Genomic DNA, 108,142 nt, shown 5'->3' with positions numbered 1-108,142 from the left:
TGAGGGAGGCCACGTGGGGGCGCGAGCCTGCTCGCGAAGAGGCCCGCCCGGTCACCACAAAAACCACCCGGTACCCCGCCTGCGACACCCCGCCACGCCACGACCTTGGTCGACACTGACTAACCGCCGCGCGCGTGCGAGACTGTCCGCCCGGGCAGGAGTGCCGGGGAGTCATTTGTCGGGAGTGCTGCATGTCGTTGTCCACCGGGCTGATCGCCGTCGTTGCCCTGGCCTACATGGCCATCATGTTCGCAATCGCCTTCTACGGCGACCGTCGCAGCACGCCGTTGCCGCCACGGGTGCGCGCCTGGGTGTACAGCCTGTCACTGGCGGTTTACTGCACCAGTTGGACGTTCTTCGGCGCGGTCGGTCAGGCGGCGGAACAACTGTGGTCATTCCTGCCGATCTACCTCGGGCCGATCCTGCTGCTGGTCGGCGCGCCGTGGGTCCTGCAGAAAATGGTGATGATCAGCAAACAGGAGAACATCACCTCCATCGCCGACTTCATCGCCGCGCGCTACGGCAAATCGCAATCGCTGGCGGTGGTTGTGGCGCTGATCTGTCTGGTCGGCGTGCTGCCCTATATTGCCCTGCAACTCAAAGGCATTGTCCTCGGCGTGAACCTGTTGATCGGCGCCGGCGCCGATGCCATGGGCACCCGCGCTCAAGACACGGCGCTGATCGTGTCGCTGGTGCTGGCGTTGTTCACCATCGTCTTCGGTACGCGCAACCTCGACGCCACCGAACACCACCGTGGCATGGTGCTGGCGATTGCCTTTGAATCGCTGGTCAAGCTGTTCGCCTTTCTCGCCGTCGGCGCCTTCGTCACGTACGGCCTGTATGACGGTTTCGACGACCTGTTCAATCAGGCGATGCTCGCCCCGCGCCTTGAGGCGTATTGGAAGGAAACCATCAACTGGCCATCGATGGTGGTGCAGACCGGCGTGGCGATGATGGCGATCATCTGCCTGCCCCGGCAATTTCACGTCACCGTGGTGGAGAACATCGACCCGCAGGATCTGCGTCTGGCGAAATGGGTCTTCCCCGCCTATCTGGCGTTGGCCGCATTGTTTGTAGTCCCGATCGCCCTTGCCGGTCAGATGATGCTGCCCAGCGATGTACTGCCCGACTCGTTCGTGATCAGCCTGCCGCTGGCCCAGGCCCATCCGGCGCTGGCGATGCTGGCGTTTATCGGCGGCGCATCGGCAGCGACCGGCATGGTGATTGTCGCCAGCGTCGCACTGTCGACCATGGTCTCCAACGACATGCTGCTGCCGTGGCTGTTGCGCCGCAACAACGCCGAGCGCCCGTTCGAGGTGTTCCGCCAGTGGATGCTGTCGGTGCGCCGCGTCAGCATCGTGGTGATTCTGCTGCTGGCCTACGTCAGTTATCGCTTGCTTGGCTCGACCGCGAGCCTGGCGACCATCGGCCAGATCGCCTTCGCCGCGGTGACGCAGCTGGCGCCGGCGATGCTCGGCGCACTGTACTGGAAACAGGCTAACCGTCGCGGCGTGTTCGCCGGTCTCGCCACCGGCACCTTCCTCTGGTTCTACACACTGGTGTTGCCGATTGCCGCGCACAGTCTCAGCTGGTCGCTGGCGAGTTTCCCCGGGTTGGCGTGGCTGCACAGCAATCCACTGAACCTGCCGATTACGCCGCTGACCCAAGGCGTGGTGCTGTCGCTGGCGGGTAATTTCACCCTGTTCGCTTGGGTCTCGGTGCTCTCGCGCACGCGGGTTTCCGAGCACTGGCAGGCCGGGCGTTTCATCGGCCAGGAAATCAGCGCGCGACCTAATGCTCGCTCGATGCTGGCGGTGCAGATCGACGATCTGCTGCAACTGGCGGCGCGTTTTGTCGGCGAAGAACGCGCGCGGCAGAGCTTCATTCGCTTCGCCTACCGTCAGGGCAAGGGCTTCAACCCCAACCAGAACGCCGACAGCGAATGGATTGCCCACACCGAACGCTTGCTGGCTGGTGTCCTCGGCGCTTCTTCGACGCGCGCCGTAGTAAAGGCCGCCATCGAAGGTCGGGAAATGCAGTTGGAGGACGTAGTCCGAATCGCTGACGAAGCCTCGGAAGTGCTGCAATTCAACCGCGCGCTGCTGCAAGGCGCGATCGAGAACATCACCCAGGGCATCAGCGTGGTCGACCAGTCGCTGAAACTGGTGGCGTGGAACCGGCGTTATCTGGAGCTGTTCAACTACCCCGACGGCCTGATCAGCGTCGGCCGCCCGATCGCCGACATCATTCGCTACAACGCCGAACGCGGTTTGTGCGGCCCCGGCGAAGCGGAAGTGCACGTTGCACGACGCTTGCACTGGATGCGTCAGGGCCGCGCGCATACCTCCGAGCGGCTGTTCCCCAATGGCCGGGTGATCGAGCTGATCGGCAACCCGATGCCCGGCGGCGGCTTCGTCATGAGTTTCACCGACATTACCGCGTTCCGCGAAGCCGAACAGGCACTGACCGAGGCCAACGAAGGGCTGGAACAACGGGTCAGCGAGCGCACCCAGGAACTGTCGCAACTCAACGTCGCGCTCACCGAAGCCAAGGGCAATGCCGAGGCGGCCAACCAGTCGAAAACCCGCTTCCTCGCCGCCGTCAGCCACGACTTGATGCAACCGCTGAACGCCGCGCGACTGTTCTCCGCCGCCCTCTCCCACCAGAACGAAGGCTTGAGCGCAGAGGCGCAGCAGCTGGTGCAACACCTCGACACCTCGCTGCGTTCGGCGGAAGACCTGATCAGCGATCTGCTGGACATCTCGCGCCTGGAAAACGGCAAGATCAACCCGGATCGCAAAGCCTTCGCCGTCAACGAACTGTTCGACACCCTAGGCGCAGAATTCAAAGCGTTGGCCCAGGAGCAAAAACTGACGTTCCGGGTGCGTGGCAGCCAGTTGCGCATCGACAGCGACATCAAACTGCTGCGGCGGATTCTGCAGAACTTCCTCACCAACGCGTTCCGCTACGCCAAAGGCCCGGTGCTGCTGGGCGTGCGTCGGCGCGGTGGTGAGTTATGTCTGGAAGTCTGGGATCGCGGCCCGGGCATTCCGGAAGACAAGCAGCAAGTGATTTTCGAAGAGTTCAAACGCCTCGACAGCCACCAGACCCGCGCCGAAAAAGGCCTGGGCCTGGGACTGGCGATCGCCGATGGCTTGTGCCGCGTGCTCGGGCACACCCTGCGCGTTCGCTCCTGGCCGGGGCGCGGCAGTGTGTTCAGCGTGACAGTGCCAATCGCCCGCACGCAAACGCCTCCAGTCAGCGCCACGGTGGAACTGAACGGAAAACTGCTCAGCGGCGCGCAGGTACTGTGCATCGATAACGAAGACAGCATCCTGATCGGCATGAACAGCCTGTTGAGCCGCTGGGGCTGCCAAGTGTGGACGGCGCGCAATCGCGAAGAATGCGCAGCGATATTGAATGAAGGTGTGCGGCCACAACTGGCGCTGGTCGACTATCACCTCGACCACGGCGACACCGGCACAGAGCTGATGGCCTGGTTGCGCACGCGCCTGGGCGAGCCCGTGCCCGGCGTGGTCATCAGCGCGGATGGACGCCCGGAGACCGTGGCGCAAGTGCATGCGGCGGGCCTGGATTACCTGGCCAAACCGGTGAAGCCGGCGGCGTTGCGGGCGCTTTTGAGTCGGTTTTTGCCGTTGTAGAGAGTGATCTTGCAGACGCCTTCGCGAGCAGGCTCGCTCCCACAGAAAAGCAAAGCAGCGAAGCTGCCTGCGGCGCAGCCGCCCCACTCAACAATGAGCGCAAGCTCGAGTGCTTTTGATCTTGATTCACCGGCGACGTCGGAAGGCTGAGCGGAGGGATTGATCCGGGCGTGGGAGCGCAGCGACCGTCTGGCGCAGCCAGACACAGCGGAAGGAGGTGCAGCGAAGCAAACCGGAGCCGCTGCGCCCGGATCAGTCCCGCAGCGAAGGGACCCGAGCCTGCGAGGGCCGAACGCAGGAGCTAGCGTTTTTTGCTTACTTTTTTTTGGCGCTTGTAAAAAAGTAAGTCGCCGTCAGGCGAAACCGCCAGCCGCCACGACCGCAGCAACGGATATGCCCCCAATCAGCCAGAAAAAAACGAGCCTTTGAATTTACTCAGGCAACTCAACCAACCCATCAACATCCGTCATCGCCCGCTCCAGCAAATCCGCCGGCAAGCTCTTGCTCGCCCGCGCACCGAGCAACTTCAACTGCTCACTGCGGCTGACCAGATTACCGCGCCCCTCTGTCAGCTTGTTGCGCGCTGAGCTGTAAGCCTTGTCCAGTTGCTGCAGACGATTGCCCACTTCGTCCAGATCCTGAATAAACAACACGAACTTGTCGTATAGCCAGCCCGCGCGCTCGGCGATTTCCCGGGCGTTCTGGCTCTGCCGCTCCTGCTTCCACAGACTGTCGATCACCCGCAACGTGGCCAGCAGCGTAGTCGGGCTGACGATCACGATATTGCGGTCGAAGGCGTCCTGAAACAGCGACGGCTCAGCCTGCAATGCAGCAGAAAATGCCGCTTCGATCGGCACAAACAGCAAGACGAAATCGAGGCTGTGCAGGCCTTCCAGACGCTTGTAATCCTTGCCGGCCAGACCTTTCACATGATTGCGCAGCGACAACACGTGCTGCTTGATCGCGATCTGCCCCAACGTGTCGTCATCAGCCGCAACATATTGTTGATAGGCCGTGAGACTGACTTTCGAGTCGACCACCACCTGCTTGTCGCCGGGCAGATAAATGATCACATCGGGCTGGAAGCGCTCACCGTCCGGGCCTTTGAGATTGACCTGAGTCTGATACTCGCGGCCCTTCTCCAGACCCGCGTGCTCAAGAACGCGCTCGAGGATCAGTTCGCCCCAATTGCCCTGGGTTTTCTGGCCCTTGAGCGCGCGAGTCAGATTGGTCGCTTCGTCGCTCAGACGCAGGTTCAACGCCTGCAAACGCTCCAGCTCCTTGGCCAGCGAGAAGCGCTCGCGGGCTTCGGCCTGATAGCTTTCTTCAACGCGTTTTTCAAAGGACTGGATGCGCTCTTTCAACGGATCAAGCAACTGCCCGAGCCGCTGCTGGCTGGTTTCGGCAAAGCGCTGCTCACGCTCATCGAAGATCTTGCCGGCCAGCTCGGCGAATTGCGCGCGCAGTTCATCGCGTGAGCCGTGCAGGTCGTTGAGACGTTGTTGATGGCTCTCCTGTTGCTCTCGCAGTTCGGCACTCAGAGAGGCAGCGTGGGCGTCGAGGCGGCGTAACTCAGCGTCCTTGTTGGCGCGTTCGAGGTTCCAGGCGTGGGAGGCGTCGCGGGCGTCGTCGCGCTCGATCTGGAGCAATTCAACTTCGCGGCGCAGCGCGGCGAGGTCTGCCTGTTTGGCGGCGTTGGCCTGGCCGAGGTCGGCGATCTCATCGCGACTCGCTTCAAGCTGCGCGGTGAGGCCGTCCTGGGCCAGTTGCGCCATGGCCAGGCGCTCTTCGAGCAAGGCCAGATCGGCCTGGGCATTGCTGGCCCGGCGTTGCAGTTGCCAGGCCAGCGCCAACAGCGGCAACCCTGCCGCCGCAAGACCGAGCAATACGCTGGTCAAGTCCATAGCCATAGCGACTCCTGCCAATCGGATAAAGCCTGAAGGTTAACCAAGGTGTCAGGGCTTGGACAGCTCAGTCTTCGATCAGACCGAGTTCCTGCTGCGCGCGACGGTCACCGGCACGGGCGGCCTGACGCAGCAACTCCTGACCGATACGCCGGTCACGGGCATTGCCGCACTCCCGGCAAATCAATTGGCCGAGGCGGCTTTGTGCGGCGACCACGCCTTCTCGGGCCGGTTGCTTGAGCAGACGGCCGGCCAGGTGCTTGGCGCTGGGACTGTCGCTCAGGCGCGGCGCATCGAGCAGCCATTCGGCCACACGCACGGAAAAACGCTTGGGAGCGGTAACAGAGGTCGGATTGGAGGTAACAGAGTCTGATACTGAGCGAAACTTCATAAAGCACTGCGGGACAGATCGGAAGGCGCGCCACTTTACTCTCTTTTTCTTACAGGTAAAGTCGAAAAAAACCCGGCACGCCCGTGCTAGAGCAAGCGCTAGGGACAATCCACAGAAGCTGTGGATAAGTCAGTGGACAACCGCTCTGTGATCCCCGCAAAGCCTTATGGAATGGGGCTCGCAGTCAAACTGACGATTTTTTCACCAACAAAAAAAGACGATATTTTTCATTGACTTAAACTTTTGATACAGGCAGCGACTGGAGTCAGGATCGATGTGACAGTTGCGTTACGCTCTGCGCAACTAATGTGCACAAGTACCTGTGAGCCGGTTATATGCGTGCGCTTTTTCGGGTCATTTTGCGCAGCTGCGAGCGACCGAAAGGCTCTGCGAAAAGGATGCACGCCGACGGACGGTGCGACACGACCTTACCCTGTGATCCTTTTTTGGGTCATGGGGTTTGCTTCGCCCGAACGGATCCGTTACTATCCGCGGCGTTAGTACCAAGCTGAAAGTCAATTCCGGTCGAACATCTCCCCACGGTCAACTTCCAACAGGAAGACACTGCCGAAAAAAGCGGGAACGACCCCTCGATGGTTTCCAGGTAAATCTTGCGACGACGCTGCCTTTGAACGAAAACAAAGGGCGTTGCGAAGAACACTTACTCTGACCGAACCAACCTGCAAATTGATCAGGATCTTCACCCCGGGCCCAGAACCTTTGCCCTCGCTGTGATGCCTGTCCTCCTAAGTACCTACCTGCCAGCCCAAGCGCGCACATTTATCAGCGCTTCAAACTGGCTGCTTTGTTCCAGTCGGGTTCTTCGTTCGATCAATGGTGATCAACGTTACTGGAACGTTTTAACGTTGCACGGTTCTTAACCGTGTCATTTGTAGGAACACCTAATAACTATGTCTACTCAAATCCAGACTCAGGATGCCATTCGCACCCTAACCAACGCTTTTGCTCCAATGAACTGCCTGATCATGGCCGCTCGCAAAGGCTGCTTCAGCTTCACCGTGGTCAATGAACACGGCATCGCTCGTCACAGCGAGCGTTTGTACCCCGATCAATACTCCAGCGCCGAACCGCTGCAGGCCGTGATCGAGCGTACCCGTCAGGCACTGGTTGCCTGAAAGCCGGACAGGCTGCAAAAGCAAAGCCCTGCTGAAAAGCGGGGCTTTTTATTGCCTGATATTTCACTTTTAGCGCAACGCTTCTAAGCATGTTCCGATCTAACGCCCGAGATGCGATGGCGGAAATATTTTAAAAACAGGCCTTTACACGCTGAATATGACACTACACTTCAACTCAAGCGGCTTGACCCGCTTGCGGCGAGCCTGAGTCGATCCACTGCTGCCAAGGCCCCTTCAGGACTCGCCCTCAACGACAAGAACCGAGGGTGTTATGGGTATCGCTGCCAGCGAACTGTGCCGCTATGTGATCCGTCCCACACTGATTTATCTGGGACGCCACTGCGCAACTGCCGAATCCCTGCTGCTGGGTATCGCCGCCAGCCAGTCCGCCCTCGGGTCTGCCCTGCATGACCGCCGTGGCCACGGCCTCTACCGGATTGCCGAACATCGCCATCAGGCCCTCTGGGATGATTATCTGGCGCTCGATCCGGAGCGCGCCAGCCTGGTGCGCGGCCTGGCCAGTCAGCATGCGTTCCTCAGCGGCCCGCATCTGGAACTGACCGTCAACCTGCGTTACGCCACGGCCATCGCCTGGCTGCTGATAGAAGAACAACACCCCACCCTCCCCGCTCCGACCGACCTGCTCGGCATGGCGCGTATCTGGCGCCAGACCTTTCAACCGCAAGGCCGTTTGCGCGACTTCACCTATGCCTGGCAAACCTGTGTTTCACCGCTGAATCAGGTCGCTTGCTGACCGGGCGGTTTCACAAGTTCTTGCATCAGGCCGCCATTTTGGTCGGATTGTCCTACAAAACCGCTCTAACTCAAGGCATACAGGCTATAGCGCTGGGACGAAAATGTTGGTAATTTTCGCCCCGGTGATCACCAGGAGTTCTAATAATGAAAAAAGTCATGCTCAAAACCACCCTTAGCCTCGCCGTTACCCTTGCCTCCACACAAATCTTCGCGGCAGGTTTTGCCCTCAACGAACAAAGCATCAGTGGGATGGGGACTGGTTTTGCCGGGCGATCTTCTTCTGCCGACGACGCAAGCACTGTTTATGGCAACCCGGCCGGCATGGCGCGCATCAAGCGCGAACAAGTCACCGGCGGTGTCGCCGTCGTCGATGCACACACCGATATCAGCAACGCCAGCTCCAGCCCTAACGGCGGTAGCAACAAAGGCGACATGGTGCCCTTCACCGCTGTACCTATGGGCTTCTATGTAAAACCGATCGATGACCACTGGGCATTCGGTCTCGGTGTGTACGTACCGTTCGGTCTGATCACGGATTACGAAAACGGCTTCGCCGGTCGTTACTTCGGCAGCAAGTCCGAAGTACAAGTCATCACTTTCCAGCCAACCGTCAGCTACGCCTTCAACGACAAGGTGTCGATCGGTTTCGGCCCGACCATCAACCGCATCGACGGCTCGCTGGAATCCAACCTGTCGATCACCCAGGCACTGCCGGACGGCAAGGTCAAGATCAAGGGTGACGACACCGCGCTGGGCTACAACGTCGGCTTGCTGGTCCAGGCCACCGACACCACCCGTGTCGGCCTGACCTACCACTCCAAGGTCGACTACAAGCTCGAAGGCGACACCAAGGTCAACTACAACGCTCTGGCGCTGGTGGGCGTTGGCGCCAACCAGAAGTACGACGCTTCGCTGAAGATCACCACGCCGGAATCCGTGGACCTGTCGGTCACCCAGGCAATCAACGATCGCTGGAATGTCTACGCCGGTACCACCTGGACCCGCTGGAGCCAGCTGGACAAGATCACCGTGAAGAACTCCGGCGTACAGCCTCTGCTGGCCGGTCAGTTCGGTTCGATCAACGAAGACCAGAACTGGCATGACTCCTGGGCGTACGCCGTGGGTACCTCGTACCAGTTGAACAAGGAATGGGTCCTGCGTACCGGTCTGACCTTCGACCAGTCGCCAACCAATAACGAAGACCGCTCGCCGCGTATCCCGACTGGCGACCGCACCATCTTCAGTATCGGTGCCGGCTGGAGCCCGACCGACGACCTGACCATCGACGTCGCGTACTCGTACCTGAAAGAAGAGTCGGTCAACATCCGCAACGAAAACGCGCGTGGCCAGACTTACGATGCCAAGTATGAAAACTCGGCAAACGGCTTCGGTGTCGGCGCGACATACCGCTTCTGATGCACCGTGGCGAGGCTAACCCCTCGCCCACCAAAAAGCCCCGCTCTCTTCGCAGAGGCGGGGCTTTTTCATGTCTGCAACTTTTCACTGGAACGACTAAATCACCCTTGTGGGAGCGAGCCTGCTCGCGAAGGCGGTATGTCAGATGTAGATTTGCTGGCTGACACACCGCTTCGCGAGCAGGCTCGCTCCCACAGGGAAAAACATGGGTCAGTGAGTCAGCTGTTTGGAGGCAATGGCCTTCTCGATCGCCGCAATAAACTCGGGATCATCCGGTTTGGTCAAACTGGAAAAACTCGCCACCACCTTGCCCTGCCGGTCGACTACGTACTTGTAGAAATTCCACTTCGGCGCATTGCTCTGCGCGGCCAATACCTGAAACAGGTGCGTGGCGTCATCGCCGCGAACCTTCTGCGGCTCGGTCATGTTGAACGTCACGCCATAGTTGGCGTAACAGACCTTGGCGGTTTCCGCGCTGTCCTTGGACTCCTGCTTGAAGTCATTCGACGGCACGCCGAGCATTTCCAGCCCCTGATCCTTATAGCGCTTGTTGAGCGCCTCAAGACCTTCGAACTGCGGGGCGAAACCGCAGAAGCTGGCGGTATTGACCACCACCAGCGGTTTGTCGGCGTACTGCTTGCACAGATCGATGGATTCCTTGGCGCGCAGCTTGGGCAGCGAGCCTTGCAGCAGCTCAGGACAATCGGCGGCCTGGGCCAGGCCAGTCAACGCCATCAGCAACGCGGGAACAGCACACCAGCGCATCAACATGTCGAATTTCCTTGGGCAGTCATCAGGCTTCGACGTTACTCGCCACGCTGCCATCTAGCAAATACTCATGCCCAACTGCATCAGCGCCAGACCGCCGCGCTGCCAGCCCCACCACACCAGCGCCAACAGCGCCGCAGCCAGTGCGGCAACAACGACCCGCGCGCAGATCCGGCTCATGCTGCACTCGCCGCAGCTTGCAGGCGCGCCACCGGACGCTCGCGCACCGGCCAGTTCAGCGCCGCCGCGAGCAGGCTCAAGAGAACCGCCACTTGCCAGATCAAGTCATAACTCCCGGTACGGTCGTACACCACCCCGCCCAGCCAGCCACCAAGGAACGAGCCGAGCTGATGGAACAGAAAGACAATGCCACCGAGCATGGACAAATTGCGCACGCCGAACAAGGTCGCCACCGTACCGTTGGTCAACGGCACCGTCGACAGCCACAGGAAGCCCATGGCCATGCCGAACAGATATGCCGACGTGGTCGTCACCGGCAACCACAGGAACAGCACGATCACCACTGCGCGCAACAGATACAGCGCAGTCAACAGCCGCGGTTTGGACATACGGCCACCGAGCCAACCAGCGGTGTAAGTGCCGAAGATATTAAACAGCCCGATCAATGCCAGCACCGTGGTGCCGACACTGGCGGGCAGATGCTGATCGACCAGATACGCTGGCAAGTGCACACCGATGAACACCACTTGAAAACCGCAGACAAAAAAGCCGAACGCCAGCAGCCAGAAACCGGAGTGCGAGCAGGCCTCACGCAGCGCTTCGGAAAGAGTCTGTTCATGGCCAAGCACCGGCAGCGGCTTGTCCTTAAGCATGCTCACCAGCGGCACGATCATCGCCACCAACAGGCCTAGCACCAGCAATGCGGCCGACCAGCCGAGCCAGCCGATCAAACCGAGCGTGCCCGGCAACATGGCGAACTGGCCGAACGAACCGGCGGCGCTGGCGATACCCATGCCCATGCTGCGTTTCTCTGGCGGCACAGCGCGACCCACAACACCAAGAATGACCGAAAACGAAGTGCCCGAAAGACCGATACCGATCAGCAGACCGGCACTGAGTGACAGAGTCACCGCCGAATCAGACAGGCCCATGCACACCAGGCCCGCCGCGTAGAGGATCCCACCGACCAGTACCACTTTCGCCGCGCCGAAGCGGTCAGCCAGCGCGCCGGTGAACGGCTGCGCCAGGCCCCAGATCAGGTTTTGCAGGGCTATGGCGAAGGCAAACACTTCGCGACCCCAGCCGAACTGCGCGCTCATTGGCGACAGGAACAAGCCGAACCCGTGACGCACGCCCAATGACAACGCCAGGATCAGCGCACTCCCCAGCAACACCCAACCGCACGTACGCCACATCGATGTCATTGTTATTCTCCAGTCGCGGGTATATACCCGCTTGAGCGCGAAAAAACCGTCGTCAGGCCAGTTCGTCGAGCAGTTTGAGCAAAGTTTCGCGCTTCTCGGCACCGAGACGGTCGATCAGCCGCTGTTGCGCCGCTTCCCACGCCGGCAATGCTGCTGCCAGGCGCTGCACGCCGGTTTCGGTGAGGCGCACGATACGGTTGCGCATGTCCTCGCCTTCGGCCAGCGTCACCAGACCTTCGCCCTCGAGCACGCGCAGGTTGCGCCCCAAGGTGCTGCGATCCAGGCCCATGGCCTCTGCCAGTTCGGAAATGCTCGGTTGCTCCAGCCGCTGCAGATTGCACAGCAGAGAATACTGGGCAACGTTGATCCCGAAGCCATCGAGAGCGCAGTCGTAATGCCTGCTGACGCCACGCGCGGCGCGACGCAGGTTGGTGCACAAACACTGAGAAGGAAGCATGATGCGTGTATATACCCGCGAGTGTGTTAAATCAAGTTACAGATGAGTTTACTCTGCACATCATCGTTGCCGGTGAGGCCGCCTTCGCGAGCAGGCTCGCTCCCACAGGGGATTGCATTTCGAAGGTGGGAGCGAGCCTGCCCGCGAAGGGGCCGGCATCATCTCCGCAAATCCTTCAGACCAAAGCGAGCCCCACCAACACCCCCATCTCCAGCAATTCCAGCAACGCCCCCGCCGTGTCCCCGGTAGTCCCACCCAACCGCCGCATCATCAATCGCCGCAGCCAGACAAACCCAACCAGCGAAATCAGCACCGCGCCGATACCCGCGATCAACACGCAGCCCAGCGCACTCCCCCCCAGCACCCACCACCCCGCTCTGCGCGGCAGATGGTCGGCCAGTGCCTGACCCAAGCCACCCGCACGCACATACGGCGTAGTCAGAAACAACCCCAACAGCGCCGCTCGCCCAAGCAACGGCACGATGATCAGCGCCAGGGTATGCCCTTGTTCGATCAGTGCCAGCAGCGCGGCAAATTTGAGCAACAACACCAGCACCAGCGTGACCACCGCAATCGGCCCGCTGCGCGGATCTTTCATGATCGTCAGCGTGCGCTCGCGATCACCAAAACCGCCGAGCCAGGCATCGGCGCTGTCGGCCAGGCCATCGAGATGCAGCGCGCCGCTGAGCAATACCCACACGGTCAGCAACAGCGCCGCATGCAGCAACATCGGCGCGCTGGCCAACAACAGATTCAACGCGAAGAGGATCAGCCCGAACAGAAATCCCACCAGCGGATAAAACAGCAGCGAACGGCCGAGCTGTTGCGGCTCGGGCATGCCCGGGAGGCGAATCGGCAGGCTGCTGAGAAACTGCAAGGCGATCCACAGCGGCAACATCTCAGTGACCTTCCTTGAGCGCGCCGTCCGCAGCGACCGTTAGCGCAAACAGCGCGCCGTGGCCGACCTCGACATTGAGCAGTTGATCGCGGGGCAAACTTCGGGCCTGCGCCAACAACAAACGCATCACGCCGCCGTGGCTGACCAGCAGAATCCGTTCACCGGCGTAAGCCGCATGCAACCGCGCAACTGCCGCCAAAACCCGTGCGGAAAACGCGCTGACCGGCTCCCCCTGCGGTGGCGTGAAGCCATAGGGATCAGCCCAGAACAGCCCCAGCGCTTCGGCATCCGTTTCCATCAACGCCGCCGCGCTCTGCCCTTCCCACGCGCCGAAATGCAGTTCCTGCAGATCCTTGTCCAGATGCACGGACAGGTTCAGTTGCTCGCCGAGTTCAGCAGCGAAGCGCGCGCAGCGCTGCAATGGCGAACTGACGATACGATCCCACGGCCCGCCGTCGACCACCGCCGCACGCATCTGCGTCCAGCCGTTTGCGGTCAGAGCATCGTCGAGGCTGCCGCGCAAGCCGCCGCCGAGTTCCGTTTCGCCATGGCGCAGCAGATCCAGGCGCAGGCTCATGCCGGGCGATCCGCCACGGCTGCTTCGGCGAACGTCGCCATTTGCCCGTGCAGGTCACAGGCCAGACGCAACAACGGCACTGCCAACGCCGCGCCACTGCCCTCGCCCAGACGCAGGCCGAGCTCGAGCAGCGGCTCGGCGCTCAAGGTTTCCAGCACATGACGATGGCCTGGCTCGGCACCGCGATGGCCGAACAACAGCCACTGGCGACAGGCCGGACTCAAGCGCACCGCGACCAGCGCGGCGACCGTGCAGATGAAGCCGTCGACCAGCACCGCAATGCCTTCCTGCGCGCAGGCCAGATAAGCGCCGACCAACGCGGCAATCTCGAAACCGCCGACATTGAATAGCGTCTGCAAGGCGTCGCCACGCTGCGCGGCATGCAGCGCCAGCGCGCGTTCGATCACTTGCGCCTTGTGGCTGACGCCAGCGGCATTCAGCCCGGTGCCGGGACCGGTGAGGTGCGCCACCGGGCAATCGAGCAAGGCACAGGCCAGCGCACTGGCCGCCGTGGTATTGCCGATGCCCATCTCGCCGCCGATGAACAACTGGGTGCCGGCGGCTTTCGCGCGCAAGACGCTGTCGCGACCGGCCTGCAAGGCCGATTCGCCCTGCGCCTGAGTCATTGCTGCGCCCTGAGCGAAGTTCTCCGTTCCCGCGCCAATGTTCAGATGGCGCACGCCGGGCAGATTCAGCGCCGGATTCACCGTGCCCAGATCGACCACTTCCAGTTGCGCACCGAGCTGACGCGCCAGCACGCTGATCGCCGCGCCGCCGCTGACAAAGTTGAGCAGCATCTGCCCGGTGACTTCCTGCGGATAAGCCGATACGCCTTCGGCTACCACGCCATGGTCGCCAGCGAAAATCGCGATCCAGACTTGATCCAGCGTTGGCTTGAGCTGACCTTGCAGACCGGCCAGTTGCACGGCCACCGATTCAAGGCGCCCCAGCGAACCGGCCGGTTTGGTCAGTTGCTGCTGGCGCTCGGTCGCTTGCGCGATGATGTCCGGGTTCACGGTTTTGCACGGGTTCAGCCACCAGGTCGGGCTCATAACGCAGGTCCTTTCAAAGTCAGGGGCAGGCCGGCGACGGTCAGGACAACTCGCTGACAGCGCTCGGCCAGAGCTTGATGCAGCCAACCGGCTTCATCGACATAGCGGCGGGTCAATTCGCCCAGCGGCACGACACCCATTCCGGTCTCGTTGCTGACAAAAATGATTTCACCCGGCAACGACGCCAGGCAATCGAGCAAGGCTTCACGCTCGGCGGCGAGACGTTCGGTGTCGTCGAGCATGAGCAGATTGGTCAGCCACAGGGTCAGGCAATCGACCAGCAGGCAGCGCTCGGCGCCGGCGGATTCGCGCAGCACGCGGGCCAGTTCCAGCGGCTCTTCGATCAACGCCCATTCGACCGGGCGACGTGCGCGATGATGGGCGACGCGTTGATTCATTTCGCCGTCCAGCGGTTGACTGGTGGCGATGTAGGTGACCGCCAGATGGCTGTCGCTGGCGAGTTTTTCCGCCAGACGACTCTTGCCGGAGCGGGCGCCGCCGAGGATCAGTTGGAGCATGGGTTCATCCAAAAATGTGTGGTAAGGCAGCCGCCCCCTTCGCGAGCAAGCTCGCTCCCACGGTTGATCGCGTCTCCCTGTGGGAGCGAGCCTACTCGCGAAGAGGCCAGTCCAGACAACTCAAATCCCGCAGAGCTGCCGCAACAGCCCGGTATCCAGATGCTTCTCCACCAGATCCGCCAGCCGCTCGATGTCGCGTTCGCGCAAGCCGTGGTAATCGACTTCCTGCACATCACTCAACCCGGCCCAGCGCAGCAACGCCGCGCTCGCCTCGGGGGATTCGAACAAGCCATGCAGATAGGTGCCGAACACCTGACCATCGGCACTTTGCGCACCATCGCAACGACCGTCGTCCAGATGCACCGCCGGGTTTTCCAGTGCCGGTCCGCTGGTTACGCCAGCATGAATTTCGTAACCGCTGACTGCGGCGCTTTCCAACGCCAGCCGCCCGCGCACGTTGCGCAATTGCTTGTCGGCTTCGAGCTGTGTTTCGAACGCCAGCAGACCCAGCCCCGCGCTGGAGCCGGCAGCGCCTTCCAGCCCAAGCGGATCGTGTACTTGCTCACCGAGCATCTGCAGACCGCCGCAAATCCCCAGCACCTTGCCGCCGTAGCGCAGATGCCGATTGATCGCCGCGTCCCAGCCGTTGGCGCGCAGATAAGTCAGATCACTGCGCACGCTTTTCGAGCCCGGCAGGATGATCAGGTCGGCGGCGGGAATCGCCTGGCCCGGGCCGACGAATTGCAGATCCACCTGCGGGTGCAGACGCAGCGGGTCGAAGTCGGTGTGATTGCTGATGCGCGGCAGCACCGGCACCACCACTTTCAACACCTGCTCGGCCTTGTCGATCTGGCGTTGGTCGATGCCGTCCTCGGCTTCAAGGTGCAGGTCCATCACGTACGGCAACACGCCGACCACCGGTTTGCCGGTGCGTTGTTCCAGCCAGTCGAGGCCCGGTTGCAGCAAGGCGATATCGCCGCGAAAGCGGTTGATGATGAAGCCTTTGACCCGCGCCTGTTCGCTCGGTGAAAGCAATTCCAGGGTGCCGACCAAATGCGCAAACACGCCGCCGCGATTGATGTCGGCGATCAGCAGCACCGGGCAATCCACCGCCTCGGCAAAGCCCATGTTGGCAATGTCGCCGGCGCGCAGATTGATCTCCGCCGGCGAACCGGCGCCTTCGACCATTACCAGCGGATACGCAGCGCTGAGTCGCTCGTGCGAGGCGAGCACCGCTTGCATCGCGATGGCCTTGTAATCGTGATAGGCGACGGCGTTCATCGTCGTCACCGCGCGGCCATGAATGATCACTTGCGCGCCGGTGTCGCTGTTGGGCTTGAGCAGCACCGGGTTCATGTCGGTGTGCGGCTCGAGACCGGCCGCTTGCGCCTGCACTGCCTGCGCGCGGCCGATCTCGCCGCCGTCAGCGGTGACTGCGCTGTTGAGCGCCATGTTCTGCGGTTTGAACGGCACCACCGCCACACCCTGGCGGGTGGCCCAGCGGCACAACGCCGTCACCAGAGTGCTTTTGCCAGCATCGGACGTGGTGCCTTGCACCATCAGCGTGGTCATGGATTGTCCTTGGTGAAAGCTTGCAAAGCCTGTTCGAGGCGCAACTCTTGCGCGGCATCGGCCGGCAGGCCGAAACGCACACTGCTGTTGTGGCTGAACAGGCGCAGGAGGATGCCGCGCCGGGCGAGGAATTCGTGCAGCGCTTCGGCGTGCTCGGTGATCAGCCACTGAAACAGCGCGCAGCCGCCCTGCGGTGCAAAACCGCAACGTGTCAGCAACGCCGCCAGCCGTTCGCTCGCTTCATCGCTGCGAATCCGCTGACGGGTATGGCCCTCGGTGTCTTGCAGGCACGCCGTACCGAGCACCCGCGTCGGCCCGCTCACCGCCCACGGCCCGACCTGTTCGGCGAGCAGTTTGAGCAACTTGCGCTCGCCCAGAACGAAACCGAGGCGCACCCCGGCCAGACCGAAAAACTTGCCGAACGAACGCAACACCACCAGCCCGACCTGATGCGCATAGGGCGCCAGGCTCAGTTGCGGCGTGTTGTCCATGAACGCTTCATCGACCACCAGCCAGCCGCCGCGTTGCGCCAGCCGCGCATGCCAGTCGAGCAGGCGCGCCGGGGTCAGGCTGAGGCCGGTCGGGTTGTTCGGATTGACCACCACCAGCACATCAAGACTGTCGAGAAAGAATTCGACTTCCTGCTCGAGCACTTCACGGACAATGTAACCGCTGCGCCGCCACGCTTCGGCATGCTCGGCATAGCACGGCGACAACACGCCGACCTTGCCGGCCCGGCGCAGACGCGGCAGCAACTGGATGGCCATTTGCGAGCCGGCGACCGGCAGCACCTGCGCGGCACCGTAGTAATCGCAGGCGGCCTGTTCCAGACCGTCATCGGTTTCCGGCAAGCGCGCCCAGGCGCGTAGCGGGATTTCCGGGATCGGGAACGGCCATGGCGCGAGGCCGCTGGACAGGTCGAGCCAGTCGGCTTCGGCAATCCCGTAATCGAGTGCAGCCTTGCGCAACCGGCCACCGTGCTCAAGCATAAAATTCCGCCCCCAGGCAAAGCATCAGCAGCCACAACCATACGCCGCGCTGGACCAATTGCCAGCCACGGTCGATGGAATCAGCATCGGCCGGCGCACCTTCGCCCAGTTGCGGGCGCTCATGCAGTTCGCCGTGATAGATCGCCGGGCCACCCAACTCGACGCCCAGCGCACCGGCACCAGCCGCCATCACCGGGCCGGCGTTGGGGCTGTCCCACTGCGGCGCCTGGGTGCGCCAGCATTTGAGCGCGAGGCGGGTTTTGCCCAGTAGCGCGTAGGTCAATGCCACCAGACGCGCAGGAATGTAGTTCAACACGTCGTCGATTTTCGCCGCCGCCCAACCGAAACGCTCGAAGCGTTCGTTGCGATAACCCCACATCGCATCAAGGGTATTGCTCAAGCGATACAGGACCACGCCCGGAGCGCCGGCGACGACAAACCAGAACAGCGCAGCGAACACTGCATCGCTGCCGTTCTCCAGCACCGACTCGGTGGCGGCGCGGGCCACGGCGTTGCTGTCCAGTTCATTGGTCTGGCGGCTGACCAGATAGCCGACGCGCTTGCGTGCCTCGTCCAGATCATCGGCGCGTAACGCAGCCGCGACCGGCGCGACATGCTCGCCGAGGCTGCGCATGCCGAGGGCGCAATACAGCGCGAGAATCTCGATAAGCCAGCCGACATAGGGCGCCCAGGAAAATGCGGTGGCGAGCAAGGTCAGCGGCAGTACCGCGATAACCCACGCGGTCACGCCATGGCTGCGCCAGCCACGACCGCCGGCGTTGAAGCGTTGCTCGATGCGCCCGGCAAAATTGCCGAACGCCACCAGCGGATGCCAGCGTTTCGGTTCACCGAGCAGCGCATCCAGCGCTACCGCGGCGACACTCAGCAACGCCACACTCATTGACTCACTCCCCAATAATTTTCGTACAGCAACTCGTTGAGCGGCCGCGCCTGCGCCCAGCCTTCAAGCACCAGCATCGGCGCCGGATAGAATTCCCTGACCGGGCCCAGACACAACACCGCCAGCGGCTTGGCACCGGCCGGCAACTTGAGCAAATCCGCCAAGGCTTGCGGTTCGAACAGCGAGACCCAGCCCATGCCCAGGCCCTCGGCACGGGAGGCCAGCCACAGGTTCTGGATCGCGCAGGACAACGAGGCCATGTCCATTTCCGGCAACGTGCGCCGACCGAAGATGTGCTTTTCGCGATCATCCATCAGCGCCGCGACCAGCACTTCTGCGCAATCGTTGATGCCTTCGACCTTGAGCTGCATGAACTCATCGCTGCGCTCGCCGAGGGCCTCGGCGGTGCGGATGCGCTCTTCTTCCACCAGATCGCGGATCTGCCCGCGCAGAGCGCGATCGCTGATGCGGATGAAGCGCCACGGCTGCATCAGGCCGACGCTCGGCGCTTGATGAGCGGCCTCGAGCAGACGGCGCAGCAGCTGCGGCTCGACGCTGCCGCCGGTGAAGTGGCGCATGTCGCGGCGTTCGGCGATGGCCTTGTAGACCGCTGCGCGTTCGGCTTCGGAGAATGTGTTGTCGGTCATGGCCCCATCGCTGGCAAGCCAGCTCCCACAGTGGGCGGTGCAATACCTGACGAAACGCAATCCCCTGTGGGAGCTGGCTTGCCAGCGATGGCGGTCTCAAGGCCGGGCGCAAACAGCGCAGCGACAGCCACAGGATTCGACGGGAAATAAAAGTGCACATAGGAAGCCGTCATCCGCCCCTCGCGATAAACCGCCTCAGCGCCGCGCCCGCCATTGGGACTCAGCCCACGGGCAATCGGCGTCAGCTCGGTGGTGGTCAGCGAATGGTGATAGGTATGCCCCCGCAAGGAACCTTCCGGCAGCTCAACCGCCTGCAACGCCAACGCCGCGAGACGCTTCTGCATCACCGCCTCGCCCTTGAGCAAACCGACCAGCTCAGCACGGGTGCCTTCCACGTCGGTCAGCGAATCCAGTAGATAAAGCATTCCGCCACACTCGGCGAGCAACGGCTTGCCCGCCGCATGGTGCGCGCGGATCGCCGCCAGCATTGAGGCGTTTTGCGCCAGCGCGACGTGATGCAGTTCCGGATAACCGCCCGGCAGATACAGGCTGTCCGCCTCGGGCAATCGGGTGTCGCGAATCGGCGAGAAAAACTGCAGTTCGGCGCCCATCGCCCGCAGCAGATCGAGACTGGCGCCATAGGTGAAGGCAAAGGCTTCATCGCGGGCAACGGCGATGCGCACACCTTTTAATAGAGGCTCTGCGGCGATGAGGTCAGGCGCGGCGAATTCAACGGCGGGTGGCAGCGCGACCTCGCAACTGCTGGCCAGCGCATCGGCGGCCGCGTCGAGGCGCAGATCCAGATCATTCAATTCGCTGGCCTGAACCAGGCCGAGGTGGCGGCTCGGCAATTCGATACCGGTTTCGCGGGACAGCGCACCGTACCAGCGCAGACCTTCGGTGAGGCTGCCTTCGAGCAATTGCGCATGGCGCAAGGTGCCGACGCGGTTGGCCAGCACGCCAGCGAACGGCAAGTCCGGCTGATACTTCGCCAGGCCCAGCGCCAAGGCGCCAAAGGTCTGCGCCATGGCGGTGCCGTCGATCACGCCGAGCACCGGCACACCGAAGTGGCGCGCCAGATCAGCGCTGGATGGCGTGCCGTCGAACAGGCCCATCACGCCTTCAATCAGAATCAGATCAGCCTCGGCGGCGGCTTCCCACAACAGGCGGCGACTTTCCTGCTCGCCGACCATCCACATGTCCAGTTGATACACCGGCGCACCGCTGGCGCGCTCGAGGATCATCGGGTCGAGAAAGTCCGGCCCGCATTTGAATACGCGCACCTTGCGCCCCTGGTTGCGATGCAAACGGGCGAGTGCAGCGGTGACGGTGGTCTTGCCCTGACCGGAGGCCGGCGCGGCGATCAACACCGCCGGGCAGTGACGTGGTTGCTTCAAAGTTCGACGCCTTTCTGCGCTTTGATCCCGGCCTGGAAGGCGTGCTTGAGCATGCCCATCTCGGTGACCGTGTCGCCCATCTCGATCATTTCCGGCTTGGCGCCGCGACCGGTGACCACCACGTGTTGCATCGGCGGACGCGCCTGCAAATCGCTGAGCACCTGATCGAGATCGAGGTAGCCGTGCTTGAGGGCGATGTTCAATTCGTCGAGCACCACCAGACCGATCGAAGGGTCGCGCAACAATTCGCGGGAGACTTCCCAAGCGGCGGTCGCCGCGGCGATGTCGCGCTGACGATCCTGGGTTTCCCAGGTGAAGCCTTCGCCCATGACGTGGAAACGCACCTGCTCGGGAAAGCGGCGGAAAAACAATTCTTCGCCAGTGCTGTTGCGGCCCTTGATGAACTGCACCACGCCGCACTGCATGCCGTGGCCCATTGCGCGGGCGAGCATGCCGAATGCCGAGCTGCTCTTGCCTTTGCCGTTGCCGGTCAGCACCAGCACCAGGCCACATTCGTCGGGCGAGTTGGCGATGCGTTCGTCGATCACGGCTTTCTTGCGCTGCATGCGCGCCAGATGGCGTTCGTCACGCTCGGGGGAATCAGTCATGGGGGGAGCTCTCCGTTGAGGCTGGATAACGGCGGGCAGGCACAAGAATAGACGGCAAAAAGCCTGGCATCGCCCACCGTGATGCCGCTGAGATGATCAGGCCGGTCTCCGGGCTCATGAGCGGCGTTTCGCCGGACTGCGCGCCTTCCCGCTTCTTTCGAGGCAGTGGCTCAAGGCGCAGTTTTCACTCATTTACCGTTGCGGGGGCAGCGCCGGGATCGTCGTGGCTTCGCTTGAAGACCACCCTCACCGGCTTCCCTGTTTCACTCTGTCGACGCGGGGCCACAGAGCACCTGAAACAAGCGGCGAAGGTTAGAGGGTTGGGGGTGGAGCGTCAATTGAAGAGGCGCTTTGCGCGCGAATAACTGCCGCTGATCAAATGTGCAGCGGCAATCTTGTGCCAGACTGTGACAAGTGATATCAAAGAGCCATGCTTTTTCCAAAAAAGCCCACTACAACAATAAGGATGACGACGATGCAAGGCATGATCATCAGCAACCCGCGCCTGGAATTCCTGCGCCCGGTGCTGGAACGCTGGTTTGACTGTATCGATCGCTACAACACCGTTCGCGGCGACAACGACACGCCGTACTGGCACGACGAAAAAGCCAATCTCGGCCTGCTCGCGGCAGCGGCGTGGATGGCTGAAATGGTCACGCTGAACGACACCGCCACGCGCAAACAGAACGAAGAAGGCGAACGCAATGCCCGCGCCGATCTGTTGATTGCCGGCGCCGAAGACCGCGCATTCATTCAGGCCACGCAACGCTGGCCACGGGTCAACAACCTCAACCTGACCCAGGCCCTGCTCGACATCACCGTCGATGCCAAGCGCATCAGCTACGCCAGCGATCTCAAGCTCGGCTGCCTCTTTGTTGCTCCGCAAAAACCTCAGCACAGCGCCAGCCCCGAAGAATTGCAGGACATGGTTGACGACCTGCAAAAGGAACACACCTGCGCCGTGGCCTGGTATTTCCCCTACGCCTATCGCAAATTGCACAGCGACGCGGGCAACTATCATCCGGGCATCGCCGTGCTGTTCAAGGAAGCCCGCGGCTGAGCAGTTGAACCATCGGGCCTGCGCCCTCCTCTATGTTTAGGAATGCATTCATAGGGAAGATCAGCAATGCGCAAGGCCCCACTCGCTCTTATCATCGCCGTCGCTGGCGGGCTCGCTGCCTGCGGTGAAACCTCCAGCCTGCAAGTCTCCGACGGCACCGGTCCGTCACCGAAACTGCCCGAACCGAACAAGACGCTGATCCCGACAGTGAACATCGCCCCGGCGGTGGGCTGGCCGGACGGCGCGAAACCGACCGCAGCGGCCGGCACCCAGGTCGCGGCGTTTGCCGAAGGCCTCGATCACCCGCGCTGGCTCTATGTACTGCCCAACGGCGATGTGTTGGTGGCGGAAACCAACGCGCCGCCCAAGCCCGATGACAGCAAAGGCATTCGTGGCTGGGTGATGAAGAAAGTCATGGGCAAGGCCGGCGCCGGCGTGCCCAGCCCGAACCGCATCACCCTGTTGCGTGATGCCGACCACGATGGCGTCGCAGAAACCCGTACGGTGTTCCTGCAGAACCTCAACTCGCCGTTTGGCATGACGCTCGTCGGCAACGATTTGTACGTAGCCGACACCGACCGCCTGCTGCGCTTCAACTACGAGCCGGGCGCCACCGAGATCAAGACCCAACCGATCAAAGTCGTCGACTTGCCCGGCGGCACGCTGAATCACCACTGGACCAAGAACGTCATCGCCAGCAAAGACGGCAACAAGCTCTACGTCACCGTCGGCTCGAACAGTAACGTTGGCGAAAACGGTCTGGATCAGGAAGAAGGCCGCGCGGCGATCTGGGAAGTCGATCGTGCGACCGGCAATCATCGGATCTTTGCTTCGGGCATTCGCAACCCCAACGGCCTCGCCTGGGAACCTACCAGCGGCGCATTGTGGACAGCGGTCAACGAGCGTGACGAAATCGGCAGCGATCTGGTGCCGGACTACATAACCTCGGTCAAGGACGGCGGCTTCTATGGCTGGCCGTTCAGCTACTACGGCCAGCACGTCGATGTGCGGGTCAAACCGCAGAATCCTGATCTGGTGGCCAAGGCCATCGCGCCGGATTACGCTGTCGGCCCACACACCGCATCCTTGGGTCTGACTTTCGCCGAGGGCAACAGCCTGCCGGCGCAATTCAAGGAAGGCGCATTCATTGGCCAGCACGGCTCGTGGAACCGCAAACCGCACAGTGGCTACAAGGTGATTTTCGTGCCGTTCACTGGCGGCAAGCCGACCGGGCAACCGGTAGATGTGCTGACCGGTTTCCTCGACAAGGACGAGAACGCGCTGGGCCGCCCAGTGGGCGTGGTCATCGATCAGCAAGGTGGCTTGCTGGTGGCGGATGATGTCGGGAACAAAGTGTGGCGTGTGTCGGCCACGAAGTGATGTTGAATGTGACTTGAAACAACTGTGGGAGCGAGCCTGCTCGCGAATGCGTAGTGTCAACCTCCATTGAATTGGCTGATACACCGCTTTCGCGAGCAGGCTCGCTCCCACATTAGAATGTATGCGATTTTTACTACGGGTTATGCGCCAGCTGCCCCGGCTGCAACACTCGCTTGGCGCTCAGATACGCCTTCTGCCAATAAGCCTTCGACAGGCTATCGAGCTTGACCGTGCCGCCCGTGGCCGGTGCATGCACGAAGCGACCCTCGCCGACGTAAATCCCCGCATGACTGACCTGCGAGCCGCCATTGGTGGCGAAGAAAATCAGGTCGCCGGTCTGCAAGCCTTCCTTGCCGACATTCGGCGCCTGCATGACGATCATTTCGCGGGTCGAGCGTGGCAGCGAAATTCCCGCCGCGTCGCGGTAGACGAAACCGATCAGACCACTGCAATCGAAACCGGAATCTGGCGTGTTGCCGCCCCAGCGATACGGCGTGCCGACCAGGCCGAGGGCGCGGAACAGCACGTCTTCAGCAACGGGGGAAAAAGCCTGGGAGGGAGCGAACACGATCGGCGCGCGAACCACGGGGGCTGGCGGCGGTGTGCGGCTGGCGCAGGCGCTGAGCAGCGCGGCGCAAAGGATCAAGGTGAGGCGGGCCGACATCGTCATAAGCAGAACATCCTGATCTGGCTGCGGCTTTCTCTGCCGAATGGACAGAAACAAAACCGCCTGCGTCATCACGCAGGCGGTTTGCCATCAATATAGATTCAGGATTCTAGCGGCTACGCGGCAAACTTCAAGTAAGACTTTAACTTCACCTTGTAAAGTTTAGGTCTACTCCATTGCCGTGCCGTTTTGTCGCCGCGAACGCAGCGACATGCAGTTTACTTGCGAGCGGTGACCACGGTCGGCGCCATGGCGAGTGCGCGCTTGGCTTCGATGAAAGTCTTGCTCCAGTAGCTGTCACCCAGGCTGTCGATGCGAACACCGCCGCTGCGACGACTGCTGGAGTGAATGAACTGGTTGTCACCCAGGTAGATACCGGCGTGACTGACACGACCGCGACGACCATTGGTGGCGAAGAACAGCAGATCACCCGGCTCAAGGTTGCTGCGCGAAACCAGCGGCGCATCAACGTTGATCATTTCGCGAGTCGAGCGCGGCAGGTTCATGCCCGCCTCTTCGCGGAACAGGTAACCGATGAAACCGCTGCAATCGAAGCCGGCTTCAGAGGTACCGCCGAAACGGTAACGGGTACCGATCAGGGACATGCCGCGTTCGAGGATGCTGTCAGCCAGTACAGGAAGCTGATAAGGCTTGCTGCCGTTGAACTGGTTGAGTTCTTTTTCAGTGTCCAGCTCTTCCTGGTAAATAACGGAAGACTGGGCGGTAGCAGAATTCTTGACCTGTTGCGGCGGCTCTTGAACCGGAGAATGAGCAGCACAACCGAATAACAGGGTAACGAGTGCGAGAGGCACGAGGGGTGCGAAGCGCTTTAGCATGGGCACGACCGTGGCTGATAGTTGTAAAGAAGCCGAGACTATGCCCGCTATCGTCCTCATTTGCAAATTCAATCGAACTTTATGTGACTTCCCGGTTTCGCGCTTACATCTAAGCGCGTAACTCGTCTGGCCGGTGAATCGGCGCAAGGACGCGGGTTTTCTGGCGCCTGAAAGCTGGCAAAAGCCCACTACTACCAGCCCAGAGTTTCCTTGAGGAAGGGAATGGTCAGCTTGCGTTGCGCTTGCAAGGAAGCCTGATCAAGCTGCTCGAGGAGATCGAACAGCGCGCTCATGCTCCGCGTGCCGCGAGTGAGAATGAAGTGCCCGACTTCATCGGTCAGGTGCAGACCGCGACGGGATGCGCGCAATTGCAGCGCACGCAATTTGTCTTCATCAGAAAGTGGACGCATCTGGAAGATCAGCGCCAGGGTCAGGCGGGATTTCAGATCGGCCAGCTTCACTGGCAATTCGCGCGGCGAAGTGGACGCGGCGATCAGCAGGCGCCGGCCGCTGTCACGCAGACGATTGAACAGATGAAACATCGCCTCTTCCCAGTCCGCCTTACCAGCAATCACCTGCAAGTCATCCAGGCAGACCAGTTCGTACTGTTCAAGGTTGTCGAGGATTTCCACGCCGCGGTCCATCAACTCGGCCAGCGGCAGATACACCGCCGGTTCGCCCATCTGCTCGAAGCGCAGGCACGCGGCCTGCAACAGATGCGTGCGCCCGACGCCGTGCTTGCCCCACAGGTAGATCAAGCTCTCCGTCCACCCGGCGTCGGCTTCGCAGAGACGCTCGACATAGCCGAGTGCAGCGGCATTGGCGCCTGGGTAGTAGTTGATGAAGGTGGCGTCGTCACGCAGACGCACACCTAGGGGCAGCTGAATCGGTTTCATGCTGACTGAACAGTTCTCAAAGGAACCGTTAGTGGCCTCTGTGTAAAGTTGGCGAAGTTTATACCCGTGAGGCTGAGCGCACAATGCGACAGACCCCAAGCAAAATCAAAGGTTTGCGTTGACGCAGCGGTTTGATGACAGATTCTCTGGCGCCCTCGCTCGAACGAAACGGGGCAGCCCGGCCAAGCGCCGGGCTGGCCCTCGCATCACAGCTCGGGTTCGTCGACGCCGCTGTAGATCCCGGAATCCTTATACAAGTCGTGGACATGACGCACCAGCACCATGATCACCGCCGCCACCGGCAACGCCAGCAGAACGCCGGTGAAACCGAACAGCTCGCCGCCAGCAAGGATCGCGAAGATCACCGCCACCGGGTGCAGGCCGATGCGATCCCCGACCAGCAGCGGCGTCAATACCATGCCTTCCAGTGCCTGACCGACCATGAACACCGCGACAATCCCGACCATCGGGTACAGATCGCCACCGAACTGGAACAATCCTGCGATCAGCGCCGCGCCAATGCCGATGACAAAACCCATGTACGGCACGATCGCCGCAAGCCCGGCAATCAGGCCGATCAACAGCCCCAGCTCGAGACCGACGATCATCAGGCCAGCCGCGTAGATCACCCCCAACGCAACCATCACCAGCAACTGCCCGCGCACGAACGCGCCGAGCACTTCGTGGCACTCGCCCGCCAGCGCAACCACGCGCTCTTCGCGATCACGTGGGAGCAGGCTGCGGATCTTGCCCATCATCACGTCCCAGTCGCGCAGCAGGTAGAAGCTCACCACCGGAATCAGCACCAGGTTTGCCAGCCAGCCGATCAGCGCCAGGCTCGAGGCCGTCGCCTGACTCAGCACCACGCCGACGATGTCGGTGGTCTGGCCCATGTGCTCGCTGATCGCAGCTTTGACCTTATCGAATTTCCAGAAGCCGTCCGACAGCCCCAGTTTCGCTTGCGCCCACGGCACAGCGGTGTGCTGCAACCAGTCGAGCATCTGCGGCGCCAGCTCGTACAGACGCAGCAACTGCTTGGCGAGCATCGGTACCAGCACCAGCATCAACGCCGTGACGATCAAGGTGAACAAGGCAAACACGGCGATCACGCCCCAAGTTCGCGACAGCCCGAGCCGCTCCAGACGATCCACCAGCGGGTCGAACAGATAAGCCAGCAACAACGCGACCAGAAACGGCGTGAGGATCGGGTGCAGCAACCATACAAACGCGCAAAGCAGGACTACCCCACCGAGCCAGAACCAACGCCGCGTATCGGCCATTTACCACTCCTGATGCTTCTATATAAGGAAAGACTTACCAGCGAAACCGCAACGACGGCGCCGCTGCCGGGGTTGGCGCTGCGACCGCAGGCGTACCATCCGCCGCTGGCTGGGCGGGCGCCACCGGGGCCGGCGCTTCGGCCGGCAGTTCCTGCAACTTCGCCAGCGACAATTGCGCGCGCAATTGATCGATGCTGCCATTGACCCGGTAGACGATGCGATCACCCTGCACGCTTTGCAGACGCACGCCGAACGGTTCGAGTAACCGCAGCAGCGCCGCATAATGCTCCAGATTCATGCCCTGCACTTCCAGGGTCTGCTGACCCGATGCGCCGGGCTTGGCGACAAATCGCGGCGCCAGACGCTCGGCCACCGCCAGCATCACCGCATCGGCGACAGCTGCCTGATCGGCGCCCTGTACGCTGCCGGCCTCTTTCTGATCACCGAGCCACAAGCGCCATTTTGCCTGCCACTGCCCGCCCTCTTCGCGCGCGTGCACCGCCAGCAAGGCGTCAGCGTTGTAGCGTTCCGAAGCACTGCGTAGAGGCGCGGGATCAGCGCTTTCCAGCGCCGGTGCGGTGGCGACCAGTTGCTCACTGAGATCAGCCAGTGGCAAACGCAGTGGCAAACCGCGATGTTGTGCGGCCGTGCGCAACGTTGCGGCTGCGGCCTGACCGTCACCGACCAGGCTCGCACCTTCAGTTGAATCGTTCAGCCACCAGCCGAGGATCGACGGTCGACTGGCGCCCCACACCGGCAACCCGGCCCGGCGCAAGGCCTGCTCGGTGGTTGCCGGATCGAAGTCGACTTTCAGCACTTCCGGTGGCCCCGCGTCGAAACCGAACTGGCTGATGATTTGCTGCGGATCCTTGCGAATCGGTGCCAGCCCCGGGTTCTGCGCGGCTTTCGGGTCGCCGGTCAGGCGCAGCACCAGGGTATCGAGCGCCGCCTGCGTGGCGCGATCGCGCTCTTGCGGCGCCTGGCCGTTGACCGGCTGACGCACCTGATACAGGCCTTTGAGGTTTTCGGCATGGCTCGCCAGGCTGACCAGCGTCAGGCAGCCTACAAATAACAATTTACAAAAACGCATGGAAAATTCCCGTCGACAGGAGCGGCTGGAACACGCCGCGTGAACCGTTTGAGCAAGGCTGTGACCCCCACCTCTGGCAAAACATTCACACGGTGGCGGTAAGTTTTTGCACAGTCCTAACGATAGACGGTTAATCGCCACACCTTATACAGGCAGTCATACCCTGCGATTGCAAAAAATTTCCGCCGATATGGCCCTGCCCGTCGGTGCGAGGATGGCCGCTGCCCCTCAAGCCTGATAAAATCGCGCGCCTTCGCAGACCGGCAACAGCCGGGCCCCTCGAAACTCGCGTGAGGCGATCGCCCATCGAGTTCGATGTTCCCGCTGAACTCGGTCGTTACCCCCTGAATCCCCTCCCCTAAAGGCCTGGATCATGAGCAAGCAACCCTCCCTGAGCTACAAGGACGCCGGTGTAGACATCGACGCCGGTGAAGCATTGGTCGAACGCATCAAGAGCGTCGCCAAGCGCACTGCGCGCCCGGAAGTCATGGGCGGCCTGGGCGGTTTCGGCGCCCTCTGCGAAATCCCGGCCGGCTACAAGCAGCCAGTGCTGGTCTCCGGCACCGACGGCGTCGGCACCAAGCTGCGTCTGGCGCTGAACCTGAACAAGCACGACAGCATCGGCATCGACCTGGTCGCCATGTGCGTCAACGATCTGGTGGTGTGCGGCGCCGAGCCGCTGTTCTTCCTCGACTACTACGCCACCGGCAAACTGAATGTCGACACCGCTGCCCAGGTTGTCACTGGCATCGGCGCTGGCTGCGAACTGTCGGGTTGCTCGCTGGTCGGCGGCGAAACCGCTGAAATGCCAGGCATGTATGAAGGCGAAGACTACGACCTGGCCGGCTTCTGCGTCGGCGTCGTGGAAAAGGCGGAAATCATCGATGGCTCGAAAGTCGCCACCGGTGACGCGCTGATCGCCCTGCCATCGTCCGGTCCGCACTCCAACGGCTACTCGCTGATCCGCAAGATCATCGAAGTCTCCGGCGCCGACATCGAAAACATTCAGCTCGACGGCAAACCGCTGACCGACCTGCTGATGGCCCCGACCCGCATCTACGTCAAGCCACTGCTCAAGCTGATCAAGGACACTGGCGCTGTGAAGGCCATGGCCCACATCACCGGTGGCGGCCTGCTCGACAACATCCCACGCGTGTTGCCAAAAGGCGCGCAAGCAGTGGTTGACGTGGCCAGCTGGACTCGCCCGGCCGTGTTCGACTGGCTGCAAGAGAAAGGCAACGTTGATGAAACCGAGATGCACCGCGTATTGAACTGCGGCGTCGGCATGGTCATCTGTGTAGCTCAGGAGCACGTTGAAGTGGCCCTGAACACCCTGCGTGACGCTGGCGAACAGCCTTGGGTCATCGGTCAGATCGCCGTGGCCGCCGAGGGCGCTGCGCAGGTCGAGCTGAAGAACCTCAAGGCTCACTGATGCCAAAGTCCTGTGATGTCGTGGTGCTGTTGTCCGGCACCGGCAGTAACTTGCAGGCTCTGATCGACAGCACGCGGACCGGCGACAGCCCGGTCCGCATCGCTGCGGTGATTTCCAACCGCGCCGACGCCTACGGCCTGCAACGCGCCCGCGACGCGGGTATCGCCACACGCTCGCTGGATCACAAGGCATTCGAGGGCCGCGAGGCCTTCGATGCCGCGTTGATCGAACTGATCGACCAATTCAACCCCAAACTCGTGGTACTGGCCGGCTTCATGCGCATTCTCAGCGCTGATTTCGTGCGCCACTACCAGGGTCGCCTGCTCAACATACACCCGTCGCTGCTGCCCAAATACAAAGGGTTACACACTCATCAGCGCGCGCTGGAGGCCGGCGACACGGAACATGGCTGCTCCGTGCACTTCGTCACCGAGGAACTCGATGGCGGACCACTGGTCGTACAAGCAGTATTACCGGTAGAGTTGCACGACACGCCGCAGAGTCTGGCGCAACGAGTCCACGTTCAGGAACACCTGATCTACCCGATGGCAGTACGCTGGTTTGCCGAAGGCAGGCTGACACTCGGTGACCAGGGTGCTTTACTCGACGGCCAGTTACTCGCCGCCAGCGGCCACTTGATTCGACACTAGGAGATATTATGCGTCGCGCCCTGCTCTTCGCTTGCGCTCTGCTCGCCCTGCCCTTCGCGCAGGCAGCGGACCTTCAACCGTTCTCCGCCAGCTACACCGCCGACTGGAAGCAGCTGCCCATGAGCGGCACTGCCGAACGCAGCCTGACGAAGGAAGCCAACGGCGTCTGGAAACTCAGCTTCAAGGCCTCGATGATGATCGCCAGCCTGACTGAAGAAAGCACCCTGAAGCTGGACAAGGACACGCTGCTGCCGCAGTCCTACCACTTTGAACGTGGCGGTCTGGGCAAAGCGAAAAAAGCTGATCTGGACTTCGACTGGGCCAACAAACTGGTGACCGGCACCGACCGTGGCGACGCGGTGAAAATCCCGCTGAACCGTGGCATGGTCGACAAGTCGACCTACCAACTGGCGCTGCAGCACGACGTTGCCGCCGGCAAGAAAAGCATGAGCTATCAGGTGGTTGATGATGGCGAAGTCGATACCTACGACTTCCGCGTGCTGGGTTCGGAAAAGGTCGACACCAAGGCCGGGCAGATCGACGCGATCAAGGTCGAACGCGTGCGCGATCCGACACAAAGCAAGCGCATCACCGTGCTGTGGTTCGCCAAGGACTGGGATTACCTGCTGGTGCGTCTGCAACAGGTCGAGACTGACGGCAAGGAGTACAACATCATGCTCCAGGACGGTACGGTCAACGGTAAGACTGTCAAAGGCAGCTGATCGACCGCAACAACAAAGAGCCCCGCGAATGCGGGGCTTTTGTTTATCTGTTCGATGATACTGCGCGGCGGCCCTACCCCTCACCCCAGCCCTCTCCCAAGGGAGAGGGAGCCGACCGAGGTGTCTGCCGCTAACCATCGAGCTGAGAAACCGAGTCGAATATGGATTCCAAAGCATCGCAGGATTAGTCCCCTCTCCCTCCGGGAGAGGGTTAGGGTGAGGGGCTTTTGAAGGTCAAACTCACACCGAAAACCGCGCCACCATCCCGTTCAGATCCACCGCCAACTTCGACAATTCCTGACTGGCCGCACTGGTCTGATTGGCCCCTGCCGATGTCTGCATTGCCAGATCACGAATATTCATCAGATTGCGATCCACCTCGCGCGCCACCGCTGCCTGCTCTTCCGAGGCACTGGCGATGACCAGGTTGCGCTCATTGATCAAGGTAAACGCCGAGGCGATTTCCTCCAGGGCCGAGCCTGCGCTCTTCGCCAGCTCGAGGGTCGAGCGCGCCCTTGAGTTGCTCTGCTGCATCGAACTAACCGCCGAATCGGTGCCCTGCTGGATCCCGCCGATCATCTGCTCGATTTCCTGGGTCGACTGCTGGGTGCGATGCGCCAGCGCGCGCACTTCATCCGCCACCACTGCAAAGCCACGCCCGGCATCGCCGGCGCGCGCGGCTTCGATCGCGGCGTTGAGGGCGAGCAGATTGGTCTGTTCGGCGATCGAGCGAATCACGTCCAGCACTTTGCTGATGCCATGAACCTTTTGCGCCAGCGCCTCGACCTGCGCGGCATTGTTGGTGACGTCGCCGGCGAGAAACTCGATCGACGTCACCGTCTGCTGCACTTGCTCGCGCCCTTGCCGGGCGATGCGGTCGGATTCGCGGGAAGCTTCGGACGTGGCCACGGCGTTGTTCGCCACCTCTTCCACCGCTGCTGTCATCTGGTTGACCGCAGTGGCGGCCTGTTCGATTTCCTGACTTTGCTGATGCAAGCCGCGAGTGGCATCTTCGGTGACGCTGCTGAGTTCTTCGGCGGCCGAGGCCAACTGGGTCGACGACTCGGAAATGCGCCGGATCGTGTCGCGCAGATTGTGCTGCATGCTTTTCAGCGCTTGCAGCAGGCGCGCCGGCTCGTCTTTGCCAGTGATGTGAATGTCACCGGTCAAATCCCCACCGGCCACCACTTCGGCCACGCTGAGCGATTGCGACAACGGCACGACAATGCTGCGCGTCAGCAGCAACGCCAGGCCGACGGTAATCAGCGCGGCCATGGCGATCATTACTGCGACCCACAGCCGCGATTGCTTGAAGACCAAGCGCGCTGCTTCAGTGGCGAGACCGGCATTCTGTTTATTCAACTCGACCAGCTCACGCAAAGTGGCGGCGATTTCATCGGCCAGCGGGCTCATCTGATCATTGAGAATCGTCGCAGCCTCAGCGACCCGATTCTGTGCCGACAGCTGTAGGACTTGTGCCTGAAGCTCAAGGTATTTGTGCTCGGTGCCCTTGAAGCGTTCGAACAATACGCGCTCTTCAGGCAGCACGATCAGACCGTCATAACGCTGCTGCGCTTCGCTCAAGCCACTGCGCAGCTCGTCGAGCTTGGCGACATTCTGCTCCAGTGCCTTGGGGTCACGGTTGAGTAACAGGCGCATGGTCAGTGCGCGCAGGCGCAGCATGTCCTGACTCATCTCACCCACCGCCATCACGCTTGGCAGCCAGTTGTTGTCGACTTCATCGGACTGCGCACGCATGTTCGACATTTGCAGCAAGGCGAACGCGCCAAGGGCGAACACCATCAGGGCCAGCAGGCCAAAACCGAGACCGGCACGCGGGGCAATATTGAGACTACGGATATTCATCACTCTGGCTCCTTCCAAAAGCGCTGCATCAGCCTGCAGCGGGTTGCTTTAGAAGGTATCGGCATTGCCCTGAAATTGCGTAAGACGAAAAAGCGATAGGCAGACGAGCGGCTAGTCCGAACCCGTGGCTTTGACGTTTCAGCGCGGAGCAGCGGATTTTTCTGTGTTGCGCGGCAATATTGCCAGGAAGTTATCCCGCGCGACTTTGCGCGCCACCGCTTCCGGCAGCGCATCGAGAAACGGCTTGTAGCTGTGCATTTCCTGACCGAGTTTGTTGAACCGTCCTACCACGTCGGAGCCGAGCATGAAGCGCTCGGGATACTTTTCCACCAGCGCCAGCCATTCGGCGCGGGGCTTGCCCTGCTCGTCCAGCAAGTACGGCGTGAGCATGCTCCACGACAGGTCGATAAACAGATTTGGATAAGCCTCAAGCATGCGCGTCAGGGTCGGCAGGAGAAAAGGCAATTGCGTTTGATGCCGATGGATCTCGGCGCTGGTGCCGGCATGCGCCCAGATGAATCGCGTGTGCGGATGATTGCGCAGCGGCTCTTCGACCTCCTTCAGGTACAGCGGATTTTTCTCACGCTTGGAAGTGATGTTGGAATGCAGCATCACCGGCAGATCATTTTCCGCGGCGAGGTGATAGATCTTGGTCATCGCCTCGTTGTTGGCCCGGGGTGTGTCGCCGGAGGTCAGCGCGGTCAGGTCATCGTGCCGGGTGAACACCTCGCCAATGCCCTGCCAAAGTCCCGGGTACAGGTCGAGCATGCGCTGAATGTGCGCGGCGGAATTCTTGTCATTGGGATTGAAGCCGGACAGGAATGGATGAAAGTACTGGCGCTGCTCCGGCGCCAGTTTCTGCACCGCATCGGCAATGATCACATCGGTGGCGCTGTACCAATAGGCATCGGCGTCATCGCCGGCGTAATAACGCGGGCGCTTGGGTTCGTCTTCATGCCATTTCTTCGCCACGGGAATACCGGAAATCATGACGTGCTCGATGGAATTGTCCTTCATGGCCGTGAGCAGTTTCTGCATGCCGGCGCTTTCCTGGAAAAAATCCACGTAATGCAGGTGCGCATCGCTGTAGGTGTATTCGCGGGCACTGGCGCTGCCAGCGAACAGCAGCAGACAGGCAAGACTCAGACGAGACAAGGACACAAGTAATCTCCGGCAGATGGGCATAGCCTAGACCGCGCCCGAACGACAAGGGTTCATCCCTGCCGAAAAGCGGAACGCCCACTGCCGGGAATGCTCTATAACTGCAAGGTCTGCTTTGATCGAACGATTTTTCCTGCCGCCTGTGAGGTTTCCATGACTGTTACCGTCAATACCGTCTCTGCCGAAGGTTTTCGTCACACCGTCCAGATCGACGACCACGAATTGTTTGCCGATGTACCGAAAACCGCCGGAGGTGAAGGCACCGCGCCAGAGCCACACGATTACTTCGACGCTGCGCTGGGCGCCTGCAAAGCGCTGACCGTGAAGATGTATGCGAAGAAAAAAGACATCCCGCTGACCGGCGTGGGAGTCGAGGTAAAGCGCGACAACAGCCAGGAGCAGAAAGGCAAATACGCCCTGCATGTCACCCTTACGCTCAAAGGCGTACTCACCGACGCCCAGCGCGAGGAACTGCTGCGTGTGGCCGATCGCTGCCCGATTCACAAATTGATGACCACCAGCGAAGTCAGCATCGAAACTCACTCACCACAAGGCTTCGACAGCCAATAATCCTCCTGATGCCAGCGGCGGGTTATGCTTCTGGCATCACCCGCTCAGCCTGGAATGCACCATGGACACGCCACTCCTGATCATCCGCCCGCGCGCCGAAGACGTCGAAGGCCAGCCGATCCTGCGCCCGCTGCCGTCAGCCAAATGCCGCAATGTCGGGCCTTTCGTGTTTTTCGACCACATGCTCGAAACGATTTATCCGACGGGCAAAGGTATGGACATCCGACAGCATCCGCACATTGGTCTGTCGACGCTCACCTACTTGTTCGAAGGGCAATTGCAGCACAAGGACAGTCTGGGCTCCGATCAAGTGGTCGGCGCCGGCGATGTCAGCTGGATGACCGCTGGCAGCGCCATCGCCCACGTCGAGCGTACGCCTGCGCCACTGCTCGCCGAGACCTTCACCCTGCATGGCCTGCAAGTCTGGCTGGCCTCGCCCAAGGCGCACGAACAGGGCCCGGGGCATTACAGCCATCACCCGGCAGCGACGTTGCCGCTCAGCGATAACCTTGGCGTGCAGATTCGCATGATTGCCGGGTCAGGCTTTTGCCTGGAATCGCCGGTGCCGGTGCTTTCTCCTACGTTGTATGCGGAAGTGAAGATGCAGACCGCGACCACATTGCTGATTCCGACCGAGCATGAAGAACGCGCGGTGTATGTGTTGAGCGGTGATGCGCAGTTGAATGGCGAGGCGATCGAGCCGCATGCGCTGGTGGTGTTGCCAGCCGGCGAAGAGATGAGCCTGTTTGCCGAAAGCGATGTGCACGCAGTGGTGTTCGGCGGCGCGGCGCTGGACGGTCCGAGGCGGATCAACTGGAATTTTGTTGCAAGCGATCCGGCGGCGATTGATGAGGCACGGCGCAAGTGGGCGGCCAAGGATTGGCCGACGGTGCCGGGGGAAGTCGAGCGGATAGAACTACCGCGCTAGGCCGCTTACCCTCACCCCAGCCCTCTCCCAGAGGGAGAGGGCTGGGGTGAGGTGTCTTGCGTTATACATCGACCTGAAAAATCTCGGCGATTATGGATTCGCCTATTCACGTTCAGGTCGACGCCACTCCCGAGCCCCCCCAATCAGTCCCCTCTCCCTCCGGGAGAGGGCTAGGGTGAGGGGCTTTTCGCTTTTAATCGTTGAACACTTCATCCAACAGATCATGCATCGACTTGAACGCGCGCTTGGCGGTCTTTTCGTCGTACATCATCTTGCCCGGTACGTTGGCATGCGGATCGGTAAACGAGTGCACCGCACCGCCGTAGCTGAGCAGTTGCCAGTCGACCTTAGCCGCGTTCATTTCCTCTTCGAACGCTGGCAGTTGCTCCTTCGGCACCAACGGATCGGATGCGCCATGCAGCACCAGCACCGAGCCCTTGATGTTCTGCGCATCCGCCGGGTTCGGCGAATCCAGCGTGCCGTGGAACGACACCGCCGCTTTTACCGGCGCGCCGGTGCGGGCCAGGTCCAGCGCACAGCAACCACCGAAGCAGAAACCGAACACCGCCAGTTTCGAAGTATCCACCGTGGCTTCGCCCTGGCTCTGCAATTGCTCGAAAGCCACTTGCAGACGTTTGCGCAACAGCGCGCGGTCGTCCTTGAGCGGCATCATCGCTGCCAGCGCCTCATCAGCGTTCTGCGGACGCACGCTCTGGCCGTAGACATCCGCGATCAGCACCACGTAACCCTTGGCCGCTACCGCTTTGGCAATGTCTTCGGCACCGGCGCTGACGCCCATCCAGTTCGGCGCCATCAGCAAACCCGGGCGCGCAGCCTTGTGCTCGGCGTCGAACGCCAGGCGACCTTCATAGGCCTGGCCGTCAATCTGATAGACCACGGAACGTACAGTGACTTGGCTCATTTCTGACTCCTGATTGAGTAAACACCAGAACGAAAAAACCCGCCGAAGCGGGTTTTTCCTACAACGTGATCAAACCGACAGTTCAACCAGCAGCTTGTTCAGCCGGCGCACGTAAGCGGCCGGATCCTTCAAGCTGTCGCCAGCCGCCAGGGCGGCCTGATCGAAGAGGATGTGCGAAAGGTCGCCAAAACGCTCTTCGCTCTGCTCGCCATCGAGTTTCTCGATCAGCGGGTGGCTCGGGTTGAATTCGAAGATCGGCTTCGAATCCGGGACTTTCTGCCCGCTGGCTTCGAGGATCTGGCGCATTTGCAGGCCCAGGTCCTGTTCGCCGATGGCCAGAATGGCCGGCGAATCGGTCAGACGATGAGATACGCGGACTTCAGCCACGGAATCACCCAGCGCAGTTTTCAGACGCTCGACCAGGCCTTCTTTGGACTTGGCGACTTCTTCTGCGGCTTTCTTGTCCTCTTCCGAGTCCAGGTTGCCCAGATCGAGGTCACCGCGCGCCACGTCGACAAACGTCTTGCCGTCGAATTCGCTGAGGTAGCTCATCAGCCACTCGTCGATGCGATCGGTCAGCAGCAGCACTTCGATGCCTTTCTTGCGGAAGACTTCCAGGTGCGGGCTGTTCTTGACCTGCGCGTAGGTTTCGCCGGTGAGGTAGTAGATCTTGTCCTGACCTTCCTTGGCGCGGGCCAGGTAGTCAGCCAGACCGACAACCTGCTCGCCGTCGTCGCCCTGGGTCGATGCGAAACGCAGCAGACCGGCAATTTTCTCTTTGTTGGCGAAGTCTTCTGCCGGGCCTTCTTTCATGACCTGACCGAAGCTTTTCCAGAAGCCTTTGTATTGCTCAGGCTCGTTCTTCGCCAGTTTTTCCAGCATGTCGAGCACACGCTTGGTCAGCGCGGTTTTCATCGAGTCGATGATCGGGTCTTTCTGCAGGATCTCACGCGACACGTTCAGCGACAGGTCGTTGGAATCGACCACACCTTTGATGAAGCGCAGGTACAGCGGCAGGAACGACTCGGCCTGATCCATCACAAACACACGCTGCACGTACAGCTTCAGGCCTTTCGGCGCTTCACGCTGGTACAGGTCGAACGGCGCGCGGGCCGGCACGTACAGCAGCGAGCTGTACTCAAGCTTGCCTTCAACCTTGTTGTGGCTCCACGACAGCGGATTTTCGAAGTCGTGAGCGATGTGTTTGTAGAACTCCTGGTATTCCTCGTCTTTGACTTCAGTGCGCGGACGGGTCCACAGGGCGCTGGCACGGTTGACGGTTTCCCATTCAACGGCCGGAGCCTCTTCGCCTTCGGCCGGAGTGACTTCCTTCGGCAGTTCGATCGGCAAAGCGATGTGGTCGGAGTACTTCTTGATGATGTTGCGCAGACGCCAGCCATCAGCGAATTCGTCTTCACCGGACTTCAGATGCAGGACGATGCGGGTGCCGCGCTCTGGCTTGTCGATAGTGGCGACTTCGAACTCGCCCTCGCCTTTCGACGACCAGTGCACGCCTTCGCTGGCATCGGTGCCGGCGCGACGGCTGTAAACATCAACCTTGTCGGCAACGATGAAGGCCGAGTAGAAGCCGACACCGAACTGGCCGATGAGGTGCGAATCTTTCTTCTGATCGCCGGACAGGTTTTTCATGAAGTCGGCGGTGCCGGATTTGGCGATGGTCCCCAGGTGGGTGATCACATCGTCACGGTTCATGCCGATACCGTTGTCTTCGAGGGTGACGGTCTTGGCGTCCTTGTCGAAGCTCACACGGATTTTCAGGTCAGCGCCACCTTCGAGCAACTCCGGCTTGGCCAGGGCTTCGAAGCGCAGCTTGTCGACAGCGTCAGAGGCGTTCGAGATCAATTCGCGAAGGAAAATTTCCTTATTCGAATACAGCGAATGGATCATGAGGTGCAGCAGCTGCTTTACCTCGGTCTGGAAGCCCAGGGTTTCCTTTTGAGTTTCCACACTCATGGTCATCAAACTCCAATCAGATGGCAGTGGCCGCGACCCGAAATGGTCTGCGGCGGGTTGTCATCTGAGTTGGGGGCGCTGTTCAGGATTTCAAGGGCTCATCAATTTTGAAGTGCGCGCGAGCGGTGGCGATCGGTTCGGCCTCGGTACTCTGCCAGGCAGTTACCGCTACGTTAGCGACGCGACGGCCCTGACGGCAGACCTGACACCTGGCCCAAGTGTCCCGAAACTGCCCGGCGCGCAGGTAATCGAGGGAAAAATCGATGATCTTCGGCACACCCGGCGTGCGGGTGAAAATCAGCAAATGCAGGGCTGCGGCCAGCTCCATGAAGCCGGCAATCACGCCACCATGGATCGCCGGCAATAAAGGGTTACCAATGTTGTCCTTGTTCGCCGGCAGCTTGAACAAGAGCTCATCACCAACCCGCGAACATTCGATACCGATCAGCCCGGCATAAGGAATCAGTGCCAGCAGCGGCGTGTAATCGCCCTGTGCATGGGCCTGTTGCAGCTGCTCCCTGAGATCGTTGCTCATTGGCTCGCTCCCTTGATCGCGCCCGCGAAACCTTTGCTGCCCTTCAGACCGATGCCCATGCGCATGAATGTGCCGACGACGTGGGCAATCGGTTGCTCGGGATCGTCCTGGTAGGCAAAACCACGGGCAAAGATCACGTCGGTGGTGACGCGATAGCACTGGGCAAAGCCGTACACCGCTTTGTTCGGTTCAGCGGCGTGCATGTAGTCGATGCGCAGATCGAGGGTCGGACAGACTTCGAACTCCGGCAGCACGCACAAGGTCGACATGCCGCATGCAGTGTCCATCAATGAAGTGATGGCACCGCCGTGGATGACTCCGGTTTCGGGATTGCCGACGATTTTTTCGCTGTACGGCAGGATCACCGTCAGCCCTTCGCTGGAGGCACTGTGCACCTGCAGACCGAGGACCTGACAGTGGCGCAATGCCGATAAAAAGCGCGTCGCGCGCTCAAAAACGGGGTTTTCGGCCATGTGATAATTACTCGCGTTTGGGCCTTGTGCCAGTATTGAGAAAAGCGGCAAAAGTTCCGTGATAAAACAAACTTATATATCTGAAACAATTGAGGAACTTAACCCGTAGCGCCGAGTTCTTAAGGCCAGTAGTTATTTTCCATAAGGAGATACACCCCATGCGTAAGACTTTAGCTATTGCCTTGATGTTGACCGCTTCCCTCGGTCTCGCTGCCTGCGATAAAAAATCCGAGGACAAAGCTCAAGATGCCAACCAACATGCTGAGCAAGCTCAGCAAGACATGAACAAAGCTCAGGATAAAGTGAACGACGCAGCAAAAGAAAACGCCGAAGCTGCCAAAGCTCAGGCTGAATCGAACGCCGCTGCTCAAGAAGAAGCCGCCAAAAAGCAATAAGCTTTCTGGTGTGAAAGAAAACCCGCCATGTGCGGGTTTTCTTTTGCCTGCGATTTACCGGTTAGAGCAACACGGTTCTAAAAGTCGGACTAATCATCAGCAACAACGAACAGATGAAGCCAACTAGCCACATCAGGCTGCGCAACTTCGCCAGATCGGCCAGATAGAACCACAGATAGAACACTCGCGAGATCACGAAGATGATCGCCAGCGCATCGATCAGCCAACCCGCGGTTTGCGTGGTGTGCGCCATCAGCACGCCGACAGCGAAGAGGATGAAGGCTTCAATGCTGTTCTGATGGGCCGCCAGCGCCCTCGCACCGAAGCCGGTCAACTGCGCCTGCTGCTGCCGCGGCAAGTGATTGTCATACCCGCCCTGCTCTTTCATGGCCTTGGCCACCGGCATGCGCGCCACGTAGATCAATAAAGCACTGATAAACACACACCAGAACGGAATACTCATCAAACAGCCTCTTTGTTTGCCTCAGGGACGGGCGTCTCTGTAGGGGTATAGACCATGACATCGAGAACGTCGGAATGAAACTCGCGGCGATACAACACCACCACGACTCCCGCGCTCATGATCATGAACAGCCACGGACTGACGAACCAGGCCAGCATACTCATGCCGAAGTAATAAGAACGCAGGCCGAAGTTGAACTGGTTGGCCGCCATCGAAATCACCCGCGCCGCCCGTGAAGCGAAGGCCTTGCGTTCCTGCTCGGTCACTTGGCGCTCGCCGATCATCGGCGCTGAACCGACCAGAATCGCCGCGAAGTTGTATTGGCGCATGCACCAGCTGAACGTGAAGAACGCATAGACGAACACCAGTGCCAGGCACAGCAACTTGATCTCCGACATGCCCTGCGACGCCTGCTGCACCATCGGAATATCCGCCAACAACGACACGGCTCGGTCGGACGCACCGAGCACGGTGAGGATACCGGCAAGGATGATCAGCGTGCTGGAGGCGAAGAACGAGGCGTTGCGCTCCAGATTGCCGATCACGCTGGCATCGGCGATGCGGTTGTCACGCAGCAGCATGCGGCGCATCCAGTCTTCGCGGTACAGGTGCAACACGCTGGCCAGACACGCCGTATCACGGGCCTTCCAGGTGGCATAACGGGTGTAACCGCCCCAGCAGACGACAAACCAGACGGCGGCGAGCAAGTGGATCAGATTGGCTTGGATGAACGACATTCGTTGTCCTGAGCAAGAGGAATGATGGAGGGAACCCTTCGTTTCGACGTGTTGGCTCGTAAAAAGACACGCTCATTGAAGAGTCAAATACATTCAAAATAGACCGCAGCTATCAGCTTTCAAAGGCTTATACCTGTCAACTCTGACAGTAGCGCCGAGGGTATGGCGAGGCATAAGGTCGTTTTCTCAAACGGGAACACTGACCGCCCCCCTATCAGACAAGGATTTGAGCATGACACCTTTGAACGCTGCGCTGCCCATTGACACAACGTTTGGCAACCGGGGGTACGCCGATTCATTTGCTGCGGGAAGCCAGGCTTTGAACATCGCAGGCTTGCGCCCGGATGGAAAGATCCTTCTCGTGGGACAAACTTTTGTAGAGGGCAAGGCCAGTTTTCATTTGGCGCAATTACTGGCAGACGGTACTAACGATACTGGCTTCAACGAAAACGGTTTGATCGTAGGTACGTTTACAGGTTCGGGACAAGCCAGCGGCACTGGCGCCTGTCTTTATAAAGACGGTAAGGCGCTGCTTTTTGGGTATCAATATGATGAGGACCAAGGAACCCGATTTGCGCTTGCCAGATTCTTCGCTGATGGTCAAAGAGATCGCGATTTCGGTCCCGATGGGACGGTTTACGTCCCTTTCCTGCCACAGTCCGAATCGCAATTGCCAAAACCGGAAGCTTCCATCAAGTCGCAATCCAGAACCAGGTTAGTACTGACTGCTGATGAAAAAATACTCGTCGGTCAAAGCGACCGACTGTTCAGACTTGATCAGAAAGGAGATTTCGATACCGCTTTCAACAACAAAGGCTGGCTGGATCTTGCAATGGGCATTGCTTCGATTTCAGTGGCAGAGGATGGAGTAATCACAGTCGCAGGTTCGAGGGCTGGAGAAGGAAAGATTGTGCGCCTGAACGTCGATGGAACACCCCATAAAGACTTCGGCGATGATGGCACCGGGACCGTCTACATTCCATCGGATTACCCGGCCAGCGTACGAAGCCTGATGTTACGTGCTGACGGCAGCTTCTTTGTTGCTGGCCAGGTCGACACATCGCCTGACGACGTTTGGGGTAAAGGACGCAAAGCAATGATGGCCGCGTACAACCCGAACGGTAGACCAAATCTCGCATTCAATCAGGGTAAGCCTGTAGTCACTGATCTTGGATTAACCGACGGTTGCACTTTGTTCGATCTAAGTGGTGAGCCTGAGGATGGCTTGGTTGTGGTGGGGAGTACAGGGCAAATAACCAGGGAGCAAATGCTTGCCTGCCGCTATCTGGCAACGGGTGAACTGGACACAACCTTTGGAGATGGCAAGGGATACGTAACTCACTCTATGGGGCCCGGTATGCAATGGATCTCGGTGGCAGTACAGCCCGACAAGCGAATACTCCTGAGCCGTGACAGCGACAACGTCAATGTGGGAGCTCTGGTCGTACGTTATCTGGGCTGAGGATTATCAGCTCTGATAAAAAATGCCCCGTATCGATTGATACGGGGCATTTCTGTTTAACCGGGGCTGACCCACTTGTGGCGGGTCCGAACCCCGTCAGGCAGTGACTTCGCTGCGCTTGCCCAGCAGGCGATCGCAGACCACGGCCACCACCAGGGTCATCACGCACGGCACCAGCCACGCCAGACCCTGCTCGCTCAGCGGCAGATGGGTCAGCTGAGTTGGCATCCAGTCGGCCAGACCAGCGCCTTTCAGGGCGTCGATGGTGCCGAAAACGAAGGAAACCAGCATCACCGGGCCAAGAATGCGCCCGTGCTCATGCCAGAAATCCTTGCAGAAGCTCAGCGCGACCAGAACGATGCACGGCGGGTAGATCGCAGTGAGTACCGGAATCGAGAAAGCAATGAGCTTGGTCAGACCAAGGTTGGAGACCAGCAGCGAGAACGCCGCGAGGATAATCACCAGCGTCTTGTAGGACAGTGGCAGCACACGGCTGAAGTATTCAGCACAGGCACAGGTCAGGCCGACCGCCGTGACCAGACACGCCAGCGAGATCAGCACCGCAAGGAAACCGCTGCCCAGCGAACCGAAGGTGTGCTGCACGTAAGCATGCAACACCGCCGCGCCGTTGGTGGCGCCGACCGCGACTTCATGGCTGCCGGACCCGAGGCGGAACAGGCTGACGTAGACCAGTGCCAGACCCACGCCGGCAATCAGCCCGGCAATGATCGCGTAACGGGTGATCAGCGCTGGCGACTCGACGCCACGGGAGCGGATCGCGTTGACGATAACGATGCCGAATACCAGTGCGCCAAGGGTATCCATGGTCAGGTAACCATTGATGAAGCCTTGGGAAAACGGTGCCGCCACATACTCTGGAGTGCCGTGACCGATGTCACCCGCCGGCAAGGCGAATGCGGCAATGCCCAGTACTGCCAGTGCAATGATTTTCAGCGGTGCGAGGAAGCGGCCCACGGTATCCAGCAAACGCCCAGGGTAGAGCGAAATGAAGAACACCAAGAGGAAGTACACCGAGCTGTAGAGGAACAGCGCCAGCGGGCTCTCGCCGGTCAATGGCGCCAGACCCACTTCGAAGGAAACGGTCGCGGTACGCGGAGTGGCGAACAGCGGACCCACAGCCAGATAGCATGCCGCCGCGAGGATACCGCCGGCGATCTTGCCGATCGGGCTGCTCAGCGCATCCATCGCGCCGCCGACCTTGGCCAGCGCCACCACGGTGACCACCGGCAAACCGACGGCGGTAATCAGAAAGCCCAGCGCGGCCATCCAGACATGAGGCCCGGCCTGCAAGCCGACGATCGGCGGGAAAATGATGTTACCGGCCCCGACAAACAGGGCAAACGTCATAAAACCAAGTGCCAGGATGTCCTGACCTTTCAAAACTTTCATTAAGGAAATACCACACTACTGAAATCGGAATTTAGAGGGGGATTGCCCTGTTGGATTAGGGAAATGCTGTCGATCCGTATGGGACTGACCCTTAAAGCGCGTGGCTGCCTTGTGGGCGGCGGACGCAAAAATGGCGGCCAGCCTAACGAATTTGGCGGACAAACGCACTGTTGGAGGGCGAACTATCCGATACGCGACGTTTCCGTGTCGCGTTTACATATCTATTTTTCATACAGAGAACACAGCAAACCTGTGGCGAGGGGATTTATCCCCGTTGGACTGCGCAGCAGTCCCAAAGAATCCGAGCTGGAACTGCCTGACTGATCATGGACGCTTGCATGGGGGCCGCTTCGCAGCCCAGCGGGGATAAATCCCCTCGCCACAACAGCGCTCAAAATTCTCATACGCCAGAAACGACAAAGGCCACCCGAAGGTGGCCTTTGCTGCTGGAGCTAAAAAGTCAGCCGAAGCTTACTTCTTCACTTCCCAGCCAGTCAGCTCGGCCAGGGCCTTGCCGATGTCTGCCAGCGAACGCACGGTTTTAACGCCTGCGTCTTGCAGCGCAGCGAATTTCTCGTCTGCAGTGCCTTTGCCGCCAGAGATGATTGCGCCAGCATGGCCCATGCGCTTGCCCGGAGGAGCAGTCACACCAGCGATGTAGGAAACAACCGGCTTGGTCACGTTAGCCTTGATGTAGGCAGCCGCTTCTTCTTCAGCCGAACCGCCGATCTCGCCGATCATCACGATCGCTTCGGTCTTCGGGTCTTCCTGGAACAGCTTCAGGATGTCGATGAAGTTCGAACCCGGGATCGGGTCACCGCCGATGCCGACGCAAGTCGACTGACCGAAACCGGCGTCAGTGGTCTGCTTCACAGCTTCGTAGGTCAGGGTGCCGGAACGCGAAACGATACCGACCTTGCCTGGCAAGTGAATGTGACCTGGCATGATGCCGATCTTGCATTCGCCCGGGGTGATCACGCCTGGGCAGTTAGGGCCGATAAGGACTACGCCCAGCTCGTCGCACTTAACTTTGGCGTCCAGCATGTCCAGGGTAGGAATGCCTTCGGTGATGCAGACGATCAGCTTGATGCCGCCGAATGCCGCTTCCAGGATCGAGTCCTTGCAGAACGGAGCCGGAACATAGATCACGCTGGCGGTAGCGCCAGTGGCAGCTACTGCGTCTTTTACGGTGTTGAACACTGGCAGACCCAGGTGCTCGGTGCCGCCTTTGCCCGGAGTTACGCCGCCAACCATCTTGGTGCCGTATTCGATGGCTTGCTGGGTGTGGAAACTACCTTGCGAACCGGTAATACCCTGGCAGATAACTTTGGTGTCTTTATTGATCAGGACGCTCATTATTTGCCCTCCGCAGCTTTGACAACTTGTTGAGCAGCGTCGGTCAGGCTGGTTGCAGCGATGATGTTCAAACCGCTTTCTGCCAGTACTTTAGCGCCCAGCTCAGCGTTGTTGCCTTCAAGGCGAACAACAACCGGGATTTTCACGCCGACTTCTTTCACAGCGCCGATGATGCCTTCGGCAATCATGTCGCAGCGAACGATGCCGCCGAAGATGTTGACCAGTACTGCCGCGACGTTCTGGTCGGACAGGATGATCTTGAACGCTTCAGTAACGCGTTCCTTGGTAGCGCCACCACCTACGTCGAGGAAGTTGGCTGGCTTGCCGCCATGCAGGTTGACGATGTCCATGGTACCCATGGCCAGACCGGCACCGTTGACCATGCAGCCGATGTTGCCTTCCAGGGCTACGTAGTTCAGTTCGAACTTGGCAGCGTGCGCTTCGCGCGGATCGTCCTGCGACGGATCGTGGAAAGCCTTCAGCTTAGGCTGACGGTACATGGCGTTGGCGTCGATGTTGATCTTCGCGTCGAGGCAGTGCAGATCGCCGTCAGCCTTGATCACCAGCGGGTTCACTTCCAGCAGAGCCAGGTCGTGGTCTTTGAACAGCTTGGCCAGACCGACGAAGATCTTGGCGAACTGAGTGACCTGCTTGCCTTCCAGACCCAGCTGGAATGCCAGCTCGCGACCCTGGGATGGCTGAGCGCCAACCAGTGGATCGATAGTGGCCTTGAGAATTTTTTCTGGAGTGTCGTGAGCGATTTTCTCGATGTCCACGCCACCTTCGGTGGAAGCCATGAACACGATGCGACGGCTCGAACGGTCAACGACAGCGCCCAGGTACAGCTCTTTAGCGATATCAGTGCACGATTCAACCAGGATCTTGGTGACTGGCTGGCCATTGGCGTCAGTCTGGTAAGTCACCAGACGCTTGCCCAGCCACTGCTGTGCGAAGGCTTTGGCGTCTTCTTTGCTGCGAACCAGCTTTACGCCGCCCGCTTTACCGCGACCACCGGCGTGAACCTGGGCTTTGACGACCCACTCGTTGCCGCCGATCTTGTCGCAAGCTTCTGCTGCTGCTTCCGGGGTGTCTACTGCATAACCAGTGGAAACTGGCAGGCCGTATTCAGCGAACAGCTGCTTACCCTGATACTCGTGAAGATTCATGCTTTTTACCGTCTTCGTTAGGTACTGCGCATTCGGCGCTGCGCTCGTTTGAGTGCCGCGCCACCTGTGACTGCTGCTTGCGTAGCTGGGCTACGCAAGACTGCGTCCGGCGGACATTCCGCGGTGAGTCTTGCTCGCAAGGCTCACGACGGGCCGCTACCGCCGTGGTTTCTTATTATGTCTTAACGCTTCTTGCGGTTGGCAATGTGAATGGCGCCGCCATTCACTGCCAGAGCAGCTTCGTGCAAGGCTTCGGACAGGGTCGGATGGGAGAAAACCATCATGCCCAAGTCTTCAGCGCTGGTGCCGAATTCCATACCGATCGCGCCCTGCTGAACCAGTTCTGCAGCGCTCGGGCCAATCACGTGCACGCCCAATACGCGGTCGGTCTTGGCATCGGCGATGACCTTGACGAAACCACCGGTATCGTTGGCAGCCATGGCACGGCCGGAAGCGGCGAACGGGAAGGTGCCGACGTTGACTTCAACGCCTTCGGCCTTCAGCGCCTGCTCGGTTTTGCCAACCCACGCGATTTCCGGGTGAGTATAAATAACCGAAGGGATCAAATCATAGTTCATCTGAGCCTTGTGGCCCTTGATGCGCTCGACAACCATGATGCCTTCTTCGGACGCCTTGTGGGCCAGCATCATGCCGCGAACCACGTCACCGATGGCGAAGACGCCCGGTACAGCTGTGACGCAATGGTCATCGACCGCGATGAAACCGCGCTCGTCGATTTCCACGCCGCAGTCGGCGGACAGCAGATCAGTGGTCACCGGACGGCGACCAACGGCTACGATCAGCTTGTCGAAAGTGATGGTCTGTTCGCCGTTGGCATCGGTGTAGTTGACGACGACTTCTTCGCCGTTGACTTTCGAACCGGTAACGCGAGCGCCCAGCTTGATATCCAGACCCTGCTTGGTCAGGGTTTTCAGCGCTTCCTTGGAAACAGCGGTGTCCGCTGCCATCAGGAAGGTGTCCAGCGCTTCGAGAACAGTCACTTCTGCACCCAGACGCGACCATACCGAACCCAGCTCCAGACCGATCACGCCAGCGCCGATCACGCCCAGACGTTTAGGTACGGACTGGAATTCCAGAGCGCCAGTCGAATCGACGATGACTTTCTGGTCAACCGGAGCCGGTGGAATGTCGATCGGACGCGAACCTGGCGCGAGGATGACGTTTTCCGCTTCGATGACTTCAACCGAACCGTCCGGCTTGGTGACTTCGACTTTCTTGCCGGCCAGCAGCTTGCCGTGGCCCTGGATCGAAGTAACGCCGTTGGCCTTGAACAGGGTGGCAACGCCGCCGGTCAGGTTCTTGACGATGCCAGCCTTGCGGCCAACCATCGCAGCGACGTCCATTTTGACTTCGCCGGTCGAGATACCGTGAACGTTGAAGCTCTCTTTGGCTTCCTTGTATTTCCACGAGCTGTCGAGCAGCGCCTTGGAAGGAATGCAACCCACGTTCAGGCAGGTACCGCCCAGGGCTTGCTTGCCCTCTGCGTCGGTGTACTTCTCGATGCAGGCAGTGGTCAGGCCCAACTGAGCAGCCTTGATGGCCGCTACATAGCCACCAGGGCCGGCACCGATCACTACTACGTCAAATTTCTGCGACATTCAAAAAATCCTCTTTAGCAATAAAGCTACAAGCCGCAAGCTTCAAGCTGCAAGCCCACCCGCTCGCCTTGAGCTTGAGGCTTGTAGCTGAAAGCTTGCAGCTGCTTTTTAGATATCCAGCAACAGACGAGCCGGATCTTCCAGCAGGTTCTTGATGGTCACCAGGAAGGTCACAGCTTCTTTGCCATCGATCAGGCGGTGATCGTAGGACAGAGCCAGGTACATCATCGGACGGATCACGACCTGACCGTTGATGGCCATCGGACGCTGGATGATGTTGTGCATGCCCAGAATCGCTGCCTGCGGCGGGTTGACGATCGGCGTCGACATCATCGAACCGAAGGTACCACCGTTGGTGATGGTGAAGGTACCACCGGTCATCTCGTCCATCGACAGTTTGCCGTCACGGGCTTTCTTGCCAAATGTTGCGATGCCGCCTTCGATTTCAGCCAGGCTCATCAGCTCGGCGTTACGCAGAACCGGTACCACCAGGCCACGGTCGCTGGAAACGGCAACGCCGATGTCCGCATAGCCGTGGTAAACGATGTCGCCGCCGTCGATCGACGCGTTGACAGCCGGGAAGCGTTTCAGCGCTTCGGTGGCCGCTTTCACGAAGAACGACATGAAGCCCAGGCGTACGCCGTTGTGGGACTTCTCGAACAGGTCCTTGTACTTCGAACGCAGGGCCATGACTTCGGTCATGTCGACTTCGTTGAACGTGGTCAGCATCGCCATGTTCGACTGGGCTTCAACCAGACGCTTGGCCACGGTGGCACGTACGCGAGTCATCGGTACGCGCTTCTCGATGCGGTCGCCGGCAGCGAACACAGGCGCAGCAGCCGAAGGAGCAGCAGCCTTGGCAGGTGCGGCAGCCGGAGCGGCTTTCTTCGCAGCAACTGCTGCTACCACGTCTTCCTTGGTCACACGACCGCCCTTGCCGGTGCCGGCAACGGAAGCGATGTTGATGCCGTTCTCTTCAGCCAGCTTGCGAGCGGCAGGAGCTGCGATCGGGTCATCTTCGCCATCGGCAGCAGCCGGTGCGGCAGCGGCAGTAGCAGCCGGAGCAGCAGCGGCGGCAGGAGCGGCAGCAGCGCCGCCCTCTTCGATCGAGCCCAGAACCTGGTTCGACAGAACGGTAGCGCCCTCTTCGGCAACGATTGCGCCCAGCACGCCGTCCGCTTCAGCCAACACTTCGAGCACGACTTTGTCGGTTTCGATGTCGACGATCAGGTCGTCACGCTTGACGACCTCACCTGGTTTTTTGTGCCAGGTGGCAACGGTGCCATCGGCAACCGATTCCGGGAATGACGGGGCTTTGATTTCGATAGCCATTATCTGTGGGTCCTTAAAATTCGGTTTCAGTCAGCGCGAAGGCGTTAAACAGTGAAAGCATCTTGCAGCAGTTTTTCCTGCTGCTCGGCGTGCATCGATGCGTAACCACAAGCTGGCGCAGCCGAAGCCTCACGGCCCGCGTACTCAAGTACGAGAGTCTTGTCGAGGTTGGCGATGCTGCGACGCAAGTGATGCTGGCTGCAGTACCAGGCACCCTGGTTCATCGGCTCTTCCTGACACCAAACGGCGTGTTTGACGTTGGTGTATGGAGCCAGGACTTCTTTCAAGTCGTCCTCAGGGAACGGATACAGCTGCTCGATACGCACGATGGCGATATCTTCGCGGCCTTCGGCACGGCGTTTTTCCAGCAGGTCGTAGTAGACCTTGCCGCTGCACAGAACCACGCGCTCGACCTTTTTCGGGTCCAGTGCGTCGATTTCCGGGATCACGGTCTGGAACGAACCTTCGGCCAGATCTTCCAGCGTCGAGATGGCCAGCTTGTGGCGCAGCAGCGACTTCGGCGTCAGCACGACCAGCGGCTTGCGCAGCGGACGAATCACCTGACGACGCAGCAAGTGGTAGATCTGCGCTGGCGTGGTCGGCATGCACACCTGAATGTTGTGCTCGGCGCACAGCTGCAGGTAACGCTCAAGACGAGCCGAGCTGTGCTCAGGGCCCTGACCTTCGTAACCGTGTGGCAGCAGCATGGTCAGACCGCAGAGACGGCCCCACTTGTGCTCGCCGCTGGTGATGAACTGGTCGATCACGACCTGAGCACCGTTGGCGAAGTCGCCGAACTGGGCTTCCCAGATCACCAGCGCGTTTGGCGTGGTGGTCGAGTAACCGTATTCGAATGCCAGTACCGCTTCTTCCGAGAGGAACGAGTCGTACAGGTCGAAACGTGGCTGACCGTCGTACAGGTTCTGCAGCGGAATGTAGGTGCCCGCGTCTTTCTGGTTGTGCAACACAGCGTGACGGTGCGAGAACGTACCGCGGCCGATGTCCTGACCAGTCATGCGAATCGGGTGACCTTCGAACGCCAGGGTCGCGTACGCCATGGTTTCGGCGTAACCCCAGTTGATCGGCAGGCCGCCGGCTTGCATCTTCTGACGGTCTTCGTAGATCTTCGCGACCTGACGCTGAACGACGAAGCCTTCCGGAATTTCCAGCAGCTTGGCGGACAGTTCTTGCAAGGTTTTGAGATCGAAACGCGTGTCGTGACGCGCGGTCCAGGCGTGGCCCAGGTACGGACGCCAGTCGACGAACAGCTCTTTGTTCGGCTCTTTGACCAGCGATTTCACCACGTGCAGACCGTTGTCCAGCGCGTTGCGGTATTCGTCGACCTTGGCCTGGACACGTTCAGCGTCGAGCACACCGGCCTGGGTCAGGCGATCAGCGTACAGCTCACGGGTGGTGCGCTGCTTGGTGATCTGCTGATACATCAGGGGCTGGGTGCCGCTTGGCTCGTCGGCCTCGTTGTGGCCGCGACGACGGTAGCAGACCAGATCGATCACCACGTCACGCTTGAACTGCATGCGGTAGTCGATGGCCAGTTGGGTCACGAACAGCACGGCTTCCGGATCATCACCATTCACATGGAGGATCGGCGCCTGGATCATCTTGGCAACGTCGGTGGCGTACTCGGTGGAGCGCGAGTCCAGCGGGTTGCTGATGGTGAAACCAACCTGGTTGTTGATCACGATGTGCACGGTACCGCCGGTCTTGAAACCGCGGGTCTGCGACATCTGGAAGGTTTCCATGACCACGCCCTGACCGGCGAATGCCGCGTCACCGTGGATGGAGATCGGCAGAACTTTCTCACCGGTCAGGTCGTTGCGACGGTCCTGACGGGCGCGCACCGAACCTTCGACCACCGGGGAAACGATTTCCAGGTGGGACGGGTTGAACGCCATGGCGAGGTGAACTTCACCGCCGGTGGTCATCACGTTGGACGAGAAGCCCTGGTGGTATTTGACGTCACCGGAACCGAGCTCGACCTTCTTCTTGCCTTCGAACTCGTCGAACAGCTCGCGCGGGTTCTTGCCGAAGGTATTGACCAGCACGTTCAGACGGCCACGGTGGGCCATGCCGATGACGACTTCCTTGGTGCCGTACGAGCCGGAACGCTGGATCAGTTCGTCGAGCATCGGAATCAGGCTTTCGCCGCCTTCCAGACCGAAACGCTTGGTGCCCGGGTATTTGGTGCCCAGGTATTTTTCCAGGCCTTCACCGGCAGTCACGCGCTCAAGCAGGTGGCTCTTGATGTCGGCGGAGTACGTCGGACGACCACGCACGCTTTCCAGACGCTGCTGGAACCACTGGCGCTGCTCGGAATCGGTGATGTGCGTGAATTCAGCGCCGATGGTGCGGCAATATGTCTGCTGCAACGCTTCGTGAATTTCGCGTAGGCTCGCTTCCTCTTTGCCGATGAACAGGTCGCCGGCACGGAAGGTCGTATCAAGATCGGCATTGGTCAAGCCGTAATGATTGATCGACAGGTCTGCAGGTGCAGGACGCTGCCACAGCCCCAGCGGGTCAAGCTGGGCTGCCTGGTGGCCACGCATACGGTAGGCCTGGATCAATCGCAGCACTTCAACTTGCTTCTTCTCGTGCTCACTGCTCACGCTGCCGGCGGAAACCGGTTGGGCGCGGCGCTGGTTCTTTGCCAGCAGCACGAAATGATCGCGAATCGTCGAGTGCGAAACATCAGTGGCAGAGTTGCCGTCGGCTGGCAACTTCTGAAAGTAGGTGCGCCACTCTTCTGGCACAGCGTTAGGGTCGTGCAGGTAGAGCTCATAAAGCTCTTCCACATAGGCAGCGTTTCCACCTGAAAGGTAGGCGCTGTTCCACATGCGCTGCATCACGCTTTCTTGCATGCTTGGTCACCCTCGGTTAGGGGAACACCATCGGTGTCGACACCGAGCAAACTTGCAGAAGTCCGAATGCAGCGACTAAAACAAGCCACCTAGGATCACACTGATAGTCCGGGTACCAGCCCGGATGCCCCTGCTTGTCTCATTTCTTCAAAAGAAGAGCTGCAGCTTATGGCTACGGCTCTGGTTATAGCCATGACGCGGGTTGAAGCCCGCGCCACAGCCTCTACGGTGCAACGGTTACAGCAGCTGAATCACACGCCGCTCGAAAGCAGCATGTTACGGATGTGACCGATGGCCTTAGTCGGGTTCAGGCCTTTCGGACATACGTTGACGCAGTTCATGATGCCCCGGCAGCGGAAAACGCTGAACGGGTCGTCAAGTGAAGCCAGACGCTCGCTGGTCTTGGTGTCGCGACTGTCTGCCAGGAAGCGGTAGGCTTGCAGCAGCGCAGCAGGACCCAGGAACTTGTCCGGGTTCCACCAGAAGGACGGGCAAGAGGTCGAGCAGCAGGCGCACAGGATGCACTCGTACAGACCGTCGAGCTTTTCGCGCTCTTCTGGCGACTGCAGACGCTCGATGGCCGGAGCCGGCGTGTCGTTCTGCAGGTAAGGCTTCACCTTCTCGTATTGCTTGTAGAAGATGCTCATATCGACGACCAGGTCACGGATAACCGGCAAACCTGGCAGCGGACGAACGATCAGTTTGTTGCCTTTTACAACGGCAGACAGCGGCGTGATGCAGGCCAGACCGTTCTTGCCGTTGATGTTCATGCCGTCGGAGCCGCAGACGCCTTCACGGCAGGAGCGACGATAGGAGAAACCTTCGTCCTGCTCTTTGATCAGGGCCAGCACGTCCAGCACCATCAGGTCTTTACCACCGGTATCGACCTGGAAATCCTGCATGAACGGCGCGGCGTCCTGATCAGGGTTGTAGCGATAAACACTGACTTGCAACATGGCGGTCACCCTTAATAAGTCCGGACTTTAGGTTCGAAAGTCGGAACAGTCTTCGGCGAGAAGTTCACGGCACGCTTGGTGACGCGCTTGTCACCCGGGAAGTACAGGGTGTGGCACAGCCAGTTTTCGTCATCACGGTCTTCGAAGTCTTCACGGGCGTGAGCGCCGCGGGACTCTTTACGTACTTCGGCCGCGATGGCGGTAGCTTCAGCCACTTCCAGCAGGTTCTGCAGTTCCAGCGCTTCGATACGTGCAGTGTTGAACGCTTGCGACTTGTCGTTGATCTTCACGTTGGCGATACGCTTGCGCAGATCGGCCAGCTGAGCGATGCCCTTCTGCATGTATTCGCCGGTACGGAATACACCGAAGTAGTTCTGCATGCAGCTTTGCAGCTCGCGACGCAGGGTGGCAACGTCTTCACCGTCGGTACGGTTGTTCAGCGCGTTCAGACGCGACAGTGCAGCTTCGATGTCGGACTCGGTAGCGTCGTCGTATTCGATGCCATCGGTCAACGCCTTTTCCAGGTGCAGGCCGGCAGCGCGACCGAAGACCACCAGGTCGAGCAGCGAGTTGCCGCCCAGACGGTTCGCACCGTGAACCGATACGCAAGCCACTTCGCCTACCGCGAACAGGCCAGGAATGATCTGGTCCTGACCTTCGGCGTTCTGGGTGATCGCCTGGCCATGAATGTTGGTGGCAACGCCGCCCATCATGTAGTGGCAGGTCGGCACAACCGGAACCGGAGCAACGACCGGGTCAACGTGGGCGAAAGTCTTCGACAGTTCGCAGATGCCTGGCAGACGGCTGTGCAGTACTTCCTCGCCCAGGTGGTCGAGTTTGAGCATTACGTGGTCGCCATTCGGACCGCAACCGTTGCCGGCGATGATTTCCTTGACCATCGAACGGGCAACCACATCACGACCTGCAAGGTCTTTCGCGTTCGGAGCATAACGCTCCATGAAACGCTCGCCGTGCTTGTTGATCAGGTAACCACCTTCACCACGGCAACCTTCGGTAACCAGTACACCGGCGCCGGCGATGCCGGTCGGGTGGAACTGCCACATTTCGATGTCTTGTACGGGCACGCCAGCACGCAGAGCCATGCCGACGCCGTCACCGGTGTTGATCAGGGCGTTGGTGGTGGACGCGTAGATACGGCCTGCACCGCCAGTCGCCAGAACGGTGGCCTTGGCACGGATGTAGGAGGTTTCGCCGGTTTCGATGCAGATCGCGATCACACCAACGAATTCGCCTTCCTGGTTTTTCACCAGATCAACAGCGTAGTACTCGTTGAGGAACGTGGTGCCGGCTTTCAGGTTGCCCTGATAAAGCGTGTGCAGCAGCGCGTGACCGGTACGGTCGGACGCAGCGCAAGTACGTGCAGCCTGACCGCCCTTGCCGTAGTCCTTGGACTGGCCACCGAACGGACGCTGATAGATGCGGCCTTGCTCGGTACGCGAGAACGGCAGACCCATGTGGTCCAGCTCGAACACAGCGGCCGGGCCTTCCTGACACATGTATTCGATAGCGTCCTGGTCACCGATGTAGTCGGAACCCTTGACGGTATCGTACATGTGCCAGCGCCAGTCATCGTTCGGGTCGGCCGAAGCGATGGCGCACGTGATGCCGCCCTGCGCAGATACAGTGTGCGAACGGGTCGGGAAAACCTTGGTGATCACCGCAGTCTTGTGGCCGCCCTGTGCCAGCTGCAGCGCAGCGCGCATGCCGGCACCGCCACCACCAATAATGATGGCGTCGAAAGAAATCGTTGGAATGTTAGCCATGAATCAGATACCCCAGAGAATCTGCACACCCCAGACGAAGTAAGCGAACATCGCAACGCCGCATACTGCCTGGAAAAGGAAACGTATCGCCGTTGCGGACTTGCCGAACGCCATTGGCGTCAGGTAGTCGGTCGCGATGGTCCACATGCCGACCCAGGCGTGAGCGCCCAGAGCAACAAGGGCCAGCAGGCTGAAAATACGCATTCCGTTGTGAGCGAACAGTTCATGCCACTGGGCATACTCGAGGCCAGGGTTGGCGACGATGTATCCGATCAGAAAGATGAAGTAAGCCGCGAGAACGACCGCAGACACACGCTGTGCCATCCAGTCATAGAGGCCCGAACGCGACAGGTTAGTGACGTTAGTTACCATATCCAGACTCCTGCCAGAACGATTACCACCACGGAAACGGCGATAACGATTTTCGAGCCCAGTTTGCCGCCTTCCAGCGTCTCACCGATGCCCATGTCCATGATCAAGTGGCGCACACCGGCTACCAGGTGATACAGCAGAGCGGACAGGATGCCCCAAATCACTAGCTTGGCTAGCGGACTGGTCAGACACGCTTTCACCTGACCGAAGCCTTCCTCGGAGCTCAGCGACTTGTCCAATGCGTAAAGCATGATGGCAAGGCACACGAAGAGGATGACACCGGAGATACGGTGAAGAATGGACGTGTAAGCAGTGACTGGGAGTTTGATGGTCCTTAGGTCTAGGTTTACAGGTCGTTGGCTTTTCACGGCTTTTTTTTCACACTGAAGAGCCCCTAACAATCAGGGCAAAGTTGTTGGGGAGTGCACTGGTCAGGTAACCACCACCCAGGGATGCGACCCCCAATGAAAGCAAGCCCAAAAGCCCTTGGCGGTCGGTGGCCGAGTATAGACAGTTAGGCTACTAATGACAACGCGTTCACCTACCCCCAATAGCGGATTGCACAAGTTGCATAAAAGGCGTAAATGGCAGGCAATTTCGAGGAAAAAGTCGGCTTAAAGCCTTCTGGAGCAAGACTTTAGGCAAATTGACATTCGAATTTATCTCACTATAGTGGTGCGGGCCCTGCGTGGGGGGTCTGTCTGATGGTTCAAGCATAAATAGGAGGCCACATGGCTGACAAAAAAGCGCAGTTGATCATCGAGGGCGCAGCCCCCGTCGAGCTGCCCATTTTAACCGGCACCGTTGGTCCCGATGTAATCGATGTTCGGGGCCTGACGGCCACGGGCCGCTTCACTTTCGACCCGGGTTTCATGTCGACCGCTTCGTGCGAATCGAAAATCACCTATATCGACGGCGACAACGGCATTTTGTTGCACCGCGGCTACCCGATCGAACAGCTGGCTGAAAAGTCGGACTACCTGGAAACCTGCTACCTGCTGCTCAACGGCGAATTGCCGACCGCAGAACAGAAGGCCCAGTTCGTCAGCACCGTGAAAAACCACACCATGGTTCACGAGCAGCTGAAAACCTTCTTCAACGGTTTCCGTCGCGACGCCCACCCGATGGCCGTCATGTGCGGTGTAGTCGGCGCCCTCTCGGCCTTCTACCACGACTCCCTGGACATCAATAACCCGCAGCATCGCGAAATCTCCGCGATCCGTCTGGTTGCGAAGATGCCGACCCTGGCAGCGATGGTTTACAAGTACTCCATGGGCCAACCCATGATGTACCCGCGCAACGACCTGACGTACGCGGAAAACTTCCTGCACATGATGTTCAACACCCCGTGCGAGATCAAACCGATCAGCCCGGTACTCGCCAAGGCCATGGACCGGATCTTCATCCTCCATGCCGACCACGAGCAGAACGCTTCGACCTCCACCGTGCGTCTGGCCGGCTCTTCGGGTGCCAACCCGTTCGCCTGTATCGCCGCCGGTATCGCCGCACTGTGGGGCCCTGCCCACGGCGGTGCGAACGAAGCCGTGCTGACCATGCTCGACGAGATTGGCGATGTATCGAACATCGACAAGTTCATCGCCAAGGCCAAGGACAAGAACGATCCGTTCAAGTTGATGGGCTTCGGTCACCGCGTCTACAAGAACCGCGACCCTCGCGCGACTGTCATGAAGCAGACCTGCGACGAAGTGCTGAAGGAACTGGGCATCAACAACGATCCGCAACTTGAACTGGCCATGCGCCTGGAAGAGATCGCGTTGACCGACCCGTACTTCATCGAGCGCTCGCTGTACCCGAACGTCGACTTCTACTCGGGGATCATCCTCAAGGCGATCGGCATTCCAACCAGCATGTTCACGGTGATTTTCGCCCTGGCACGTACTGTCGGCTGGATTTCGCACTGGAAGGAAATGCTCTCGAGCCCGTACAAGATTGGCCGTCCGCGCCAGCTGTACACCGGTTACGAGTCGCGTGACATCACCAAGCTGGAAGATCGCAAATAAGGGTTTTTCTTTTTTTGTGATGGTTTAGTGGTGTGTCAGGAACGGCCTCTTATATAGAGGCCGTTTTTGTTTGTGGTCTCAGCGGCCTTCGGGCCGACTGGTTCTTGGATTCTGGGGGCATATCCGTTGCTGCGGGTGCTGCCGCTGGCGGTTTCGCTCTTACAGCGAGTCACCTTTTCCAAACGCCAAAAAGGTAACCCAAAATGCTTTGCCCCGGCGTACGGCCCGCTCGCTGGGGCTCGGGGTTCCTTCGTTACGGGACCGATCCGGGCGCAGCGGCTACGGTTTGCTTCGCTGCACCTCCTTCCGCTGTGTACGACTGCGTCGTACGGTCGCTGCGCTCCCACACCCGGATCGATCCCGTAACGAAGCCTGCCGAAAGGGCAAAAGATCAAAAGCAAAAGCCAAAGCCAGATCAAGAGCCCCTCACCCTAGCCCTCTCCCAGAGGGAGAGGGAACTGACCGAGGTGTTTGGGCGAAACACGCCGACTTGCGATACCGAGTCGAATGCAGGTTTTGAACACCACACAAATCGGCTCCCTCTCCCTCGGGAGAGGGCTGGGGTGAGGGGCGAATCCACCGAAAATCTCAAGCCGTGCGACGCTTCTAACCGCTCAACAATGAGCGTTAGCTCGAGTGCTTTTGATCTTGATCCACGGGCGACGTCGGAAGGCTGAGTGGAGGGATTGATCCGGGGGTGGGAGCGTAGCGACCGTCTGGCGCAGCCAGACACAGCGGAACGAGGTGCAGCGAAGCAAACCGGTGCCGCTGCGCCCGGATCGATTCCGCAGCGAAGGAACCCGAGCCTGCGAGGGCCGAACGTAGGAGCAAGCGTTTTTTTGCTTACTTTTTTACTGGGCCGGCACTCCGGGCGTTTGTAAAAAAATTGAGTCGCCGTCAGGCGAAACCGCCAGCCGCATCACCTCAAAAAACGGATATACACCCAAAACCAACCGATAACCGCCCACAAAAAAACGCCCGAATCTCTCAATCAGGGCGTTTTCTTGAAGCTTGCAGCTTGCAGCTTGCAGCTGATCTCTTAGTGCGAAACCGCCCCACTCGCCCCCAACCCGGTCTGCGAACGCACAAACTGCGGGAAGAACAGCGCCCGCTCGTTATCCGCAGCCGCCGACTTGTCGGTAATCGAGAAGAACCAGATCCCGATGAACGCAATCATCATCGAGAACAGCGCCGGATATTCGTAAGGGAAGATCGCCTTCTCGTGATGCAGAATCTGCACCCAGATGGTCGGGCCAAGGATCATCAGACCAACAGCACTCACCAGACCCAGCCAGCCGCCGATCATCGCGCCGCGAGTAGTCAGCTTCTTCCAGTACATCGAAAGCAGCAGCACCGGGAAGTTGCAGCTCGCCGCGATGGAGAACGCCAGGCCGACCATGAACGCAATGTTCTGGCTTTCGAACAGAATGCCCAGACCAATCGCCAGCACCGCCAGGGCGATGGTGGTGATCTTCGACACGCGAATCTCATCCTTCTCGTTGGCTTTGCCCTTCTTGATCACACTGGCGTACAGGTCGTGAGAAACCGCCGAAGCACCCGCCAGCGTCAGACCGGCTACCACCGCCAGAATGGTTGCGAACGCCACTGCCGAGATGAAGCCAAGGAAGATGCTGCCGCCCACCGCGTTGGCCAGGTGCACCGCCGCCATGTTGTTGCCGCCGAGCAAGGCGCCCGCTGCATCTTTGAAGGCCGGGTTGGTGCTGACCAGCAGGATCGCGCCGAAGCCGATGATGAAGGTCAGGATGTAGAAGTAGCCAATGAAGCCGGTAGCGTACAGCACGCTCTTGCGCGCTTCTTTTGCGTCACTCACGGTGAAGAAGCGCATCAGAATGTGCGGCAGGCCAGCGGTACCGAACATCAATGCCAGACCCAGCGAGAACGCCGAAATCGGATCCTTGACCAGACCGCCAGGGCTCATGATCGCTTCGCCCTTGGCGTGAACCTTGATCGCTTCGGAGAACAGCGTGTTGAAGTCGAAGCCCACGTGCTTCATCACCATCAGCGCCATGAACGAGGCACCGGACAGCAGCAACACTGCCTTGATGATCTGCACCCAAGTGGTCGCGAGCATGCCGCCGAACAGCACGTACATGCACATCAGCACGCCGACCAGAATCACCGCAACGTGGTAATCGAGGCCGAACAGCAGCTGGATCAGCTTGCCGGCACCGACCATCTGCGCGATCAGGTAGAACGCCACCACCACCAGCGAACCGCAGGCGGACAGGGTGCGAATCTGGGTTTGCCCGAGGCGGTAGGACGCCACGTCGGCAAAGGTGTATTTACCCAGGTTACGCAGGCGCTCGGCGATCAGAAACAGAATGATCGGCCAGCCCACGAGGAAGCCGATCGAGTAGATCAGGCCGTCGTAGCCGGAGGTGAACACCAGTGCGGAAATCCCCAGGAAGGACGCCGCCGACATGTAGTCGCCAGCGATCGCCAGGCCGTTCTGGAAACCGGTGATCTTGCCGCCCGCCGCATAATAATCGGCGGCCGAATTATTTTTCTTCGAAGCCCAGTAGGTGATGTACAACGTCGCGCCGACGAAGGCCACGAACATCAGGATCGCCGGGATGTTCAGCGGCTGTTTGGCCACCTCCCCCGTCAACGCGTCAGCCGCCCAGACACTCGGCGCGAAAGCCGCAACACTCAATAGAGCCAGTAGACGCCGGATCATTGCTGAGCCTCCTTGAGAATCGCATTGTTCAGGTCGTCGAACTCGCCATTGGCGCGGCGCACGTAGATGCCGGTCAGGACGAAGGCTGAAATGATCAGGCCGACACCGATCGGGATGCCCCAAGTGATCGAGGATTCAGGACTGAGTTTCGCCCCGAGCACGTGCGGCCCGTATGCGATCAGCAGGATGAATGCGGAGTACAGCCCAAGCATGATTGCCGAGAGAATCCAGGCGAATCGTTCCCTTTTCTGAACCAGCTCCTTGAATCGGGGACTGTTTTGAATCGAGAGGTAAATGCTGTCGTTCATTGTTTTTATCCTCGCAGCACAAATTATTGTTGGAACGTAGCTAATGTATGCGGCTGCGAGAGAGGTTCCAGACGACCTTAGTAGTAGATGGCCATGATGTTCTGGCCATTTTCAAGCACACACAAAAACAACTGTGGGAGCGAGCTTGCTCGCGAAGGCGCCGTATCAGTCGATATCGCATCAACTGACAGATTGCATTCGCGAGCAGGCTCGCTCCCACAGGGGTGTGGCGGTGTTTAAATTATTTGGTCCAGTCAGCCACACGATCCGGGTGTTTGGCCACCCAGTCCTTGGCCGCAGCATCAGGCTTGGCGCCGTCCTGAATTGCCAGCATGACCTCGCCGATTTCGTCTTTCGACGCCCACTGGAAGTTTTTCAGGAACTTGGCCACTTCCGGCGCCTTGGCGTCCAGGCCTTTGCTGCCGATGCTGTTCACGGTTTCAGCCTGGCCATACACGCCTTTCGGGTCGTCGAGGAAGCGCAGTTTCCACTTGGCGAACATCCAGTGCGGCACCCAACCGGTGACAGCGATGGATTCATTCTTCTTCTCGGCGCGGGTCAGTTCGGCAATCATTCCGGCGCCGGAACTGGCCTTGAGGCTGTACTTGTCCAGACCGTAATCCTTGATCGCCTGATCGGTCTTGAGCATTACGCCTGAACCGGCGTCGATGCCGACGATACGGTTTTTGAAGGTATCGTCGGTTTTCAGGTCTTCGATCGATTTGGCTTTGACGTACTCCGGCACGATCAGGCCGATCTTCGCGTCCTTGAAGTTCGGGCCGTAATCGACGACCTGATCCTTGTTTTTCGTCCAGTAGTCACCGTGGGTCACGGGCAGCCAGGCCGAGAGCATCGCGTCGAGTTTGCCGGTGGCCACGCCCTGCCACATGATCCCGGTGGCGACGGCTTGCAGCTTCACGTCATAACCGAGTTTCTGTTTGATCACTTCGGCCGCCACGTGGGTGGTCGCGACGCTGTCGGACCAGCCGTCAACGTAACCGATGTTCAGGGTCTGTTTTTCAGCGTTGGCGAAAGTGGAACTCATCGCAAGCGCCAGAACGGCACCTGCGCCTAAAAGTCGTCGCATCTTCATCGTTTACTTCCCCGAAATGCTGCGCCCGACGGATGCCGGGCATCGTCAACGTATTGTTATGGTGCACAGCGCCCCCATCACGCCGGACCTCACACACCGAACATCAGCCGATTTTTCAAAAAGGGTACTGATGGTTTGATCATCAACCTCAAGCGACCGGCGACCTGCTCTGTCAGCGACCTCAAGGCAGCGAGAAACGACATCAGAAAGCCATTAATCAAGCGCGATTAATTGACGCCAGACAATCCGCCCGAACTTTGCATGTACAACGCCTGCGAGCCACCTGCCCTTCTATAAATGCAGGTAACATGCGTCGCTTTGCAGCCACTCGGCCTGACCATGTCCGCAACGTCCCGATTTCCTTTTCTGCCTTATCTGTTCGCCTGCCTGCTCGGGCTCCTGGCCCTTGGCGGTTTCTGGTATGGCCTCGGCCAACCGGTGATCCTGCCGGACGCCGCGACGCCGACGCACAAGTTGCAATGCGCCTCCTACACTCCGTTCGACAAGGACCAATCGCCGTTCGACGTGCCGTTCAAATTGCGCCCCGAGCGCATGGACGCCGACCTCGCGCTGCTGGCGACGCGCTTCGAATGCATCCGCACCTACTCGATGACCGGGCTCGAAGCCCTGCCCGATCTGGCGCGCAAACACGGTCTGAAGTTGATGATCGGCGCCTGGGTCAACAGCAACCCGGTCGACACCGAGCAGGAAGTCGAGCTGCTGATCAAATCGGCCAATGCCAACCCCGACGTGGTCACAGCCGTAATCGTCGGCAACGAAGCGCTGCTGCGCAAAGAGGTCACCGGCGCGCAACTGGCCCGGCTGATCAACAAGGTCAAAAGCCAGGTCAAGCAACCGGTGACCTACGCCGACGTCTGGGAATTCTGGCTCAAGCATCCGGAAATCGCCCCGGCCGTGGACTTTCTGACCATTCACTTGCTGCCGTACTGGGAAGACGATCCATCGAACATCGACGTGGCGCTGCGGCATGTGGCGGATGTGCGTCAGGTGTTCGGCAACAAGTTCGCGCCCAAAGACGTGATGGTTGGCGAGACCGGCTGGCCGAGCGAAGGCCGTCAGCGTGAAACAGCCGTACCGAGCCGGGTCAACGAGGCAAAATTCATTCGTGGCTTTGTGGCGATGGCCGAGCAGGAAGGCTGGCGTTACAACCTGATCGAAGCCTTCGATCAACCGTGGAAGCGCGGCAGTGAAGGCGCAGTCGGCGGCTACTGGGGCCTGTTCGATGCCGATCGGCAGGACAAGGGCGTACTCGCCGGGCCGGTGAGCAACGTGCCGTACTGGAAAGAATGGCTGGCGGTAGGCGGATTGATTTTCCTTGGCACGCTGATGCTTGGTGGACGCGTGCGCAGCACACGTTCGGCGCTTTTGCTGCCACTGCTGGGCGCCGTCGCTGCTTGCTCGATTGGCGCCTGGGGCGATCTGGCTCAATTGACCACACGGTTTGCCGGGGAATGGCTGTGGGTTGGCTTGCTGACCGGGTTGAATCTGTTGGTGCTCGCGCATGCCGCGTTGACATTGAGCGCACGCAGCGGTTGGCGCGCGCGCGCATTCGACTTCCTCGAGCGGCGCGCCGGCTGGCTGGTCGTGGCGGCCGGTTTTGCCGCGGCGGTGATGATGCTGGAGATGGTCTTCGATCCGCGCTATCGCAGTTTCGCCAGCATGGCGTTCGTGCTGCCGGCGCTGGTCTACCTGTGCCGCCCGGTGAGCGTGCCGCGTCGGGAGATTGCTCTGCTGACCTTTATCATCGGCGCCGGGATTGCACCGCAGTTGTATCAGGAAGGGATGCTGAATCAGCAGGCGTGGGGTTGGGCGCTGGTGAGTGGCTTGATGGTGGTGGCGTTGTGGCGATGCCTGCGGGTTCGCAGCCTCTGATCTTCAGAGCGGTTCAGGCCTCTTCGCGAGCAGGCTCGCTCCCACATTGGATCTGTAGCGTTCACAAATTCCCTGTGGGAGCGGGCTTGCCCGCGATGACTGACTGTCAGGCGCTGCGGGACTCGCGGACCAGGCGCAACCCGGCTATCACCACCGCAAACACCGCCAACGTCGTGTTGTACAACGCCAGCGCCGGCAGGCCGAACACCAGCGCCAGCACCGCCAGCCACCACCCTGCCCGTCCCGGCACGACAAACGCCAATACCGCTGCGCCCACCGCCGCCCAGCCCAACACCTTGAAATGAATCATCAGCCCCAGATTCGCACGCACCACGCATTCCCAACGACTGGCCTCGTCAACGCAGATGCCTACCCACTGCCCGTCTTCCATGAAGCCATAGCGCGCGGCATAACTGGCGGCCAGCCACAGCGGCAACAAAACAAGCAGCACAATCACGGGCAAGCGGCGGGACATGGGGCACTCCAATCTGCGGAAATCGGCGGCCAGCTTAATCTGCCGACCGGCATTCGCAAGCACTAACAACTGTTAACTGTTCAGCAAGCCCTCGCAACGTGTATCGTCCAGCTACTATTACCCCGAATTCCGCCTGTTTGGTGCCGCAGCATGGCACTTTGGCGCACGGCCGGTGGTCATAGCCTGCGAACTTCAATCGGCACCTTCCTCTAAGGGATCTAGTCATGCTCCGTTCCTTGCGCTTCGCCGCGCTGTTCAGCGGCCTTATCTTGAGTGCGTCCGCGCTGGCGGTGGATATCGACGCCGCCAGCTATGGCTACCCGCTGACCAACCCGTTCGAGGCGACGATCGCCACGACACCGCCGGATCTGCGTCCGGAGTTGCCGCTGGACGACGACATCAATCAAACGGACCGCAGCCTCACCCTGCGCCCGGAGCGTGAATTCCAGCTGCCGGACAATTTCTGGGCAGTGAAGAAGCTCACTTACCGCATCGCCACGCAGGACAAGCCGGCGCCGCTGATCTTCCTGATCGCCGGCACCGGCGCGCGCTTTGACAGCACGCTCAACGAATACCTGAAAAAGCTGTATTACAAGGCCGGCTACCATGTCGTGCAGTTGTCGTCGCCGACCAGCTTCGACTTCATCAGCGCCGCCTCGCGTTTCGCCACCCCGGGCGTGACCAAGGAAGATGCCGAAGACATGTATCGGGTGATGCAGGCCGTGCGGGCGCAGAACCCGAAACTGCCGGTCACCGAGTATTACCTGACCGGTTACAGCCTCGGCGCCCTTGATGCCGCGTTCGTCGCGCATCTGGACGAGACCCGCCGCAGTTTCAATTTCAAGAAAGTCCTGTTGCTGAACCCGCCGGTGAACCTCTATACCTCGGTGACCAACCTCGACAAGCTGGTACAGACCGAGGTGAAAGGCATCAACAACAGCACCACCTTCTATGAGCTGGTACTGACCAAGCTGACCCGCTACTTCCAGCAGAAAGGCTACATCGACCTCAACGATGCGCTGCTGTATGACTTCCAGCAGTCCAAGCAGCACCTGACCAACGAACAGATGGCCATGCTGATTGGCACGTCGTTCCGCTTCTCGGCAGCCGACATTGCCTACACCTCGGACCTGGTCAACCGTCGCGGTCTGATTACCCCGCCGAAATTCCCGATCACCGAAGGCACCAGCCTCACGCCGTTCCTCAAGCGTGCGCTGCAATGCGACTTCGACTGCTACATCACCGAGCAGGTCATTCCGATGTGGCGCGCGCGCACTGACGGCGGCAGCCTGCTGCAACTGATCGATCAGGTCAGCCTGTATGCGCTCAAGGATTACCTGCACGACAGCCCGAAAATCGCCGTCATGCACAACGCCGACGACGTCATCCTCGGCCCTGGCGACCTGGGCTTCCTGCGTAAAACCTTCGGTGATCGCCTGACCGTTTATCCACTGGGCGGCCACTGCGGCAACCTTAACTATCGCGTCAACAGCGACGCCATGCTGGAGTTCTTCCGTGGCTAAATATCTCCTGCTGATTGCAGCGTTCCTCTGTGCAGGCGTGGCCCAGGCCGACAACAGTAAAGCCGACGCACCGGTGGTGGTCGACAGCGACGGCTTCAAGGAACCGCTGACCAAACTCAAGTTCAACCCGGGCCTGGACCAGCGCGAGTTCGAACGTTCGACGCTCAACGCGCTGAACGTCTATGACCCGCTGGAATCGTGGAACCGCCGGGTCTATCACTTCAACTATCGCTTTGACCAGTGGGTGTTCCTGCCGGTAGTCGATGGCTATCGCTACATCACCCCAAGCTTCGTGCGTACCGGGGTGAGCAACTTCTTCAACAACATTGGTGACGTGCCGAACCTGGTCAACAGCCTGTTGCAGTTCAAGGGCCAGCGCTCGATGGAAACCACCGCGCGCCTGCTGCTCAACACCACCATCGGCATCGCCGGCCTGTGGGACCCGGCCACCGCCATGGGCCTGCCACGCCAGAACGAAGACTTCGGTCAGACTCTGGGCTTCTACGGCGTACCGGGCGGCGCCTACTTCGTACTGCCGATCTTCGGTCCGTCGAACATCCGCGACACCGCAGGTCTGGCCGTGGATTACACCGCCGACACTGCGATCAACTTCCTCAACGTCGCCGAAGTCAGCTCCAACCACCCGGAAGTCTGGGCTTTGCGTGCGATCGACAAGCGCTACCAGACCAGCTTCCGCTACGGTCAGATGAACTCGCCGTTCGAGTACGAGAAAGTGCGGTACGTGTATACCGAAGCGCGCAAGTTGCAGATCGCCGAGTAAATCGGCTGCCGCAAAACACTGTGGGAGCGAGCCTGCTCGCGAACGCGGAGTTTCAGTCAACATCGATATTGACTGAACTACCGCATTCGCGAGCAGGCTCGCTCCCACATTTGTTATGTGTTGCTGATTAACCCTTCAGCGCTTTCCAGAGCTTGCCTACGACCGAAACAACCGCCAACACCGCTGCGCCAGCAATAATCCCCGCAACACCATTGAGCAGCATCGGCACGGCGAACCCGGCGCTCCCTGCCGCTGCGCCAACACCTTCGATCCAGTGATGCAGCACCGGCACGCCATGGGTCAGGATGCCACCGCCGACCAGGAACATCGCTGCCGTGCCAACCACCGACAGGGTTTTCATCATGTACGGCGCGGCGCTGAGAATGCCGCCGCCGATCTTTTTCGCTATCTGCCCGGGCTTCTGTGTCAGCCACAGCCCCAGATCGTCGAGCTTGACGATGCCCGCCACCAAACCGTAAACGCCCACAGTCATGACAATGGCGATGCCGGACATGACCACCACTTGCTGCGTCAGCGAGGCATCTGCCACGGTGCCGAGAGTGATGGCAATGATTTCTGCCGAAAGAATGAAGTCAGTGCGGATTGCGCCTTTGATCTTGTCCTTCTCAAACGCCACCAGATCGGTGGCCGGATCGGCCACTGCTTCGGTCAACTGCGTGTGCTCTGCCTCGTCTTCCTCTTTGCTGTGCAGAAATTTGTGCGCGAGCTTCTCGAAACCCTCGAAGCACAGGTACGCGCCGCCGACCATCAACAGTGGTGTCACCAGCCACGGTACGAAAGCGCTGATCGCCAATGCCGACGGCACGAGGATCAGCTTGTTGACGAACGAGCCCTTGGCCACCGCCCAGACCACGGGAATTTCCCGCTCGGCGCGCACGCCCGAAACCTGCTGGGCATTGAGCGCCAGATCATCACCGAGTACACCGGCGGTCTTCTTCGCGGCCATCTTGGTCATCAATGCAACGTCATCCAGAACGGTGGCGATGTCATCGATCAGCACCAGCAAACTGCTTCCTGCCATGAATCCTGTTTCCTTCTGTGTATGAATGTTGCCAAGCATAACGCGACCGCCGGCCACAGGCTGCATTGTTGAGCGCCGCTCAAGGCCGGTGCTACCATGCGCCACCGCCAGAACAGGCAAGGAACCACCGGGTTTATGAGCACAATCCGCGAGCGTAACAAAGAACTGATCCTGCGCGCCGCCAGCGAAGAGTTTGCCGACAAGGGCTTCGCGGCGACCAAAACCAGCGACATCGCCGCCAAGGCGGGATTGCCCAAGCCCAACGTCTACTACTACTTCAAATCCAAGGAAAACCTCTACCGCGAGGTGCTGGAAAGCATCATCGAGCCAATTCTGCAGGCCTCGACCCCGTTCAACCCGGACGGCGTGCCGAGCGAGGTGCTGAGCGGCTACATCCGCTCGAAGATCCGCATCTCCCGCGACCTGCCCTACGCCTCCAAGGTGTTCGCCAGCGAAATCATGCACGGCGCCCCGCACCTGAGCGCTGACCTGGTAGAGCAGCTCAACGCCCAGGCCAAACACAACATCGCCTGCATCCAGAGCTGGATCGACCGCGGCCAGATCGCCCCGATCGACCCCAACCACCTGATGTTCAGCATCTGGGCCGCGACCCAGACCTACGCCGACTTCGACTGGCAGATTTCCGCGGTGACCGGGAAGGACAAGCTTGATGAAGCCGATTATGAAGCGGCGGCGCAGACGATTATCCGGTTGGTGTTGAAGGGGTGTGAGCCGGATCGGTGAGATCGGGGGAACCGCTTCGCGAGCAGGCTCGCTCCCACATTTGGAATGCATTCTCCTGTGGGAGCGAGCCTGCTCGCGAATAGCCGCACCGCAGACCTCAACTCATAACCAGATCGAATCCCACAACGGATAGTCGCCAAGGCTTTTGACCAGTCCTGCCCGCAATGGGTTGGCAATGACATACCGCGCCATCTTCACCAGATTCTCCTCTTTACGCAGTGCGCGGTCATGGAAGCCAGGTTGCCAAAGGCTGGTCTTTCGGCCGGTCGAAAGCTTTACCGCTTTGGTGCTGAGGGATTTGGTTCGCTGCATCAATTCGCCGAGCGAGCCACTCTTCAATTCAATCAGCCAGTGAAAATGATCTGGCATTACGACCCAAGCCAGAGAATTGGCCAATCCCGTTTCCTCAGCTGCTCGGAATTGGCTTACAAGCATTCTGCCAAGGAAGAAATCGCTGAATACGGGTTCTCTCCCGGCGGTATTGGCGGTCAGAAGGTAAATGCGGTTGTGTTCTGAATAGCGTCCGATGCGCAAGCGATGTGAAGCAGATAAACCCGGCATTCCGTTGCCTTCTCATAGGTTGATCATGAGAAGGCTAGCCGTGGAGATGGCAAAGGGAGCGTCAGACTTTTAGCAAGATGTGTAGCGCAGATCCTATTCGCGAGCAGGCTCGCTCCCACAGGGGCTTTCGAACACTCGAACATTTTGTGTCCAACCCAAACTCAATGCGGGAGTGAGCCTGCTCGCGAAAGCGGTTATTCAGACACTGACATTCAAACAGCCACCCCGCCATCCGCCCGCAAATCCAGCGCCTCCACCGCTTTAATTGCCACCTGCTCATCGACATCCGACAAATCCCCACTGATCCCGATCGCGCCGAGCACTTCACCGGCCTGGTTGCGAATCAACACGCCCCCAGGTGCCGGCACTACGCTGCCCTGCCCCATGCTGTTCAGCGAAGAAAAAAACGCCGGGCGTTGTTGGGCGTCCTGGGCGAGCAGGCGTGAGCCTTTACCCAGGGCAATGGCGCCCCAGGCTTTGCCGATGGCGATGTCGGGGCGCAGCAGGCTGGCGCCGTCTTCGCGTTGCAGGGCGATCAGGTGGCCGCCGGTATCGAGTACCGCGATGGTCAGCGGTGCGGCGTTGATGCCGCGTCCTGCGTTGATGGCTTCGCTGACCAGGTTGACTGCGACTTTCAAGGTTAAAGCGCTCATGGTGCCGTCCTCATTTTGTTATAGGGAAAGTCGTGGGACTGCGCGTTTGTGCCGCAGTCCGGTGACACAAATAGAACACAATGAGTTATCTTTTTGTATACAATAATTCTCGAAAAGCGCCACATGCGACGAAAAGCCACAGCACATCGGGCTTTCGACGAATGAAGCAGGCGCTTGAGAAAATGGATTGACCTGCGCCGTCCGCCGTGAATACACTCTGCGCAAAGCCACTTGTATACAATTACAAAACGTAAAGAGGCACAAACCATGAGCAAAATGAGAGCAATCGAAGCCGCCGTTCTGGTGATGCGCCGCGAAGGGGTTGATACCGCTTTTGGCATCCCGGGCGCCGCGATCAACCCGCTGTACTCCGCCTTGCAGAAGGTCGGTGGCATCGATCACGTCCTTGCTCGCCACGTTGAAGGCGCCTCGCACATGGCCGAGGGCTACACCCGCACCAAGGCCGGCAATATCGGCGTGTGCATCGGCACGTCCGGCCCGGCCGGCACCGACATGGTCACCGGGCTCTACAGCGCCTCGGCCGACTCGATTCCAATCCTCTGCATCACCGGGCAAGCACCCCGCGCCCGGATGCACAAGGAAGATTTCCAGGCTGTCGACATCACCAGCATCGTCAAGCCAGTGACGAAGTGGGCAACCACCGTTCTGGAGCCGGGCCAAGTGCCTTACGCGTTCCAGAAAGCCTTTTATGAAATGCGCTCCGGCCGTCCAGGCCCTGTACTGATCGACCTGCCGTTCGACGTGCAGATGGCCGAAATCGAATTCGACATCGACGCTTACCAACCGCTGCCATTGGCCAAGCCGACTGCGACCCGCGTTCAGGTTGAAAAAGCTTTGGCTTTGCTGGATCAGGCTGAGCGCCCACTGCTGGTGGCCGGCGGCGGCATCATCAACGCCGACGCCAGCGACCTGCTGGTCGAGTTCGCCGAGCTGACAGGTATTCCGGTCATCCCGACCCTGATGGGCTGGGGCACCATCCCTGACGATCACCCGCTGATGGTCGGCATGGTCGGTCTGCAGACTTCGCACCGTTACGGCAACGCGACGATGCTCAAATCCGACGTGGTGCTGGGCATTGGTAACCGTTGGGCCAACCGTCACACCGGTTCGGTTGACGTCTACACCGAAGGTCGCAAGTTCATTCACGTCGACATCGAAGGCACGCAGATCGGTCGTGTGTTCACGCCGGATCTGGGCATCGTTTCCGACGCCGCGGCAGCGCTGACCGTGTTCATCGAAGTCGCCCGTGAATGGCAAGCCGCCGGCAAGCTGAAGAACCGCAGCGCCTGGCTGCAGGATTGCCAGCAGCGCAAGGCCAGCCTGCATCGCAAGACTCACTTCGACAACGTGCCGGTCAAGCCGCAGCGCGTTTACGAAGAAATGAACCAGGTGTTCGGCAAGGACACCTGCTACGTCAGCACCATTGGTCTGTCGCAGATTGCCGGCGCGCAGTTCCTGCACGTCTACAAGCCGCGTCACTGGATCAACTGCGGCCAGGCAGGCCCGTTGGGCTGGACCATTCCGGCGGCGCTGGGCGTGGTGAAGGCCGATCCGAACCGCAAAGTCGTGGCCCTGTCGGGGGACTATGATTTTCAGTTCATGATCGAAGAACTGGCGGTCGGCGCTCAGTTCAAACTGCCGTACATCCACGTCGTGGTGAACAACTCGTACCTGGGCCTGATCCGTCAGGCCCAGCGCGGGTTCGAAATGGACTACTGCGTACAGCTGTCCTTCGATAACCTCAACGCGCCGGAACTCAACGGTTACGGGGTTGACCACATCGCAGTCGCCGAAGGCCTAGGCTGCAAGGCGCTGCGCGTGTTCGAACCGTCAGAAATCGCCCCTGCCCTGCGCAAGGCCGAACAGATGATCGAAGAATTCAAAGTGCCGGTGATCGTCGAGATCATTCTGGAGCGTGTGACCAACATCTCCATGGGTACCGAGATCAACGCGGTCAACGAGTTCGAAGACCTGGCACTGGTCGGCAACGATGCGCCGACGGCGATTTCGTTGCTTGACTAACTGCTGACTGCTGATCGTTCCCACGCTCTGCGTGGGAATGCAGCCCGGGACGCTCTGCGTCCCAAAGCGGACGCAGAGCGTCCATTGAGGCATTCCCACGCAGAGCGTGGGAACGAGAATCTAGAACGGGAGACCACCATGCCGCGTTTCGCAGCCAACCTGTCCATGCTGTTCACCGAACAGGATTTCCTTGCCCGTTTCGACGCCGCCGCCAAGGCCGGTTTCAGTGGCGTGGAATACCTGTTCCCGTACGACTTCAGCTCGGCTGAAATCAAGGCAAAACTCGAGGCCAACGGGCTGACCCAAGTGCTGTTCAACCTGCCGGCCGGTGACTGGGCCAAGGGCGAACGCGGTATTGCCTGCCTGCCGGATCGGGTCGAAGAGTTCCGCGCCGGGGTCGATCTGGCGATCGCTTACGCACAAGTGCTGGGCAACACCCAGGTCAACTGCCTGGCCGGTATCCGCCCGCAAGGCGTTGACGATGCCACCGTGGAGAAGACCTTCGTTGCCAACCTCAAATATGCCGCCGACAAGCTGCAAGCGGTGGGCATCAAACTGGTGATGGAAGCGATCAACACCCGCGACATTCCCGGTTTCTACCTGAACAACACGGCGCAAGCCCTGTCGATTCGCGAACAGGTCGGCAGCGCCAATCTGTTCCTGCAATACGACATCTATCACATGCAAATCATGGAAGGCGATCTGGCCCGCACCCTGCAATCGCACCTGGGCGAGATCAACCACGTTCAGCTCGCGGACAACCCGGGGCGCAATGAGCCGGGCACTGGCGAGATCAACTACCGCTTCCTGTTCGAACATCTTGATCGCATCGGCTATCAGGGTTGGGTCGGTTGCGAGTACAAACCGCTGACCACCACCGAAGCGGGCTTGGACTGGTTGAAATCACACAACGCAATCTGATTGACCACGCATTGCAAAAAATCTGGGGCAGCTGCGCTGCCCAACGGGGATAAATCCCCTCGCCACAAAAGCTCACCAGCCATGGGTTGGGGGCACGACAAAAACAAGAGGATTTTCTCATGGCTAAAATCGGATTCATCGGCACCGGCATCATGGGCCACCCAATGGCGGCGAACCTGCAGAAAGCCGGTCACAGCCTGTTCCTGTCGCAACACCACGACGCGGCCCCGGCCGATCTGGTCGCCGCTGGCGCCGTCGCCCTGGCCAACCCGCGTGAAGTAGCGCAGGAAGCCGAATTCATCATCGTCATGGTTCCGGACACCCCGCAAGTCGACGACGTGCTGTTTCGCGCTGACGGTGTTGCGGCCGGTATCGGTAAAGGCAAAGTGGTCATCGACATGAGCTCGATTTCGCCGACCGCGACCAAAGCCTTCGCCGCCAAGATCAACGAAAAAGGCGCGCAGTACCTCGACGCGCCAGTGTCCGGCGGTGAAGTCGGTGCCAAAGCCGCCACCCTGAGCATCATGGTCGGTGGCGACGCCGATGCCTTCGAACGCGCCCTGCCGCTGTTCCAGGCCATGGGCAAGAACATCACCCTGGTCGGCGGCAATGGCGACGGCCAGACCGCCAAAGTGGCGAACCAGATCATCGTCGCGCTGAACATCCAGGCCGTTGCCGAAGCCCTGCTGTTCGCCTCGAAAAACGGTGCCGATCCAGCCAAGGTGCGTGAAGCGCTGATGGGCGGTTTCGCTTCTTCGAAGATCCTCGAAGTGCACGGCGAGCGCATGATCAAGGGCACCTTCGATCCGGGCTTCCGCATCAGCCTGCACCAGAAGGACCTGAACCTGGCCCTGCAAGGCGCCAAGGAACTGAACATCAACCTACCGAACACCGCCAATGCCCAGCAAGTGTTCAGCACCTGCGCGGCCATCGGTGGCAGCAACTGGGACCACTCGGCGCTGATCAAGGGCCTGGAACACATGGCCAATTTCTCGATTCGCGACAATAAGTAAAGCCTGCACAAAACCCTGTGGGAGCGAGCCTGCTCGCGAAAGCGGCTTCACATTCAACATCCATGTTGGCTGACATACCGCGTTCGCGAGCAGGCTCGCTCCCACAAGGGTTCCGAGTTGCCCTTTCGAATAACAAGAATTCCGGGAGCCCGCCATGTCGGTCGATCCGCAACAACTGCTGCGCGAGCTGTTTGCCACAGCCATCGACGCGGCCCATCCGAACCAAGTCCTCGAAGCCCATTTGCCTGCTGATCGCACGGGGCGGGTGATCGTCATCGGCGCCGGCAAAGCCGCTGCTGCCATGGCGCAAGTGGTCGAGCGCTGCTGGGAGGGTGAAGTCACCGGCCTGGTGGTGACCCGCTACGGCCACGGCGCTCCGTGCGAAAAAATCGAAGTGGTCGAAGCCGCACACCCGGTGCCGGATGCGGCGGGTCTGGCCGTGGCCAAACGTGTGCTGGAGCTGGTCAGCAACCTGACTGAAGACGACCGCGTGATCTTCCTGCTCTCCGGCGGCGGCTCTGCCCTGCTCGCCCTGCCAGCCGAAGGCATCACCCTTGCCGATAAGCAGGCGATCAACAAAGCCCTGCTCAAATCCGGCGCGACCATCGGCGAGATGAACTGCGTGCGCAAGCACCTCTCGGCGATCAAGGGTGGGCGTCTGGGCAAGGCCTGCTGGCCAGCGACGGTTTATACCTACGCGATTTCCGATGTGCCCGGCGACCTCGCCACCGTCATTGCCTCCGGCCCGACCGTGGCCGACCCGAGCACTTCCGCCGAAGCGCTGGCGATCATCAAGCGCTACGGCATCGACATTCCCGCCTCCGTGCGCACCTGGCTGCAAAGTCCGGAATCGGAAACCGTCAAACCCGGCGATCCGAGTCTGGCGCGCAGTCATTTCCAGTTGATCGCCCGCCCGCAGCAGTCGCTGGACGCGGCGGCGGTGAAATGCCGTCAGGCCGGTTTCAGCACCTTGATTCTCGGCGACCTCGAAGGCGAATCCCGTGAAGTGGCGAAAGTCCACGCCGGCATCGCCCGACAGATCATCCACCACGGCCAGCCACTGGCGGCGCCCTGCGTGATTCTCTCCGGCGGTGAAACCACGGTAACCGTGCGCGGCAATGGCCGTGGCGGACGCAATGCCGAATTCCTCCTCAGCCTGACCGACAGCCTCAAGGGCCAGCCCGGCGTCTATGCGCTGGCCGGCGACACCGATGGCATCGACGGCTCGGAAGACAACGCCGGCGCAATCATGACCCCGGACAGCTACGCCCGCGCCGCCGCACTGGGTCTGAGCGCCAGCGACGAGCTGGATAACAACAATGGCTACGGCTACTTCCAGGCGCTTGATGCGCTGATCGTTACCGAGCCGACCCGCACCAACGTCAACGACTTCCGCGCCATTCTGATCCTTGAGAACTGCAAATCATGACGCCTGATAAAAAGGTCAAAATCCTCGCCACCCTCGGCCCTGCGGTCGACGGTATCGATGACATCCGCGAGCTGGTCGAGGCCGGGGTCAACATCTTCCGCCTGAATTTCAGCCACGGCGATCACGCCGACCACGCCAAGCGCTATCAATGGATCCGCGAAGTCGAGCGTCAGCTCAACTACCCGCTGGGCATTCTGATGGACTTGCAGGGCCCGAAACTGCGCGTCGGCAAGTTCGCTGACGGCAATGTGCAGTTGCATCGCGGTCAGGCGTTCCGCCTCGATCTCGATACGACAGCGGGCGATGAGCGCCGGGTCAACCTGCCGCATCCGGAGATCATTGCCGCGCTGGACGCAGGCATGGATCTGCTGCTCGACGACGGCAAGCTGCGCCTGCGCGTGGTCACCAAGTACGCCGATGCAATCGACACCACCGTGCTCAACGGCGGCGAACTGTCTGATCGCAAAGGTGTGAACGTGCCGCAAGCGGTGCTCGACCTGAGCCCGCTGACCGCCAAGGATCGCCGCGATCTGAGCTTCGGCCTGGAATTGGGTGTGGATTGGGTCGCGCTGTCGTTCGTGCAGCGCCCGCAGGACATTGTCGAAGCCCGCGCATTGATCGGCGACAAAGCCTTTCTGATGGCGAAAATCGAAAAGCCTTCGGCGGTCGAGCAATTGCGTGAGATTGCTGAGTTGAGCGACGCCATCATGGTCGCTCGCGGTGATCTTGGTGTGGAAGTGCCGGCGGAAAGCGTGCCGCAGATTCAGAAAAACATCATCACCACCTGCCGTGCGCTGGGCAAACCGGTGGTGGTGGCGACGCAGATGCTCGAGTCGATGCGTTTCTCCCCTGCCCCGACCCGTGCCGAGGTGACTGACGTCGCCAACGCCGTGGCCGAAGGCGCCGATGCCGTGATGCTCTCGGCGGAAACCGCATCCGGCGAATACCCGCTGGAAGCCGTGCAGATGATGAGCAAGATCATCCGTCAGGTTGAGAACGGCCCGGATTATCAGACCCAGCTCGACGTCAGTCGACCGAAAGCCGAGGCGACGGTTTCCGATGCGATCAGCTGTGCGATCCGCCGGATCAGCAACGTGCTGCCGGTGGCGGTGCTGGTCAATTACAGCGAGTCCGGCGCCTCGACGTTGCGCGCATCGCGGGAACGGCCGAAAGCACCGATCCTCAATCTGACGCCGAACCTGCAAACCGCGCGGCGCTTGAGCGTGGCGTGGGGCATTCATTCGGTGGTCAACGATCGCCTGCGTCAGGTCGACGAAGTCTGCTCGACCGCGTTGGAAATCGCCCAGGCGCAAGGCATGGCCGAGCGTGGCGACACGCTGCTGATTACCGCTGGCGTACCGTTCGGGCAGCCGGGGTCGACCAATTCGCTGCGGATCGAGACGTTGATCTAACGCCCCACCATGATCGTTCCCACGCTCTGCGTGGGAACGCCTCAATGGACGCTCTGCGTCTGCTCTTGGGACGCGGAGCGTCCCGGGCTGCATTCCCACGCGGAGCGTGGGAACGATCAGTAACCCGGTTTCCCTGACTTTCAGAACTGCCATGCCTGCCAATCACTTCAACACCCACTGCCCCGACTGGGCCGAGGCTTTGCTCAACGGTTTCAGTCAGATTTTCTTCCAGCGCCATCCGCTGTGCGGCCTGCTGTGTCTGTTGGCGATTCTGCTGACGGCGCCGGTGCTGTTCGCCGGGGCGCTGCTCGGTGGCGTTGCCGGTCTGCTCACCGCGCAGCGGCGCAACTACGCCAAGGCCGATCGCCAGGCTGGTCTGTTCAGCTACAACGGCGTGCTGCTCGGTCTGCTGCTGAGCCTGTATTTCCCTTGGTCACCGCTGCTGCCGCCGTTGATTCTTGCAGCGGGCGGCTTGAGCGCGATGCTCACGCAGCAATGGCTCAAACACGTGTACCGCAGTCGCGCCATACCGGCGTATACCTCGCCGTTCGTGGCGCTCAGCTGGGTGCTGCTGATGTTCGCCGAGCCGTCCACACCGGCGGCATCGGTCGACCTGAACACGACAAATCTGCTGGCCGCTGAACTGCGCGGATTCGGCCAGGTGATGTTCCTCGACCATCCTTTGGCCGGGGCGTTAATCGCCAGCGGTTTGCTGCTCGCCGATCGCCGTGCGTTCTGCTGGGCGCTGCTGGCATCGGCGATCGGCCTCGGTTCCAGCCTTCTGCACCACGAAACGTCCGCCGCACTGCTCGGGCTCGGTGGCTACAACGCCGTACTCGCCGCCCTCGCCTTCAGCTCGCAACGGCAACATCCGTGGCTGCCGCTGCTCGCAATTGTTCTGGCACTGCTGGTGACGCCGCTGTTTGCCGCCCTTGGGTTGGCGACTCTGACCGCGCCGTTCATCCTCGCCTGCTGGTTGATTCGTGCCGGTATTCAAATGCTTGGCAAAGCGTCGCTTGCGCATGAGTCTTGCGCTCACGAGGAGAATCACCCTAGGCTGCGCTGATCTTCGATTCAGGCGTTATCCATGGACAGCAGCAACAATTGGCGCGAACGGCTTTACGTCATGATTTTCCAGAGCGACACCCCGGCCGGGCGTCGCTTCGACGGCATCCTGCTGGTGATCATCCTCGCCAGCCTGGTGATCGTGATGCTCGACAGTATCGACAGCATTCACCGTAATTACGCCGACGTTCTGGCCTATATCGAGTGGGGCTTCACGGCGATTTTCCTCGGCGAGTACATCCTGCGCCTGTACTGCTCGCCCAAGCCACTGCGCTATGCCTTCAGCTTTTATGGCCTGGTGGATCTGCTGGCGATCGTGCCGGGCATCCTTGCGCTGTACTACAGCGATGCGCAGTATCTGCTGATCATCCGCATCATTCGGATGCTGCGGATTTTCCGCGTGCTCAAGCTCAGCCCGTATCTCAAGCAAGCCAACTATCTGATGTCGGCGCTGCGTGGCAGCAAGCAGAAAATCGTCGTGTTTCTGGTCAGCGTATGCACGCTGGTAACGGTGTTTGGCACGCTGATGTACGTGATCGAAGGCCCGGAACATGGCTTCACCAGCATTCCCAAAGGCATCTATTGGGCGATCGTGACTTTGACCACTGTAGGTTTCGGCGACATCGTGCCGAAGACGCCGCTGGGCCAGGTGATTTCCTCGCTGGTGATGATCACCGGTTATTCGATCATCGCCGTGCCCACGGGGATTTTCACCGCTGAGCTGGCCAACGCCATGCGCGGCGAACAGCTGCAACATGACTGCCCGGGCTGCCAGAAAAAGAGCCATGAACAGAGCGCAGCGTTCTGTTCGCGCTGCGGCAGTCAGCTGTTCAAGAAAGTGGAATAAGTACAGAGCTTTTTAATCTTTAAGCGACTATGCGAGGCCCGCTATAGTCGCTGGCAAATCGCCTCATTTTTGACACGACACCCCACAGAACAAGGAATGCGCAGTGAAAAAACTCTTTGGCGCCTCACTTCTCGCCGCCGGCCTGGCCTTGGCCAACATCGCCCAGGCAGCACCGACGCTGCTCAACGTTTCCTACGACGTGATGCGCGATTTCTACAAGGACTACAACACTGCGTTCCAGAAGCACTGGCAAGCCGAGCACAACGAAAACATCACCGTGCAGATGTCCTTCGGCGGCTCGAGCAAGCAGGCGCGTTCGGTGATCGACGGCCTGCCGGCTGACGTCATCACCATGAACATGGCCACCGACATCAATGCCCTCGCCGACAACGGCAAACTGGTCCCGAACAACTGGGTCACGCGCCTGCCGAACAACAGCGCGCCGTTTACCTCGGCTACGGTGTTCATCGTCCGCAAGGGCAACCCGAAAGCCTTGAAAGACTGGCCTGATCTGCTCAAGGACGGCGTACAGGTGATCGTGCCGAACCCGAAAACTTCCGGTAATGGCCGCTACACCTACCTGTCGGCCTGGGGCTATGTACTGAAAAACGGTGGTGACGAGAACAAGGCCAAGGATTTCGTCGGCAAGCTGTTCAAGCAGGCGCCGGTACTGGACACCGGTGGCCGCGCCGCCACCACCACGTTCATGACCAACCAGATCGGCGACGTACTGGTGACCTTCGAAAACGAAGCGGAAATGATCGCCCGCGAGTTCGGTCGCAATCAGTTCGAAGTCATCTACCCGACCGTCTCCGCGGAAGCCGAGCCACCGGTTTCGGTGGTCGATAAAGTCGTCGACAAGAAAGGTTCGCGTGCGGCGGCTGACGAATATCTGAAGTACCTGTGGTCGCCTGAAGGCCAGGAAATTGCTGCGGCCAACTACCTGCGCCCACGGGATCCGGCGGTGCTGGCGAAGTACACCGATCGCTTCCCGAGAGTGGATTTCCTTTCGGTGGAGAAAACGTTTGGTGACTGGCGCACGGTGCAGAAAACCCACTTCAATGATGGTGGCGTGTTCGATCAGATTTATAGCGGGCAGTAAGTCTTGATCTGAAAAAATCAAAAGGCGACCCACCGGGTCGCCTTTTTGTTGCGTGGGAATACCGGTCATTACACTGCGTAATAACAGTTATCATCCGAAAACGTCTTCTGCCAGTCCACGTTGTCCATTAGCCTCAGCCCTTTCCTGTGCCCGACCCGAGATCCCCTATGACCACCACTCCTCACGCAATGACCCGAGGCATGGTCCTGCTGTTCGCGTTTTGCTGCGGCGCCATTGTTGCCAACATCTACTATGCACAACCGATTATTGGCCTGATCGCGCCGGACATCGGCCTCTCCGACACCATGGCCAGTTTCATCGTCTCGCTGACGCAGATCGGCTATGCGTTGGGCCTGTTCTTTCTGGTGCCATTGGGGGATCTGCTGGAAAACCGGCGGCTGATGATCATCACCACGGTCGTGGCGATCGCCAGTCTGCTTGGCGCCGCGTTCACTGAACAGCCGAACGTGTTCCTGCTGATCTCGCTGCTGGTCGGCTTCAGCTCGGTGTCGGTGCAGATCCTGATTCCGCTGGCCGCGCATCTGGCGCCGGAAGAATCCCGTGGTCGCGTGGTGGGCGGGATCATGGGCGGTTTGCTGCTGGGCATTCTGTTGGCGCGACCGGTGTCGAGTGTGGTCGCCGATCACCTCGGCTGGCGCGCCATGTTCATGATCGCCGCAGCGTTGATGGCGGCAATCAGCGTGGTGCTGGCGCTGACCGTGCCCAAGCGCCAGCCGGATCACAGCGCAACTTATGGCCAATTGATCGGCTCGCTGTGGACACTGCTGCGCCAGCAACCGGTGCTGCGTCAGCGGGCGTTTTACCAGGGTTGCATGTTTGCCACGTTCAGCCTGTTCTGGACCGCCGTGCCACTGGAACTGGCGCGCAACCATGGCCTGTCGCAAAGCGAAATCGCGATCTTCGCTCTGGTGGGCGCCATCGGTGCCATCGCCGCGCCAATCAGCGGCCGCCTCGCCGATGCCGGTCACACACGCATCGCCTCGCTGCTGGCCATGCTCTTCGCCAGCCTGAGCTTTCTCCCCGCCTTCATTCACCCGGCCTACAGCGTCATCGGCCTGGCCGTGACCGGCGTGGTGCTGGACTTCTGCGTGCAGATGAACATGGTCCTCGGCCAACGCGCGGTGTACTCGCTGGACGCGAAAAGTCGTGGCCGTTTGAACGCGCTGTACATGACCAGCATCTTTATCGGCGGCGCCTTCGGCTCGTCGGTGGCCAGCGCGGTGTACGAGCATGGCGGCTGGTTGTGGATCGTGATTGTTGGCAGCGTGTTTCCGTTGTTGGCGTTGGTGCGGTTTCTGAGTGTTTCACGACGCGCTTCATTGGCCACGGCTTAAGGCTTCAAAAGCTTCGCGAGCAAGCTCGCTCCCACAGGTTTTGGGTGACCTTCGAATCACTGCAATGCACAAAACCAGTGTGGGAGCGAGCCTGCTCGCGAAGGCATCAGTTCAGATCATGTTTGCACCGACTGACACAGCGCTTTCGCAAGCAGGCTCGCTCCCACAATTGCGCAGCCCCTCAATACCGAACCAGTTTCTCCATCGCCGCATCCGCCAGAAACGAGGAGCGGCTTTTGACGTTGTGCTCGCGTACATAGCGATCAATACGCTGAATCACATAGCCGGGCAGCGTAACGTTGACCTTTTCGGTCTTGCCCAGGTACGGCGAGATATCCAGCTCCAGCATGCCCCAGCCCATCTCGGCAAAATCCGGATGATTGCGATGCGCCGCTGCCGAGGTCGGCATCGGAATCGCCTGACCGGCCGCCGCGATCTCCTGCAGCATGAGGTGAGCCACTTCCACGGCCGCGTTGTAGGCCTCCTCAAAGCTGTCCCCGGCCGTGACTGCGCCGGGAATATCGGGGATCTGAATGCCGATGGCAGTGTTCTCGTCACCCCACTCGATGCAGATGGGATATTGCATTACGGATCTCCTTCATGACGGGTTGGCAGGCTGAATAACCCCGCGCGCCGCCGAATGCTTTTGACTGTCCCCAGCGGTAAATCCTTTTGCGGATGCGGGACGGCAATCGTGTTCGGGTTGTAACGATGAGTGAAGATGTGATGATTGCCCGCAACCCGATCCAGCGTCCAGCCCGCCTCCTCCAGCTCCTTCATCAATAGCCTGCTCTGCACCAACCGCCTCCTTGGTCTGGCCCATTAAAAGTAACTCTAGAGTTATCTTTACTCAAGCACAGAATGGGGCGGAGTGATGGTCGGTTGTTTTACAAAGTATTCCTGTAACTGTTTCGTTTATTGCGAATTTCGTTTGATTCGAATAACGTCCGCAGATCTTCCTTACAATGCTGGAACAGTCTTATGACCACCGCTACTCCATCTGCCATCAATCTGCCCGTCGAACGTGAGGTCAAAGCCGCGATTGAAGGCCAGCGCGCCCTGACCGCATTTCTCGCAAGCGGTTTTGAAACTCAGCGAATCCAGATTTTTGATGAACAGAACGAAGCCCACAGCGTCGAGCTGCCAACATCGGCGTTGCGCTTGCTGAGCGATATCCTCGCGGCGCTGGCGCAGGGCAACGCTGTGAAGGTGGTACCGATCCACGCGGAGCTGACCACGCAGGAAGCTGCCGATCTGCTCAACGTCTCACGTCCGCACATGATCAAACTGCTGGAGAGCGGTGAGATTTCCTACCACAAAACAGGCAAGCACCGACGTGTGCGTTTTGCCGATCTGATGGAATATAAAACCCGGCGAGACACCGCCAGCGAGCAGGCAATGATGCTTCTCGCGGAGCAGGCACAGGCGCTAAGGACAGGATACGAGTGAGGCATTCCTCTTTCACTGCTGTATACGATGCATGCGTTTTATATCCGGCCCCTTTAAGAGATTTCCTGATGTGGCTCGCTTTGTCAGGGCTGTATCGGGCTCGCTGGACTCAGGAAATACACCACGAATGGAAGCGTAATTTATTGAAAAACAGGTCCGACCTGACCCTCGAACAACTCGATCGCACATCACAATTGATGGACCTGGCCATTCCAGACGCGTGTATCGATGGCTATGAAGACCTGGTGTCAGGCCTGACACTGCCTGATGAGAACGACCGCCATGTTCTAGCGGCCGCAATCCGATGCGGTGCCGATGTAATAGTGACGTTCAACCTGAAAGATTTCCCCACCCGTCACCTCGCGCCATACGGCATTGAAGCTCAGCACCCGGATGAGTTTGTGGAAAACCTTTTCCATCTTGATTCGGCTGCCGTCGTCGCTGCGGCTCAAAGCCAGCGACGGCAATTGAAAACGCCCAGTGTGGAGGTGGACAAATATCTTGGCTTTCTCCAACGGCAAGGATTGGTCGAGTCGGTAAAGGCGTTAGGTAACTATCGTGCGATTCTCTGAAAATCAGACGCAAAAAAAAACGACGATCCCAAGATCGCCGTTTCTCATCACTGCCCGAACTTCTTGCCCAACCCCGGCGGGACGCCGTGGATGTTGGTGTCTTCCCACGGGCCGTTGGGGCTGACCGAGCGGCTCCAGCCGTTGTTCCAGCGGTAGTAGGTGCGCTGGCGGTAGAAGGTGTTGGTCTGGTCGTCGAGCACGTAGACGCCGAGCTTCTGGTCCCAGTGGCTGTTTCCGCCCGGTGGCGGGGCGAAGCTGGCCGAGGTACGTGGCACGGGCTTGGCGGGTTTGGCCGGGATGCTCTTGCCGGGGCTTGGCGAGGTCGACGGGGTCGGGCTTGGCTGAGACGGCGGGATCGGCGGCAGGCTGGTGGTCGGTTCCGGGCGTTGTACCGCACATGCACTCAAGCCCAGGGCCAGTGTGAGGACTGTGATGCGGGCGATGGTGTGCATGGCGGTGCTTTCCTGTTGGGTCCGGTTACTTGTCCGGGCTGTCGATGGTCAGTTTTTGGAGCGCTGTGGTGCTGCTGGCCAATGGGCCGCTGCGACCGATCCACTCACCGGCAGTCGGTTGACCGGACCGTGAGATGCGCGCAACCAGTTGGACTTCAGGGAAGTTGGACAGTTTCAACTGCGGCATCATTGCGTCGGCATCGCCCAGTTCGACGGTCACCGGCAGGTCAGCCACGGTCAGGCGTTTCGCCGCCAGCGGCGCCGGTGGGCCAGAAGTGGCGCGGGCGAAGATGAACACGCTGTCGTCCGGTTGCACCTTGCCTTTGAGTTCGCTGGCCAGATCGACGCTGACTTTCAGCAATGCAGCTTTCGGCGCCGGTGCCTCGGCAACCTTGCCACCGCTGGCTTTCAGGCGTTCGGCGGCACGCTCGATGCCGCCTTGCAACGCAGCGCGAGAGTTGTCATCCGGCGGCAGTTGCGCGAGCAGGCGATTCCAGTAGTCGATGGCTTCCTGATAACGCTCGCCTTCGAACGCAGCGATGCCGAGCAGGCCGAGGCTGGTGACTTCTTTCGGATCAGCCTTCAGCGCTTCGTCGGTCAGTTTCTGAATCTGCTCCGACCACTTTTTACCGTCAGCAAAATACTGCGCCTGCGCCCACTGGCCGAGCAGCTCCGGCTGGCGACCGGCGAGGTTGGCGGCGCGTTCGAACATCTTCGCCGCGTCTGCCGGGCGGTCCTGAGCCATGTAGGTACGGCCGAGGAAATACAGACCTTCAGCGGAATCCGGTTGTGCGGCGACCGCACGTTCCAGACGCTGGGTCATCTCTTCCATCGACTGCGGTGCCTGAGCGAATTCGCGGGTCAGTTCGACCTTGTCGGCGGCGCCGAAATGCAGGTACAGACCGAGGCCCAGCACCGGTACCAGCACAGCGGCCAGCAGCGGCAACGGTTTACCCAGACGCGAGACACGCGGCGCGGCGGCGCCTTCGGTGTCGGCGAGCAGTTCACGCGCAGCTTCCGCGCGGCCGCTGTCCAGTTGCGCGGCGTCGAGCACGCCCTCGGCCTGCTGCGCTTGCAGCTCGGCCACCCGTTCCTGGTACAGCGCGACGTTCAACGCGGTGCGATCTTCTTCCCGCTGGGCGCGGCGTTCGCGCAGTACCGGGATCAGCAGAAAACTCAGGGCGACCAGAAGCAACAGCCCTGCGGCGAGCCAGAAATCAATCATTCTTGGTTTTTATCCAACAGTTGGTCGAGACGCTGACGTTCTTCGGCAGACAGCGATGACGGCGTTTCGGCACGCTGCCCGCGACGCCTGCGCACGATCAGCGCGATCACCACGAAACCACCGAGCAGCAGCCCGGCCGGGCCGAACCACAGCAGCGCGGTTTTGGCATTGAGCGCCGGTTTGTAGCGGACGAAATCACCGTAGCGATCGACCATGAAGTCGATGATCTGCTGATTGTCCTTGCCCTCGCCGAGCATGCGGAAAATCTCTTTGCGCAGGTCGGCGGCGATCGGCGCGTTGGAGTCGGCAATGTCCTGGTTCTGGCATTTGGGGCAGCGCAGTTCCTTGGTCAGTTCGCGGAAACGCTCGCGGTCGCCCTCTTTGGCAAATTCGTAGGTGTCGATGGCCGCGTGGGCGACACCGGCCAGGCTCAAACCCAGCACCACCGCTGCGAGAAAACCCTTCATGGCTTGGCCTCATCGACCAGCGCCTGATACTTGGCTGCGAGTTTTTCGCGCCAGACCTGCTCGTCGATCACCCCGACGAACTTGTCGCGGATGACGCCTTTGGCGTCGATAAAGAAGGTTTCCGGCGCGCCGTAGACACCAAGATTCAAGCCCAGCGAACCTTCGTCGTCACGAATATCCAGCGCATACGGATTGTGAAACTCGGCCAGCCACTTCAAGGCGTCGGCATTGGTGTCCTTGTAGTTGATGCCGTAGATCACCACGCCGCGCTCGGCGAGTTTGTTCAGCACCGGGTGCTCGACGCGGCAGGAGATGCACCAGGTGCCCCAGACATTGACCAGCGCCGGCTTGCCGAGGATGTCGGCCTTGGTCAGCGTCTTGTCACCCTGCACACTCGGCAGGGAAAACTCCGGGAACGGCTTGTCGATCATCGCCGACGGCAGCTCCGCCGGATCCAGATACAGCCCGCGATAAAGAAACACCGCCACCAGCAGAAATATCGCCAGCGGCAACAACATCAACCAACGCCTCATGCCGCCGCTCCCGTCATGCCCAGCGCTTCGCGCACTTTGCTTTTCACCTTGACCCGATAACGCCGATCCAGCGCCGCCAGCAAACCACCCAATCCGGTGAGCAAGCCGCCGAACCAGATCCAGCGCACGAACGGTTTGACGTGTACGCGCACGGCCCAGGCGCCGTTATCCAGCGGCTCGCCGAGGGCGACGTAGAGATCGCGGGTGAAACCGGCATCGATGCCGGCTTCGGTCATCACCGAGTTCTGCACTGTGTACAGACGTTTTTCCGGGTGCAGCACGCTGATTTCCTTGCCGTCACGAATGACGCGGATGGTGCCTTTGTCCGAGATGAAATTCGGCCCTTCGAAATGCTTGGCGCCTTCGAACACGAATTGATAGCCGGCCAGGTCCATCGACTCGCCCGGCGCCAGACGCAGGTCGCGCTCGGCACTGTTCTGGCTCGACAACACCACGCCCAGCGCGCACACGGCGATGCCGAGGTGGGCGATCTGCATGCCCCAATAACTGCGGGTCAGCGTCGGCAAACCTTTGATCAGGCCTTTGTGCCGGGTCTTGTCGAACAGATCGCGCACGCCGGCGAGCAACACCCACGCCGCCAGCAGGAACGTCGCGATCACTGCCCAGTTGAAATCGCCATAGGCCACGCCGGCCACCACGGCCAGTGCGACGCTGCCGAGCAGCACCGGAGTGAGCATGCTCGCCAGCCATTTCACTGGCGTGTCCTTCCAGCGCACGATCACGCCGACCGCCATGACCAGCATCAGCAACGCCATCAACGGAATGAACAACGCATTGAAGTATGGCGGGCCGACCGAGAGCTTGGCGCCGCTGATGGCATCTAGAATCAGCGGATACAAAGTGCCAAGGAGGATCATCGATGCAGCGACGACCAGCACCAGGTTATTGCCCAGTAGCAAAGTCTCGCGTGACCACAGGTTGAAACCGACCTGACTTTTCACCACCGGCGCACGCAGCGCAAACAGCGTCAGCGAACCGCCCACCACGAACAGCAGGAAAATCAGGATGAACACGCCGCGCTCGGGATCCGAGGCGAAGGCATGCACCGAAGTCAGCACGCCCGAGCGTACGAGGAAGGTGCCGAGCAGGCTCAACGAGAACGCGGCGATCGCCAGCAACACCGTCCAGCTCTTGAACACGCCGCGCTTTTCGGTGACCGCCAGCGAGTGAATCAACGCGGTGCCGACCAGCCACGGCATGAACGAGGCGTTTTCCACTGGGTCCCAGAACCACCAGCCGCCCCAGCCGAGTTCGTAATACGCCCACCACGACCCGAGGGAGATGCCGATACCGAGGAAAGCCCAGGCGACGATGGTCCATGGCCGCGACCAGCGCGCCCATGCCGCATCGAGACGGCCGCCGAGCAGCGCGGCGATGGCAAATGCGAAGGCCACAGAGAAACCGACGTAACCCATGTACAGCATTGGCGGATGCACGATCAGGCCAATGTCTTGCAGCAACGGGTTGAGGTCGCGACCGTCGGCGGGAATCTGCGGCAGGATCCGCGAGAACGGGTTCGAGGTAAGAATCAGAAACAGCAGGAAACCGGTGCTGATCATGCCCATCACCGCCAGGACGCGGGCGAGCATGACTTGCGGCAACTGCCGGGAGAACACCGACACAGCGAAAGTCCAGCCGCCGAGGATCAACGCCCACAGCAGCAGCGAACCTTCGTGGGCGCCCCACACCGCGCTGAATTTGTAGTACCACGGCAGCGCGCTGTTGGAGTTCATCGCCACGTAGCCGACGGAGAAATCGTCGGTCATGAACGCGTAGGTCAGGCAGCCAAAGGCAAACAGCAGAAAGGCAAACTGGCCCCACGCCGCCGGTTGCGCCAGGCTCATCCACAAGCGGTCACCGCGCCACGCGCCGAGCATCGGCACCAGCGCTTGGACCAGTGCAAAACACAGCGCGAGGATCATCGCCAGATGGCCCAGCTCAGGAATAAACAGTGCGGCGGCCATCGATCAACCCTCCTTCACAGGCGTCGGCGCGGATTGACCGCTGTCCTTCAGCGCTTTGGTCACTTCCGGCGGCATGTACTTCTCGTCGTGCTTGGCCAGCACTTCATCGGCGACCACTACGCCATCAGCATTGAGCTTGCCGAGGGCGACAATGCCCTGCCCTTCGCGGAACAGATCCGGGAGGATGCCGCGATAGGCGATGGTCACGGATTTGTTGAAATCGGTGACAACGAATTTGACGTCCAGCGAATCCTTGGAGCGTTGCAGCGAACCGGCCTCGACCATGCCGCCGGCGCGGATGCGCGTGTCTTGCGGCGCTTCGCCGTTGGCGATCTGCGTCGGTGTGTAAAACAGATTGATGTTTTCCTGCAGCGCGCTCAGGGCCAGGCCGACAGCAGCGCCCACTCCGACCAGAATCGCCAGAATGATGATCAGACGTTTTTTGCGCAGCGCATTCACTTGCCGTTCTCCCGGCGCAGACGACGCGCCTCTTGTTGCAGATAACGCTTGCGCGCCGCAATCGGCGCCACCACGTTGAGGGCCAGCACCGCCAGACAGATGCCGTAGGCCGACCAGACATACAGGCCGTGATGGCCCATGGCGAGAAAATCGCCGAATGAAGCAAAACTCATCGCACCGCCTCCAGACTCTGCTGCACTTCGGTCTTCACCCAACTGGCGCGGGCCTCGCGCTTGAGCACTTCAAGACGCATGCGCAGCAACAGCACGGCGCCGAAGAAGCAGTAGAAACCCAGCACCGTCAGCAGCAGCGGCAGCCACATTTCCGCCGGCATCGCCGGCTTTTCCGTGAGGGTGAACGTCGCGCCCTGGTGCAGGGTGTTCCACCACTCCACCGAGTATTTGATGATCGGAATGTTGATCACGCCAACAATCGCCAGCACCGCGCAGGCCTTGGCGGCGCTGTCGCGGTTGCTGATGGCATTGCCCAGCGCGATCACGCCGAAATACAGAAACAGCAGAATCAGCATCGAGGTCAGGCGCGCATCCCACACCCACCACGAGCCCCAGGTCGGCTTGCCCCAGATGGCCCCGGTGACCAGCGCCACGGCAGTCATCCACGCACCGATCGGTGCGGCGCATTGCAGGGCGACATCGGCCAGTTTCATCTTCCACACCAGCCCGACCACACCGCACACCGCGAGCATCACGTAGATCGACTGGGCGAGCATCGCTGCAGGTACGTGGATATAGATGATGCGAAAGCTGTTGCCTTGCTGGTAATCCGGCGGCGCGAAGGCCAGGCCCCAGACCACGCCAACGCCGATCAGCAGCAACGCTGCAATGCTCAACCACGGCAGGAACTTGCCGCTGATGCCGTAGAACCACTTGGGCGAGCCGAGCTTGTGAAACCAGGTCCAGTTCATACTGTTTCCATCACGGTTGCCGCTCATCATCGCGAGCTGGCAGAGGGTCATGCCTTTCTTCTGGAAGAAGTGGTCAATTTTTGACCAGGCCTCATTATTATTCGCCGACGCTGATCTTCAGGCCAGCGGCTATTGCAAAGGGTGTCAGGGTGATCGCTAGCGCTGTGAGGCTGGCCATCCACAACAGGTATCCAGTCGCCGGCATCCCTTGCAGCGCCGCTTGCAACGCGCCACTGCCAAGGATCAACACCGGGATGTACAACGGCAGAATCAGCAGCGCCAGCAACAGCCCGCCGCGCTTCAGGCCGACCGTCAGCGCCGCACCGACTGCGCCGAGCAGGCTCAATACCGGCGTGCCCAACAGCAACGACAGCAGCAGCACCGGCAGGCACGCGGCCGGCAAACCGAGCATCAACGCCAGCAACGGCGACAGCAGCACCAGTGCCAGACCGGAAAACAGCCAGTGTGCCAGCACCTTGGCCAGGACCAGAAGCGGCAGCGGGTGCGACGAAAGGACCCACTGTTCCAGCGAGCCGTCTTCGAAATCACTGCGGAACAATCCGTCCAGCGACAGCAGGACCGACAACAGCGCCGCCACCCAGACTAACCCCGGGGACAGGTTTTGCAAGACTTGAGTTTCCGGGCCGACGGCCAGCGGGAAAAGGGCAATGACGATGGCAAAGAAAATCAGCGGATTGGCCAGCTCCGCCGGGCGGCGGAACAGCAGTCGCGATTCGCGGGCAAGCAGCAGGCCGAAGACACTCATACCGCCCATTTCCCCAGATCGATGTCGCGATAACCGGCCGGCATGCGGCTCAGGGTGTGGTGGGTGGTCAGCACCACCAGACCGCCGCGTTCGCAGTGGCCGGCCAGATGCTCTTCCAGTTGCGCAACGCCCTGCTTGTCCAGCGCGGTGAAAGGTTCGTCGAGAATCCACAACGGCGGGCTGTCCAGATACAACCGCGCCAGCGCCACACGGCGCTGTTGGCCGGCGGAAAGACTGTGGCAGGGAACGTCTTCGAAACCGCGCAATCCTACCGCTGCCAGCGCCTGCCAGATCGCCTCGCGCTCGGCGGGATGATGCAAGGCGCACAGCCACGACAGGTTTTCTTCGGGAGTGAGCAGATCCTTGATCCCGGCGGCGTGGCCGATCCACAACAGGTTTCGCGCCAGTTCGCTGCGTTGCTCGGCCAGCGGCTGACCGTTGAGCAGTACCTGGCCGTCGGTGGGTTGCATCAAACCGGCGAGCAGACGTAAAAGACTGGTCTTGCCGCTGCCGTTGGGGCCGCTGATCTGCACCATGTCACCACTGGCCAGGCGCAATTCGAGGTTTTCGAAAAGCAGCCGCAGATCGCGTTCACACGCCAGGGCAATGGTTTGCAGGACAGGACTGGTCAAGGGATCACGGGCCTTATACGGTTCAAGTCGGCTCTGGAGCGGCCGTTAAAGAGATGCAGCATAGACGCTTTGATCGCTCGATCTGGCGAGCTGGATCAAACAATTGCCAGGTTTTTTGAACGAAGCGCACGACGCGCGGCATTATACATGCCGTGCCTTACTCTCAAGAGCGCAATTTCCTCAGGTTGTGTCCGCGTATGACAGGCGAAATGAACATCCTCCCGCTGCCGCCCACCGTGCCGGCGAGCGCTCGCCCGCAGATGGGTGAACTGCTCAAGCTGCTGACGCCGGTCGAGGGCTTGATCGGCGCGGGGCAAAGCGCCAAGGCTGAGGTGTTGTCGCTCAAGCAGGCCGATCAGACCTTTGAATTGTTGCTCAAAGTGACCCTCGACAGCGGCCGTCAGACCACCGTGCAGGCCAGCAGCAACCTGCCGTTGCCACAGGGCACCAACCTGGCGATCACTCAGCCGTCGGCCGGCAATCTGGCAATCACCGTGCAGCAAGCGATCGCCAGCAGCGTCGCCACCCTGACCCGCATCGATACCGCGCAATTGCCCGCCGGCACCCTGCTGCAAGGCAAAGTCGTGACCTCACAAGCCCTGCCGCAGACGCCGGGGCAAGCGGCGGTATTTCGCTCGATGGTCACTCTGCTCAATACCGCATTGAGCGGCAGCACCTTGACCGTCGACAGCCCGCAACCGCTGCGCATCGGCACCCTGTTGTCGGCGCAGGTGCAGGATGCGCAGACCCTCAAATTCGTGCCGCTGAGCAGCCGTCAGGAGCAACTGGCGGTCAGTCAGCAATTGCTCGGTCAGCAAAATCGTCAGGGCTCGCTCGATGGCTTGCTGAAGTTGTTGCAGAGCCTGCCGCCATCCAGCGATCAGACTTCGGCCGATCTGCGCGCGGTGGTCGACAAGTTGCTTGCCAGCCTGCCGGACCTGCAGCAAATGAGCACCGCCAAAGGCGTGGCGCTGGCCTTGGCCAACAGCGGCGCGTTCCTCGAAGCGAAATTGCTCGGCGGACAAAACCCGACTCTCGCCCCGGACATGAAAGCCGACCTGCTCAAGCTGATCGCGCAACTGACTCCGGGCCTGCCGAGCAACACCAATTTCAATGCGATCATCGCCGCCAATACCCTGGCGCAAGCGCTGCCGAGTTTCGTCCGGAACGCCCTCGGCACCCTCGGCCAGGTCAGCGCCAAACCGGTGCCCAGCAGCTTCCCGTTGCCCGAACGACTGCTGGCGAAACTCGAAGGCGAAGGTGATCTCGAACAACTGCTGCGCCTCGCCGCCGCAGCGGTGTCGCGCCTGCAAAGCCATCAGTTGTCGAGCCTGGAACAGACCGGCGTCACCGACGATGGCCGCCTGCTCAGCACCTGGCAGCTGGAAATCCCCATGCGCAACCTGCAAGATATCGTGCCGCTGCAGGTCAAATTCCAGCGTGAAGAAGCGCCGGAGCGCGAACCGCAGCCGCACGAACGCCGCGATGAGCGCGAAACCAAGCAGCAACTGTGGCGCGTCGATCTGGCCTTCGATCTGGAACCGCTCGGGCCAATGCAGATTCAGGCGCAACTGATCGCCGGCAGCCTGTCCAGTCAGCTGTGGGCCGAGCGTCCGTACACCGCTGACCTGATCGAGAACAACCTGTTCGCCCTGCGCCAGCGCTTGCTCGATTCCGGGCTCAACGTCGGCGACCTCGACTGCCACCACGGCACCCCGCCGCAAGGCAACCAAACCCGCCTCGAACACCGCTGGGTCGACGAAACCGCATGAACGATTCCACTGCCCCACGCCAGGCCATCGCCCTCAAATATGACGGCAACCACGCCCCGACCCTCACCGCCAAGGGCGACGAGGAACTGGCCGAAGAAATCCTGCGCATTGCCCGCGATTACGAAGTGCCGATCTACGAGAACCCTGAACTGGTGCGCCTGCTGGCGCGGATGGAACTGGGCGACAGCATCCCCGAAGAGCTCTATCGCACCATCGCCGAGATCATCGCGTTTGCCTGGAACCTGAAAGGCAAATTCCCCGAGGGACAGGACCCGAACGCGCCGATGGTCGAGAAGGACATCACCGCACGCGGGGATGATTATTGAGGTTTCAAAGACGCCTTCGCGAGCAGGCTCGCTCCCACATTCGACCGTGATCAAATGTGGGAGCGAGCCTGCTCGCGAATAGCGCTTTTGATTTGATCGTTCCCACGCTCCGCGTGGGAATGCCGCCCGTGACGCTCCGCGTCACATTTCACAGGCGGAACGCGGAGCGTCCCAGGATGCGTTCCCACGCAGAGCGTGGGAACGATCTTTTGATCTAGCTTGCCGCTTGAAGCTTGAAGCTTGAAGCTTGAAGCTTGAAGCTTCTAGCTGCCCTTGTGCAACTTGCGCATCAACTCCGCTTCAGCCTGGGTCAACCCGCACGACTGAGTCAGTTCATCGACGCTGGCGCCCATGCCTACCAGTTTCGCCGCCTGGGCGAATGACAGGCTCGACGGGTCGCGTTGTTCCAGTGCAACGATCTTGTCCGGCAACGGACTCACCACTGCGCGCAACTCGTGCAGGGCTTCGCCCATGCGCACGTTGCCGTTCTGGTAATCGTCGACGCGTTTGGCCAGTTCCTTGATGCGCTGATCACGCAGCGCATCACCCTGGGCCTGCTGCGCAGCGATCACCCGCTGCGCCTTGATGTACGAGACGAACATCGCCAGCGTGCCGGCCCAGAACAGGAACAGAACAATTACCGCAACCTCGAGAATCAAATCAGATGCTCTCCAGTTCCGACCATTCTTCTTCGCTCATCATCTTGTCCAGCTCGACCAGAATCAGCAGTTCGTTGTTCTTGTTGCACACGCCCTGGATGAACTTGGCCGACTCTTCGTTACCGACGTTCGGTGCGGTTTCGATTTCCGACTGACGCAGGTAAACCACTTCGGCGACGCTGTCGACCATGATGCCGACGACTTGCTTGTCGGCTTCGATGATGACGATACGGGTGTTGTCGCTGATCTCGCCGCTGTGCAGGCCGAAGCGCTGACGGGTGTCGATCACGGTGACCACGTTGCCGCGCAGGTTGATGATGCCCAGCACGTAGCTCGGTGCACCCGGTACCGGCGCGATCTCGGTGTAGCGCAGCACTTCCTGCACGCGCATCACGTTGATGCCGTAGGTTTCGTTATCCAGTTTGAAGGTCACCCATTGCAGGATCGGATCTTCAGAACCTTTTGCATTCGACGCCTGACTACTCATACCCTGACCCCTCGAAAAAACCGCCCCGGGCGGTGTGTGTTCTGTGTGGTGGCACTGGAAAATGCCATCGCCTGATTGTTATGTCGGCTGCTATGTCGGTTTATGTAGCGGCTTGTTGCCACTCAAGTGCTTTGCCCCGCCGCTGGCGATCAACTCGGCCAGTGCGGATACGTCAAGCAATGCACACATGTGCTCGATCACGGTGCCGGCGAGCCATGGCCGCTGACCCCGGTGACTTCTCCATTTGATTTCATTCGGGTCCAGGCGCAACGAGCGGCTGACCTGATGCACTGCCAGCCCCCACTCGTAACCTTGTACCGAAATCACGTATTGCAGGCCCTGCCGGAAGTCATCGCGGTAACGATCCGGCATGACCCAACGCGCGGTGTCCAAGACTTTCAGATTGCCGGCCTGGCTCGGCAGAATCCCGAGGAACCACTCCGGCTGACCAAACAGCGGCGTCAGCTCGTGGCCGGCCAGCGAATAGATCGAGCCAAGGCACACCAGCGGCACCGCCAGGGTCAGCCCGGCAACATCGAACAGCAAGCATTCGAAGGCTTCGGCAGCCCAGGCCGGACGGCCATCGGGCTCGACCGGTGGCGGCGGGTTGTTCGGCGGCAGGTGCACTTCCACCAGCGGCGGGACCAGCACCTGCGGCTCAGCAATCTGCGGCGCGGGTTCTGGCTCCGGTTCGGGTTCCGGCACGGTCAATAATTGTGTTTGCAGCAGCGGCGCCAGTGTCGACAGTGGCGCGCGCGGTTCGTCGATCAGCACCACCGGTGCTTTGGCCACGGGGGCAGCAGCAGGCGCGGCAATCGGAGCGACGGATTTCTGCGCGTCACGGGCCTGCTCTTCCAGCACCGCGGCCTGGAACTCGTCCATGGCCTCGGTGCTTTCCACCACTTCAGGCTGCGCCTGTTCGACGACTGGCGGCAGTACTTCGACCGGCGCAGGCAAGTCCTCGGGCAAGTCGAGCAGCAGGTCTTCCAGATAGGACTGCAAGGCCTGTTGCGGACGTGACGTGAGTTTCACTGGGCGGTTCATCGGTGATCAGCGCCTGACAGGGAAACCGCGTTGTCTGCTTCGCGAGCAGGCTCGCTCCCACAGGGTGCGGGCAAACAGATCGAAATCATCTCAGGCCACCTGCGGAACAAGTTGCTGCGCGAGCAGGTGCTTGAGCAGCGCGCGGTAGGCCAGCACGCCACGGCTCTTGCCGTCGAATTGCGAGGGCGTGACGCCCGCCCGGCTGGCGTCGCGCAGACGGGTATCGACCGGGATGTAGCCGTGCCAGATGTCTTCGGGGAATTTGTCACGCAGCACGCGCAAGGTGCCCATCGACGCCTGCGTGCGGCGGTCGAACAACGTCGGCACGATGCTGAACGGCAACGGCTGTTTGCGCGAACGATTGATCATCGCCAGGGTGTTGACCATGCGCTCCAGACCTTTCACGGCGAGGTGCTCGGTCTGTACCGGGATCACCAGTTGCTGGCTCGCTGCGAGAGCGTTGACCATCAGCACACCGAGTAGCGGCGGGCTGTCGATAATTGCGTAATCGAAGTCCTGCCACAATTGCGCCAGACTCTTGGCGATCACCAGACCCAGGCCACTCTGCCCCGGCGACTGCCGCTCAAGGGTGGCCAGTGCAGTGCTCGATGGCAGCAGGGAAATGCGCTCGTCGCTGGTCGACAACAGCAACTGCCCCGGCAGGCCTTGCGGCACGCTGCCCTTGTGCAGAAACAGGTCGTAGTTGCTGTGTTCCAGGCTGTCGGGGTCGTAGCCGAAATAGCTGGTCATCGAGCCGTGCGGGTCGAGATCGACCACAACCACGCGCTTGCCCGCCTCGGCCAGCAATCCGGCTAAAGCGATGGAGGATGTGGTTTTACCGACACCACCCTTTTGATTGGCGACTGCCCAGACTCTCATTCAGTTCGTTCCTCCCGGCCAGGTTGATTGACCGAGACATGCTTCAGCGTGTTAATGCGGGCGACGGAGAATTGACGGCACTCTCGCGTCCCGGCGTCTTGACCGGGGTCGGTGCAGTTTGTGTGCCAGCGCGCTTCAACGCCGCATCCGGTTGCGCATTGGCGGTTCCGGTGCCGGTGAGGCTGCGGCGCACATCGAGATTGCGCGACACCACCAGCACCACGCGACGGTTCTTCGCCCGGCCTTCGACCGTGGCGTTGTTGGCCACTGGCTGGAATTCGCCGTAGCCCACCGACGCCAGTCGCCCAGGGTTCACGCCCTGCATGGCGAGCATGCGCACGATGCTCGCCGAGCGCGCCGAGGACAGTTCCCAGTTGGTCGGGTACTGCGCGGTGCGGATCGGTTGATCGTCGGTGAAGCCTTCGACGTGGATCGGGTTGTCGAACGGCTTCAGGATCGCCGCGACCTTGTCGATGATGTTGAACGCGATGTCGCTCGGCATGGCGTCGCCGCTGCCAAACAACAGGCTGGAATTGAGCTCGATCTCGACCCACAACTCGTTGCCGCGAACGGTCATCTGGTTGGAGCTGATCAAGTCACCGAAGGCGGCGCTGATGTCATCGGCGATGCTTTTCAGCGGATCGCTGGCCCCGGATATACCGGCGTCGACCTGCTCGGCATCCTTGACCAGCGGCTTGGCCGGGGTCACGGTTTTCGGTCGTTCGTCGCCGATCGGAATCGGTTTGAGCGAGCGATCGGAGTCGGTAAACACGCCGATCAGCGCTTCGGAAATGACTTTGTACTTGCCTTCGTTGATCGACGAGATCGAGTACATCACCACGAAAAACGCGAACAGCAAAGTGATGAAATCCGCGTAGGACACGAGCCAGCGCTCGTGATTGACGTGTTCTTCCTGGTGGCGACGACGAGCCATGAGGTTATTCCCTTAGTCCATGAAGCCTTGCAGCTTCAACTCAATGGAACGAGGGTTTTCACCTTCGGCGATCGACAGAATTCCTTCCAGCAACATTTCGCGATAACGCGACTGCCGCAACGCGATGGACTTGAGCTTGGCCGCGACCGGCAAGAGGATCAGGTTGGCACTGGCCACGCCATAGATGGTCGCGACGAACGCCACGGCAATGCCGTTACCCAGCTGCGACGGATCAGCGAGGTTGCCCATCACGTGAATCAGGCCCATCACCGCACCGATGATGCCGATGGTCGGCGCGTAGCCGCCCATGCTTTCGAACACTTTGGCCGCTTCGATATCGCGGGATTCCTGAGTGTAGAAATCCACTTCGAGAATGCTGCGAATCGCCTCCGGCTCGGCGCCGTCGACCAGCAGTTGCAGACCCTTGCGCGAGTAGCTGTCAGGTTCGGCGTCGGCCACGCCTTCGAGGCCGAGCAAGCCTTCCTTGCGCGCCGTCAGGCTCCAATTGACCACGCGGTCGATGCCGCCGGCCAAGTCGACACGCGGCGGGAAAAAGATCCAGCCGAGAATCTGCATGGCGCGCTTGAACGCGCTCATCGGCGATTGCAGCAGCGCGGCACCGACCGTGCCGCCCAGTACGATCAGCGCCGCCGGGCCGTTGGCCAGCGCGCCGAGGTGGCCGCCTTCAAGGTAGTTGCCGCCGATGATGGCGACGAACGCCATGATGAGGCCGATAAGGCTGAGAACATCCATCAGATACACGCCTCGACGATGTGCTTGCCGATGTCGTCCAGACCGTACACCGCGTCAGCCAGATCGGCTTTGACGATGGCCATCGGCATGCCGTAGATCACGCAGCTTGCTTCGTCCTGCGCCCACACCGAACTGCCGCCCTGCTTGAGCAGACGCGCGCCTTCGCGGCCGTCGGCGCCCATGCCGGTCAGCACCACTGCCAGAACTTTGTCACCGTAGGATTTCGCCGCCGAACCGAAAGTGATGTCCACGCACGGCTTGTAATTCAGACGTTCGTCACCCGGCAGAATCTTCACCGCGCCACGGCCGTCGATCATCATCTGCTTGCCACCCGGCGCCAGCAGCGCCAGGCCCGGACGCAGGATGTCGCCATCCTCGGCTTCCTTGACGCTGATACGGCAGAGCTTGTCGAGACGTTCGGCAAACGCTTTGGTGAACGCCGCCGGCATGTGCTGGATCAGCACGATCGGCGCAGGGAAGTTCGCCGGCAACTGCGTCAGTACGCGTTGCAGCGCGACCGGGCCGCCGGTCGAGGTACCGATGGCAACCAGTTTGTAGGCTTTGCGTTTCGGGGCCGGCGACAAAGCGCTGGCAGCGGATGCACGGGCAGGCGCTGGCGCTGGCGCCGGACGTGCCGGGACAGGGCTGCTGTGGCTCGTGTGGCTGCCGTAGCTCGACGCTGCCGGAGCAGGCGTCGGCGCTGGCGCAGCGGCGGGAGCCGGCGCGCTGTAGGCACTGAAACGACGATTGCTGCGCGAGATGCTGTGGACTTTCTCGCACAGCAGTTGCTTGACCTTCTCGGGATTGCGCGAAATGTCTTCGAAATTCTTCGGCAGGAAATCCACCGCGCCGGCGTCCAGCGCATCGAGGGTTACCCGTGCACCTTCATGCGTGAGCGAGGAGAACATCAACACCGGGGTCGGGCAGCGCTGCATGATGTGCCGCACTGCCGTGATGCCGTCCATCATCGGCATCTCGTAGTCCATGGTGATCACGTCAGGCTTGAGGGCCATGGCCTGATCGATCGCCTCTTTACCGTTGGTGGCCGTGCCGACCACCTGGATGCTCGGATCCGCCGAAAGAATTTCCGAGACGCGGCGGCGGAAAAAACCCGAATCGTCCACCACCAGGACTTTGACTGCCATAAACACTCCATTAGGTGCAGCGGCGCGTCATCGCGCCGCCGCCCCGGATTCAAATACGCTTTGTGGCGTAACGCTTGAGCATGCTTGGAACATCGAGAATCAGCGCAATGCGGCCGTCACCGGTGATGGTGGCGCCGGACATGCCCGGAGTTCCCTGGAGCATTTTGCCCAATGGCTTGATGACCACTTCTTCCTGGCCGACCAGTTGATCGACGACGAAGCCGATCCGCTGTGTGCCCACCGAAAGAATAACCACATGGCCTTCGCGCTGCTCTTCGTGAGCGGCGGAGCTGACCAGCCAGCGCTTGAGGTAGAACAATGGCAGCGCCTTGTCGCGCACGATCACCACTTCCTGACCGTCGACGACATTGGTGGTCGACAGGTCGAGGTGGAAGATTTCGTTGACGTTGACCAGCGGGAACGCGAACGCCTGATTGCCGAGCATGACCATCAGCGTCGGCATGATCGCCAGGGTCAAAGGCACCTTGATGACGATCTTCGAGCCCTGGCCCTTGGTCGAGTAGATGTTGATCGAACCGTTGAGCTGGGAAATCTTGGTCTTCACCACGTCCATGCCGACACCACGGCCGGACACGTCGGAGATCTCGGTCTTGGTCGAGAAACCCGGGGCGAAGATCAGGTTGTAGCACTCGGTATCGCTCAGGCGATCGGCCGCGTCCTTGTCCATCACACCGCGTTTCACCGCGATCGAACGCAGGACGTTCGGATCCATGCCTTTGCCGTCGTCGGAGATCGACAGCAGGATGTGGTCGCCTTCCTGCTCGGCCGCCAGCACCACGCGACCGCCACGAGCCTTGCCCGATGCTTCGCGTTCTTCCGGCGATTCGATGCCATGGTCAACGGCGTTGCGCACCAAGTGGACCAGCGGGTCGGCCAGAGCCTCGACAAGGTTTTTGTCGAGGTCGGTTTCTTCACCCACCAGTTCCAGGTTGATTTCTTTCTTGAGCTGACGTGCGAGGTCGCGAACCAGACGCGGGAAGCGCCCGAAGACCTTCTTGATCGGCTGCATCCGCGTCTTCATCACGGCGGTCTGCAGGTCAGCGGTGACCACGTCGAGGTTCGACACGGCCTTGGACATGGCTTCGTCGCCGCTGTTAAGGCCCAGGCGCACCAGACGGTTACGCACCAGCACCAGCTCGCCGACCATGTTCATGATCTCGTCGAGCCGCGCGGTATCGACGCGCACGGTGGTTTCCGCTTCGCTGGCCGGTTTTTCTGCCGGTGCAGCGGCTGGCGCACGGGCCGGAGCCGGTGCAGCAGCGGCGGCCGGTTTCGGCGCCTCGGCTTTCGGTTCAGGCTTGGCGGCAGGTTTCGGCACAGCAGCGGCAGCCGGAGCTTTCGCCGTTGGCGTGGCGACGCTCGACGCAGAGCCGGCAGTCGCAGCGCTGGCGTCAAACTTGCCTTTGCCGTGCAGTTCGTCGAGCAGCGATTCGAATTCGTGATCGCTGATCAGGTCGCTGCCGGCCGCAGCGGCTGCCGGTGCAGCAGGTGCTGCCGGCGCCGAAGCGATGGCCGATTCCAGCGCGTCAACGGCGAAGTTGCCCTTGCCGTGCAACTGATCGAGCAAGGCTTCGAATTCGTCGTCGGTGATGTCCGAGCTGTCGCCCGCAGCAGGTGCGGCCGGCGCTGCTGGTGCCGCCGGAGCGACCGCATCGACAGCAAACTGGCCTTTGCCATGCAGTTGGTCGAGCAGCGATTCAAACTCGGCGTCGGTGATTTCATCGCTGGCCGCCGTGTCGGCAACCTGCGCGGGAGCAGCGACAGCGGCCGGGGCCTCGGCCTGGGCCTTGACGGCATTCAGCGAGTCCAGCAGTTGTTCGAATTCGTTATCGGTGATGTCGTCCGAGGAGTCGCTTTCAACGACCAGTTCTTCGATCATCTCGGCAACCGGCGAAGCCGGGGCTTCATCCGCCGATTGCGGCTCGGCCAGACGCGCCAGCGCGGCCAGCAGTTCCGGCGTCGCAGCGGTGATCGGTGCACGTTCACGGACTTCGCTGAACATGCTGTTCACCGCGTCCAGTGCTTCGAGCACCACGTCCATCAGTTCTGCATCAACGCGACGCTCACCCTTGCGCAGGATGTCGAACACGTTTTCGGCGATGTGACAGCACTCCACCAGCTCATTGAGCTGAAGGAAGCCGGCGCCCCCTTTTACAGTGTGGAAACCGCGAAAAATTGCATTGAGCAGATCTGCATCATCCGGACGGCTTTCCAGCTCGACCAGTTGTTCGGACAGTTGCTCAAGAATCTCGCCGGCCTCAACCAGGAAATCCTGAAGGATCTCTTCATCGGCGCCGAAGCTCATTAATGGGGTGCTCCTACAGGTCTAAAAACCCAAAAAACCCGAATTCCGAAACTCTAGAATCCAAGGCTGGATAACAAATCGTCCACATCGTCCTGACCGGACACAACGTCTTCTCGTTTATCGGCATGAATCTGCGGACCTTCACCCTGCGAGAGATGTTTTTGTGGATCTTTTTCAGCAAGCATTGCGGCGCGGTCATGTTCGATGCCCGCAAAGCGGTCGACCTGACTGGCCATGAGCACGAGTTTGAGCAGATTGCTTTCGACTTCGGTGACCAGTTGGGTCACACGCTTGATCACTTGACCTGTGAGGTCCTGGTAATCCTGAGCCAGCAGGATGTCGTTGAGGTTGCTCGACACCGCACGGTTGTCCGTGCTGCTGCGTGACAGAAAACCGTCGACCCGGCGCGCCAGTTCGCGGAACTCTTCAGCCCCGACCTCGCGACGCATGAAGCGGCCCCAATCGGCGCTCAACGTCTGCGCTTCATCAGCGAGACTGTTGACCACCGGCGTGGCGCTTTCCACCAGATCCATGGTGCGGTTGGCCGCGGCTTCCGTCAGCTTGACCACATAGCCCAGGCGTTCGGTGGCGTCGGTGATTTGCGACACTTCCTCGGCCTGCGGCATGTGCGGATCGATCTGGAAATTGACGATCGCACTGTGCAGTTCACGTGTGAGCTTGCCCACTTCCTGATACAGGCCGCGGTCACGGGTCTGATTGAGCTCATGGATCAGTTGCACCGCGTCGCCGAACTTGCCTTTTTCAAGGCTCTCGACCAGTTCGACCGCGTGTTTTTTCAGGGTCGATTCGAAATCGCCCTGTGATGATTCGTTATGCTCCATAGCTCCCCCGCGCATTCATCAGCCGATGCGTTCGAAAATCTTCTCGATTTTGTCTTTCAACGCTTGAGCCGTGAAAGGTTTGACCACGTAACCGTTCACACCGGCCTGAGCGGCCTCGATGATCTGCTCGCGCTTGGCTTCAGCAGTCACCATCAACACCGGGAGGTGCTTGAGTTTTTCATCGGCGCGCACGTGACGCAGCAGGTCGATACCGGTCATGCCCGGCATGTTCCAGTCCGTTACCAGAAAGTCGATGCTGCCGCTGTTGAGCACCGGAATGGCAGTGGTGCCATCGTCGGCCTCGACGGTGTTGGTGAACCCAAGATCGCGCAGCAGGTTCTTGATGATCCGCCGCATCGTTGAGAAGTCATCAACGATGAGGATTTTCATGTCTTTGTTCAATTCGACCTCCAAGCAGTCTTAAACGCGCCCAGCACCTGGACGCGCCACTTCAATCAATCGGCATAGCACTCGAAGTTTGTCTGGAGCACAACGGATCGAGACCGGCGCCGTTCATCACCGCACCAGCCTCGTTTCGCAGTGTCCCCACACTGCCTTCAGCGCGCTCGCCACTCCCCCAAACGCCCCCGCAGACGGGCCGCGCACTGGCTGTGTAACTGGCTGACCCGCGATTCACTGACGCCAAGGACTTCACCGATCTCCTTGAGGTTCAGCTCTTCGTCGTAGTACAGCGCCAACACCAGTCGCTCACGCTCCGGCAAATTGGCAATCGCGTCCGCCAGCGCCGCCTGGAAGCGTTCATCTTCCAGATCGCGTGACGGCTCCATATGAGCACTCGCGCCATCCTCGTGCAGCCCTTCGTGTTCGCCGTCCTGCAACAGGTCGTCGAAACTGAACAGGCGACTGCCCAAGGTGTCATTCAGAATCCCGTAGTAATCGTCGAGACTCAATTGGAGTTCGGCCGCAACCTCGTGATCTTTAGCGTCACGGCCGGTTTTAGCTTCAATCGAGCGAATCGCGTCGCTGACCATCCTGGTATTACGGTGAACCGAGCGTGGCGCCCAATCCCCTTTGCGCACTTCATCGAGCATCGCGCCGCGGATTCGAATGCCCGCGTACGTTTCGAAACTGGCGCCTTTGCTGGCGTCGTATTTGGTCGAGACTTCGAGCAAACCGATCATCCCGGCCTGGATCAGGTCTTCGACCTGCACGCTGGCCGGCAGGCGCGCCAGCAAGTGATAGGCAATGCGCTTGACCAGTGGCGCGTAACGCTCGATCAATTCGTATTGCGCGTCACGCGCCGACTTTTTGTAAAGATTCATGCCACTGGCGGTCATATCACAGGCCCTGCGGTTTGCTGCACGAGACGCTCGACGAAAAATTCCAGATGCCCGCGCGGGTTGGCCGGCAGCGGCCAGGTGTCGACCTTCTGGGCGATGGCCTTGAAGGCCAGCGCGCACTTGGAACGGGGAAAGGCTTCGTAGACGGCGCGCTGCTTCTGCACTGCCTTGCGCACGCTTTCGTCGTACGGCACGGCGCCGACGTATTGTAGGGCGACGTCGAGGAAGCGATCCGTGACCTTGGTCAACTTGGCGAACAGGTTGCGCCCTTCCTGCGGGCTCTGCGCCATGTTGGCCAGCACGCGGAAGCGGTTCATGCCGTAGTCGCGGTTGAGCAACTTGATCAGCGCGTAAGCGTCGGTGATCGAAGTCGGCTCGTCGCAGACCACCAGCAACACTTCCTGGGCGGCACGAACGAAACTGACTACCGAGTCACCAATACCCGCAGCGGTGTCGATCACTAGCACGTCGAGATTGTCGCCGATGTCGCTGAACGCCTGGATCAGGCCGGCGTGTTGCGCCGGGCTCAGGTGCACCATGCTCTGCGTGCCGGAGGCCGCCGGCACGATGCGAATCCCGCCCGGGCCTTGCAACAGCACGTCGCGCAGTTCGCAACGGCCTTCGATAACGTCGGCCAGTGTGCGCTTGGGTGTCAGCCCCAGCAGAACGTCGACGTTCGCCAGGCCCAGGTCGGCGTCCAGCAGCATGACCCGACGGCCAAGCTCTGCCAGCGCCAGCGACAAGTTCACTGACACGTTAGTCTTGCCGACGCCACCTTTGCCGCCGGTCACCGCGATCACCTGTACGGGATGCATGCTGCCCATGTTATTTCTTTACCTTGTCTTGCATAGACGGAGGCCACATTACTGGCTGCGCGTTCCTGATCGGAACAATGCGTGGCAGACCATCGATGTAGGTACAAAAACTGTTCATGATTACCTCAGCCAACCTGCTTGGTCGGGCTGTGATAGATATCAGCGAACATGTCAGCCATGGCTTCTTCGCTGGGTTCTTCCTGCATTTGCACGCTGACGGCGCGGCTGACCAGTTGATGACGGCGCGGCAGATGCAAATCATCCGGAATCCGTGGGCCATCGGTCAGGTACGCGACCGGCAATTCATGACTGATCGCCAGGCTCAACACTTCGCCGAGACTGGCCGTTTCATCCAGTTTAGTCAGGATGCAGCCGGCCAGCCCGCAACGCTTGTAACTGTGATAAGCGGCGGTTAGAACCTGTTTCTGGCTGGTGGTTGCCAGGACCAGATAATTTTTTGAGCGAATGCCACGCCCGGCCAGGCTCTCGAGCTGCATGCGCAACGCCGGATCACTGGCTTGCAGGCCGGCAGTATCGATCAAAACCACGCGTTTGCGTAGCAGTGGATCCAATGCCTGCACCAGCGACTGACCCGGATCGACGTGCGTTACCGGCACGTTGAGGATGCGCCCGAGGGTTTTCAGTTGTTCCTGCGCGCCGATGCGGAAGCTGTCCATGCTCACCAGTGCAACGTTCTGCGCGCCGTACTTGAGCACGTAACGCGCGGCGAGCTTGGCCAGCGTGGTGGTCTTGCCCATGCCGGCGGGGCCGACCATGGCAATCACACCGCCCTCTTCCAGCGGCTCGACTTCCGGTACGGCAATCATCCGCGCCAGGTGGGCCAGCAGCATGCGCCAGGCCTGACGGGGTTCTTCGATGTCGGTGATCATCGCCAGCAGATCGCGCGACAGCGGGCCGGACAGGCCGATGCGCTGCAGACGACGATACAGATTGGCCTGGGCCGGGCGGCTGCCTTGCAGCTGATTCCAGGCCAGGGTGCCGAGCTGCACTTCCATCAGCTCGCGCAGGCTGTTCAATTCAAAACGCATCGAATCCAGCGCACGTGGATCGACACCCGCCGAGGCCTGCGCAGGCGCTGCGGCCGGGCGCGTCGGTGCGGCGTAGGTCGGCTCGCTCAGCGGCTCGGCAGCAGTCAGCGGCAGGCCTGCGGTCAACGGCAGCCCGGCGAACAACTGCTGATTGGTGTTGCCGTCGGCTTCGCCACGCAGGCTCAGCTCGGCCTGGGCGGTGACGATGCGCGACTGGGTCTTGCGCAGCTCGTCTTCGAGTTCCATGTTCGGAACCCGTGGCGCCAGCGCCGACAGTTTGTAATCCAGAGCCGCCGTCAACTCGACGCCGCCGGCAATGCGGCGGTTGCCGATGATGGCGGCATCAGCGCCCAGCTCATCGCGAACCAGCTTCATGGCCTGACGCATATCGGCGGCGAAAAAACGCTTAACTTGCATAAACCACTACCTCAGCCGTTGGGCCCTACTGTCGCAACGATGGTCACTTGCTTGTTGTCCGGTACTTCCTGGTAGGCCAGTACATGCAGCCCTGGCACTGCGAGGCGGCCGAAGCGCGAGAGCATCGCGCGAATCGGGCCTGCTACCAGCAGGATCACCGGTTGGCCTTGCATTTCCTGACGCTGGGCCGCTTCGATCAACGAACGTTGCAGCTTCTCGGCCATGCTCGGCTCCAGCAGAACGCCCTCTTCCGAGCCTTGTCCTGCCTTCTGCAGACTATTGAGCAATATCTGTTCCAACCTTGGTTCCAATGTGATTACAGGCAGCTCGGACTCAGTGCCTACAATGCTTTGGACGATTGCACGGGATACGCCGACCCGCACGGCGGCGACCAGCGCGGCGGTATCTTGACTCTTGGCAGCGTTGTTCGCGATCGCCTCGGCGATGCTGCGGATGTCACGCACCGGCACGTGCTCGGCGAGCAGCGCTTGCAGAACTTTGAGCAACTGCGACAGCGAAACCACGCCCGGCACCAGCTCTTCTGCCAGTTTCGGCGAGCTCTTGGCCAGCAATTGCATGAGTTGCTGCACTTCCTCGTGGCCGATCAGCTCACTGGAGTGCTTGTACAGAATCTGGTTCAAGTGGGTGGCGACCACGGTGCTGGCGTCGACCACGGTGTAGCCGAGCGATTGCGCCTGGGCGCGCTGGCTGATTTCGATCCACACCGCCTCCAGGCCGAAAGCCGGATCTTTGGCGTTGATCCCGTTGAGCGAGCCGTACACCTGGCCCGGATTGATCGCCAGTTCGCGATCCGGGTAGATCTCGGCCTCGGCGAGAATCACGCCCATCAGCGTCAAGCGATACGCGCTCGGCGCCAGATCAAGGTTGTCGCGGATGTGCACGGTCGGCATCAGGAAGCCCAGATCCTGCGAGAGCTTCTTGCGCACGCCCTTGATCCGCGCGAGCAATTGCCCACCCTGATTGCGGTCCACCAGCGGAATCAGGCGATAGCCGACCTCCAGGCCGATCATGTCGATCGGCGTCACGTCGTCCCAGCCCAGCTCCTTGGTTTCCATGGCGCGGGCCGGCGACGGCAGCAGTTCCTGCTGACGCTTGACCTCTTCCAGCGCCACGACCTTGGCGACGTTCTGCTTTTTCCAGAACAGGTACGCGCCGCCCGCAGCCAGCGCCGCCATGCTCAGGAAGGAGAAGTGCGGCATGCCTGGCACCAGGCCCATCACCGCCATCAAACCAGCGGCCACGGCCAGCGCTTTCGGCGAGGCGAACATCTGCCGGTTGATCTGCTTGCCCATGTCTTCCGAGCCGGAAGCACGGGTCACCATGATCGCCGCTGCTGTAGATAACAACAGTGATGGCAATTGCGCCACTAAACCGTCACCGATGGTCAGCAAGGCGTAAACCTTGCCCGCATCGCCGAAGCTCATGCCGTGCTGGAAGATACCAACCGCCATGCCGCCGATAAGGTTGATGAACAGAATCAGCAGGCCGGCGATCGCGTCACCACGGACGAACTTGCTGGCACCGTCCATCGAACCGTAGAACTCCGCCTCCTGGGCGACTTCCTGACGGCGCGACTTGGCTTGATTCTGGTCGATCAGGCCGGCGTTGAGGTCGGCGTCGATCGCCATTTGTTTGCCAGGCATCGCATCGAGGGTGAAACGCGCGCTCACCTCCGAAATCCGCCCGGCACCCTTGGTCACCACGACGAAGTTGATGATCATGAGGATTGCGAAGACCACGATACCGACCACGTAGTTACCGCCGATCACCACCTCACCGAAGGCCTGAATCACCTTACCGGCGGCGGCGTGGCCGTCCTGACCGTGGAGCATCACCACCCGCGTCGAGGCCACGTTCAACGCCAGACGCAGCAGCGTCGCCACCAGCAGAATGGTCGGGAACACCGCGAAATCCAGCGGCCGCAGCGCATACACGCAGACCAACAGGACGACGATGGACAGGGCAATGTTGAAGGTAAAGAAAACGTCGAGCAGGAACGGCGGTACCGGCAACATCATCATCGCCAGCATGACCAGCAGCAACAACGGCACGCCCAGATTGCCTCGACTGAGATCGGCAACGTTGGTGCGTGCTGTATTGAATAACTGAGTGCGATCCACCGGTTTTCCCCGTTCCTTTAAAGCAAACTTTTGACGCCCCGAACGGGCGCAGGGCGGCTACTGCAAGAAGCTTTCCAACTTTTGCCGGGGAATGAAATAGAGCGGTTTTACTTGGGATTATCGGCTGATTGGGCTGGCCCCTTCGCGAGCAGGCTCGCTCCCACAGTTTGAAATGCATTCCCAATCGGACATTTGGAATACGGCCCCTGTGGGAGCGAGCCTGCTCGCGAAGAGGCCATCGAATGCGGCGCTTTTTTTCGATTTAAACGAAGCTGTTTAAAAGACACCTGCAGACACGGTCTCAAGGCTACAAATCCTTGCGCCATTGCCTACAGCCAAGCCAGAATCCGCCGGCTTGTGCACCTGGGGGTCGGGTTCTATCGTGGTCCGGTCGCTGACGAATCAGCGATCGGGTTTAGCGACTCGAACTCATGTCAAAGGTGCATCAGCGTTCCAGGCTTCGTTGCGGATCTGTATGTTCGCGATTTCGTCATGGTGGCTGTATGCGGGAGACCTTCGGGTCTGCCGGGTGCCTTTGACCGGTTCGCTAACCCGCGTACAGCCGCCACCCTTCCTGTTTAGCGACAGGTTGTAGCGGCTCCACTTCAAAGGAGCTTCGCCATGATCAAACCAACACCCAACCCACCCGAAACCGACCCCACCTCCCCCTACGAATCCCTCGATTCAAAAAAACTCCACCAAGCCGCCGACCGCGCCCTCGACCACTACCTCTGCCCACCCGGCTCTACTCCACCGCCGTACAGCCCCCGCGCCATGTACGCCGTCACCGCCGACACCAAAAACGAAGACCTGCTGGCTAACGCCTGCGAAACCCTCGCCTCCGCCAAAACCATCGCCCAGGAATTCGCCGGACTTGTCAAGCCATCGCAACGCCGCACGCTCATGGGGATTGCGCAGTTAATCATGCTCGGGGAATTGGCGGTGAATCGGGTGCTGGATAATCTGGAATTGCCGCAGTGAGGCAGGAAAGCTGAGCTGTTGGCTGTCCATTCTGGCCCCTTCGCGAGCAGGCTCGCTCCCACAGTTTGACCGCATTCCAAACGTGGAGCGGGCCGGTTCGCGACGACGACCGCTCATCGGATACCACGGCGCACCTGTCAACTCTGACAGGTGCACAATCCCGCCAACGCGCGTTAACTCACTCCGTCACCTTTCCGTCGGAGTCGATGCCATGTCCAGCCCCAACAGCCCCCTGCTGCTCGCAGAACTCGTCATTCCTGGCCGCAGCAAGAACCCGGTGTCGACGGACCCCGACGTCTGGGGCATTAACATCGCCGCCGCGCTGGGCAACTTTCCGCTTCATGGCATGAAGTGCCAGGCCGGTCCGTGGGGGAACATGGCGTTTAGTGACAAGTTGACGATCTTTTGGGGCACCGGGCAGAT

105 protein-coding genes and 1 riboswitch are annotated in these 108,142 nt (G+C 60.4%); of the genes, 33 read left to right on the top strand and 72 right to left on the bottom strand.

Features of this window, described 5'->3' with window-relative positions; genetic code table 11:
• Positions 1 to 191 precede the first annotated feature (191 nt).
• Positions 192 to 3,662 carry a PAS domain-containing hybrid sensor histidine kinase/response regulator gene (locus tag OK411_RS09475; RefSeq protein WP_264364773.1) on the top strand — a complete coding sequence of 1,157 codons (3,471 nt, stop codon included), beginning with the start codon at positions 192 to 194 and terminating at the stop codon, positions 3,660 to 3,662.
• Positions 3,663 to 4,093: 431 nt separating this feature from the next.
• Here the strand turns inward: OK411_RS09475 and rmuC are convergent, their stop codons facing one another.
• Both rmuC and OK411_RS09465 read right to left on the bottom strand, forming a co-directional pair.
• Positions 4,094 to 5,458 carry a DNA recombination protein RmuC gene (gene rmuC, locus OK411_RS09470; RefSeq protein WP_264364774.1) on the bottom strand — a complete coding sequence of 455 codons (1,365 nt, stop codon included), beginning with the start codon at positions 5,456 to 5,458 and terminating at the stop codon, positions 4,094 to 4,096.
• Positions 5,459 to 5,633: 175 nt separating this feature from the next.
• Positions 5,634 to 5,957, bottom strand: a complete 324-nt coding sequence (locus OK411_RS09465; RefSeq protein WP_024012181.1) for a hypothetical protein — start codon at positions 5,955 to 5,957, stop codon at positions 5,634 to 5,636.
• A 911-nt stretch (positions 5,958 to 6,868) separates the two neighbouring features.
• Here OK411_RS09465 and OK411_RS09460 point away from each other — a divergent pair.
• The 3 genes from OK411_RS09460 to OK411_RS09450 all read left to right on the top strand — a co-directional run bounded on the left by OK411_RS09460 (position 6,869) and on the right by OK411_RS09450 (position 9,265).
• Positions 6,869 to 7,093 (top strand): hypothetical protein, encoded by a 225-nt coding sequence (locus OK411_RS09460; RefSeq protein WP_016773719.1) that lies wholly within the window; start codon positions 6,869 to 6,871, stop codon positions 7,091 to 7,093.
• 271 nt (positions 7,094 to 7,364) lie between these two features.
• Positions 7,365 to 7,847: a hypothetical protein gene (locus tag OK411_RS09455; protein ID WP_122505975.1), complete on the top strand. Its 483-nt coding sequence runs from the start codon at positions 7,365 to 7,367 to the stop codon at positions 7,845 to 7,847.
• A gap of 146 nt (positions 7,848 to 7,993) precedes the next feature.
• Positions 7,994 to 9,265: an OmpP1/FadL family transporter gene (locus tag OK411_RS09450; protein ID WP_016773717.1), complete on the top strand. Its 1,272-nt coding sequence runs from the start codon at positions 7,994 to 7,996 to the stop codon at positions 9,263 to 9,265.
• Positions 9,266 to 9,475: 210 nt separating this feature from the next.
• Here the strand turns inward: OK411_RS09450 and OK411_RS09445 are convergent, their stop codons facing one another.
• The 14 genes from OK411_RS09445 to cobO form a co-directional block, all read right to left on the bottom strand.
• On the bottom strand, positions 9,476 to 10,036 hold the full coding sequence (locus OK411_RS09445) for a glutathione peroxidase (RefSeq protein ID WP_217879568.1): 561 nt from the start codon (positions 10,034 to 10,036) through the stop codon (positions 9,476 to 9,478).
• Between the two features lie 54 nt (positions 10,037 to 10,090).
• Complete coding sequence (locus OK411_RS09440; protein ID WP_016773715.1) at positions 10,091 to 10,213, bottom strand: hypothetical protein; 123 nt, start codon at positions 10,211 to 10,213, stop codon at positions 10,091 to 10,093.
• Positions 10,210 to 11,418, bottom strand: a complete 1,209-nt coding sequence (locus OK411_RS09435) for an MFS transporter (protein WP_024012177.1) — start codon at positions 11,416 to 11,418, stop codon at positions 10,210 to 10,212. Before OK411_RS09435 ends, OK411_RS09440 begins: the two co-directional genes overlap by 4 nt.
• A gap of 52 nt (positions 11,419 to 11,470) precedes the next feature.
• Complete coding sequence (locus tag OK411_RS09430; protein WP_264364772.1) at positions 11,471 to 11,875, bottom strand: MarR family winged helix-turn-helix transcriptional regulator; 405 nt, start codon at positions 11,873 to 11,875, stop codon at positions 11,471 to 11,473.
• Between the two features lie 175 nt (positions 11,876 to 12,050).
• Positions 12,051 to 12,773 (bottom strand): adenosylcobinamide-GDP ribazoletransferase, encoded by a 723-nt coding sequence (locus tag OK411_RS09425; RefSeq protein WP_264364771.1) that lies wholly within the window; start codon positions 12,771 to 12,773, stop codon positions 12,051 to 12,053.
• A gap of 1 nt (position 12,774) precedes the next feature.
• Positions 12,775 to 13,350, bottom strand: coding sequence for an alpha-ribazole phosphatase family protein (gene cobC, locus OK411_RS09420; protein ID WP_264364770.1), 576 nt, complete (start codon positions 13,348 to 13,350; stop codon positions 12,775 to 12,777).
• Positions 13,347 to 14,402, bottom strand: a complete 1,056-nt coding sequence (gene cobT / locus OK411_RS09415; RefSeq protein ID WP_264364769.1) for a nicotinate-nucleotide--dimethylbenzimidazole phosphoribosyltransferase — start codon at positions 14,400 to 14,402, stop codon at positions 13,347 to 13,349. Before cobT ends, cobC begins: the two co-directional genes overlap by 4 nt.
• Entirely contained in the window at positions 14,399 to 14,920 is a 522-nt protein-coding gene (gene cobU / locus OK411_RS09410) for a bifunctional adenosylcobinamide kinase/adenosylcobinamide-phosphate guanylyltransferase (RefSeq protein WP_130902176.1), read from the bottom strand. Before cobU ends, cobT begins: the two co-directional genes overlap by 4 nt.
• A 120-nt stretch (positions 14,921 to 15,040) precedes the next feature.
• Positions 15,041 to 16,492, bottom strand: coding sequence for a cobyric acid synthase (locus OK411_RS09405; protein WP_264364768.1), 1,452 nt, complete (start codon positions 16,490 to 16,492; stop codon positions 15,041 to 15,043).
• On the bottom strand, positions 16,489 to 17,481 hold the full coding sequence (gene cobD / locus OK411_RS09400; protein WP_264364767.1) for a threonine-phosphate decarboxylase CobD: 993 nt from the start codon (positions 17,479 to 17,481) through the stop codon (positions 16,489 to 16,491). Before cobD ends, OK411_RS09405 begins: the two co-directional genes overlap by 4 nt.
• The gene (gene cbiB / locus OK411_RS09395; protein WP_136492233.1) at positions 17,474 to 18,382 is read right to left on the bottom strand and encodes an adenosylcobinamide-phosphate synthase CbiB; all 909 of its coding nucleotides are present in this window, start codon (positions 18,380 to 18,382) and stop codon (positions 17,474 to 17,476) included. The genes cobD and cbiB overlap by 8 nt, the downstream gene beginning before the upstream one ends.
• The gene (gene bluB / locus OK411_RS09390; RefSeq protein ID WP_130912555.1) at positions 18,379 to 19,029 is read right to left on the bottom strand and encodes a 5,6-dimethylbenzimidazole synthase; all 651 of its coding nucleotides are present in this window, start codon (positions 19,027 to 19,029) and stop codon (positions 18,379 to 18,381) included. The genes cbiB and bluB overlap by 4 nt, the downstream gene beginning before the upstream one ends.
• Positions 19,026 to 20,426 (bottom strand): cobyrinate a,c-diamide synthase, encoded by a 1,401-nt coding sequence (locus OK411_RS09385; protein ID WP_123442811.1) that lies wholly within the window; start codon positions 20,424 to 20,426, stop codon positions 19,026 to 19,028. The genes bluB and OK411_RS09385 overlap by 4 nt, the downstream gene beginning before the upstream one ends.
• Entirely contained in the window at positions 20,423 to 21,034 is a 612-nt protein-coding gene (cobO, locus tag OK411_RS09380) for a cob(I)yrinic acid a,c-diamide adenosyltransferase (RefSeq protein WP_016773703.1), read from the bottom strand. Before cobO ends, OK411_RS09385 begins: the two co-directional genes overlap by 4 nt.
• A gap of 81 nt (positions 21,035 to 21,115) precedes the next feature.
• A riboswitch (cobalamin riboswitch) is annotated at positions 21,116 to 21,346 on the bottom strand.
• A gap of 163 nt (positions 21,347 to 21,509) precedes the next feature.
• On the opposite strand from cobO, the gene OK411_RS09375 reads away from it, so the two are divergent.
• Both OK411_RS09375 and OK411_RS09370 read left to right on the top strand, forming a co-directional pair.
• On the top strand, positions 21,510 to 22,094 hold the full coding sequence (locus OK411_RS09375; RefSeq protein WP_073472682.1) for a hypothetical protein: 585 nt from the start codon (positions 21,510 to 21,512) through the stop codon (positions 22,092 to 22,094).
• 66 nt (positions 22,095 to 22,160) lie between these two features.
• Entirely contained in the window at positions 22,161 to 23,474 is a 1,314-nt protein-coding gene (locus tag OK411_RS09370) for a PQQ-dependent sugar dehydrogenase (protein WP_024012166.1), read from the top strand.
• Positions 23,475 to 23,607: 133 nt separating this feature from the next.
• On the opposite strand, the gene OK411_RS09365 is transcribed toward OK411_RS09370, so the two are convergent.
• The 5 genes from OK411_RS09365 to OK411_RS09345 all read right to left on the bottom strand — a co-directional run bounded on the left by OK411_RS09365 (position 23,608) and on the right by OK411_RS09345 (position 28,243).
• Positions 23,608 to 24,144, bottom strand: a complete 537-nt coding sequence (locus tag OK411_RS09365; protein WP_041479547.1) for a C40 family peptidase — start codon at positions 24,142 to 24,144, stop codon at positions 23,608 to 23,610.
• A 215-nt stretch (positions 24,145 to 24,359) separates the two neighbouring features.
• Positions 24,360 to 24,977 carry a C40 family peptidase gene (locus OK411_RS09360; RefSeq protein WP_016773699.1) on the bottom strand — a complete coding sequence of 206 codons (618 nt, stop codon included), beginning with the start codon at positions 24,975 to 24,977 and terminating at the stop codon, positions 24,360 to 24,362.
• 191 nt (positions 24,978 to 25,168) lie between these two features.
• Complete coding sequence (hda, locus tag OK411_RS09355; RefSeq protein ID WP_007919828.1) at positions 25,169 to 25,873, bottom strand: DnaA regulatory inactivator Hda; 705 nt, start codon at positions 25,871 to 25,873, stop codon at positions 25,169 to 25,171.
• 206 nt (positions 25,874 to 26,079) lie between these two features.
• Complete coding sequence (locus OK411_RS09350) at positions 26,080 to 27,153, bottom strand: AI-2E family transporter (RefSeq protein WP_095180755.1); 1,074 nt, start codon at positions 27,151 to 27,153, stop codon at positions 26,080 to 26,082.
• Between the two features lie 34 nt (positions 27,154 to 27,187).
• On the bottom strand, positions 27,188 to 28,243 hold the full coding sequence (locus OK411_RS09345; RefSeq protein ID WP_264364766.1) for a DUF2066 domain-containing protein: 1,056 nt from the start codon (positions 28,241 to 28,243) through the stop codon (positions 27,188 to 27,190).
• Between the two features lie 373 nt (positions 28,244 to 28,616).
• Here OK411_RS09345 and purM point away from each other — a divergent pair, with 373 nt between their 5' ends.
• The 3 genes from purM to OK411_RS09330 are packed head-to-tail and all read left to right on the top strand — an operon-like array spanning position 28,617 to position 31,047.
• On the top strand, positions 28,617 to 29,675 hold the full coding sequence (gene purM / locus OK411_RS09340; protein WP_024012163.1) for a phosphoribosylformylglycinamidine cyclo-ligase: 1,059 nt from the start codon (positions 28,617 to 28,619) through the stop codon (positions 29,673 to 29,675).
• Positions 29,675 to 30,325: a phosphoribosylglycinamide formyltransferase gene (gene purN, locus OK411_RS09335; RefSeq protein ID WP_016773694.1), complete on the top strand. Its 651-nt coding sequence runs from the start codon at positions 29,675 to 29,677 to the stop codon at positions 30,323 to 30,325. Before purM ends, purN begins: the two co-directional genes overlap by 1 nt.
• A gap of 8 nt (positions 30,326 to 30,333) precedes the next feature.
• Positions 30,334 to 31,047: a DUF3108 domain-containing protein gene (locus tag OK411_RS09330; protein ID WP_016773693.1), complete on the top strand. Its 714-nt coding sequence runs from the start codon at positions 30,334 to 30,336 to the stop codon at positions 31,045 to 31,047.
• A 240-nt stretch (positions 31,048 to 31,287) separates the two neighbouring features.
• Here the strand turns inward: OK411_RS09330 and OK411_RS09325 are convergent, their stop codons facing one another.
• Both OK411_RS09325 and OK411_RS09320 read right to left on the bottom strand, forming a co-directional pair.
• A complete protein-coding gene (locus OK411_RS09325) occupies positions 31,288 to 32,913 on the bottom strand; it encodes a methyl-accepting chemotaxis protein (protein ID WP_024012161.1) in 1,626 nt (541 codons plus the stop codon).
• Between the two features lie 138 nt (positions 32,914 to 33,051).
• A complete protein-coding gene (locus OK411_RS09320; RefSeq protein WP_136492226.1) occupies positions 33,052 to 34,098 on the bottom strand; it encodes an amidohydrolase family protein in 1,047 nt (348 codons plus the stop codon).
• A gap of 129 nt (positions 34,099 to 34,227) precedes the next feature.
• Here OK411_RS09320 and OK411_RS09315 point away from each other — a divergent pair, with 129 nt between their 5' ends.
• Positions 34,228 to 34,644, top strand: a complete 417-nt coding sequence (locus OK411_RS09315; protein ID WP_110601156.1) for an OsmC family protein — start codon at positions 34,228 to 34,230, stop codon at positions 34,642 to 34,644.
• A gap of 61 nt (positions 34,645 to 34,705) precedes the next feature.
• A complete protein-coding gene (locus OK411_RS09310; RefSeq protein WP_136492225.1) occupies positions 34,706 to 35,572 on the top strand; it encodes a pirin family protein in 867 nt (288 codons plus the stop codon).
• A 193-nt stretch (positions 35,573 to 35,765) separates the two neighbouring features.
• On the opposite strand, the gene OK411_RS09305 is transcribed toward OK411_RS09310, so the two are convergent.
• From OK411_RS09305 to OK411_RS09290, 4 genes are all read right to left on the bottom strand, one after another.
• On the bottom strand, positions 35,766 to 36,494 hold the full coding sequence (locus tag OK411_RS09305; RefSeq protein ID WP_217879557.1) for a dienelactone hydrolase family protein: 729 nt from the start codon (positions 36,492 to 36,494) through the stop codon (positions 35,766 to 35,768).
• 69 nt (positions 36,495 to 36,563) lie between these two features.
• Positions 36,564 to 38,468: a molecular chaperone HtpG gene (htpG, locus tag OK411_RS09300; RefSeq protein WP_136492224.1), complete on the bottom strand. Its 1,905-nt coding sequence runs from the start codon at positions 38,466 to 38,468 to the stop codon at positions 36,564 to 36,566.
• Positions 38,469 to 38,550: 82 nt separating this feature from the next.
• On the bottom strand, positions 38,551 to 39,003 hold the full coding sequence (locus tag OK411_RS09295) for a PaaI family thioesterase (protein ID WP_136492223.1): 453 nt from the start codon (positions 39,001 to 39,003) through the stop codon (positions 38,551 to 38,553).
• The gene (locus tag OK411_RS09290; protein WP_024012154.1) at positions 39,000 to 39,476 is read right to left on the bottom strand and encodes a PaaI family thioesterase; all 477 of its coding nucleotides are present in this window, start codon (positions 39,474 to 39,476) and stop codon (positions 39,000 to 39,002) included. Before OK411_RS09290 ends, OK411_RS09295 begins: the two co-directional genes overlap by 4 nt.
• 158 nt (positions 39,477 to 39,634) lie before the next feature.
• On the opposite strand from OK411_RS09290, the gene OK411_RS09285 reads away from it, so the two are divergent.
• Positions 39,635 to 39,871, top strand: a complete 237-nt coding sequence (locus tag OK411_RS09285) for a hypothetical protein (RefSeq protein WP_007959016.1) — start codon at positions 39,635 to 39,637, stop codon at positions 39,869 to 39,871.
• Between the two features lie 61 nt (positions 39,872 to 39,932).
• Here OK411_RS09285 and OK411_RS09280 read toward each other — a convergent pair whose 3' ends face one another.
• The gene (locus OK411_RS09280; protein ID WP_016773683.1) at positions 39,933 to 40,334 is read right to left on the bottom strand and encodes an MAPEG family protein; all 402 of its coding nucleotides are present in this window, start codon (positions 40,332 to 40,334) and stop codon (positions 39,933 to 39,935) included.
• On the bottom strand, positions 40,334 to 41,071 hold the full coding sequence (locus tag OK411_RS09275) for a DUF599 domain-containing protein (protein WP_136492222.1): 738 nt from the start codon (positions 41,069 to 41,071) through the stop codon (positions 40,334 to 40,336). Before OK411_RS09275 ends, OK411_RS09280 begins: the two co-directional genes overlap by 1 nt.
• A 232-nt stretch (positions 41,072 to 41,303) precedes the next feature.
• Here OK411_RS09275 and OK411_RS09270 point away from each other — a divergent pair, with 232 nt between their 5' ends.
• Positions 41,304 to 42,533 (top strand): hypothetical protein, encoded by a 1,230-nt coding sequence (locus OK411_RS09270; RefSeq protein WP_217879554.1) that lies wholly within the window; start codon positions 41,304 to 41,306, stop codon positions 42,531 to 42,533.
• A gap of 96 nt (positions 42,534 to 42,629) precedes the next feature.
• Here the strand turns inward: OK411_RS09270 and brnQ are convergent, their stop codons facing one another.
• From brnQ to sdhC, 10 genes are all read right to left on the bottom strand, one after another.
• Positions 42,630 to 43,943 carry a branched-chain amino acid transport system II carrier protein gene (brnQ, locus tag OK411_RS09265; RefSeq protein WP_016773681.1) on the bottom strand — a complete coding sequence of 438 codons (1,314 nt, stop codon included), beginning with the start codon at positions 43,941 to 43,943 and terminating at the stop codon, positions 42,630 to 42,632.
• Between the two features lie 471 nt (positions 43,944 to 44,414).
• Complete coding sequence (sucD, locus tag OK411_RS09260) at positions 44,415 to 45,299, bottom strand: succinate--CoA ligase subunit alpha (protein WP_016773680.1); 885 nt, start codon at positions 45,297 to 45,299, stop codon at positions 44,415 to 44,417.
• Positions 45,299 to 46,465, bottom strand: a complete 1,167-nt coding sequence (gene sucC, locus OK411_RS09255; protein ID WP_016773679.1) for an ADP-forming succinate--CoA ligase subunit beta — start codon at positions 46,463 to 46,465, stop codon at positions 45,299 to 45,301. The genes sucD and sucC overlap by 1 nt, the downstream gene beginning before the upstream one ends.
• Before the next feature lie 182 nt (positions 46,466 to 46,647).
• Positions 46,648 to 48,084, bottom strand: coding sequence for a dihydrolipoyl dehydrogenase (gene lpdA / locus OK411_RS09250; protein ID WP_016773678.1), 1,437 nt, complete (start codon positions 48,082 to 48,084; stop codon positions 46,648 to 46,650).
• 108 nt (positions 48,085 to 48,192) lie between these two features.
• A complete protein-coding gene (odhB, locus tag OK411_RS09245) occupies positions 48,193 to 49,416 on the bottom strand; it encodes a 2-oxoglutarate dehydrogenase complex dihydrolipoyllysine-residue succinyltransferase (protein ID WP_264364765.1) in 1,224 nt (407 codons plus the stop codon).
• A 44-nt stretch (positions 49,417 to 49,460) separates the two neighbouring features.
• Entirely contained in the window at positions 49,461 to 52,292 is a 2,832-nt protein-coding gene (locus OK411_RS09240) for a 2-oxoglutarate dehydrogenase E1 component (protein ID WP_041479560.1), read from the bottom strand.
• A gap of 251 nt (positions 52,293 to 52,543) precedes the next feature.
• A complete protein-coding gene (locus OK411_RS09235) occupies positions 52,544 to 53,248 on the bottom strand; it encodes a succinate dehydrogenase iron-sulfur subunit (RefSeq protein ID WP_016773675.1) in 705 nt (234 codons plus the stop codon).
• Between the two features lie 11 nt (positions 53,249 to 53,259).
• Positions 53,260 to 55,032, bottom strand: coding sequence for a succinate dehydrogenase flavoprotein subunit (sdhA, locus tag OK411_RS09230; protein ID WP_024012149.1), 1,773 nt, complete (start codon positions 55,030 to 55,032; stop codon positions 53,260 to 53,262).
• 3 nt (positions 55,033 to 55,035) lie between these two features.
• Positions 55,036 to 55,404 carry a succinate dehydrogenase, hydrophobic membrane anchor protein gene (sdhD, locus tag OK411_RS09225; protein ID WP_008049683.1) on the bottom strand — a complete coding sequence of 123 codons (369 nt, stop codon included), beginning with the start codon at positions 55,402 to 55,404 and terminating at the stop codon, positions 55,036 to 55,038.
• Complete coding sequence (gene sdhC / locus OK411_RS09220) at positions 55,398 to 55,772, bottom strand: succinate dehydrogenase, cytochrome b556 subunit (RefSeq protein ID WP_016773673.1); 375 nt, start codon at positions 55,770 to 55,772, stop codon at positions 55,398 to 55,400. Before sdhC ends, sdhD begins: the two co-directional genes overlap by 7 nt.
• A 363-nt stretch (positions 55,773 to 56,135) precedes the next feature.
• Between sdhC and gltA the strand changes: the two genes are divergently transcribed.
• Positions 56,136 to 57,425: a citrate synthase gene (gltA, locus tag OK411_RS09215; protein WP_003222994.1), complete on the top strand. Its 1,290-nt coding sequence runs from the start codon at positions 56,136 to 56,138 to the stop codon at positions 57,423 to 57,425.
• Positions 57,426 to 58,464: 1,039 nt separating this feature from the next.
• Here gltA and OK411_RS09210 read toward each other — a convergent pair.
• The 3 genes from OK411_RS09210 to OK411_RS09200 all read right to left on the bottom strand — a co-directional run bounded on the left by OK411_RS09210 (position 58,465) and on the right by OK411_RS09200 (position 61,524).
• Entirely contained in the window at positions 58,465 to 60,123 is a 1,659-nt protein-coding gene (locus OK411_RS09210; RefSeq protein WP_016771015.1) for a cation acetate symporter, read from the bottom strand.
• Positions 60,120 to 60,431 carry a DUF485 domain-containing protein gene (locus OK411_RS09205; protein WP_016771016.1) on the bottom strand — a complete coding sequence of 104 codons (312 nt, stop codon included), beginning with the start codon at positions 60,429 to 60,431 and terminating at the stop codon, positions 60,120 to 60,122. Before OK411_RS09205 ends, OK411_RS09210 begins: the two co-directional genes overlap by 4 nt.
• A gap of 241 nt (positions 60,432 to 60,672) precedes the next feature.
• The gene (locus OK411_RS09200) at positions 60,673 to 61,524 is read right to left on the bottom strand and encodes a glycine betaine ABC transporter substrate-binding protein (protein ID WP_016771017.1); all 852 of its coding nucleotides are present in this window, start codon (positions 61,522 to 61,524) and stop codon (positions 60,673 to 60,675) included.
• Between the two features lie 297 nt (positions 61,525 to 61,821).
• Between OK411_RS09200 and OK411_RS09195 the strand changes: the two genes are divergently transcribed.
• Positions 61,822 to 63,417, top strand: a complete 1,596-nt coding sequence (locus OK411_RS09195; protein WP_264364764.1) for a beta (1-6) glucans synthase — start codon at positions 61,822 to 61,824, stop codon at positions 63,415 to 63,417.
• Positions 63,418 to 63,523: 106 nt separating this feature from the next.
• Here OK411_RS09195 and OK411_RS09190 read toward each other — a convergent pair whose 3' ends face one another.
• Positions 63,524 to 63,892, bottom strand: coding sequence for a hypothetical protein (locus OK411_RS09190; protein WP_264364763.1), 369 nt, complete (start codon positions 63,890 to 63,892; stop codon positions 63,524 to 63,526).
• Positions 63,893 to 64,116: 224 nt separating this feature from the next.
• On the opposite strand from OK411_RS09190, the gene OK411_RS09185 reads away from it, so the two are divergent.
• On the top strand, positions 64,117 to 65,415 hold the full coding sequence (locus OK411_RS09185) for a serine protein kinase PrkA (protein WP_024012145.1): 1,299 nt from the start codon (positions 64,117 to 64,119) through the stop codon (positions 65,413 to 65,415).
• Entirely contained in the window at positions 65,408 to 66,196 is a 789-nt protein-coding gene (locus OK411_RS09180; RefSeq protein ID WP_024012144.1) for a VacJ family lipoprotein, read from the top strand. The genes OK411_RS09185 and OK411_RS09180 overlap by 8 nt, the downstream gene beginning before the upstream one ends.
• A gap of 127 nt (positions 66,197 to 66,323) precedes the next feature.
• Here OK411_RS09180 and OK411_RS09175 read toward each other — a convergent pair whose 3' ends face one another.
• Complete coding sequence (locus OK411_RS09175) at positions 66,324 to 67,238, bottom strand: DUF808 domain-containing protein (RefSeq protein ID WP_136492217.1); 915 nt, start codon at positions 67,236 to 67,238, stop codon at positions 66,324 to 66,326.
• A 135-nt stretch (positions 67,239 to 67,373) separates the two neighbouring features.
• Between OK411_RS09175 and OK411_RS09170 the strand changes: the two genes are divergently transcribed.
• Positions 67,374 to 67,982: a TetR/AcrR family transcriptional regulator gene (locus OK411_RS09170; protein WP_041479604.1), complete on the top strand. Its 609-nt coding sequence runs from the start codon at positions 67,374 to 67,376 to the stop codon at positions 67,980 to 67,982.
• A gap of 102 nt (positions 67,983 to 68,084) precedes the next feature.
• On the opposite strand, the gene OK411_RS09165 is transcribed toward OK411_RS09170, so the two are convergent.
• Both OK411_RS09165 and OK411_RS09160 read right to left on the bottom strand, forming a co-directional pair.
• A complete protein-coding gene (locus OK411_RS09165) occupies positions 68,085 to 68,543 on the bottom strand; it encodes an REP-associated tyrosine transposase (protein ID WP_073472715.1) in 459 nt (152 codons plus the stop codon).
• A 212-nt stretch (positions 68,544 to 68,755) separates the two neighbouring features.
• Positions 68,756 to 69,196, bottom strand: coding sequence for a GlcG/HbpS family heme-binding protein (locus OK411_RS09160; RefSeq protein ID WP_217863984.1), 441 nt, complete (start codon positions 69,194 to 69,196; stop codon positions 68,756 to 68,758).
• A gap of 267 nt (positions 69,197 to 69,463) precedes the next feature.
• Here OK411_RS09160 and gcl point away from each other — a divergent pair, with 267 nt between their 5' ends.
• The 9 genes from gcl to OK411_RS09115 all read left to right on the top strand — a co-directional run bounded on the left by gcl (position 69,464) and on the right by OK411_RS09115 (position 80,383).
• Positions 69,464 to 71,239: a glyoxylate carboligase gene (gcl, locus tag OK411_RS09155; protein WP_042607573.1), complete on the top strand. Its 1,776-nt coding sequence runs from the start codon at positions 69,464 to 69,466 to the stop codon at positions 71,237 to 71,239.
• Positions 71,240 to 71,377: 138 nt separating this feature from the next.
• A complete protein-coding gene (gene hyi, locus OK411_RS09150) occupies positions 71,378 to 72,160 on the top strand; it encodes a hydroxypyruvate isomerase (protein WP_110601128.1) in 783 nt (260 codons plus the stop codon).
• 119 nt (positions 72,161 to 72,279) lie between these two features.
• Positions 72,280 to 73,173 carry a 2-hydroxy-3-oxopropionate reductase gene (locus OK411_RS09145; RefSeq protein WP_016771028.1) on the top strand — a complete coding sequence of 298 codons (894 nt, stop codon included), beginning with the start codon at positions 72,280 to 72,282 and terminating at the stop codon, positions 73,171 to 73,173.
• A 154-nt stretch (positions 73,174 to 73,327) separates the two neighbouring features.
• Entirely contained in the window at positions 73,328 to 74,602 is a 1,275-nt protein-coding gene (locus OK411_RS09140; RefSeq protein ID WP_122505948.1) for a glycerate kinase, read from the top strand.
• Positions 74,599 to 76,014 carry a pyruvate kinase gene (gene pyk, locus OK411_RS09135; RefSeq protein ID WP_016771030.1) on the top strand — a complete coding sequence of 472 codons (1,416 nt, stop codon included), beginning with the start codon at positions 74,599 to 74,601 and terminating at the stop codon, positions 76,012 to 76,014. Before OK411_RS09140 ends, pyk begins: the two co-directional genes overlap by 4 nt.
• A 151-nt stretch (positions 76,015 to 76,165) precedes the next feature.
• A complete protein-coding gene (locus OK411_RS09130) occupies positions 76,166 to 77,080 on the top strand; it encodes an urea transporter (protein WP_123442829.1) in 915 nt (304 codons plus the stop codon).
• A gap of 21 nt (positions 77,081 to 77,101) precedes the next feature.
• Positions 77,102 to 77,926 carry an ion transporter gene (locus tag OK411_RS09125; RefSeq protein WP_024012136.1) on the top strand — a complete coding sequence of 275 codons (825 nt, stop codon included), beginning with the start codon at positions 77,102 to 77,104 and terminating at the stop codon, positions 77,924 to 77,926.
• Positions 77,927 to 78,029: 103 nt separating this feature from the next.
• On the top strand, positions 78,030 to 79,028 hold the full coding sequence (locus tag OK411_RS09120) for a sulfate ABC transporter substrate-binding protein (protein WP_264364762.1): 999 nt from the start codon (positions 78,030 to 78,032) through the stop codon (positions 79,026 to 79,028).
• A 167-nt stretch (positions 79,029 to 79,195) separates the two neighbouring features.
• On the top strand, positions 79,196 to 80,383 hold the full coding sequence (locus OK411_RS09115; protein WP_110645084.1) for an MFS transporter: 1,188 nt from the start codon (positions 79,196 to 79,198) through the stop codon (positions 80,381 to 80,383).
• Positions 80,384 to 80,564: 181 nt separating this feature from the next.
• Here the strand turns inward: OK411_RS09115 and OK411_RS09110 are convergent, their stop codons facing one another.
• A complete protein-coding gene (locus OK411_RS09110; RefSeq protein ID WP_016771035.1) occupies positions 80,565 to 80,969 on the bottom strand; it encodes a type II toxin-antitoxin system HicB family antitoxin in 405 nt (134 codons plus the stop codon).
• Complete coding sequence (locus OK411_RS09105) at positions 80,969 to 81,181, bottom strand: type II toxin-antitoxin system HicA family toxin (protein ID WP_264364761.1); 213 nt, start codon at positions 81,179 to 81,181, stop codon at positions 80,969 to 80,971. Before OK411_RS09105 ends, OK411_RS09110 begins: the two co-directional genes overlap by 1 nt.
• A 183-nt stretch (positions 81,182 to 81,364) precedes the next feature.
• Here OK411_RS09105 and OK411_RS09100 point away from each other — a divergent pair, with 183 nt between their 5' ends.
• Complete coding sequence (locus OK411_RS09100; protein ID WP_095180734.1) at positions 81,365 to 81,832, top strand: helix-turn-helix domain-containing protein; 468 nt, start codon at positions 81,365 to 81,367, stop codon at positions 81,830 to 81,832.
• Positions 81,829 to 82,404 carry a PIN domain-containing protein gene (locus tag OK411_RS09095; RefSeq protein WP_038860473.1) on the top strand — a complete coding sequence of 192 codons (576 nt, stop codon included), beginning with the start codon at positions 81,829 to 81,831 and terminating at the stop codon, positions 82,402 to 82,404. The genes OK411_RS09100 and OK411_RS09095 overlap by 4 nt, the downstream gene beginning before the upstream one ends.
• 47 nt (positions 82,405 to 82,451) lie before the next feature.
• Here the strand turns inward: OK411_RS09095 and OK411_RS09090 are convergent, their stop codons facing one another.
• The 10 genes from OK411_RS09090 to ccmA all read right to left on the bottom strand — a co-directional run bounded on the left by OK411_RS09090 (position 82,452) and on the right by ccmA (position 89,848).
• Positions 82,452 to 82,856 (bottom strand): hypothetical protein, encoded by a 405-nt coding sequence (locus tag OK411_RS09090; RefSeq protein ID WP_016771039.1) that lies wholly within the window; start codon positions 82,854 to 82,856, stop codon positions 82,452 to 82,454.
• Positions 82,857 to 82,881: 25 nt separating this feature from the next.
• Positions 82,882 to 84,081, bottom strand: coding sequence for a c-type cytochrome biogenesis protein CcmI (ccmI, locus tag OK411_RS09085; RefSeq protein ID WP_217879549.1), 1,200 nt, complete (start codon positions 84,079 to 84,081; stop codon positions 82,882 to 82,884).
• Positions 84,078 to 84,548, bottom strand: a complete 471-nt coding sequence (locus OK411_RS09080; protein ID WP_073472741.1) for a cytochrome c-type biogenesis protein — start codon at positions 84,546 to 84,548, stop codon at positions 84,078 to 84,080. Before OK411_RS09080 ends, ccmI begins: the two co-directional genes overlap by 4 nt.
• Positions 84,545 to 85,081, bottom strand: coding sequence for a DsbE family thiol:disulfide interchange protein (locus OK411_RS09075; protein WP_217879548.1), 537 nt, complete (start codon positions 85,079 to 85,081; stop codon positions 84,545 to 84,547). Before OK411_RS09075 ends, OK411_RS09080 begins: the two co-directional genes overlap by 4 nt.
• Positions 85,078 to 87,066: a heme lyase CcmF/NrfE family subunit gene (locus OK411_RS09070; protein ID WP_217879547.1), complete on the bottom strand. Its 1,989-nt coding sequence runs from the start codon at positions 87,064 to 87,066 to the stop codon at positions 85,078 to 85,080. Before OK411_RS09070 ends, OK411_RS09075 begins: the two co-directional genes overlap by 4 nt.
• 3 nt (positions 87,067 to 87,069) lie before the next feature.
• Positions 87,070 to 87,525: a cytochrome c maturation protein CcmE gene (gene ccmE / locus OK411_RS09065; protein ID WP_016771044.1), complete on the bottom strand. Its 456-nt coding sequence runs from the start codon at positions 87,523 to 87,525 to the stop codon at positions 87,070 to 87,072.
• Positions 87,522 to 87,698 carry a heme exporter protein CcmD gene (gene ccmD, locus OK411_RS09060; RefSeq protein WP_016771045.1) on the bottom strand — a complete coding sequence of 59 codons (177 nt, stop codon included), beginning with the start codon at positions 87,696 to 87,698 and terminating at the stop codon, positions 87,522 to 87,524. Before ccmD ends, ccmE begins: the two co-directional genes overlap by 4 nt.
• Positions 87,695 to 88,450 (bottom strand): heme ABC transporter permease, encoded by a 756-nt coding sequence (locus OK411_RS09055; protein ID WP_122611635.1) that lies wholly within the window; start codon positions 88,448 to 88,450, stop codon positions 87,695 to 87,697. Before OK411_RS09055 ends, ccmD begins: the two co-directional genes overlap by 4 nt.
• A gap of 97 nt (positions 88,451 to 88,547) precedes the next feature.
• The gene (gene ccmB / locus OK411_RS09050) at positions 88,548 to 89,216 is read right to left on the bottom strand and encodes a heme exporter protein CcmB (RefSeq protein WP_039763615.1); all 669 of its coding nucleotides are present in this window, start codon (positions 89,214 to 89,216) and stop codon (positions 88,548 to 88,550) included.
• Positions 89,213 to 89,848 carry a cytochrome c biogenesis heme-transporting ATPase CcmA gene (ccmA, locus tag OK411_RS09045; protein ID WP_217879546.1) on the bottom strand — a complete coding sequence of 212 codons (636 nt, stop codon included), beginning with the start codon at positions 89,846 to 89,848 and terminating at the stop codon, positions 89,213 to 89,215. The genes ccmB and ccmA overlap by 4 nt, the downstream gene beginning before the upstream one ends.
• 197 nt (positions 89,849 to 90,045) lie before the next feature.
• Here ccmA and OK411_RS09040 point away from each other — a divergent pair, with 197 nt between their 5' ends.
• Complete coding sequence (locus tag OK411_RS09040) at positions 90,046 to 91,620, top strand: flagellar hook-length control protein FliK (protein WP_264364760.1); 1,575 nt, start codon at positions 90,046 to 90,048, stop codon at positions 91,618 to 91,620.
• Positions 91,617 to 91,946 (top strand): EscU/YscU/HrcU family type III secretion system export apparatus switch protein, encoded by a 330-nt coding sequence (locus OK411_RS09035; RefSeq protein ID WP_016770586.1) that lies wholly within the window; start codon positions 91,617 to 91,619, stop codon positions 91,944 to 91,946. The genes OK411_RS09040 and OK411_RS09035 overlap by 4 nt, the downstream gene beginning before the upstream one ends.
• Before the next feature lie 263 nt (positions 91,947 to 92,209).
• Here the strand turns inward: OK411_RS09035 and OK411_RS09030 are convergent, their stop codons facing one another.
• The 14 genes from OK411_RS09030 to flhA all read right to left on the bottom strand — a co-directional run bounded on the left by OK411_RS09030 (position 92,210) and on the right by flhA (position 106,738).
• Positions 92,210 to 92,605, bottom strand: a complete 396-nt coding sequence (locus OK411_RS09030; RefSeq protein WP_016771049.1) for a DUF2802 domain-containing protein — start codon at positions 92,603 to 92,605, stop codon at positions 92,210 to 92,212.
• Between the two features lies 1 nt (position 92,606).
• On the bottom strand, positions 92,607 to 93,092 hold the full coding sequence (locus tag OK411_RS09025; protein ID WP_016771050.1) for a chemotaxis protein CheW: 486 nt from the start codon (positions 93,090 to 93,092) through the stop codon (positions 92,607 to 92,609).
• A gap of 90 nt (positions 93,093 to 93,182) precedes the next feature.
• A complete protein-coding gene (locus OK411_RS09020; protein ID WP_186565971.1) occupies positions 93,183 to 94,136 on the bottom strand; it encodes a CheW domain-containing protein in 954 nt (317 codons plus the stop codon).
• Positions 94,137 to 94,226: 90 nt separating this feature from the next.
• Complete coding sequence (locus OK411_RS09015) at positions 94,227 to 95,015, bottom strand: ParA family protein (protein WP_039763606.1); 789 nt, start codon at positions 95,013 to 95,015, stop codon at positions 94,227 to 94,229.
• 43 nt (positions 95,016 to 95,058) lie between these two features.
• Positions 95,059 to 95,949, bottom strand: a complete 891-nt coding sequence (gene motD / locus OK411_RS09010) for a flagellar motor protein MotD (RefSeq protein ID WP_016771054.1) — start codon at positions 95,947 to 95,949, stop codon at positions 95,059 to 95,061.
• 12 nt (positions 95,950 to 95,961) lie between these two features.
• A complete protein-coding gene (locus tag OK411_RS09005) occupies positions 95,962 to 96,702 on the bottom strand; it encodes a flagellar motor protein (RefSeq protein WP_016771055.1) in 741 nt (246 codons plus the stop codon).
• Entirely contained in the window at positions 96,702 to 97,847 is a 1,146-nt protein-coding gene (locus tag OK411_RS09000; RefSeq protein WP_123442836.1) for a protein-glutamate methylesterase/protein-glutamine glutaminase, read from the bottom strand. Before OK411_RS09000 ends, OK411_RS09005 begins: the two co-directional genes overlap by 1 nt.
• A gap of 49 nt (positions 97,848 to 97,896) precedes the next feature.
• On the bottom strand, positions 97,897 to 100,173 hold the full coding sequence (locus OK411_RS08995; RefSeq protein WP_217879545.1) for a chemotaxis protein CheA: 2,277 nt from the start codon (positions 100,171 to 100,173) through the stop codon (positions 97,897 to 97,899).
• A gap of 53 nt (positions 100,174 to 100,226) precedes the next feature.
• Positions 100,227 to 101,015, bottom strand: a complete 789-nt coding sequence (locus tag OK411_RS08990; protein ID WP_016771058.1) for a protein phosphatase CheZ — start codon at positions 101,013 to 101,015, stop codon at positions 100,227 to 100,229.
• A gap of 18 nt (positions 101,016 to 101,033) precedes the next feature.
• A complete protein-coding gene (locus tag OK411_RS08985) occupies positions 101,034 to 101,405 on the bottom strand; it encodes a chemotaxis response regulator CheY (protein ID WP_024012118.1) in 372 nt (123 codons plus the stop codon).
• A gap of 167 nt (positions 101,406 to 101,572) precedes the next feature.
• The gene (gene fliA, locus OK411_RS08980; protein ID WP_016771059.1) at positions 101,573 to 102,313 is read right to left on the bottom strand and encodes an RNA polymerase sigma factor FliA; all 741 of its coding nucleotides are present in this window, start codon (positions 102,311 to 102,313) and stop codon (positions 101,573 to 101,575) included.
• Positions 102,310 to 103,140 (bottom strand): flagellar synthesis regulator FleN, encoded by an 831-nt coding sequence (gene fleN, locus OK411_RS08975; RefSeq protein ID WP_016771060.1) that lies wholly within the window; start codon positions 103,138 to 103,140, stop codon positions 102,310 to 102,312. The genes fliA and fleN overlap by 4 nt, the downstream gene beginning before the upstream one ends.
• 116 nt (positions 103,141 to 103,256) lie before the next feature.
• The gene (flhF, locus tag OK411_RS08970) at positions 103,257 to 104,597 is read right to left on the bottom strand and encodes a flagellar biosynthesis protein FlhF (RefSeq protein WP_024012117.1); all 1,341 of its coding nucleotides are present in this window, start codon (positions 104,595 to 104,597) and stop codon (positions 103,257 to 103,259) included.
• 11 nt (positions 104,598 to 104,608) lie between these two features.
• Positions 104,609 to 106,738: a flagellar biosynthesis protein FlhA gene (gene flhA / locus OK411_RS08965; protein ID WP_016771062.1), complete on the bottom strand. Its 2,130-nt coding sequence runs from the start codon at positions 106,736 to 106,738 to the stop codon at positions 104,609 to 104,611.
• Positions 106,739 to 107,359: 621 nt separating this feature from the next.
• On the opposite strand from flhA, the gene OK411_RS08960 reads away from it, so the two are divergent.
• Positions 107,360 to 107,719 (top strand): DUF6124 family protein, encoded by a 360-nt coding sequence (locus tag OK411_RS08960; RefSeq protein WP_101158650.1) that lies wholly within the window; start codon positions 107,360 to 107,362, stop codon positions 107,717 to 107,719.
• Positions 107,720 to 107,930: 211 nt separating this feature from the next.
• A partial coding sequence (locus OK411_RS08955) for a hypothetical protein (protein WP_264364759.1) occupies positions 107,931 to 108,142 on the top strand: 212 nt, incomplete at its 3' end.

Origin of the sequence: Pseudomonas sp. RG1 (assembly GCF_025910115.1) — a bacterium.
Lineage (GTDB): Bacteria > Pseudomonadota > Gammaproteobacteria > Pseudomonadales > Pseudomonadaceae > Aquipseudomonas > Aquipseudomonas atacamensis.
Note: the sequence above shows the minus strand (reverse complement) of the source record. Positions and strands in the feature narration are given on the sequence as shown.

Coding starts and splice junctions, on each gene's coding strand:
- OK411_RS09200 (WP_016771017.1), bottom strand. CDS start 61,524: ATGAAGATGCGACGACTTTTAGGCGCAGGTGCCGTTCTGGCGCTTGCG.
- OK411_RS09360 (WP_016773699.1), bottom strand. CDS start 24,977: ATGCTAAAGCGCTTCGCACCCCTCGTGCCTCTCGCACTCGTTACCCTG.
- OK411_RS09465 (WP_024012181.1), bottom strand. CDS start 5,957: ATGAAGTTTCGCTCAGTATCAGACTCTGTTACCTCCAATCCGACCTCT.
- OK411_RS09185 (WP_024012145.1), top strand. CDS start 64,117: ATGCTCCGTTCCTTGCGCTTCGCCGCGCTGTTCAGCGGCCTTATCTTG.
- OK411_RS09145 (WP_016771028.1), top strand. CDS start 72,280: ATGGCTAAAATCGGATTCATCGGCACCGGCATCATGGGCCACCCAATG.
- OK411_RS09140 (WP_122505948.1), top strand. CDS start 73,328: ATGTCGGTCGATCCGCAACAACTGCTGCGCGAGCTGTTTGCCACAGCC.
- OK411_RS08960 (WP_101158650.1), top strand. CDS start 107,360: ATGATCAAACCAACACCCAACCCACCCGAAACCGACCCCACCTCCCCC.
- OK411_RS09440 (WP_016773715.1), bottom strand. CDS start 10,213: ATGAGCCGGATCTGCGCGCGGGTCGTTGTTGCCGCACTGGCTGCGGCG.
- OK411_RS09130 (WP_123442829.1), top strand. CDS start 76,166: ATGCCTGCCAATCACTTCAACACCCACTGCCCCGACTGGGCCGAGGCT.
- OK411_RS09290 (WP_024012154.1), bottom strand. CDS start 39,476: ATGGCCGAAAACCCCGTTTTTGAGCGCGCGACGCGCTTTTTATCGGCA.
- OK411_RS09175 (WP_136492217.1), bottom strand. CDS start 67,238: ATGGCAGGAAGCAGTTTGCTGGTGCTGATCGATGACATCGCCACCGTT.
- OK411_RS09405 (WP_264364768.1), bottom strand. CDS start 16,492: ATGACCACGCTGATGGTGCAAGGCACCACGTCCGATGCTGGCAAAAGC.
- OK411_RS09450 (WP_016773717.1), top strand. CDS start 7,994: ATGAAAAAAGTCATGCTCAAAACCACCCTTAGCCTCGCCGTTACCCTT.
- sdhD (WP_008049683.1), bottom strand. CDS start 55,404: ATGGTAACTAACGTCACTAACCTGTCGCGTTCGGGCCTCTATGACTGG.
- hda (WP_007919828.1), bottom strand. CDS start 25,873: ATGAAACCGATTCAGCTGCCCCTAGGTGTGCGTCTGCGTGACGACGCC.
- OK411_RS09005 (WP_016771055.1), bottom strand. CDS start 96,702: ATGGATGTTCTCAGCCTTATCGGCCTCATCATGGCGTTCGTCGCCATC.
- cbiB (WP_136492233.1), bottom strand. CDS start 18,382: ATGAGTGTGGCGTTGCTGAGTGTCGCCGCGGTAGCGCTGGATGCGCTG.
- cobC (WP_264364770.1), bottom strand. CDS start 13,350: ATGAGCCTGCGCCTGGATCTGCTGCGCCATGGCGAAACGGAACTCGGC.
- OK411_RS09310 (WP_136492225.1), top strand. CDS start 34,706: ATGGACACGCCACTCCTGATCATCCGCCCGCGCGCCGAAGACGTCGAA.
- OK411_RS09055 (WP_122611635.1), bottom strand. CDS start 88,450: ATGAACTGGACCTGGTTTCACAAGCTCGGCTCGCCCAAGTGGTTCTAC.
- hyi (WP_110601128.1), top strand. CDS start 71,378: ATGCCGCGTTTCGCAGCCAACCTGTCCATGCTGTTCACCGAACAGGAT.
- OK411_RS09270 (WP_217879554.1), top strand. CDS start 41,304: ATGACACCTTTGAACGCTGCGCTGCCCATTGACACAACGTTTGGCAAC.
- sucD (WP_016773680.1), bottom strand. CDS start 45,299: ATGAGCGTCCTGATCAATAAAGACACCAAAGTTATCTGCCAGGGTATT.
- OK411_RS08995 (WP_217879545.1), bottom strand. CDS start 100,173: ATGAGCTTCGGCGCCGATGAAGAGATCCTTCAGGATTTCCTGGTTGAG.
- fliA (WP_016771059.1), bottom strand. CDS start 102,313: ATGACCGCCAGTGGCATGAATCTTTACAAAAAGTCGGCGCGTGACGCG.
- OK411_RS09460 (WP_016773719.1), top strand. CDS start 6,869: ATGTCTACTCAAATCCAGACTCAGGATGCCATTCGCACCCTAACCAAC.
- OK411_RS09330 (WP_016773693.1), top strand. CDS start 30,334: ATGCGTCGCGCCCTGCTCTTCGCTTGCGCTCTGCTCGCCCTGCCCTTC.
- OK411_RS09195 (WP_264364764.1), top strand. CDS start 61,822: ATGCAGGTAACATGCGTCGCTTTGCAGCCACTCGGCCTGACCATGTCC.
- OK411_RS09000 (WP_123442836.1), bottom strand. CDS start 97,847: ATGGCAGTCAAAGTCCTGGTGGTGGACGATTCGGGTTTTTTCCGCCGC.
- OK411_RS09285 (WP_007959016.1), top strand. CDS start 39,635: ATGCGTAAGACTTTAGCTATTGCCTTGATGTTGACCGCTTCCCTCGGT.
- OK411_RS08990 (WP_016771058.1), bottom strand. CDS start 101,015: ATGGAGCATAACGAATCATCACAGGGCGATTTCGAATCGACCCTGAAA.
- OK411_RS09205 (WP_016771016.1), bottom strand. CDS start 60,431: ATGAACGACAGCATTTACCTCTCGATTCAAAACAGTCCCCGATTCAAG.
- OK411_RS09280 (WP_016773683.1), bottom strand. CDS start 40,334: ATGAGTATTCCGTTCTGGTGTGTGTTTATCAGTGCTTTATTGATCTAC.
- OK411_RS09035 (WP_016770586.1), top strand. CDS start 91,617: ATGAACGATTCCACTGCCCCACGCCAGGCCATCGCCCTCAAATATGAC.
- OK411_RS09325 (WP_024012161.1), bottom strand. CDS start 32,913: ATGAATATCCGTAGTCTCAATATTGCCCCGCGTGCCGGTCTCGGTTTT.
- sucC (WP_016773679.1), bottom strand. CDS start 46,465: ATGAATCTTCACGAGTATCAGGGTAAGCAGCTGTTCGCTGAATACGGC.
- ccmB (WP_039763615.1), bottom strand. CDS start 89,216: ATGAGTGTCTTCGGCCTGCTGCTTGCCCGCGAATCGCGACTGCTGTTC.
- OK411_RS09080 (WP_073472741.1), bottom strand. CDS start 84,548: ATGAAGGGTTTTCTCGCAGCGGTGGTGCTGGGTTTGAGCCTGGCCGGT.
- OK411_RS09345 (WP_264364766.1), bottom strand. CDS start 28,243: ATGCGTTTTTGTAAATTGTTATTTGTAGGCTGCCTGACGCTGGTCAGC.
- OK411_RS09165 (WP_073472715.1), bottom strand. CDS start 68,543: ATGCCGGGTTTATCTGCTTCACATCGCTTGCGCATCGGACGCTATTCA.
- OK411_RS09475 (WP_264364773.1), top strand. CDS start 192: ATGTCGTTGTCCACCGGGCTGATCGCCGTCGTTGCCCTGGCCTACATG.
- OK411_RS09190 (WP_264364763.1), bottom strand. CDS start 63,892: ATGTCCCGCCGCTTGCCCGTGATTGTGCTGCTTGTTTTGTTGCCGCTG.
- OK411_RS09170 (WP_041479604.1), top strand. CDS start 67,374: ATGAGCACAATCCGCGAGCGTAACAAAGAACTGATCCTGCGCGCCGCC.
- OK411_RS09425 (WP_264364771.1), bottom strand. CDS start 12,773: ATGTTGCCGCTGTGGATCGCCTTGCAGTTTCTCAGCAGCCTGCCGATT.
- OK411_RS09110 (WP_016771035.1), bottom strand. CDS start 80,969: ATGCAATATCCCATCTGCATCGAGTGGGGTGACGAGAACACTGCCATC.
- cobU (WP_130902176.1), bottom strand. CDS start 14,920: ATGCTCCAACTGATCCTCGGCGGCGCCCGCTCCGGCAAGAGTCGTCTG.
- odhB (WP_264364765.1), bottom strand. CDS start 49,416: ATGGCTATCGAAATCAAAGCCCCGTCATTCCCGGAATCGGTTGCCGAT.
- pyk (WP_016771030.1), top strand. CDS start 74,599: ATGACGCCTGATAAAAAGGTCAAAATCCTCGCCACCCTCGGCCCTGCG.
- OK411_RS09370 (WP_024012166.1), top strand. CDS start 22,161: ATGCGCAAGGCCCCACTCGCTCTTATCATCGCCGTCGCTGGCGGGCTC.
- OK411_RS09040 (WP_264364760.1), top strand. CDS start 90,046: ATGACAGGCGAAATGAACATCCTCCCGCTGCCGCCCACCGTGCCGGCG.
- purN (WP_016773694.1), top strand. CDS start 29,675: ATGCCAAAGTCCTGTGATGTCGTGGTGCTGTTGTCCGGCACCGGCAGT.
- OK411_RS09115 (WP_110645084.1), top strand. CDS start 79,196: ATGACCACCACTCCTCACGCAATGACCCGAGGCATGGTCCTGCTGTTC.
- OK411_RS09275 (WP_136492222.1), bottom strand. CDS start 41,071: ATGTCGTTCATCCAAGCCAATCTGATCCACTTGCTCGCCGCCGTCTGG.
- cobT (WP_264364769.1), bottom strand. CDS start 14,402: ATGAGCCCGACCTGGTGGCTGAACCCGTGCAAAACCGTGAACCCGGAC.
- OK411_RS09365 (WP_041479547.1), bottom strand. CDS start 24,144: ATGACGATGTCGGCCCGCCTCACCTTGATCCTTTGCGCCGCGCTGCTC.
- ccmI (WP_217879549.1), bottom strand. CDS start 84,081: ATGATTGATTTCTGGCTCGCCGCAGGGCTGTTGCTTCTGGTCGCCCTG.
- htpG (WP_136492224.1), bottom strand. CDS start 38,468: ATGAGTGTGGAAACTCAAAAGGAAACCCTGGGCTTCCAGACCGAGGTA.
- motD (WP_016771054.1), bottom strand. CDS start 95,949: ATGGCTCGTCGTCGCCACCAGGAAGAACACGTCAATCACGAGCGCTGG.
- purM (WP_024012163.1), top strand. CDS start 28,617: ATGAGCAAGCAACCCTCCCTGAGCTACAAGGACGCCGGTGTAGACATC.
- gltA (WP_003222994.1), top strand. CDS start 56,136: ATGGCTGACAAAAAAGCGCAGTTGATCATCGAGGGCGCAGCCCCCGTC.
- OK411_RS09020 (WP_186565971.1), bottom strand. CDS start 94,136: ATGAACCGCCCAGTGAAACTCACGTCACGTCCGCAACAGGCCTTGCAG.
- flhF (WP_024012117.1), bottom strand. CDS start 104,597: ATGCAAGTTAAGCGTTTTTTCGCCGCCGATATGCGTCAGGCCATGAAG.
- sdhA (WP_024012149.1), bottom strand. CDS start 55,032: ATGGCTAACATTCCAACGATTTCTTTCGACGCCATCATTATTGGTGGT.
- OK411_RS09320 (WP_136492226.1), bottom strand. CDS start 34,098: ATGCCCATCTGCCGGAGATTACTTGTGTCCTTGTCTCGTCTGAGTCTT.
- fleN (WP_016771060.1), bottom strand. CDS start 103,140: ATGGGCAGCATGCATCCCGTACAGGTGATCGCGGTGACCGGCGGCAAA.
- OK411_RS08985 (WP_024012118.1), bottom strand. CDS start 101,405: ATGAAAATCCTCATCGTTGATGACTTCTCAACGATGCGGCGGATCATC.
- OK411_RS09430 (WP_264364772.1), bottom strand. CDS start 11,875: ATGCTTCCTTCTCAGTGTTTGTGCACCAACCTGCGTCGCGCCGCGCGT.
- lpdA (WP_016773678.1), bottom strand. CDS start 48,084: ATGTCGCAGAAATTTGACGTAGTAGTGATCGGTGCCGGCCCTGGTGGC.
- OK411_RS09075 (WP_217879548.1), bottom strand. CDS start 85,081: ATGAGGCGTTGGTTGATGTTGTTGCCGCTGGCGATATTTCTGCTGGTG.
- OK411_RS09315 (WP_110601156.1), top strand. CDS start 34,228: ATGACTGTTACCGTCAATACCGTCTCTGCCGAAGGTTTTCGTCACACC.
- OK411_RS09350 (WP_095180755.1), bottom strand. CDS start 27,153: ATGGCCGATACGCGGCGTTGGTTCTGGCTCGGTGGGGTAGTCCTGCTT.
- OK411_RS09210 (WP_016771015.1), bottom strand. CDS start 60,123: ATGATCCGGCGTCTACTGGCTCTATTGAGTGTTGCGGCTTTCGCGCCG.
- gcl (WP_042607573.1), top strand. CDS start 69,464: ATGAGCAAAATGAGAGCAATCGAAGCCGCCGTTCTGGTGATGCGCCGC.
- cobO (WP_016773703.1), bottom strand. CDS start 21,034: ATGACTGATTCCCCCGAGCGTGACGAACGCCATCTGGCGCGCATGCAG.
- OK411_RS09240 (WP_041479560.1), bottom strand. CDS start 52,292: ATGCAAGAAAGCGTGATGCAGCGCATGTGGAACAGCGCCTACCTTTCA.
- brnQ (WP_016773681.1), bottom strand. CDS start 43,943: ATGAAAGTTTTGAAAGGTCAGGACATCCTGGCACTTGGTTTTATGACG.
- OK411_RS09100 (WP_095180734.1), top strand. CDS start 81,365: ATGACCACCGCTACTCCATCTGCCATCAATCTGCCCGTCGAACGTGAG.
- OK411_RS09435 (WP_024012177.1), bottom strand. CDS start 11,418: ATGACATCGATGTGGCGTACGTGCGGTTGGGTGTTGCTGGGGAGTGCG.
- OK411_RS09445 (WP_217879568.1), bottom strand. CDS start 10,036: ATGTTGATGCGCTGGTGTGCTGTTCCCGCGTTGCTGATGGCGTTGACT.
- cobD (WP_264364767.1), bottom strand. CDS start 17,481: ATGCTTGAGCACGGTGGCCGGTTGCGCAAGGCTGCACTCGATTACGGG.
- OK411_RS09090 (WP_016771039.1), bottom strand. CDS start 82,856: ATGCACACCATCGCCCGCATCACAGTCCTCACACTGGCCCTGGGCTTG.
- OK411_RS09235 (WP_016773675.1), bottom strand. CDS start 53,248: ATGTTGCAAGTCAGTGTTTATCGCTACAACCCTGATCAGGACGCCGCG.
- ccmD (WP_016771045.1), bottom strand. CDS start 87,698: ATGAGTTTTGCTTCATTCGGCGATTTTCTCGCCATGGGCCATCACGGC.
- OK411_RS09025 (WP_016771050.1), bottom strand. CDS start 93,092: ATGAGTAGTCAGGCGTCGAATGCAAAAGGTTCTGAAGATCCGATCCTG.
- OK411_RS09160 (WP_217863984.1), bottom strand. CDS start 69,196: ATGAGCGCTTTAACCTTGAAAGTCGCAGTCAACCTGGTCAGCGAAGCC.
- OK411_RS09125 (WP_024012136.1), top strand. CDS start 77,102: ATGGACAGCAGCAACAATTGGCGCGAACGGCTTTACGTCATGATTTTC.
- OK411_RS09070 (WP_217879547.1), bottom strand. CDS start 87,066: ATGGCCGCCGCACTGTTTATTCCTGAGCTGGGCCATCTGGCGATGATC.
- OK411_RS09375 (WP_073472682.1), top strand. CDS start 21,510: ATGCAAGGCATGATCATCAGCAACCCGCGCCTGGAATTCCTGCGCCCG.
- OK411_RS09015 (WP_039763606.1), bottom strand. CDS start 95,015: ATGAGAGTCTGGGCAGTCGCCAATCAAAAGGGTGGTGTCGGTAAAACC.
- bluB (WP_130912555.1), bottom strand. CDS start 19,029: ATGACCGACAACACATTCTCCGAAGCCGAACGCGCAGCGGTCTACAAG.
- OK411_RS09455 (WP_122505975.1), top strand. CDS start 7,365: ATGGGTATCGCTGCCAGCGAACTGTGCCGCTATGTGATCCGTCCCACA.
- OK411_RS09295 (WP_136492223.1), bottom strand. CDS start 39,003: ATGAGCAACGATCTCAGGGAGCAGCTGCAACAGGCCCATGCACAGGGC.
- OK411_RS09305 (WP_217879557.1), bottom strand. CDS start 36,494: ATGAGCCAAGTCACTGTACGTTCCGTGGTCTATCAGATTGACGGCCAG.